Annotated in this window: 101 protein-coding genes and 3 pseudogenes (2 of these 104 cut by a window edge); 45 read left to right on the forward strand and 59 right to left on the reverse strand. The window is 51.4% G+C overall.

What is annotated here, in order from left to right; translation table 11 throughout:
- Positions 1-15: the final stretch of a hypothetical protein gene (locus EL628_RS25485; protein ID WP_126582811.1), read on the forward strand. It extends 312 nt beyond the left edge of the window; 15 of the gene's 327 nt are visible here — the last part of the coding sequence; its start codon lies off the left edge, out of view; the stop codon is at positions 13-15.
- Between the two features lie 44 nt (positions 16-59).
- Here EL628_RS25485 and EL628_RS25490 read toward each other — a convergent pair whose 3' ends face one another.
- Positions 60-938 (reverse strand): NAD-dependent epimerase/dehydratase family protein, encoded by an 879-nt coding sequence (locus EL628_RS25490; RefSeq protein ID WP_126582812.1) that lies wholly within the window; start codon positions 936-938, stop codon positions 60-62.
- Between the two features lie 171 nt (positions 939-1,109).
- Between EL628_RS25490 and EL628_RS25495 the strand changes: the two genes are divergently transcribed.
- From EL628_RS25495 to EL628_RS25515, 5 genes are all read left to right on the forward strand, one after another.
- Positions 1,110-1,991, forward strand: coding sequence for an RNA polymerase sigma-70 factor (locus EL628_RS25495; RefSeq protein ID WP_126582813.1), 882 nt, complete (start codon positions 1,110-1,112; stop codon positions 1,989-1,991).
- 670 nt (positions 1,992-2,661) lie between these two features.
- On the forward strand, positions 2,662-3,279 hold the full coding sequence (locus tag EL628_RS25500) for an FMN-binding negative transcriptional regulator (RefSeq protein WP_126582814.1): 618 nt from the start codon (positions 2,662-2,664) through the stop codon (positions 3,277-3,279).
- A gap of 4 nt (positions 3,280-3,283) precedes the next feature.
- Positions 3,284-4,444, forward strand: a complete 1,161-nt coding sequence (locus tag EL628_RS25505; RefSeq protein WP_126582815.1) for an alpha-hydroxy-acid oxidizing protein — start codon at positions 3,284-3,286, stop codon at positions 4,442-4,444.
- Between the two features lie 557 nt (positions 4,445-5,001).
- On the forward strand, positions 5,002-5,559 hold the full coding sequence (locus EL628_RS25510) for a hypothetical protein (RefSeq protein ID WP_126582816.1): 558 nt from the start codon (positions 5,002-5,004) through the stop codon (positions 5,557-5,559).
- Between the two features lie 142 nt (positions 5,560-5,701).
- Entirely contained in the window at positions 5,702-7,972 is a 2,271-nt protein-coding gene (locus EL628_RS25515; RefSeq protein WP_245994437.1) for a peptidase domain-containing ABC transporter, read from the forward strand.
- Positions 7,973-8,098: 126 nt separating this feature from the next.
- On the opposite strand, the gene EL628_RS25520 is transcribed toward EL628_RS25515, so the two are convergent.
- The gene (locus EL628_RS25520; RefSeq protein ID WP_126582818.1) at positions 8,099-8,632 is read right to left on the reverse strand and encodes a GNAT family N-acetyltransferase; all 534 of its coding nucleotides are present in this window, start codon (positions 8,630-8,632) and stop codon (positions 8,099-8,101) included.
- A 396-nt stretch (positions 8,633-9,028) separates the two neighbouring features.
- Between EL628_RS25520 and EL628_RS25525 the strand changes: the two genes are divergently transcribed.
- The 9 genes from EL628_RS25525 to EL628_RS25570 all read left to right on the forward strand — a co-directional run bounded on the left by EL628_RS25525 (position 9,029) and on the right by EL628_RS25570 (position 18,457).
- Positions 9,029-9,349, forward strand: coding sequence for a PadR family transcriptional regulator (locus EL628_RS25525; protein ID WP_126583618.1), 321 nt, complete (start codon positions 9,029-9,031; stop codon positions 9,347-9,349).
- Positions 9,333-9,680, forward strand: coding sequence for a DUF1048 domain-containing protein (locus EL628_RS25530; RefSeq protein WP_126582819.1), 348 nt, complete (start codon positions 9,333-9,335; stop codon positions 9,678-9,680). The genes EL628_RS25525 and EL628_RS25530 overlap by 17 nt, the downstream gene beginning before the upstream one ends.
- Before the next feature lie 10 nt (positions 9,681-9,690).
- Positions 9,691-10,038, forward strand: coding sequence for a DUF1048 domain-containing protein (locus EL628_RS25535; RefSeq protein ID WP_126582820.1), 348 nt, complete (start codon positions 9,691-9,693; stop codon positions 10,036-10,038).
- A gap of 121 nt (positions 10,039-10,159) precedes the next feature.
- Positions 10,160-10,855 carry an ABC transporter ATP-binding protein gene (locus EL628_RS25545; RefSeq protein WP_126582821.1) on the forward strand — a complete coding sequence of 232 codons (696 nt, stop codon included), beginning with the start codon at positions 10,160-10,162 and terminating at the stop codon, positions 10,853-10,855.
- Positions 10,855-13,119 (forward strand): FtsX-like permease family protein, encoded by a 2,265-nt coding sequence (locus EL628_RS25550; protein WP_161975767.1) that lies wholly within the window; start codon positions 10,855-10,857, stop codon positions 13,117-13,119. The genes EL628_RS25545 and EL628_RS25550 overlap by 1 nt, the downstream gene beginning before the upstream one ends.
- A 363-nt stretch (positions 13,120-13,482) precedes the next feature.
- Positions 13,483-14,247 (forward strand): carbon-nitrogen hydrolase family protein, encoded by a 765-nt coding sequence (locus tag EL628_RS25555; RefSeq protein WP_126582823.1) that lies wholly within the window; start codon positions 13,483-13,485, stop codon positions 14,245-14,247.
- Positions 14,248-15,370: 1,123 nt separating this feature from the next.
- On the forward strand, positions 15,371-16,423 hold the full coding sequence (locus EL628_RS25560) for an amidohydrolase family protein (RefSeq protein WP_126582824.1): 1,053 nt from the start codon (positions 15,371-15,373) through the stop codon (positions 16,421-16,423).
- Positions 16,424-16,540: 117 nt separating this feature from the next.
- Entirely contained in the window at positions 16,541-17,470 is a 930-nt protein-coding gene (locus EL628_RS25565; protein ID WP_126582825.1) for a WD40 repeat domain-containing protein, read from the forward strand.
- 531 nt (positions 17,471-18,001) lie between these two features.
- Positions 18,002-18,457 (forward strand): hypothetical protein, encoded by a 456-nt coding sequence (locus EL628_RS25570; protein ID WP_126582826.1) that lies wholly within the window; start codon positions 18,002-18,004, stop codon positions 18,455-18,457.
- 359 nt (positions 18,458-18,816) lie between these two features.
- Here EL628_RS25570 and EL628_RS25575 read toward each other — a convergent pair whose 3' ends face one another.
- The 7 genes from EL628_RS25575 to EL628_RS25605 form a co-directional block, all read right to left on the reverse strand.
- The gene (locus EL628_RS25575) at positions 18,817-19,701 is read right to left on the reverse strand and encodes an IolE/MocC family protein (RefSeq protein ID WP_126582827.1); all 885 of its coding nucleotides are present in this window, start codon (positions 19,699-19,701) and stop codon (positions 18,817-18,819) included.
- A gap of 190 nt (positions 19,702-19,891) precedes the next feature.
- The gene (locus EL628_RS25580) at positions 19,892-21,187 is read right to left on the reverse strand and encodes an RNA-guided endonuclease InsQ/TnpB family protein (protein ID WP_126582828.1); all 1,296 of its coding nucleotides are present in this window, start codon (positions 21,185-21,187) and stop codon (positions 19,892-19,894) included.
- Positions 21,147-21,779 carry an IS607 family transposase gene (locus EL628_RS25585; RefSeq protein ID WP_126582829.1) on the reverse strand — a complete coding sequence of 211 codons (633 nt, stop codon included), beginning with the start codon at positions 21,777-21,779 and terminating at the stop codon, positions 21,147-21,149. Before EL628_RS25585 ends, EL628_RS25580 begins: the two co-directional genes overlap by 41 nt.
- Before the next feature lie 725 nt (positions 21,780-22,504).
- Positions 22,505-23,809: an RNA-guided endonuclease InsQ/TnpB family protein gene (locus tag EL628_RS25590; RefSeq protein ID WP_245994441.1), complete on the reverse strand. Its 1,305-nt coding sequence runs from the start codon at positions 23,807-23,809 to the stop codon at positions 22,505-22,507.
- Positions 23,796-24,389, reverse strand: coding sequence for an IS607 family transposase (locus EL628_RS25595; protein ID WP_126582830.1), 594 nt, complete (start codon positions 24,387-24,389; stop codon positions 23,796-23,798). The genes EL628_RS25590 and EL628_RS25595 overlap by 14 nt, the downstream gene beginning before the upstream one ends.
- A 117-nt stretch (positions 24,390-24,506) precedes the next feature.
- Complete coding sequence (locus tag EL628_RS25600) at positions 24,507-25,961, reverse strand: hypothetical protein (RefSeq protein ID WP_126582831.1); 1,455 nt, start codon at positions 25,959-25,961, stop codon at positions 24,507-24,509.
- Positions 25,962-26,760: 799 nt separating this feature from the next.
- On the reverse strand, positions 26,761-27,081 hold the full coding sequence (locus tag EL628_RS25605; RefSeq protein ID WP_126582832.1) for a winged helix-turn-helix transcriptional regulator: 321 nt from the start codon (positions 27,079-27,081) through the stop codon (positions 26,761-26,763).
- 229 nt (positions 27,082-27,310) lie between these two features.
- Here EL628_RS25605 and EL628_RS25610 point away from each other — a divergent pair, with 229 nt between their 5' ends.
- Entirely contained in the window at positions 27,311-28,114 is an 804-nt protein-coding gene (locus EL628_RS25610; RefSeq protein ID WP_126582833.1) for a metallophosphoesterase family protein, read from the forward strand.
- A 23-nt stretch (positions 28,115-28,137) separates the two neighbouring features.
- On the opposite strand, the gene EL628_RS25615 is transcribed toward EL628_RS25610, so the two are convergent.
- The 4 genes from EL628_RS25615 to EL628_RS25630 form a co-directional block, all read right to left on the reverse strand.
- A complete protein-coding gene (locus EL628_RS25615) occupies positions 28,138-29,307 on the reverse strand; it encodes a zinc-dependent alcohol dehydrogenase (RefSeq protein WP_126582834.1) in 1,170 nt (389 codons plus the stop codon).
- A gap of 39 nt (positions 29,308-29,346) precedes the next feature.
- A complete protein-coding gene (locus EL628_RS25620) occupies positions 29,347-30,090 on the reverse strand; it encodes an SRPBCC family protein (RefSeq protein ID WP_126582835.1) in 744 nt (247 codons plus the stop codon).
- Positions 30,091-30,575: 485 nt separating this feature from the next.
- Complete coding sequence (locus EL628_RS25625) at positions 30,576-31,721, reverse strand: glutathione-independent formaldehyde dehydrogenase (RefSeq protein ID WP_126582836.1); 1,146 nt, start codon at positions 31,719-31,721, stop codon at positions 30,576-30,578.
- 133 nt (positions 31,722-31,854) lie between these two features.
- Positions 31,855-32,151 (reverse strand): hypothetical protein, encoded by a 297-nt coding sequence (locus tag EL628_RS25630; RefSeq protein WP_126582837.1) that lies wholly within the window; start codon positions 32,149-32,151, stop codon positions 31,855-31,857.
- A 288-nt stretch (positions 32,152-32,439) separates the two neighbouring features.
- On the opposite strand from EL628_RS25630, the gene EL628_RS25635 reads away from it, so the two are divergent.
- Complete coding sequence (locus EL628_RS25635) at positions 32,440-32,964, forward strand: DinB family protein (RefSeq protein WP_126582838.1); 525 nt, start codon at positions 32,440-32,442, stop codon at positions 32,962-32,964.
- A gap of 215 nt (positions 32,965-33,179) precedes the next feature.
- Positions 33,180-33,551, forward strand: coding sequence for a recombinase family protein (locus EL628_RS30655; protein WP_245994444.1), 372 nt, complete (start codon positions 33,180-33,182; stop codon positions 33,549-33,551).
- A gap of 15 nt (positions 33,552-33,566) precedes the next feature.
- Here the strand turns inward: EL628_RS30655 and EL628_RS25645 are convergent, their stop codons facing one another.
- The 14 genes from EL628_RS25645 to EL628_RS30885 all read right to left on the reverse strand — a co-directional run bounded on the left by EL628_RS25645 (position 33,567) and on the right by EL628_RS30885 (position 46,855).
- Positions 33,567-33,977, reverse strand: coding sequence for a hypothetical protein (locus tag EL628_RS25645; RefSeq protein WP_126582839.1), 411 nt, complete (start codon positions 33,975-33,977; stop codon positions 33,567-33,569).
- 30 nt (positions 33,978-34,007) lie between these two features.
- Positions 34,008-34,412 (reverse strand): PPOX class F420-dependent oxidoreductase, encoded by a 405-nt coding sequence (locus EL628_RS25650; protein WP_126582840.1) that lies wholly within the window; start codon positions 34,410-34,412, stop codon positions 34,008-34,010.
- A gap of 32 nt (positions 34,413-34,444) precedes the next feature.
- Positions 34,445-36,058: an amidase gene (locus EL628_RS25655; RefSeq protein WP_161975768.1), complete on the reverse strand. Its 1,614-nt coding sequence runs from the start codon at positions 36,056-36,058 to the stop codon at positions 34,445-34,447.
- A gap of 22 nt (positions 36,059-36,080) precedes the next feature.
- A complete protein-coding gene (locus EL628_RS25660) occupies positions 36,081-36,302 on the reverse strand; it encodes a DUF8691 family protein (RefSeq protein WP_126582842.1) in 222 nt (73 codons plus the stop codon).
- A gap of 108 nt (positions 36,303-36,410) precedes the next feature.
- A complete protein-coding gene (locus EL628_RS25665) occupies positions 36,411-39,614 on the reverse strand; it encodes a winged helix-turn-helix domain-containing protein (protein ID WP_126582843.1) in 3,204 nt (1,067 codons plus the stop codon).
- Between the two features lie 90 nt (positions 39,615-39,704).
- A complete protein-coding gene (locus EL628_RS25670) occupies positions 39,705-40,070 on the reverse strand; it encodes a DoxX family protein (RefSeq protein WP_126582844.1) in 366 nt (121 codons plus the stop codon).
- A 60-nt stretch (positions 40,071-40,130) separates the two neighbouring features.
- Positions 40,131-41,339 (reverse strand): cytochrome P450 family protein, encoded by a 1,209-nt coding sequence (locus EL628_RS25675; protein ID WP_126582845.1) that lies wholly within the window; start codon positions 41,337-41,339, stop codon positions 40,131-40,133.
- A gap of 18 nt (positions 41,340-41,357) precedes the next feature.
- Entirely contained in the window at positions 41,358-41,618 is a 261-nt protein-coding gene (locus tag EL628_RS25680; RefSeq protein WP_126582846.1) for a hypothetical protein, read from the reverse strand.
- A gap of 4 nt (positions 41,619-41,622) precedes the next feature.
- Positions 41,623-42,945: a glycosyltransferase gene (locus tag EL628_RS25685; protein WP_126582847.1), complete on the reverse strand. Its 1,323-nt coding sequence runs from the start codon at positions 42,943-42,945 to the stop codon at positions 41,623-41,625.
- A gap of 56 nt (positions 42,946-43,001) precedes the next feature.
- Complete coding sequence (locus EL628_RS25690; protein ID WP_126582848.1) at positions 43,002-43,898, reverse strand: DUF4013 domain-containing protein; 897 nt, start codon at positions 43,896-43,898, stop codon at positions 43,002-43,004.
- A gap of 12 nt (positions 43,899-43,910) precedes the next feature.
- Positions 43,911-44,537, reverse strand: a complete 627-nt coding sequence (locus tag EL628_RS25695; protein ID WP_161975769.1) for a TetR/AcrR family transcriptional regulator — start codon at positions 44,535-44,537, stop codon at positions 43,911-43,913.
- Positions 44,538-44,812: 275 nt separating this feature from the next.
- Positions 44,813-45,523, reverse strand: a complete 711-nt coding sequence (locus EL628_RS25700; RefSeq protein WP_126582850.1) for a P-loop NTPase family protein — start codon at positions 45,521-45,523, stop codon at positions 44,813-44,815.
- Positions 45,524-45,809: 286 nt separating this feature from the next.
- On the reverse strand, positions 45,810-46,616 hold the full coding sequence (locus EL628_RS25705) for a nucleotidyltransferase domain-containing protein (protein ID WP_126582851.1): 807 nt from the start codon (positions 46,614-46,616) through the stop codon (positions 45,810-45,812).
- A gap of 110 nt (positions 46,617-46,726) precedes the next feature.
- Positions 46,727-46,855, reverse strand: coding sequence for a hypothetical protein (locus EL628_RS30885; RefSeq protein WP_281276571.1), 129 nt, complete (start codon positions 46,853-46,855; stop codon positions 46,727-46,729).
- A gap of 774 nt (positions 46,856-47,629) precedes the next feature.
- Between EL628_RS30885 and EL628_RS25710 the strand changes: the two genes are divergently transcribed.
- Positions 47,630-48,457, forward strand: coding sequence for an MBL fold metallo-hydrolase (locus EL628_RS25710; protein ID WP_126582852.1), 828 nt, complete (start codon positions 47,630-47,632; stop codon positions 48,455-48,457).
- 166 nt (positions 48,458-48,623) lie between these two features.
- Here the strand turns inward: EL628_RS25710 and EL628_RS25715 are convergent, their stop codons facing one another.
- The 3 genes from EL628_RS25715 to EL628_RS25725 all read right to left on the reverse strand — a co-directional run bounded on the left by EL628_RS25715 (position 48,624) and on the right by EL628_RS25725 (position 51,365).
- Entirely contained in the window at positions 48,624-49,409 is a 786-nt protein-coding gene (locus EL628_RS25715) for an alpha/beta hydrolase family protein (protein WP_126582853.1), read from the reverse strand.
- Positions 49,410-49,653: 244 nt separating this feature from the next.
- The gene (locus EL628_RS25720; RefSeq protein WP_126582854.1) at positions 49,654-50,697 is read right to left on the reverse strand and encodes a phosphotransferase family protein; all 1,044 of its coding nucleotides are present in this window, start codon (positions 50,695-50,697) and stop codon (positions 49,654-49,656) included.
- Positions 50,688-51,365 (reverse strand): RNA polymerase sigma factor, encoded by a 678-nt coding sequence (locus EL628_RS25725; protein WP_126582855.1) that lies wholly within the window; start codon positions 51,363-51,365, stop codon positions 50,688-50,690. The genes EL628_RS25720 and EL628_RS25725 overlap by 10 nt, the downstream gene beginning before the upstream one ends.
- 504 nt (positions 51,366-51,869) lie before the next feature.
- Here EL628_RS25725 and EL628_RS25730 point away from each other — a divergent pair.
- The 4 genes from EL628_RS25730 to EL628_RS25745 all read left to right on the forward strand — a co-directional run bounded on the left by EL628_RS25730 (position 51,870) and on the right by EL628_RS25745 (position 54,708).
- On the forward strand, positions 51,870-52,466 hold the full coding sequence (locus EL628_RS25730; protein WP_126582856.1) for a class I SAM-dependent methyltransferase: 597 nt from the start codon (positions 51,870-51,872) through the stop codon (positions 52,464-52,466).
- A gap of 35 nt (positions 52,467-52,501) precedes the next feature.
- Positions 52,502-53,149, forward strand: a complete 648-nt coding sequence (locus tag EL628_RS25735) for a hypothetical protein (protein WP_126582857.1) — start codon at positions 52,502-52,504, stop codon at positions 53,147-53,149.
- Positions 53,150-53,391: 242 nt separating this feature from the next.
- Positions 53,392-53,751, forward strand: a complete 360-nt coding sequence (locus tag EL628_RS25740) for a cupin domain-containing protein (protein ID WP_126582858.1) — start codon at positions 53,392-53,394, stop codon at positions 53,749-53,751.
- Positions 53,752-53,937: 186 nt separating this feature from the next.
- Positions 53,938-54,708, forward strand: coding sequence for a class I SAM-dependent methyltransferase (locus EL628_RS25745; protein ID WP_126582859.1), 771 nt, complete (start codon positions 53,938-53,940; stop codon positions 54,706-54,708).
- A 430-nt stretch (positions 54,709-55,138) separates the two neighbouring features.
- Here the strand turns inward: EL628_RS25745 and EL628_RS25750 are convergent, their stop codons facing one another.
- The 4 genes from EL628_RS25750 to EL628_RS25765 all read right to left on the reverse strand — a co-directional run bounded on the left by EL628_RS25750 (position 55,139) and on the right by EL628_RS25765 (position 60,703).
- Complete coding sequence (locus tag EL628_RS25750) at positions 55,139-55,816, reverse strand: Type 1 glutamine amidotransferase-like domain-containing protein (RefSeq protein WP_126582860.1); 678 nt, start codon at positions 55,814-55,816, stop codon at positions 55,139-55,141.
- A gap of 176 nt (positions 55,817-55,992) precedes the next feature.
- Complete coding sequence (locus tag EL628_RS25755; RefSeq protein WP_126582861.1) at positions 55,993-57,786, reverse strand: ATP-binding cassette domain-containing protein; 1,794 nt, start codon at positions 57,784-57,786, stop codon at positions 55,993-55,995.
- On the reverse strand, positions 57,783-59,552 hold the full coding sequence (locus EL628_RS25760; protein WP_126582862.1) for an ABC transporter ATP-binding protein: 1,770 nt from the start codon (positions 59,550-59,552) through the stop codon (positions 57,783-57,785). The genes EL628_RS25755 and EL628_RS25760 overlap by 4 nt, the downstream gene beginning before the upstream one ends.
- Positions 59,553-60,121: 569 nt before the next feature.
- Positions 60,122-60,703, reverse strand: coding sequence for a TetR/AcrR family transcriptional regulator (locus tag EL628_RS25765; protein ID WP_161975770.1), 582 nt, complete (start codon positions 60,701-60,703; stop codon positions 60,122-60,124).
- A gap of 215 nt (positions 60,704-60,918) precedes the next feature.
- Between EL628_RS25765 and EL628_RS25770 the strand changes: the two genes are divergently transcribed.
- Both EL628_RS25770 and EL628_RS25775 read left to right on the forward strand, forming a co-directional pair.
- Positions 60,919-61,593, forward strand: a complete 675-nt coding sequence (locus EL628_RS25770) for a DUF998 domain-containing protein (RefSeq protein ID WP_126582864.1) — start codon at positions 60,919-60,921, stop codon at positions 61,591-61,593.
- A 283-nt stretch (positions 61,594-61,876) separates the two neighbouring features.
- Complete coding sequence (locus EL628_RS25775; RefSeq protein ID WP_126582865.1) at positions 61,877-62,125, forward strand: dihydrofolate reductase family protein; 249 nt, start codon at positions 61,877-61,879, stop codon at positions 62,123-62,125.
- A 160-nt stretch (positions 62,126-62,285) separates the two neighbouring features.
- Here the strand turns inward: EL628_RS25775 and EL628_RS25780 are convergent, their stop codons facing one another.
- The 5 genes and pseudogenes from EL628_RS25780 to EL628_RS25800 all read right to left on the reverse strand — a co-directional run bounded on the left by EL628_RS25780 (position 62,286) and on the right by EL628_RS25800 (position 64,986).
- Positions 62,286-62,717, reverse strand: coding sequence for an NUDIX domain-containing protein (locus tag EL628_RS25780; RefSeq protein ID WP_245994446.1), 432 nt, complete (start codon positions 62,715-62,717; stop codon positions 62,286-62,288).
- 114 nt (positions 62,718-62,831) lie between these two features.
- Positions 62,832-63,473, reverse strand: coding sequence for an HAD family hydrolase (locus EL628_RS25785; protein WP_126582866.1), 642 nt, complete (start codon positions 63,471-63,473; stop codon positions 62,832-62,834).
- Positions 63,474-63,668: 195 nt separating this feature from the next.
- Positions 63,669-63,860 (reverse strand): annotated as a pseudogene (locus EL628_RS30890) (SCO5389 family protein); the annotation flags it as partial.
- 52 nt (positions 63,861-63,912) lie between these two features.
- Positions 63,913-64,269, reverse strand: a complete 357-nt coding sequence (locus tag EL628_RS25795) for a nuclear transport factor 2 family protein (protein ID WP_218028995.1) — start codon at positions 64,267-64,269, stop codon at positions 63,913-63,915.
- 297 nt (positions 64,270-64,566) lie between these two features.
- Positions 64,567-64,986, reverse strand: a complete 420-nt coding sequence (locus EL628_RS25800) for a winged helix-turn-helix transcriptional regulator (RefSeq protein WP_126582868.1) — start codon at positions 64,984-64,986, stop codon at positions 64,567-64,569.
- A 160-nt stretch (positions 64,987-65,146) separates the two neighbouring features.
- Between EL628_RS25800 and EL628_RS25805 the strand changes: the two genes are divergently transcribed.
- Complete coding sequence (locus EL628_RS25805) at positions 65,147-66,067, forward strand: NADP-dependent oxidoreductase (protein ID WP_126582869.1); 921 nt, start codon at positions 65,147-65,149, stop codon at positions 66,065-66,067.
- 366 nt (positions 66,068-66,433) lie between these two features.
- Here EL628_RS25805 and EL628_RS25810 read toward each other — a convergent pair whose 3' ends face one another.
- The 4 genes and pseudogenes from EL628_RS25810 to EL628_RS25825 all read right to left on the reverse strand — a co-directional run.
- A complete protein-coding gene (locus tag EL628_RS25810) occupies positions 66,434-66,991 on the reverse strand; it encodes a hypothetical protein (protein WP_126582870.1) in 558 nt (185 codons plus the stop codon).
- Positions 66,992-67,299: 308 nt separating this feature from the next.
- Positions 67,300-68,013 (reverse strand): annotated as a pseudogene (locus tag EL628_RS25815) (zinc ribbon domain-containing protein); the annotation flags it as partial.
- A gap of 112 nt (positions 68,014-68,125) precedes the next feature.
- The gene (locus tag EL628_RS25820) at positions 68,126-69,988 is read right to left on the reverse strand and encodes a reverse transcriptase/maturase family protein (RefSeq protein WP_126582305.1); all 1,863 of its coding nucleotides are present in this window, start codon (positions 69,986-69,988) and stop codon (positions 68,126-68,128) included.
- Between the two features lie 567 nt (positions 69,989-70,555).
- A pseudogene (locus EL628_RS25825) lies at positions 70,556-71,332 on the reverse strand (hypothetical protein); the annotation flags it as partial.
- 75 nt (positions 71,333-71,407) lie between these two features.
- On the opposite strand from EL628_RS25825, the gene EL628_RS25830 reads away from it, so the two are divergent.
- Both EL628_RS25830 and EL628_RS25835 read left to right on the forward strand, forming a co-directional pair.
- Positions 71,408-71,761 carry a hypothetical protein gene (locus tag EL628_RS25830; RefSeq protein WP_126582873.1) on the forward strand — a complete coding sequence of 118 codons (354 nt, stop codon included), beginning with the start codon at positions 71,408-71,410 and terminating at the stop codon, positions 71,759-71,761.
- A 387-nt stretch (positions 71,762-72,148) separates the two neighbouring features.
- Positions 72,149-73,060 (forward strand): aminoglycoside phosphotransferase family protein, encoded by a 912-nt coding sequence (locus EL628_RS25835; protein WP_245994449.1) that lies wholly within the window; start codon positions 72,149-72,151, stop codon positions 73,058-73,060.
- Between the two features lie 700 nt (positions 73,061-73,760).
- Here the strand turns inward: EL628_RS25835 and lanKC are convergent.
- The 7 genes from lanKC to EL628_RS25865 all read right to left on the reverse strand — a co-directional run bounded on the left by lanKC (position 73,761) and on the right by EL628_RS25865 (position 84,076).
- Entirely contained in the window at positions 73,761-76,481 is a 2,721-nt protein-coding gene (lanKC, locus tag EL628_RS25840; protein ID WP_126582874.1) for a class III lanthionine synthetase LanKC, read from the reverse strand.
- A gap of 207 nt (positions 76,482-76,688) precedes the next feature.
- Positions 76,689-76,814, reverse strand: coding sequence for a class III lanthipeptide (locus EL628_RS31150; RefSeq protein WP_218028996.1), 126 nt, complete (start codon positions 76,812-76,814; stop codon positions 76,689-76,691).
- A gap of 364 nt (positions 76,815-77,178) precedes the next feature.
- A complete protein-coding gene (locus EL628_RS25845; RefSeq protein WP_245994451.1) occupies positions 77,179-77,874 on the reverse strand; it encodes an ATP-binding cassette domain-containing protein in 696 nt (231 codons plus the stop codon).
- A 535-nt stretch (positions 77,875-78,409) separates the two neighbouring features.
- Positions 78,410-79,873 carry a WD40/YVTN/BNR-like repeat-containing protein gene (locus tag EL628_RS25850; RefSeq protein ID WP_126582876.1) on the reverse strand — a complete coding sequence of 488 codons (1,464 nt, stop codon included), beginning with the start codon at positions 79,871-79,873 and terminating at the stop codon, positions 78,410-78,412.
- Complete coding sequence (locus EL628_RS25855) at positions 79,870-80,421, reverse strand: sigma-70 family RNA polymerase sigma factor (RefSeq protein ID WP_126582877.1); 552 nt, start codon at positions 80,419-80,421, stop codon at positions 79,870-79,872. The genes EL628_RS25850 and EL628_RS25855 overlap by 4 nt, the downstream gene beginning before the upstream one ends.
- Positions 80,422-80,591: 170 nt before the next feature.
- A complete protein-coding gene (locus tag EL628_RS25860; protein WP_126582878.1) occupies positions 80,592-82,334 on the reverse strand; it encodes an ABC transporter ATP-binding protein in 1,743 nt (580 codons plus the stop codon).
- Positions 82,331-84,076: an ABC transporter ATP-binding protein gene (locus EL628_RS25865; protein WP_126582879.1), complete on the reverse strand. Its 1,746-nt coding sequence runs from the start codon at positions 84,074-84,076 to the stop codon at positions 82,331-82,333. The genes EL628_RS25860 and EL628_RS25865 overlap by 4 nt, the downstream gene beginning before the upstream one ends.
- A gap of 643 nt (positions 84,077-84,719) precedes the next feature.
- On the opposite strand from EL628_RS25865, the gene EL628_RS25870 reads away from it, so the two are divergent.
- Complete coding sequence (locus EL628_RS25870) at positions 84,720-85,961, forward strand: MFS transporter (protein ID WP_161975773.1); 1,242 nt, start codon at positions 84,720-84,722, stop codon at positions 85,959-85,961.
- A gap of 76 nt (positions 85,962-86,037) precedes the next feature.
- On the opposite strand, the gene EL628_RS25875 is transcribed toward EL628_RS25870, so the two are convergent.
- Positions 86,038-86,628 carry a lytic transglycosylase domain-containing protein gene (locus EL628_RS25875; protein ID WP_126582881.1) on the reverse strand — a complete coding sequence of 197 codons (591 nt, stop codon included), beginning with the start codon at positions 86,626-86,628 and terminating at the stop codon, positions 86,038-86,040.
- A 323-nt stretch (positions 86,629-86,951) separates the two neighbouring features.
- Here EL628_RS25875 and EL628_RS25880 point away from each other — a divergent pair, with 323 nt between their 5' ends.
- Both EL628_RS25880 and EL628_RS25885 read left to right on the forward strand, forming a co-directional pair.
- Positions 86,952-87,578 (forward strand): PadR family transcriptional regulator, encoded by a 627-nt coding sequence (locus EL628_RS25880; RefSeq protein WP_126582882.1) that lies wholly within the window; start codon positions 86,952-86,954, stop codon positions 87,576-87,578.
- A 34-nt stretch (positions 87,579-87,612) separates the two neighbouring features.
- Entirely contained in the window at positions 87,613-89,223 is a 1,611-nt protein-coding gene (locus tag EL628_RS25885) for a multicopper oxidase family protein (protein ID WP_126582883.1), read from the forward strand.
- Positions 89,224-89,669: 446 nt separating this feature from the next.
- Here the strand turns inward: EL628_RS25885 and EL628_RS25890 are convergent, their stop codons facing one another.
- Both EL628_RS25890 and EL628_RS25895 read right to left on the reverse strand, forming a co-directional pair.
- On the reverse strand, positions 89,670-90,260 hold the full coding sequence (locus EL628_RS25890) for a lytic transglycosylase domain-containing protein (RefSeq protein WP_126582884.1): 591 nt from the start codon (positions 90,258-90,260) through the stop codon (positions 89,670-89,672).
- Between the two features lie 481 nt (positions 90,261-90,741).
- The gene (locus EL628_RS25895; protein WP_126582885.1) at positions 90,742-91,533 is read right to left on the reverse strand and encodes an SDR family NAD(P)-dependent oxidoreductase; all 792 of its coding nucleotides are present in this window, start codon (positions 91,531-91,533) and stop codon (positions 90,742-90,744) included.
- Positions 91,534-91,834: 301 nt separating this feature from the next.
- On the opposite strand from EL628_RS25895, the gene EL628_RS25900 reads away from it, so the two are divergent.
- Complete coding sequence (locus tag EL628_RS25900; RefSeq protein ID WP_245994454.1) at positions 91,835-92,944, forward strand: RNA polymerase subunit sigma-70; 1,110 nt, start codon at positions 91,835-91,837, stop codon at positions 92,942-92,944.
- Positions 92,945-93,407: 463 nt separating this feature from the next.
- Positions 93,408-94,490: a phosphotransferase gene (locus EL628_RS25905; RefSeq protein WP_126582887.1), complete on the forward strand. Its 1,083-nt coding sequence runs from the start codon at positions 93,408-93,410 to the stop codon at positions 94,488-94,490.
- Between the two features lie 339 nt (positions 94,491-94,829).
- On the opposite strand, the gene EL628_RS25910 is transcribed toward EL628_RS25905, so the two are convergent.
- Positions 94,830-95,681, reverse strand: a complete 852-nt coding sequence (locus tag EL628_RS25910) for a patatin-like phospholipase family protein (RefSeq protein ID WP_126582888.1) — start codon at positions 95,679-95,681, stop codon at positions 94,830-94,832.
- Between the two features lie 626 nt (positions 95,682-96,307).
- Here EL628_RS25910 and EL628_RS25915 point away from each other — a divergent pair.
- From EL628_RS25915 to EL628_RS25925, 3 genes are all read left to right on the forward strand, one after another.
- Positions 96,308-96,811, forward strand: a complete 504-nt coding sequence (locus EL628_RS25915) for a DUF1579 domain-containing protein (protein ID WP_245994456.1) — start codon at positions 96,308-96,310, stop codon at positions 96,809-96,811.
- A 182-nt stretch (positions 96,812-96,993) separates the two neighbouring features.
- A complete protein-coding gene (locus tag EL628_RS25920; protein WP_126581053.1) occupies positions 96,994-98,223 on the forward strand; it encodes an ISAs1 family transposase in 1,230 nt (409 codons plus the stop codon).
- Between the two features lie 362 nt (positions 98,224-98,585).
- Entirely contained in the window at positions 98,586-99,287 is a 702-nt protein-coding gene (locus EL628_RS25925) for a TPR end-of-group domain-containing protein (protein WP_126582889.1), read from the forward strand.
- 237 nt (positions 99,288-99,524) lie between these two features.
- Here EL628_RS25925 and EL628_RS25930 read toward each other — a convergent pair whose 3' ends face one another.
- Positions 99,525-99,944, reverse strand: coding sequence for a PNPOx family protein (locus EL628_RS25930; protein WP_126582890.1), 420 nt, complete (start codon positions 99,942-99,944; stop codon positions 99,525-99,527).
- Between the two features lie 238 nt (positions 99,945-100,182).
- Between EL628_RS25930 and EL628_RS25935 the strand changes: the two genes are divergently transcribed.
- From EL628_RS25935 to EL628_RS25960, 6 genes are all read left to right on the forward strand, one after another.
- Positions 100,183-100,857 (forward strand): TetR/AcrR family transcriptional regulator, encoded by a 675-nt coding sequence (locus EL628_RS25935; protein ID WP_126582891.1) that lies wholly within the window; start codon positions 100,183-100,185, stop codon positions 100,855-100,857.
- A gap of 333 nt (positions 100,858-101,190) precedes the next feature.
- The gene (locus EL628_RS25940) at positions 101,191-102,375 is read left to right on the forward strand and encodes an RNA polymerase sigma factor (protein WP_126582892.1); all 1,185 of its coding nucleotides are present in this window, start codon (positions 101,191-101,193) and stop codon (positions 102,373-102,375) included.
- A complete protein-coding gene (locus EL628_RS25945) occupies positions 102,372-103,385 on the forward strand; it encodes a S41 family peptidase (protein ID WP_126582893.1) in 1,014 nt (337 codons plus the stop codon). Before EL628_RS25940 ends, EL628_RS25945 begins: the two co-directional genes overlap by 4 nt.
- Before the next feature lie 640 nt (positions 103,386-104,025).
- Positions 104,026-104,397: a hypothetical protein gene (locus EL628_RS25950; protein WP_126582894.1), complete on the forward strand. Its 372-nt coding sequence runs from the start codon at positions 104,026-104,028 to the stop codon at positions 104,395-104,397.
- A 16-nt stretch (positions 104,398-104,413) separates the two neighbouring features.
- The gene (locus tag EL628_RS25955) at positions 104,414-105,355 is read left to right on the forward strand and encodes an AraC family transcriptional regulator (protein ID WP_161975774.1); all 942 of its coding nucleotides are present in this window, start codon (positions 104,414-104,416) and stop codon (positions 105,353-105,355) included.
- Between the two features lie 235 nt (positions 105,356-105,590).
- Positions 105,591-106,436, forward strand: a complete 846-nt coding sequence (locus tag EL628_RS25960) for an alpha/beta fold hydrolase (protein WP_126582896.1) — start codon at positions 105,591-105,593, stop codon at positions 106,434-106,436.
- Between the two features lie 642 nt (positions 106,437-107,078).
- On the opposite strand, the gene EL628_RS25965 is transcribed toward EL628_RS25960, so the two are convergent.
- Positions 107,079-107,846, reverse strand: a complete 768-nt coding sequence (locus EL628_RS25965) for an SDR family oxidoreductase (RefSeq protein WP_126582897.1) — start codon at positions 107,844-107,846, stop codon at positions 107,079-107,081.
- A 17-nt stretch (positions 107,847-107,863) separates the two neighbouring features.
- Positions 107,864-108,655 (reverse strand): SDR family NAD(P)-dependent oxidoreductase, encoded by a 792-nt coding sequence (locus EL628_RS25970; RefSeq protein WP_126582898.1) that lies wholly within the window; start codon positions 108,653-108,655, stop codon positions 107,864-107,866.
- 217 nt (positions 108,656-108,872) lie between these two features.
- Between EL628_RS25970 and EL628_RS25975 the strand changes: the two genes are divergently transcribed.
- From EL628_RS25975 to EL628_RS25985, 3 genes are all read left to right on the forward strand, one after another.
- Positions 108,873-109,463, forward strand: a complete 591-nt coding sequence (locus EL628_RS25975; protein ID WP_126582899.1) for a TetR/AcrR family transcriptional regulator — start codon at positions 108,873-108,875, stop codon at positions 109,461-109,463.
- 421 nt (positions 109,464-109,884) lie between these two features.
- The gene (locus tag EL628_RS25980) at positions 109,885-111,681 is read left to right on the forward strand and encodes an ABC transporter ATP-binding protein (protein WP_126582900.1); all 1,797 of its coding nucleotides are present in this window, start codon (positions 109,885-109,887) and stop codon (positions 111,679-111,681) included.
- Complete coding sequence (locus tag EL628_RS25985) at positions 111,678-113,465, forward strand: ABC transporter ATP-binding protein (RefSeq protein ID WP_126582901.1); 1,788 nt, start codon at positions 111,678-111,680, stop codon at positions 113,463-113,465. Before EL628_RS25980 ends, EL628_RS25985 begins: the two co-directional genes overlap by 4 nt.
- A gap of 233 nt (positions 113,466-113,698) precedes the next feature.
- Here EL628_RS25985 and EL628_RS25990 read toward each other — a convergent pair whose 3' ends face one another.
- Together EL628_RS25990 and EL628_RS31155 are read right to left on the reverse strand one after the other, a co-directional pair.
- Complete coding sequence (locus EL628_RS25990) at positions 113,699-114,841, reverse strand: SMI1/KNR4 family protein (RefSeq protein WP_126582902.1); 1,143 nt, start codon at positions 114,839-114,841, stop codon at positions 113,699-113,701.
- Positions 114,842-115,136: 295 nt separating this feature from the next.
- Positions 115,137-115,343, reverse strand: partial view of a TetR/AcrR family transcriptional regulator gene (locus EL628_RS31155; protein ID WP_161975775.1) — the final stretch only. Its footprint extends 393 nt past the window's final position; only the last 207 of its 600 coding nucleotides appear in the window; the start codon falls outside the window, past its right edge; it ends in the stop codon at positions 115,137-115,139.

The following is a 115,343-nucleotide window of genomic DNA, read 5'->3' on the forward strand; positions in this document are numbered from 1 at the left end:
ATTAAGATTTATTGAACAGGATATGATATGTAGTGACCGATGTCAGCTAACTGGCATGATTACCAGGAGGGCTCTCCAGGCCAGATGCTGTGTTGCGGTTGCCAGCCAAGCTGTTCTCGTGCACGTTGGTTACTGCAACGATACGATGGATTCTGGGGCAGTCCTTCGTTATACGAGGGCTGGGGCAGATGCAGCCTGTTAGCGAGCTCTATGAGATAGTCTCCATAGCGTAGCGGCTGATCGACAATCTGATAGATTGAGCCTCCAGGGGCGTGTTCAAGCGCGCGCGCTATCGCCTCGGCCATATCCGCAACGTGAATGGGGGACAGGAAGTTTTGCCCATTGCCAGGAATCTCGACCTCTCCCGCGCGCAGGCTCTCCAGGAGTCCTTCTTGTCCTGTTCCTCGACCGACGAACCAGCCACCACGCAGAATACTCCACTGCAAGCGAGTGGGTGGGACAGCGCGCACCAGCCGTTCCATCTCCAGAACCGGGGCGCAGCGATCTGCGCGGTCGAGGTCCGTGTCGATTGGCTGGTCTTCGTCAATCCAGCCATCGCCACCGTCGGGATAGGCCATAGTGATACTTTGCTGGATATAGCGTGTAGCCCCAGCCTGGAGTGCGGCTGCGAGCAAGTGCTTTGTTCCTTCTGTGCGTAGTTGGGTATTTGTGTCCCAGGCGCCGGGGGCAGAAACCTTGGCTGGGATAGCCGTGGCAATATGGATGACGGCCTCACAGCCCATGAGCAGTTCTGGTAGCTGCTGTTGTGTCTCTGCGCGCAGGATCTCTCCCACGGTTGCTTCAATGCCAGCTGCCTGCAATGTTCGCGCCTGTTCCGCGGACCGCACCAGGGTGCGAATCTCGTGATGCGCCTGTTGGAGACGTGGCACAAGGACACGTCCCAGGACGCCAGTCGCACCGATCATAAAAATACGCATGTTCTTCCTCTTTCTTTGCTTTCTGTTTGGCCCGCGTTTGTCTTGAGGCGCGAGTTGTAATGGAGACGAGTCAGCCCGGTCAGATGTGACATGCGACGTTGCCTTGTCAGGCTGAGCTTCTGTGTTAGAATGAAGGGAAGGACGTGTAAAGGGAACAGGAAGAGCACAGCTATGGAAGACTTCGAGACTTATCGGCCGCTCTTGTTAGCGATTGCCTACCGTATGACTGGCAGCATGAGCGAGGCCGAAGATATCGTACAGGAGGCCTATCTTCGTCTCAGCAAGGTGACAGCAACTGAGATACGCTCACTCAGATCCTATCTCAGCACGTTGGTGACCCGTCTCTGCCTGGATTACTTGAAGTCCGCGCGTGTGGAAAGAGAGCGCTATATCGGTACCTGGCTGCCTGAACCGATACTGACTGAAGACATGAACCTGTTGCCAGAAGACACGATTGAGATGCGTGAATCGATCTCGATGGCTTTTCTTGTCCTGCTAGAAACGTTGACTCCTCCTGAGCGCGCTGTTTTCCTTCTCCACGAAGTCTTTGACTATGCTTTTCCTGAGATCGGTGAGATTATTGGCAAAAGCACAGCAAACTGTCGCCAGATCTTTCATCGCGCGAAAGAACATCTGGCCACCCAGCATCAACGCTTTGAACCATCTCCGGCTCAGCAACAGCACCTCCTGAGACGCTTTCTGGCCGCGTGTCAGTCTGGTGACCTGGCTGCTTTGACTGATGTGCTCGCACAGGATGTGACGGCCTGGGCTGATGGTGGTGGCAAAGTCACGGCTGCCTTGCGTCCTGTGCTGGGATTGGCGGCTGTGGCTCGTTATTGCCTGGGGATTATCTCCAAGACCTCCAGACGATACGCCGATACGTTTGCTGTGAACTATGCAGAAGTGAATGGTTCTCCAGCTCTGCTGATCTGGGCAGATGCGCATCTCTTTTCCCTGCTCACCTTCACTGGAAACGAGCAGATGCATAAGATCTGGATCATCCGCAATCCCGAGAAACTGGCTTTTATACAACAGCAGTTGGCAGCCAGGTAGCCTACTCTATCGTGCGAATGCTGCGTATGAACAGCTTACCGCTGTTCAATACGACTAGCAGCAGCCTACCAAGTGGGAAGACTGAGGTCGGGCCGAACTGGTCACTGAGCCAGCCAGCAACTACATAGCCGATGGAGAGCATGCAGAGTGCGCCGATTTCGTCATGAAAAATTCCTCCTTTCCGATCCTGACGATGAATTAGATATAACTTATATATTCAATCTTCTTCTCGCTGCCTATTGCGAGCCTCATCCTCAGTTGGCATCTCAGAAAATCTCCCGCCTGGCGCGGTTATGACTGGTACGCGATTATTGCGAGCTTTATTACCGTCATCCCTGCTATCTTCGTCCTCTTCTCTTTCTTTGCCCCTTCGGGAGGCACGCAACCTTCAGTGTTTGTCGTCATAATCAATCGCATCTTTGTGATCGAGGCTCTCGCATGGTATGTGGTGATGGGAATTCGCATGCTTACTCTCGTAGGCCCTCAATGACTCTCCAATTTGGAATGCGTCTGGGCGGATTCTGAAAAAATCTTACGCAGCGATGAAAGGTCTTGCCTGGCGTGTAGCCTTGATGCAACCATTGCACCCACCAGGAATGACAGGTATACTATCAAAACAAGGAGTTGCTCTAAAGTTATTTGGTTAGGTATAGAGAGAGAACATCAAAATATGTATATTCCTGGTCATTTTAATGAAGCTAATGTGCAGATTATTCATGCCTTTATGCGCGATTACAGCTTTGCAACGCTGGTGAGCACTGACGAGAACGGAGTACCGATTGCCACACCGCTCCCATTTCTCCTCGAGTCTGAGCCTGCTCCCTATGGAACCTTAAAAGCCCATATGGCATTGGGGAATCCACAATGGAAAAGCTTTCGAGCTGATCAAGAAGTGTTAGTGATGTTCCAGGGACCACATGCATATATTACGCCCTCGTGGTATGAGCAGCCTCTCTCTGTCCCCACCTGGAACTATGCCGCGGTGCATGCCTATGGTCTTCCGCTCTTGATAACAGAGACAGAAGCATCATATCAGGACCTGAAAAACCTGATTGATCTTCATGAGCGCCAATTTGAACATCCCTGGTCGTTAGAACAGGTACCGGATGAATATATCCAAAAGATGATGAAAGGGACCGTTAGCTTCTCCATTGAGATTACACGGCTTCAGGGGAAGTTCAAGATGAGCCAGAATCGCACACCAACTGAACGAGAGCGGATTAGTGAAGAGTTAGAGAAGAGTCCTGATGCTACCAGAGTCGCTGCAAGCAAGCTTGTGAAAGGATGACAGTATGGCACCCTCTTCGTATGGATTATCGCGTCAGACACAGATCTATCTGTCTGGTTTACAGGGTCAGCGGCCTCGCTTCCCGGTTGATGTTGAACAGCTAGAGCAAGCCGCTCATGCAGCGATGAGCCCGGAGGCGAGAGGGTACCTTTCCGGCATGACCGAAAGTATGCAGAACAATCGCGCTGCATTTGAGCGCTGGCACATTATTCCCCGTATGCTACGGGATGTCTCAGAGAGAGATTTGAGCATATCGCTGTTCGGCAAACAGTATCCCACTCCTCTCCTCTTAGCTCCCATTGGTGTACAATCCATCGTACATACAGATGGAGAGGCCGGCGTTGCGCGGGCAGCGGCAGCCGTGGGTATTCCATTGATCTTTAGTACCGCCTCAACTATTCCTCTTGAACATATGGCAGAAGCAATGGGCGATGCTCCCCGATGGTTTCAGCTTTACTGGAGTAAAGATGCCGATTTTAATGCAAGCATCCTGGCGAGAGCAGAACAGGCTGGTTGTGAGGCCCTGGTGGTGACGCTTGATACCTATCTTCTGGCCTGGAGAGCGCAGGATATCCAGAATGCCTATCTTCCATTTTTATTGGGTCAGGGACTGGGAAATTATCTGAGCGATCCTGCATTTCGTCGTGCCTTACCGCGCCCACCTGAAGAAGATCCTCAAGCGGCTATCAACTATTTCCTTCAGATCTTCACGAATCCATCATTAACGTGGAATGATCTCACATGGTTGCGAAACCATACCAGGCTTCCCATACTCCTCAAAGGTATCCTGCATCCTGACGATGCTCAAAAAGCTCTGGATGCGGGCATTGACGGCCTGATCGTCTCAAATCATGGTGGGCGACAGGTCGCGGGTGCAATTGCCTCCCTGGACGCATTACCCCCCATTGCTCAGGTCGTCAATGGTCAGATTCCACTTGTGCTGGATAGTGGAATACGACGAGCTGCTGACGTCATAAAGGCCCTGGCACTGGGCGCGCAAGCGGTGCTCATAGGTCGTCCTTATATGTGGGGATTGGCGTTAGGAGGCGAAGAAGGAGTCAAAGAAGTCCTGATGAACTTTCTGGCAGATCTTGACCTGACTCTGGCTCTCAGTGGCTACCGTTCATGGACCGAGGTTTGTGCGGATACGCTCACAAGAGCATGATGGTGTATGCATAGAGAGGTATCGCTACGTTCTCTAGCCGCAAAGTGGCGGGTTAAACAGTTTGGTGTGCATTTAATAATAATTGTAGAATTATGTGGACGACTCAGAGGAAGTAAATCGTTTTTTTTGTCTCTTTGATATATCGATGTCGTGTTGAGCGAGAGATGTCAGGCAGGAAACCATTGGAGAGAAAGGAAAGCAACTTCAGAAGTCGTTGCTTCCCTGCATCTTTGCGAATTTTCTGCCTCGTTCCTCTGCTGCCTTGCTTTCTCTAGAGGAGAGGCAAAGCATTGTGGAGCTTTATCGCTATTAAGCGAGGGTAAGCCGTCTACTCATATCCAATTGCAGCATTCCATATAGTTCGACAAGACTACAAAAGAGCGGAGTCAATCCTCAATAATCTTCTCTAGTCAGTCGCTTCTGCCAGGTACTCTCAGCCCAGTTGTTAATAGATAAATTTAATGCCTTTTTAATGTGATTTCTGCTATACTCTCCTCACTATCTTGATTAAATGTTTTAGCGTATTGAAGTTGAAGTGAGGAGGTGTGGAAGAAAACATGCAAGAGCGTTCAATCTTTCGAGAGCGTGCTATAGAAGCGTATATGTATCGTCAGGAGCTTCAGGTTCTTTTACGTCTGGCATCACCGCCAATCTTCCTGTTCCTCTGGGCTTTATTGCTCCTTACATGCGCCGGAGCCTTCCTTATCTGTACCATTCGGGTGCCAGTCTATCTGCATAGTAAAGCCATGATCGTTGCGCAGAACACAGTGAATGGCCAGCCGATTGTACTGGTGTTACTGGCACCTTCCCAGCCACTAACCGTTCATCCTGGACAGAAGCTTCATTTTTGTAGCGAATGGGGAACAGCCTGTTTTACCACCAGCGTGCAGGATGTTGAAAACGCAATACAAAGCCCGGAAAGCATTGAGGCGCAATTTCATCTTTCGCCAGCATTGTCTCAATTAGTCTCAGGCCCGGCACTTGTTGCCACCGCACCACTTTATTCTCAACCTTCCTCATCGCTCTTGCTGGGCAGTTCTGGTCAGGCAGATATTCAAGCTGGATCTGAAAGCCTGATCTCATTCTGTTTTGCCTCCATGGAACCTCATTCGTAATAAGAGACATTCGGGCTCCGCACAGTAGAATTTCTTATAGCCTTTTAAAAATAAGAAACAAGGAAAAAGTACGCGAAAAATGGAAGAGAAAAGAAAAGAGTTCACCACTGGTAGAGGAATAGAGAGGCTGCCTACACACCCTTTGTCTCGACATTTCGTACAGAGGGAGCTCTTTTTTGATCAGTATCCTCCTGAGCTTCTCAAAATTATTGAAGCAGAGACGCAACGGCTGCCAGCTATTCAGAAAGAGCTACGCTCTTCGCCTGGAAAGCAGTCCGAGATCTCAGAGATTCGGCAGGTGACTGCAGTAGAGTGTGGGGCAGCCTGTCTGGCAATGATCCTGAGTTACTATGGGCATACGGTTGGCATAACAGAAGTCCAGGCACGTTGTGGAGTAGGGAGAGATGGACTCACAGCTCTCGATATTGTCAAGTCTGCCCGTCTGTATGGATTGCGTGTAAGAGCTGTCTCCATTAAACCAGAGGATTTTCGCTATCTTCAACTACCAGCCATTATCCATTGGGAATTCAATCACTTTATGATTATTGAGCGTTGGTCGCGCAAGTGGATTGATGTCGTTGATCCTGCACAAGGTCGGCGCCGTTTAAGTGCCAGCGAGTTTGATCAGGGTTTTACTGGTGTCGCTCTTTTGCTCGAGCCAGGCGCACAATTTACGCTAAAAGCTGCGCGTCATTCCCTGACGCTTGGGGCCTATATACGTTCGTTTTTACAGATTCGCGGGACACTGCTTCAGATTGTATTCGCCTCTCTCCTTCTGCAAATCTTTGGCCTGGGTGGCCCACTGTTAACAGAACTGATCATTGATCATATTGTACCAGCAGGGGAGGATAGTCTTCTCTTGCTGGTTGGATTGGGCATGGTGCTCTTAATCGGAATGCAAGGGGTTGCTCTGTTCCTACGAAGCTCGCTGTTATTGTACTTGCAGGCGAGAATCGATACACGCGTCATGCTTAATTTTCTTGAACATCTGCTGAGCCTGCCCTATCGTTTTTTTCAATTGCGCTTAAGTGGCGATCTTCTCTCACGCATTAATAGCAACCTTGTCATTCGCAATCTTGTCACCAATCAGCTACTCTCCTTTCTATTGGATGGCAGTACGATTATCGTCAATTTTGTGATCCTTATCGTCCTCTCGCGCCTGACAGCGACCGTCGCATCAGGATTGGGGCTGTTCCAGATCATCGTGCTTCTTCTGACATCGCCAGGTCTGCGACGTTTAACCCAGAGAGAGCTTGAAGCCCAGGGCAAAACACAGGGGTATCTCAATGAAGTGTTAGCAGGAATCGCAACCCTCAAGGCAGCAGGTGCGGAACATAGAGCATTTTTGCGCTGGGAAAATCTTTTCTTTGCCGAGATGAATATATCGCTCCGTTTACAATCGTATTCGATCATGATCGGGCTGGTATTACATCTTGTTTCCATCCTTTCGCCGCTGCTCCTCCTTTTATTAGGAGCGCAGCAAGTGATAGCAGGCACAATGTCCATCGGCACGATGCTTGCCCTTAATACGTTAGCGGCCCTGTTTCTCTCGCCACTAAGCTCATTCATTGAGAGTGCTCAGGATCTTCAGACCGTGCGTGCACATTTTTCGCGAATTTCCGATGTTTTGGAGGCGGAACCAGAGCAAGACGCTTCTACCATGAAGAAGGCAACCCATAGACTTCAGGGACAGATAGAACTGCGAGATCTCAGCTTTCAGTATGATCAGAGCTCACCTCCTATTCTGCGTCATATCACAATGAACATCTGGCCTGGACAAAAAATTGCACTGGTGGGGAGGACTGGCTCTGGTAAAAGTACATTAGGAAGACTACTGGTAGGCTTAATCAAGCCCACCACAGGCTCTATTCTCTATGATGGGATTCCACTAGAGTCGCTGCAGTACCAGGAAGTGCGGAGCCAATTCGGAATTGTGCTGCAAGAAGCCTGCATCTTCAGCGGTTCCATACGAGAGAATATCGCTCTGAATAATCCAGCATTGACCATTGAACAGGTGAGCGAGGCGAGCCATCTGGCAGCCATTGCAGATGATATTGAGAAGATGCCCATGGCCTATGAGACGTATGTGGCAGAGGGAGGAAGTGTCTTCTCCGGTGGTCAGCGCCAGCGACTGGCGATCGCACGAGCTTTAGCCCATAAACCCGCTGTCCTTCTGCTTGACGAAGCGACGAGTGCGTTAGACGCTACCACTGAGCGACACGTGGCGCAAAATCTCACTGCCCTGCACTGCACACAGATCATTATTGCCCACCGTCTGAGTACTATCCGGCATGCAGATTGTATTTTTGTCCTGGATCAGGGGCGTATAGTCGAGCAAGGAACGCATCAACAGCTTATGCAGCACAGTGGTATCTATACAGAGCTTGTCAGAGCACAGGTGCGTTCCGACTGAAATCTCAATAGTTGTTCATCAGGGTGGAGTGCTGGTGGGCCATCGAAACAGGTGTCTGGCACAGTAGTGGGCGCCAGCACAGAGGAAAACGATCCTGTTCGCCCACTCTCTCAGTACTATAACGGCCTAATTGTTTATGGAAAGATCACAACGCCAGTCATTACACCGCATGAAATTACCTTTGGGATACTCGAACTCGCATTCCTCGACCAGAGTAAAGCCAACCTTTCGGCAGAGGGCGTTCGATGGAGGATTGTCAACAGATGGGAAGGCATGCAGAAACCGATACTTGCTGTCATACTGCGCGATAACAAGAGCCTGAATAACTGCCGCCCCTGCGATGCCCTGCCCCTGAAATGTGGGAAGCACCGACCATCCCATCTCATAAATCTCTTCTCCATTATGAGTACTGTCCCAGTACCCAACAGATCCAACTGCTTCGCCAGTGGTCTCATGAACAATCTTGAACATTCGGCCCTTACCTGACTCTGTGAGCCGTTCGTAGCGAGCCTGGCGCTTGATCAGTTGCTCGTCGCTCTCTGGACCGCCAAGATGCTCGGTCATTGCGGGATCACCCAGCAGCTTTTTCAGAAGTGGAAGGTCGTCCTTACCCCATGGCTCAATACGCACAGTGCTCTGCTGCTTGCCCCTGGCAATCATATTAACTCCTTTGCAGTAGCATCGCTCTATTTCAACTTACATTTCTCTATCTTATCACACGGAAGGCATAGGGACCTAAACAACCTAAAGCGGCGATTGCCTGCCTATTGTCGAATATCGGAAACACCTGACGGTCTAGCATTGGACTCCAGACTGTTTGAGGTTAGGGTTGTGAGGAAGAGGAGCGAGAGAAGAGCCCTGCGTTCGCTCCCGGCTTACGTCAGTGCTGGCACCACAGCATCGTGTTCCTCTTCTGTCTCCAGCTCACTTGACAATCCGTCCTTTTCGTCTTGACATGCACACTACTCCGTTATACAATATAGCAGTACTAAGTATTACTGCATATTGGTAACACTGATTAGTGAAGGGGTGTTTAACACGGATAATTTAACTGAAATGCTCAAAGGCGTTCTGGAAGGGTGTGTCCTGGAAATTATCAACCGAGGAGAGACCTACGGGTATGAAATTACACGTAAGCTCAACGCTTTGGGCTTTACGGACGTGGTGGAGGGAACGGTGTATACCATCCTGATCAGGCTTGAGAAAAATAAGCTCGTGGAGATAACGAAAAAGCCGTCCGACATGGGGCCACCCCGAAAGTTTTTTACGTTAAACGACGCGGGCCGTGAGGAACTGCGCAAGTTCTGGGAAAGGTGGGAGTTCCTCTCAGCAAAAATCAAAGAGTTACGGGAGCAAAACCATGAAATTTTGGGATAAAGTCACAGGCAACGACATGGCTCGAGAAATGAAGGCCTTTGAGGCGCGTGTAAAAAACCTTCCGGCTGATTATCAAGCGGCATGGGAAGAAATCCAGGTCAATCTCTGGCCTCGTACAGATTTCACTGGACGGAACCTTATGCCAATTTTTGATCGTGTGCTTGGCTTGCTCGAAGAATCGGTGGCGGATGGCCAGAGCGCCCGGAAGGTTTTGGGCGACGATATCGCGGGCTTCTGTTCGGCGCTGGCGGGCTCTGAGGGAGCAATGTCTTATCGCGATAAGTGGCGCGAGCAACTGAACACTACCATTGCTCGAAAATTAGGCAAGTAGGAGAAGAACCATGAGCATACGCGATCTCATCGAAGGCAAAAAAGCGTGGCGGGCGCATATGGCGCGTGTCAAGGCGCTTCCGCAAGATTATCAGATTGTGTATAACGAGATTCAAAAATACCTCTTGAAAGTCGGGCCAGTCGAGCTCGCCGAAATGACTGATGTGCTCTCGGCGATTGTCGATCTTTTTGAGGAGGGTACAGCCGTTGGGAAAGGTGTTATCGAAGTGACAGGAAGAGATGTGGCAACGTTCTGTGATGATCTCATCAAGGGTTCAAAAACGTTTGCCGACGTCTTTGAAGCGGCTGACCAGGAAGCCGGAAAGGCCATGAAAAAAGCGATGGAGAAAGATCATTAAGGGGGATCAGTAATGAGATCTAGATCGCTCTCGCCTGGTGTGTTGGCATCATTGCCGTGGCCTGGTTCTTCGCTATGAGAGCTTATCAAAGCCGGATATAATTCAAAAGGGAGATTTGAGTATGTTTTTAGCGGTATCGGGACTGACGAAACAGTATCAGATAGGAATTGCCACAACGGTCCTCAAAGGCGTGTCTATTCAACTGGCAAAAGGGCACATAGGTGTTATCTTAGGACCTTCCGGGTCGGGCAAATCCACGCTGATGAATATCATTGGCGGGGTGGACAGGGCTGACAGTGGGACCGTTGAGATCGATGGTGAACGCATCACCGATCTCAGTCAGGATCAACTGGTGGAGTATCGGCGAAAAAGCGTGGGCTTCGTCTTCCAGTTCTACAACCTTGTGCCCAATCTGACGGTCGCCGAAAACATCGAGGTGGTGTCGAACATCAGTAAGCAGCCACATAAGATGAACGATGTGCTTTCTGCTGTCGGGCTTTTCGACAAGAAAAACCGCTTCCCACGAGAGCTTTCCGGCGGCGAACAGCAGCGCGTCTCCATTGCCCGTGCCATCATCAAAAATCCCACGCTGTTGCTCTGCGACGAGCCAACCGGCGCACTGGACTTCGATACGTCTCGAGGTGTTCTGTCACTGCTTCAAAACGTGAATCGGGACTTCGGCACAACGATCCTGATGATCACCCACAACAGCGCCATCGCTGCCATGGCACACACCGTTTACAGGCTGAGAAGCGGTGAGGTCGCGGAAGTGACCCACCATTCCGAGCTTGTCCCAGCAGAAAGGATTGAATGGTAATGGTCCTGCAAAAACGCGTATGGCGCATGCTGAGGGAAAACAAAGGCAGGTATATTGGCATTGTCCTTCTGATCCTTATAGGGAGCTTCTACTTCACAGCGGCGACAGGGGTGGCCGGCAGTCTGGAAGATCAGGTGGTTCACTTTGCCCAAACAAATATGCAGGAAGATCTGACGTTTTCCACAGACAAGACCATTGAGGATCTTCCGACGCTGGCAAGGGAATCCGGCGCGGTTATTGAACCCTACCAGCAACGTGATGTCAAACTGCCGGATGGACAGAGCGAGCTGCGGCTTCTCACGCCTACGTCCACCATCAATATTCCGACGGTCCTCTCAGGCCAGCCGTTGAACAATCCAGGGGACATTGTGCTTGACCCCATCTTTTTGCGAACCCATGGCTTAGCTGTCGGTGGTCAACTTGAGCTCAACGGCAAAATCTTCCATATTACGGGCACCATGGCGCTGCCTAATTATGTGTATATCATCAAAAACTTGTATGATGTGCTGCCGACTGCTGGTTTTGGCATTGCTCTTGTTTCCAGCGCGGATATGGAGATGTTCCCCAACGCGGCTCATCAAGCCGTCACGGTCTATGGAGCACGCTTTACAAAGAGAGAAGATGTCGACACCCAGAGCGCGAAGTTGCACGGCCTTTTACAGGACAAAGGGTACAGCCTTTCCGAATGGCTGGACGCGAAAAATAACAAGCGTATCAGTTCGCCCTGGGCCAATATTACCAGTTTGCAGTCCTTCAGTTTTCCCGTCTCCATCGCTTTTTTCCTGCTGAGCTGTATTATCGTCGGCGTGACGATGCTACGTATGGTGAAGTCTGACGCGGTGGTGATTGGGACGCTGTACGCACAGGGATACCGCCGCCGGGAACTCACACGGCATTATCTGGCGATCCCGGTGCTGCTGTCCATCACGGGTGGCCTGCTCGGAATACTGCTTGCGTGGCCGTGTATAGGGCTTGCGGTCGATTCCATCTTGGCCACATACATCCTGCCGAACACTGGCATCGCCTTCTCGCCGTTTAATCTCGCGCTGGCTCTGCTGCTGCCCCTCGCGTTGATTGGTCTGGCGAGCTTCTTTTCTCTCCGTGGCGTCCTCAAAAAGAGTGCCGCTGAACTGATGAAAGGCGACGAACAAAAAGCCAGGGTGAATTTTTTTGAACGTGTGCTCCGTCTCGAACGCTTCCGTTTCACAACCAAATTTCAAATCCGCGAGCAAGTGCGAAGCATCCCACGTCTGCTCTTCCTGCTCCTGGGGGTGAGCATCGCGTCACTGGTCCTGCTGTATGGTTTGACCTTCAACTCCTCAATGGATGTGGCGATGAAGCAAGGGGCCGTGGCAAGATACAATTATGGCATAGAATACAACTTCAAGGAGATGCAGAACCTCCATGATCGACCTGTACCCACAGGCGCTGAACCGTACAACTCATTCCGTGCCTACCCCGAGGGCAGGGATGAGATTGAATTTTACGTGTTGGGCATGGAGCCAGATTCCGTTGGTCTAAAGGTGAACGGCATAGGGGGCGCGAAGATATCTCGGAATCAGGTCAACATCACCTCGTCGCTGGCCCAGCGGCTTGGGCTTGGGGTTGGGGATACGCTCACGTGTATCAACAAGCTGGATGAAAAATCATACCGCCTGAAAATTGATGGGATCATCGAAGCCTACGGAGAGCAATATGTTTTTCTCCCTTTAGATGAGTTTAACCAGAAGACCGGTCAGGCTCCTGGAAGCTACCGCACTGTTTTGAGCAACCATGTCCTCAATTATGACGAGAGCCTGCTGGCTGGCGTTCTGGACGTGCGCGATCCCACAAAGTTTGCGAATGTGTCCGCGTCGACGACATTGATTGTTACAGCTACAACCAGCGTCGCCGTGCTTCTGGCTGTGGTCATTATCTTCATTGTCTCCTCGCTGATCATTGATGAGAATTGGAAGACGATCTCCTTGCTCAAGATATTCGGCTATTACCGAAAAGACATTGCGAAGCTGATTCTCAACAGTTCAACGCCGGTCGTGTTTCTCGGCTTTGGGTTAGGGCTACTCCTGATGGTGGCTCTGGGGAATTACTTGTTCAGTTCCATCGCGGATTCGATTAACATGCTGATCCCCATGACGTTGAATCCGGTCTATGTCCTGCTAAGTTTGGTATTGATCCTGGTGGTGTATGAGATAACGAAGTGGTTTTGCGGCAGGAAAATCTCGCTCATATCCATGAGCGAGGCGCTGAAAGCGGGTTCGGAGTGATAGTGTGATCTTGCCCTGATTTGACGGGTCAAGGTCATTGGTCACTGTATGATATGAGATAGCCAACAATGAGCATCAAACAGCGGTTGAAATTATATAAATAGTGGTAGAATGTGTCGTAGGTTCCCAAAAAGATGAAAAGGTTGAACGAACCATTCATTCCCCTCAACAAGGAGTGAACCTGTTCCTGGATGAGACGTTTAACGCGGTGTTCAACGCGATCTCTTGCCTGGCTGAGGCCATACATCTTGCAAAAGATGCGATGTGCTGCTTGAATTTCCTCGGTCGTAAGGTCGCTGAGATCTATCCTGGAGTGAAAAGCAGAAATCAACACGTTTTACGACGTTGTGAAAGGCAGTACTTATGCAGAAACCGAGTGTAGAGCCCTTGAAGGTCGGCATTGGTCAAATACCTATCGTCATGGGTAATAAACATGAGAATATACAGACCATTACCAACATCATCATCTCCGCTGGTCAACAACACTGTGACCTGATCATTTTGCCCGAATGTTCCCTGACCGGCTGGCTCTCCGAGGCCGCCCGGCGCGATGCCGAACCCGTGCCAGGTCCCTTTAGCGACACACTGGGACATCTTGCCAGGCAATATCACATGGCTATAGTTGTGGGACTGGAGGAGCGCGAGGGGCAGAACATCTACAACACCGCTTTGCTCATTGATCGGCAGGGAAACATCGTGAACAAGCATCGCAAGATCAACGAACTGGATATCGCACTTCAACTCTACACCAGGGGTGAAGCATTGAAGGTAGTTGATTTCGAGGGCCGCAAAGTAGCGCTTGATATTTGCGCCGACAGCTGGACGCCACACCTGACCGAAAGCTTGTACTTGATGGGCGCGCAGATTATCTTCTCGCCCTGTGCCTGGGCATGTGAGCCTGGACAAGAAGCGAAGAACGCGGCCTGGATCAGTCAGCAATATCAGGCGCGGACGGCCGCTAAAGCGTTGTATATTGTCTCCGCCAATAGTATTGGCGCGGTAACGGAAGGCGTATGGCAGGGGCGTATTCTGCATGGTGAGAGCCAGGTCTTTGGTCCAGACGGAGAAAAGATGCTACATGGTCCGGTGAACGAAGCCGGCCTGCTGTTCGTTCACCTGCCAGCATAGTATCCGCGCGTCAGTTTTTCTGTGACTATGCCGTAAATGCGAAAATAAAAGAAACACATTTTTTTCGTCATGGCATGGGGAGAAGTAAGGAGAGGCGAAACGGGGAGGGAGAGCGCGTGAAGAGAGGACAGAGGTCGATGGAGGAATGAGAAGGAGCGCTCAAAACGCGAAGAAAAAAGCCACCTACAGAAGCATGGAATTGACGGTGTTAGCATCCTTGTGTCATGTTTTGATTGATACATGAGACAAATTGATGAATAATACGTGAGTATGCAATAAGACGAGCAGGATCATCACCGTTCCGATCCTGCTCGCTTTATGGTGTGAGGATGCGATTGGTGCTCAAAATACCGCTTGAATGCAATCGTGCGATGATGGAGGCTGCCTATCACATAGCGGGTTTAATAGGGTTACCTTTAGAATACATGTTGGCGCAGTTTCGCGCCTTGATTTTTCATTTGAGCTCATGTAGAATAAAGAAGTAAAAAAGTTTCCGAGGAGCTATTGTATGCCTGATCATCGCTAACATTTGCCAGTGCATGTGATTGAAAAGCAATACTGTTGCCGCAATGCAACAGCCATATTGTTTTGTCTTGTTCTGCATGGTAATGTGTTAGCAGCTTCTGTCTCTCGGTCAGCACCTCTCCAGATACACTGATCTTCCTTTCTCGACCTCGTTTCTGAAGTTGCCCCACACACAGCGGCGCATACGCTTTTTTGTGCATGTTTCTGGCTACTCACCTCTTTTCAGTATCATCATTTTCTGCCAACATTTTGGAAGCGGGTGCCAGGCTATACATTGTGTAAGGCTCCTGGTACTGCCAGGTTTGTATCTCACGCGCGTCTCTTTCGTTCATAAGGGTAAATGTGTACTTCATCAAATCCCTCCACGATTGTACACTTTTTAGCATCTTACCAGATTCTACTAAATTATTGCATAGTATAGCATCTCTTAATAGCTTTAATCTATTCCTACCATTGCTTTTATGATACATCTTCTTCGGTGTGCCAACATCAGATATAGTGAATTCTCAGCGAGCGCGGATGGTTTGATTTCTGTCCATTTGCTACTGGAAACTTCGAGGTGCTATATTACGAGCAGTGTCATCAGAAGGAGGACTTTATGCACCATACGCTCCCGTCAGGGGAAGAACAGTCTGCTCGTCACCTGCTCAATCTCCCGAAAGTAGATCTCCACATCCATCAGGAAGTGTCTCCTCGCCTTGATCGCGTGCTAGCCGCGCGCGAGGGCCGTTTGCCCTATGACTGGATGACCTGGGCCACGCGCTTAATGCACGATTTTCCTCCAGGGATACCACGCTTGCGGCAACTCGCAAGCGTCTTTCCAGCCGATCCAGGTCTCGATGCGCTCCCAGACAACTTTATCGCCCGCCTGGAAGATCTGTTGGAGGAAGCAGCGATGCAGGGTGCCATTCTCGTTGAGGTCCGCTTTGGGGGCGAGACGATGCTGCTTCCTGACTATTTAGATCTTTTTCAGGAAGCAGAGCGGCGCGTCCAAATCCGCTATCCCCATCTGCATGCTGAAGCGATTGCCGTCCTGCTCCTCAACAGGTACGAGCCAGAGCGCTTAGAGCAGATCGTTCAGGCGTGTCTCAGTCAGGCTGCGCACGGATTGCGGGGCCTTGATTTTCTGTATGAACCCTATCATGAGGAGGCGGAATGGGAGATGGCACGCTCCATTGCGCAGCGTGCCATCGATGTAGGACTTGGGATAACTATCCATGCTGGCGAGTTTTCTGCGGCAAATCTGGCCGCTGTAGCGACCCTTCCGGGAGTGAGCAGGATCGGTCATGCCGTCTTTGCCACTTCCGACCAGTATCTGCTTGATCTCTTGCGCGCGAGACAGATCACCGTTGAATGCTGTCTCAGTTGTAATGTCATTTTAGGAGCTGTGCCATCTCTTCAGGACCATCCGATCCGTCGCCTGGTAGCACAGGGTATCCCTGTTGTTTTGGGAACCGATGACCCCGTGCAATTGAGTACGAATATCGGCCAGGAATATCGTCTCGCACACGCGCTCGGCTTTTCTCAACAGGAGTTGACGGAAATAACACGGCACGCGCTTTCAGTTGCCTTTACCACTCCCGAGAGGCGATGTCATCTTTTGACGCTACTTGAAACCTCTCTGTCAAGTCACCAATTTCATGAACGTTAAAGTAAGGAAGGTTCCATTGTCTCATCCATGTTCTTGAATGCGTAAGATATCGCCCCTCGATAACGTACTTCTCATGTAGAACCTGACTCTATCTGAGGAAAGCGAGGGACTGGAATAATGTCGACTTCTCCTATGGCCTGTCCTGTCTGTCGAGCACTCAATGATCCACGCTTGGAGCGCTGTTATCGCTGTGGTCATCAGTTTCAGCAGGTAGCTGTATCCGAGAGGGGTCAGCGTCTGGGGGACAAGCCCGGCACCACAAGTGGTGATGGTCTTTCTCATATCAGCGGAACATCGCGTCGCACTGCACTGCTAATAGTGGGAGGTGTTGTCGGAAGCGCAATTGGGCTGCCCGTGGTCGCTGTAGGGGGCTATCTGCTTTACCAGCACCTGACCGATCAGCATATTATCACCTACTATGGGTATAGCAATACCACCTCGGACGCAGCCTGGTCTCCTGATGGAACATTGGTTGCTTCAGCCGGCTGGCTCGATGGCGGCACGGTGCAGATATGGGACCCGTTGACCGGGCAGAAATTGCACACCTGTCACCCTGAGCATGTATCTCAGGATATATACCCTCAGCGTGTTATGTGGTCTGCTGATGGGAAGCAAGTGCTGGCTTTCGTTGGGCATGGCTGGGCAGTTATGGAGCCTGGGAGCCGCGTGTTCGAGCAGGTGCAAGTCTGGGATGTGGCGAGTGGACGGCGCGTGCGCAACATTCCGCTGATGGATCCGGTTACCGTCGATACGTCTGGAAGTCAGACCGATCTGTTGCAACATTGGACCCTGGGTGAACGCTACTTTGCTGCTGCTCAGGCACTACGGATGGCACTGGTTGATAGTATCAAACACGGCGTAGGTTTTTCGTCGACAAGCAGCACACTCTCTCTTTTAGATGCGCTGAGTGGCAAGCAGAGAGCTGCCTACGCGGGTAGGGGATTGTTCGGCAACGGGGGAACCTCCGGCAATCTGTCCTGGTCTCCGAATGGAAAATATCTGATGGTGGTCGGCCAGTATGTAGATATCTGGCACACTGGAGTATGATCGATTGCCAGAATCCGGCGTGTCGCCGAGTGGGGACGCTCTAATAAATTGTAGCAGTTTCTCTCCCTGAAGTGGCATGGTAAGAGCTGTGCGGACCGGACTTGACCAACTCGGGCAGGTCGGGGCTCAGGTCCACCACCTTTTCCGACCATTTCGTTATTCAGGAGGTACCTCTGGGATGCGTTGATTCTGTGCGTATCCTCAAGAAGCGGTATCTCTGTTGATGGGATCTTTTCACAAATAGCTCGAGAATTTGCAAAATCCCTGATTTGCCTGCTTATCTCCTTGCTATTTGCAACGAAATAAAGTAAACTATTTTTAGTCTATTGTCCCCTCAGGAAAGGATACTGCCTATTGAGAGACCTTCACGTTTTTGCTTCACTGCTCCATTCAGTAGTTGCTGCGTTGAAGGTTGCTCAAAATCAGTATCCAAAGGCACTTTTCTCTTTGCGGTCACCCCTTCCTTCTTTGTGGATCAGTGAGGCAATGAAGCCGTGAATGTCGCTGTTTACAACACAAAGGAGTTCATCTATGATTTTGAAAAACACCTCACTCGCCCTTGCATGGGTGGAAGACGCTCACAATCAAGGAGCTTTTGTCCGTGTGCTTGGGGAAACGCAGACGCAACGAGCGCACTATGACACCACTCTTCAAAATGCAGGTATCGTCATTCGTCCGGAACATCTGGTTGTGGTAGAGCGTTCGCGCCAGCCCTGGAAGATCACCTGGCGCGTCGGAACACGCGGGACGGTACGTGCATCCGATGGGCACATCCTTACCGTTGAGATTGGTCGTCAGGTCGTCACGCTACTATTGCGAGATGGTCGGCCAGCGAATGAGGCCAATCTTCCATTGACACCCGGAACAGAAGTACTCTTAAAAGGAAAACGCGAGAGCGAAGTCGTCATTGATACCTTGAGTAATGGAGAACCAATGCATCCTGAGCGCATTCAAACGCTTCTCGATGCGATTGACGCTCAACACTAGCGAACATGTAGAGGGGCTATCGACTGGCTGCTGGCGGACTGGAGAACAAACCAGTCCGCCAGCAGCTTCTCAGATGCAAGAGATCTGAACAACGAATACATCTATCAGCAACGAACAAGCGAGTAGAAAAATCCGAAAGTGAACAGGAGCCAGCGTCCTTTGGCGCAATACTCAGGACGCGGTTCTGCGTACCTATATAATAGGGCTGGACAACCAAAGGTAAGTTGGTCATCACTATCGTGCACTATAGAAGAGGCATGTAGTCGGGCTATCCAGTCCGTAGGCTCCAAGGGCGCTGCACTTTGACGCGTATGTGAGCAGGCTCTGCCTTGAAAAGAAGGCCCAATGGGGTCTATTGGCTATGCCTGTTCCAGTCGTTTCTGTGCCTCCTCAAAGCAGCCTCTGGCCAGCTTAAGATAGGCGAGCGCTTCTTGCCAGCGATCGCTTTCCTCGACCAGCGCACCATCGGCAGTACGGATGGTCCGTGCGTAGTAGATATCTGAGCGGAGCAGCTCTGGTGTAAACGAGATAAAGTCGCCCGGCTGAGCTGTGCGCAGGAAACCAACAAATGAACGGGTCCACATCTCCTGGAAGTGGGCGATGGCCGGAAGTGTGAGATCTGGCAGGATGCCGACCTGAATGCTGCCAGGAGAGCCAATGCGCCCATGGATGAAGCGGGTGCGCTCGAAAACGGGTTCGAGAAAGGCAAATTTCGCCTCGATATCACCATAGACCATCTCCAGTCCTGTATACCAGTGCGAAAAGTCACCATTAAAGCGCACGCCAGGAACGGCCCGGGCCAACTGAACTGTTCGCCAGAGATCCTGTGTGATGGTTGCACGATGGGTCTCAATATACAGGGGAATGTCAAAGCGGACAGAGGCTTCGACAATGGCTTCGGCGAGACGAATACACTCCTGTTCGGACTCCATGCCACGTCCGACGTGCAGGGTTGCTAGCTCATAACCCTCAGTTTTTAATCGTTCCGCCACTGTTGCCGCTTCCTGAGGATGATCAACGCGTCCTGCACCGGTGACGTGTAGTCCAACCCGGGCACAGAGCGCAGGATCTCCATCCTGAATGCCCTGAAAGCCAGCCTCACGGATCGCGGTATAGACCGCCTCCGAATCTCCTTTGGGACCAGATGAATACTCTGGCAGATCAAAGACATTTCCCGCTGCGATATCAAAGCGCACATAAGGCGGATGGTTCGTTTTATCATGAGTGTTGCGAACTTCTGGCATCGACGGTGCCTGCTACCTTTCTCATACTCGAATGTCCCCGAAGAGACACGCAAGCGGTCAGTTGTTCCTGCTTCATTGCCAACAGCCAGAGCACGGGAACCTTTGAATCGGCCCTCCCGCTTCGGGGTCACATCGGCTCCACAGGCGCTTTAACGTCATAGGCCGTAGCCACTATCCTGGACGGCCACCTTTACGCTGAAGAGTGGCGAAGCTGAGTCTGTGCAAACTGGGCTAAATTCACAGATGCGTTGAGATCCCGGTCGATCACCAGTCCGCAGTTCAGGCACTGATAGGTCCGATGTTTGAGTGGCATGCGTTTTTTCACCTGTCCACATCCTGAACAGCGTTTGGTTGAGGGAAACCAACGCGAGGCAACAAACAGGTTCCCACCAGACGTTGCGACCTTAGTCTTCAGCAACTGCAAGAGTTGCCCCATCGCCGCATCAGCAACGGCACGTGAGAGCTTGCGATTGGCCATCATCCCCACAATGTTGAGGTCTTCAATCCCAATGGCCCCACAGGTTCGCGCCAGCTCCGTGGTGAACTTGTGCTGAACATCTCGCCGGATGTTGGCAATCTGCTGATGCTTTCGTGCCACCTTCATGCGTTGCTTCTGATAGTTCTTGCTGAACGTGGTTTTTCCTGTTTCCGGGTCTTTGGTTTTCTGTTTCCGGCTCAGTTGACGTTGCAGCTTGCCGAGCTTTTTCAAATGGAGTGCGAGTGGCTTTTGGTTCTCAAGAACTCGCCCATCCGACACGACGGCAGCTTGCTTTAAGCCTACGTCAACTCCAACCACCGGTTCTGGCGTCGGAGGGACTACTTTGTTCATCTCAAGTTGAACGCTCACATACCAGTGACCAGCCTCACAGGACACCGTCGCTCCCAGGATCTTCACGCGCTCACACAGAACCTGCTTGCGCTGGTTTCGCTTGTTGAGGGGGAATGACGCGGTTTCTGCCTCGACGAAGCGCAGCTTTTCTGAAAGGTTCACGGTTCCAAGCGTGCGTTTCCGTTTGCCACGATCCTTCCTTTGTTTCCGTTGATCCAGAATGAAGCCCCCTAAACCGGGAATGGAGATCCAATGACTGCCAACCGTGAACTTGTCATTGGACAGATAAAACGATTCGTGCGCTTTCCCTTTCTTCTTGTATTTCGGATAGTCTGCTCGGCCAGCAAAAAAGTTGTTATAGGCTTTTCCCAAATCATCAAAGGCACCTTCGACGGCACACTTGGTAACCGCATACGTCCAGGGATAGAGCTCCTCTCGGATGGCATTGAACTGCTTTTTGAGCGCAAACGCGTTGGGGGGGGTAAGCACACGGTGCTCTTCAGGAGTTGTTTCTTGCTCTCTTTTATACGCTTGATACTGCTTTTCCCACTGTTCACGCCCCCAATTGTAGACAAATCGACGGGTCCCGCAGGCACGTTTCAGATACTCCACCTGCTCAGGTGTGGGGTTCATTCTGATCTTGTGCGCTGTTTTCATCTCTGAGTGCCTTTTCTAAGGCCTTTCGGTACTTCCGCAAACCAGACAAACGAGAACTAAAACAATGGGTAATCGCGAGCAAATCCTGCACGAGCTCCTGTTCTGGACTCAGTTCCTCAACACTCAGAACCAGGAGTTCACAGTGATGTATCTCACAAAGATGAACCAGTAACGGGTAGCCAAACCGCGCCAACCTATCTTGATGAGCCAAGATCACCCGCTCGACGTTCCCTGCGAGAATGGCATCGATCAGCGATAGGAACTGCTTCCGCTTGAAATTGAGTCCTCCACCAATTTCCATCATCCACTCATCTACTGTAATCTGCCGCTGGCGGCAAAACTGTTCCAACATCTTTTGTTGATTGGCAAGATCCGGCTTTTGGGCTTGACTCGACACACGACAATAGCCGATGGTTTTTCGATCTCTCTTGGGCTGATGGGGGTGTCTCAGTGCAACAGCAAGATCCTCATCAGTATAGTATCGGCGATTCGTGACCGTTCGCTTCGCAGGTAACACCCCGATCCGATCCCATTTTTGCAGGGTTTTCACGGAGACTCCGACCTGCCTGGCAAAGGTTGCTGGTGTATACATACGTCTATTTTAACACACATTCGCGTATATGTTCAAGAGCCAGCGGCCGACTCCTTTTTTATCAAAAAAAGTCAATTTTCAGAAACATTTTACCTCTAGCACTATATCAACCAGAGCTGCTTCAGTACAAGAGGCAACGGAAGAAGAGATGAACGATCTTTATAAACACGTAATGCTTCGGTGTAAAAAACGGTTGATATGGTCTGCGGGCAGTTGCCTCACAAAATAATCCCTGTTTTTGAAATTCTCTCGCTTCATCCTCTCTGTTTTTTCCTTCATCGGTCTGATCCTCTCCGTCCTGGACCTGCTCCACTCCATCAATGAGGGCAAAGAAAAACACCCTTGAGAACCGATCTCCTGGGTGTCTTTGGTTCATCTCGACCAGGCTCCGCAGGGTATTTAGCCTCGGAGCCTTAACAGCCCCTAGTATGATGATGCAGGTGTTTCAAGCCCGACAGGGCACACCTCAAATATACCATACTTCCTCTCATCATTCAAATGCTTTTTGACTGGAAGCGCTCTTCAATCTCAACTGAGACACGATCCTCTTTATAACCCTTACCCCTCCTAATATCGCATGAGAAGCCGTTGAAAGCAATCTTGACAAATCACAAAAATCTAAAAAAATGTACGCCTGGACCGTACTATAATGAAGCATGCTACCCATCAGTAATACTTATACGTACAATAAATATAATCATTGCCACAGCTTAGTTATATAGTTCCTAAACGCTAGCGAATCCTGACACAGGGCCCGGAAGTCGCTTTCGTTTTCGGGGTGTGAAGGGAATGACTGCCTTCACTGGATGGACTACCGGCTCGTGGCCTCTCCCATCCTCTACACCGTCAGACCCGAAGGCATTCGGTGCTACTTTTCGCACAATATTGCCTGCCCCATTGAGATCCGCATTGATGAGTCGACCCTCTTTCGTTCGATACAAACCGCGTGTGATGCGTTTCCCACTGAACCGCTGCTCAGTGGCCTTGCCTTTTTGGTAGGGAGGCAACGGATCACGATCCACGAAACTCGCTTGACTGGTGTACGACTCTTCTGTGAGGATCACCGTGATCCCAACACGCTGCGCCTTGTAGGTCAGCATCTCGATGAAACGGGCATGCGGGATCTGCACAAACTGTTGATTCGTTCGCGTTCCCAGATGACTGTTTTGCTTCCACCCCTCATTTTTGCCGATCACCAGCGTGCCAATCCCATCAGCGATCAAAAGGTCGATGAGCAAACGAGAGGCATGATGCAGATCATGGTCAATGCGACGCGTGCGGCGAGTGGTCAATGCTTGCATCTGACGGGTGAAGCCAGGGCGGCCACGAGCTTTTTGTAACTGGGCAAGGCGTTTGTTATACCACTGATTGGTTGACTTGATACCGCGCCCGTTAACAAGGATCGGGACACCCCCCGGTTTGTTTGAAGTTAGCGCGGCCAGATTGTTCATCCCGACATCAATGCCTGCCACCCAGGCCGGGTCCACTGCCGATGGGTTGGGCTTGGGTTCATAAATCACTTCCACGACATAAAAGCCTGACTTGGGAACGATGCGTACCTGATCGATACTGGAGGGATCTTGTTGAGTTTTTACCTGAATAGCGAGCCCAGAAGGCTGGATGATGCGCCTGCCAAGGGTTCGTTTCGAGCGACTCACCGCCTGCATCGTATAGATCAGAACGTTTCGGCCTGCTCTTTTATCGAGGTATCCTGGGAGCCGAGGGCGAGCCTTGAACTTCTCAGGATGGTTTTTCCACTCGGCAAGAGATGCAAAAAAGGAGATCCAGTTTTTTTCCAACACACGAAGCACCTGTTGCGCCACTTTAGCTGGAAGCGCCTGGTAGGCTTCGTGCGATTGCATCCGCTTGTCCATCTCGACGGAGGTGAGAAACGTCTGGTGCCAAATATAGTGGTGACGGAGAGCGTAGAGCGCCGCATTGTACAGATTTTTTGAGGCAAAACACGCAGCATCAATCGTCGGAAACCGTGAATCCGTTTTCTGTATCACATGCTGCTCAACCAGTTGCATCTTCTTCCACCTTCTCCTGCAATTGTTCGATAATGTGCTCTGTTTTCCGTTTCGCCCTTCGCTGGCCATAGAGCCTGGCACAGAACGAGTAAATGATGGAAGTCAGATCAGCAAGCAGATCTTCCGTCCCATTTTCCGCCTGATTGACCACTTCGAGGGTGCGCCCCTGGATTCGTAAAAGCGATTCAATATAGCGCACGCCAAAGCGGCTGGCCCGGTCTTTATGCTCGACGATAATCACCGTGATGCCAGGATCTTCGAGCAAAGCCAAAAATTTCGGACGTGCGTCATTGATTCCAGACCCGACCTCTTTGACGACTTTGCTCATCTGATAGCCTCTGGCGACACCATAGGCGACCAACCGTTCTGCCTGGCTGTCCAGGTTGAGTTTGTTCTCAGCGGAAGAAACACGAGCATAGATAGCGACGTTTTTCGGATGATCGAAAAAGGTTTCTTGGCCCTCATCGATCATCACCGTATGTTTTCCGACTCGATGGCCTTTGATCTTGCCATCACGAAACCATCTCCATGCAGTCTCGTATCGGACGCCTTGTTGCTTTGCATAGTCACTTAACTTCATCGCTCTAGTATGACAGAGTAATCATGGATTGTCAAGGATTCGCTATATTTCTAAGAAACGTTTATCATACCAATTTTTGTTAGGCATGGTTCAAAACCATGTGACACTTTTGAACAGTCAAACGACAAGAACAGGATAGCCCAACGCGGCAAGCCAATCAGGCTGATCTTCGGTCGATCCTGTTCGTTGTAAAGGGGAGAGCCCCTCATGAAGTCCACGAGGTGCAATCCGATGATTCTGCCAAACAGCCAGCAGTGCAAGCATTCCTGCAGAAAGCGTGCGATGAACGGCCAAATGAGGCCGCACAATGCTGTGCCAATTTTCAACCGCACTGCTGGCTCGAACCGCTCGATCCCAAGCCGTAAAGAGAAGGGAAGCTTGCGCTTGCCACAGCGATGGAAGATCACGCAAGAGATCCTGGCTGCTTGGGCCAAGCACGCTTCGCCGCTGCCATGCCCATGCCAGCAACGCGACGGCTTGAGAGCCCAACCGCGAAAGCGCCTGCTCCTGGCTGCCATCGAGCAGTCGGGCAAACAACAAGGCATGAGGCAAGGCCAAACGCAGTTGCTTACTCAGCATCGCAAGGTGCTGCTGCAAGCCCGGTTGCGCCAGCATCGCCACCTCGTCGAGCAGGGCAACGATGGTTTGCAGTTCCTGTTCTCGAAACGAACTGCTCATGATAGCCCCATCATGCAACACGACCACATCCAACAACGCATGCAACTGTTCACACAGATAGCGCACCGCATCGGCAACCGATTGCATTTGAGCCAGGACGATGTGCTGTTGGTGCAGCGTTCTGCCCGATGGTCTTCCTTGAACGCGTTTTCCCGCCGCGACGCGTTCGGCTTGCCGTTGCAGCGCTGGCAGGCGGTCTTGTTCGGCTTTCACAGCTCGCTCAAGACGCCCTTGAACTTGTGCCGCGACGTGAAAGAGATGCCACACATCTCTTTGATGGGTCTGGTCAAGTTCCAGATGGCTCAATGCGTCAGCAATGGCCCGCCCTCCGTCGCTGACGGTGTGAACGGGCTCAATGCCTTGTTCGCTCAACGACCACAACACCAGCGTCCAGCTTTCGCCATCGACCGCCACGGGAGGGATGCTCGCCCACACTTGTCCGCTGTGAACATCAATGACATTGAGATAGGCTTTGCCGCGCTGGCTACTGTATTGCTCATCGAGAGCCAAGGTTCGTGGTGCTTGTGCACGTTGTCGGTTCATCCACGCTTGCGCACGTTGCCCCGCATCTTGGATGATCGTGCAAATGCTTCCTATGCTGATGCGTATGCCATGCAACCGTTTGAGCGTCGATTGGATGCCTCGATACCTGGCGTGGTTTTCGATCAACAAGGTCAGAACCAGTGTGGCAAGCGACGTTTTTTGCTTCAGTGGGACCAGCGGTGCACCCATCGCTTCATGCAGCGCTTTGCGCCCGCTTGCCGCCCACCGATACAAGGTCTGACGGGACACCTGATACGTTCGGCTCAACTGACTCACCAATCCATGACGTGGCTGGGCCAACATCTGAGAAATGATATCAACGCGCTGCTCAATCGTGCTACAATGATTCATGTTTCCTCCCTGAGAACGGTGTTGTTTTTTTTGTCAAAATCACCTTATCTCTCAGGGATTCTTTTTGTCAATCGTTGCGCTCATGTGTCACATGGTTCTCACTCCATTTGAACCATGCCTTATTTTAAAAAAATGCCTATCGCAACCGGGTAGGAAGCGAATCATTTGTGATGCTCATGCGGTTCCACTAACAAAACAAAGGGGTTATTCTGCTCACTTGGCCCGCCACCATTGTGACTCATAGTGCCGTGCGCAGAGATATTTCAACGATCAAACGATGCCCGTGTACGTCCACTTAATGGGTCTAGCCATGGTGCGATTGTAGTAATCGATTCGGGTGGGGGGACACAAAAAACCGGAGAAACAAGCTCAACAGCAGTTCATCTCTCCAGCTTGGTCTTTCTTTTCCTCTATGCTTGAAGGAGTGCCTCTTTTTCTTCAGCTTTATTTCTTGGTGATTCTACTGTTACCCAGATATCATCTGATTTACAGACGTACCACTGTTTATCATATTCCTGGCCCGTCTTATGATTTCTGACAATACTATCATCAAGACTAGTGTCCATAGGCTGATTGCAAGTTGGGCAGTTCATATCTTCCTCCAATATGGCTAAAAACACTTCGTACCTACTCTTCATTGTACTGGTGTATCCAAATGCACATAAAAAAAGGGACGGTTATAATTTTAGGCTCTCTCTTTTAAGTGGGTTATCCTTAACAGAAGTAAAAGCTTCTTAACCGGTTTTTCTGACATCCTCAACTGCCATATCAATAGTATCTCTCGCAGCATGACAAACAGCTACTGGCTGCGAGAATTGCTCTCTGCCGTGAGCTCCCAGGCTTTCATCGTCGCAAAAATAGTGCGCAAACGTTGTCCGTGCTCTGTAAGCTGATACTCCACATGTGGTGGTATCTCCGAGTAGATGGTACGCTTCACCACGCCTCTCTCTTCTAAGGCACGTAATCGCTCGGTCAAGATTTTCTGGCTGATTGGATGCAAAGAACGTCGCAACTGGCCAAAGCGCTTTACGCCACCTAATAGCTCATTGACAATTAGCAGCGTCCATTTTCCTTCTAAAAGCTCCAGGGTACGCCCGACGGGACAAGTTGACTCAAGCATTGTTCGATCCTATAGTTTAGTTTTGGAAACTAGACCAGTTTTACGAAACTACTTTACAACTCTACCACAGGCCCGTTACTATGAGCAAGCAATGCACATGCTCGAGCAGCAAGGAAAAGTCATGAGGCGTCTCTGATGACACACACCGTGTGCAGTACATCTTAAGCATAAAATGATGGTGCATCATCGCGAAATGCGCATCGTACATAACCTCAAGGAGCTTACCATTATGAAAATTGCCGCTCTCTACGATATTCATGGCAATTTGCCTGCACTTCAAGCTGTTTTAGAGGAGCTTCAAGTCATCCAACCAGACGTTATTGTCGTAGGGGGAGATATTGTCTCTGGTCCTTTGCCTGGACAAACACTCAAACGACTCATGCAAGTAGAGAAGCCAATTTACTATATCCAGGGCAATGCCGATCGCGAGCTTGTACAGACGTTTGATAAACGCCCTCTCGCGCGCCGCTACCTTCCTCCTCTCTCGGAAAAAGGAGTTGAGGAGATAGAATGGCTTGCACAACAGATCACGCAGGCTGAGCGCGATTTTCTCGCCAGGCAGCCCAGGCAACTGATCTTCGAGATGGCAACGCTGGGTCGCATCTTGTTCTGCCATGCCACCCCTCATAGTGATGAAGAAATTTTCACGCCCCTGACCCCACCCCAACAGCTCGACACCATCTTTGCAGAGGGGACGTCCGATATCGTCATCTGTGGACATACCCATCGTCAATTCGAGCTTCTGGTGGGTCAACACCGCATCCTCAATGCTGGAAGCGTGGGTATTCCCTTTGCAAAAGAGCCAGGGGCTTACTGGCTACTTCTCCATCCAGAGGGATATGAATTTCGTCATACGCCATTTGATGGAGAGGCCGCTGCCCAGGTCATCAGAGCGAGTGGATATCCACAAGCGGAGGATTTTATTGCCACCAATGTTCTTAAACTGCGCTCGCCAGAAGAAATGACCGCGATGTTCGAGCGGCTAGCACAGGCTTTCATCAGCAAAGAAAAAAGAGTCGGAACGCCCCACTAACAGGGCGTTCCAGGGATAGGTGTTCACGGGGTAAAGACAGCTCGCACACATCCATCCGTCTTGTGCTTGAACATGTCATACCCCCGTGGTGCCTCCTCAAGTGAGAAGCGATGCGTCACCAGAAACGAAGGATCGAGCTCGTTTCGCTTCGCGTGCTCCAGGAGGCGTGGCAGGTACTTCTGGCCATGTTGTTGGGCAGAACGCACGGTGAGCCCTTTATTCATGATGGCCCCGATCGGAAACTTGTCCATCAGCCCGTAGACGCCCAGAATAGACAGCGTGCCTCCCTTGCGACAGGCCATGATCGCCTGCCGCAGGGCCTCGCCCCGGTCCGTTTCGAGCCGCAGCGCTTGCTTCACGCGGTCGTAGGCATAGCCCATGCTTTTTCCGTGCGCCTCCATGCCCACAGCGTCGATACAAGAGTCTGGGCCACGTCCGCCAGTCATCTCCTTGAGGGTCTCGATGACGCTGTCGACTTCCATATAGTTAATCGTCTCCGAGCCCACGATCTGCTGTGCCATGCGTAACCGCTCCGGGAAGCGATCAATCGCGATCACCCGCTCAGCCCCCAGGAGGTATGCGCTACGTTGCGCCATCAGGCCCACGCCGCCGCAACCCCAAACGGCGATGGTGTCTCCCGGTTGGATGTCGCAAAAATCAGCTCCCATATAGCCCGTCGGGGCGGCATCGGAGAGAAACAGCGCCTGCTCATCGCGCACTTCTTCAGGAACCTGGAAGCAGTCGTGGTCAGCGTGTGGTACTCGTACATACTGCGCGTGTGAGCCCGCGTAGCCTCCAAAGGCATGCGTATAGCCGTAGATGCCGGCCGTGGGATAGCCCATCAGTGGCTCTTGCAACTCCGCATTTGGATTGGTGTTGTCACAGAGCGAGTAGAGCCCTTGCTGGCAATACCAGCAGGCCCCACAGACAATAAACGAGGGGACCACCACCCGGTCGCCCTTTTTGACGTGTTTGACATCAGGACCCACTTCGACCACGGTTCCCATAAACTCGTGTCCGATCACATCCCCGGAGCGCATGGTGGGGATGTAGCCATCGATGAAATGCAAATCAGAGCCACAGGTGGTTGACAGGCTTACCTGCACAATAGCATCATGGGGATTGACGATTTGCGGGTCTGGCACGCTCTCCACTCGGAGATCGTTGACCCCGTTCCAGCAGAGTGCTCGCATAGTTGTGTCCTCCTTAGAGACTGAAGAGACTGATACCCCTTAAAGTGCCGCCACATGAGAGGGCTCCTGAAAGGGAGGGGGAGATAGCATCTGATCGCCTGGACGAGCGGCTGGATTGCGCGCCAGGGTCGGAATCTCTCCGGTTTCAGCCAAACTCTTCATATTACGGAGGATTTTGCCAACGACCATGGGTGAGAGGAATCCCAGGCACCCGGCCACCGCGAGGCCGAGAGACCCACCAGGTGGGTTCAGGCGAATAGAAAGCGTTACCTCCGTCCCTCTCCCCCCGGTAGCGGGGCGGAAGCGAATCAACCCTTCATGAGGCAGACGTGAGCCCGAAACAGACTCCCAACGCAGGAACTCCCCTGGCCAGTCCTCCACGATCTCTGTGTCCCATGCTGCGTTTCGCCCAGGAGGAACCTGCAAGTTCCAGTGGGTGCGTCCCGGACTCACTTCAGTGACCTCTGCAATCCCCTCTAAGATCTGCGCAAGCGTCTGCGGTGTGCGCCAGAGCTGATACAGTTCGTTCGCTGGTTTGCCGATGGTAATTGCACGCGTGATCTCCAGGGAACCAGGCAGTTCCTGGCTTCCATCGGCAGTACTTACCCCAAGTGCCTGGTACAGGAAGCTATGTCCGCTTCCCCCTCGCCACAGCAGATTGAGAGCCAGGAGGGCTTTCCCAGGGGAAAGATGCCTGGCGTTGCGTATGAGCAGTGCTCCTCCAATCGTAGCGGAGCCGATCCGCTCAAGAGGATGGATATTAACGTTTCTTATTGTTTTCATAGTGCCTCCATTATCAATGGGGTTATAAACTGGGAGGCCGAGTGTGCGGCACCAGGACAGCAGATCATATTCAATCCCGCGTCGCGTGAGGTTGTAGAGAACCTGGTCGGCGCTCCAGGAAGGGGTCAGCAGTTCTTCTAGATCTGAGACGGCGAAATTGCTCACGCCGGTGCAGGAGGTAGAGATCGAGATGATCTATCCCGAGGCGGTGCAGGCTGCACTCACAAGCGACTATGGTCCCGCGCCGGGTCACGTTCTGTGGAAAGACCTTTGCTCACCAGGAACGCGTCGTCCGGCAGGTATCTCACCGACGAGTTTTTCAGCAGTATCGATCACGGTCATCCCGAGGTTGAGGCCGAGGCGCAGCGATTTCCTCCTCGCGACAGCGTGCGTCTTCGGCCATGCCCCACGTCTCTGCCCAGGTACCGAGATGGTGTCACCAGATGGAAGTCGAACCGTGGGAAGGGTGTTGGAGCCATCACAAACTACTGCGCAGGATGGAGGACAACTTTGGTCCAGCCATTATCGCGTGCGTCAAAATGCTGATAGGCCTTTGATGCTTCGTCAAGTGGCAGTTGGTGTGACACGATAAACGATGGTTTCGCCTTACCGACCTGAATGAGGGTAAGTAATTGACGGTTGTATGCCTTGACATTGCACTGCCCACTTCCAATAGTCAAACCTTTGAACCAGAAGAGGCCCCAATCTAGAATGGCCTCGCCTTGTTTGCTCAGTTGGTCTGGACCACCGGGGTCCTGGGGTACGTAGACGCCAACGGCGCCAATTGTCCCAGTAAACTTGACTGACTGAACAAGGTTGTTAAGCGTCATGTTATTATGCTCGTGGCCTTGTGGGTCGTGAGCCTGGTAACCAACGCACTCGCATCCTTTATCGGCTCCCTTTCCATCCGTGAGTGCCATGATCTGTTCAACTGGCGAGGCTTTCGAGTCGTCAATGGCAATCGCGCCAATCGACTCCGCCAGCCGCAGTCGATCAGGGTGTCGGTCAACGATCATCACTTTGCTGGCACTCTTGAGCATTGCAGAATGGGCCGCCATCAGTCCAACAGGTCCCGAACCGTAGATGACCACAGAGTCGCCTGGTTGTACGCAGGCAAGTTCAGTCACATGCCAACCAGTCGGGAAAATGTCAGCAAGCATGACGTAATCGGTTTGCTTCTCCCGTGCATCCTCTGGTAAGAGGAGGCAGTTAAAGTCTGCGTAGGGAACACGCAGATACTCGGCCTGTCCACCGTTGTAAGGCCCCATGTCGGCGAAGCCATAGGCGGCTCCAGCCATCTTCGGATTCGGGTTTGTCGTGAGGCAGTACGCGGTGAGACCTTTCTCGCAGTTCGCGCAGAAACCACACGCGATGTTGAAGGGCAAACACACCATATCGCCAACCTTGATGCGATCAACGGCGTTACCGATTTCGACTACTTCACCGAGATTCTCATGTCCGAATATCCGGCCCTGCTCAAAATCGGTCCGGCCTTCGTACATATGCAGATCGGAGCCACAAATGTTCGTACTCGTAATTCGCACTAAGACATCGGTCGGTCGCTCAATTTTCGCGTCCGGCACCTCTTTCACGCTTGTGTTGCGCGGTCCATTGTATACCACAGCTTTCATCACATTTTCCCTCCACACATCCCTGCATGCTTACCATTACAAGGGGAAAGCCCACCTTGAGTTGGTCGATACTCTCTAGTCTCCTGTTCCCTCCTCTTGATCTCACAGAGTACGAGATTGGCACTGAGACATTTCATCCCTCAAAGACCTTGATGGAGGGATCGGTTTGTGAGTAGAGTACGATATAGGGGGAGTACGTATTGGTCTCACAAAACAGATACTCATCGATTCGGGCTAAAGGAATAGGGCTCTTTCTCGATTTATTCGCCCGGCTCTGGTCCTTTGGTACCTCTGGACCAGAGGCCACGCCAGAGCGCAAAACATAGAGGCGCAGTGTCCCAAGCAGGGTGGCTGTTTGTTCCTGAATAGCTGCAAGTAGTTGGCTTCTACCCGTCGTCTGGGCAGAGTTCTGCTTGTTATGCAGAGTCACGTGTCCAGGGTGATCCTGCTTAGGTGTTCTTTCAACTAACCGTCTCTCCTTTACTCAGAGAAATGTGGAACGTTCCTAATAGATTCATCACTTGGGGAGGCACTTTTGTCACAGGGGATAGTATTGCCTTGTCGCTTTGATCTTTTTTGCCTTTAATTCACGCTCAGAGCAAGGAGAACCCTGCCCTCGTGCTTTTTGGATGGAAAATTTGTTCATCAGCCAGATGGTGAAGTAGAATGAGATGTTGATCGGCGACTATTTCACTTATGATGATGGAGGCATACTATCATGGATGCATTCTGGAAGGAAGCGCTCTGGCAGCAGTATGGAGCGGCAATTGATGCCCTTGGTAAAGCCGCTGAAGCCTGTCCTACTGAGCTTTGGGAGGCAAAAGTATGGAAGGATGAAGTGGTCCCTGAATATCCAGCCTACTGGTCAGTTTGTCATCACGTGCTTATTTTCATTGATTTGCTTTTGACAGGTTCAGTCGAAGGCTTTCAACCACCAGCTCCCTTCGGCCTTTTTGAGCTTGATCCTGACGGTGCGATGCCTGAGCAGCCTCATACTAAAGAGGAAATTCTCTTCTATGTAAAGTATGTACGTGAAAAATGTAAATCGCGGATTGCTACCTTAACAGAGGAAGAGGCAAAGAGCGAGGCTTCTTCTCTCTGGGTGAAGAGACATTCTATGTCCTATTACGAAATGTTTCTTTACAACCTGCGCCATGTGCAGGAGCATATCGGACAATTAAATCTCTTCCTTGGTCAGCACGATATTGCAGCCCCTGACTGGGTTGCAAGGGCTGGTAATTAATCAAGATCGAGTAGCGCTTGTCCTGGCCTTTCCAGAAGGAAGGCCAGTGTTTTAACGGGATATTCAATTCACCTGTGAAAAAGATTCAATCTCAGCTTTTTGAGAAATAGGCCGTTATCACCAGAACAAAATGGCATGAGATATCTTGCAGAAGACCTCTACAAACTGTATCGTCTTTGTGATCGCAAAAAGGTTAAAAGGAGACAAAGACAACAATGAGTAAAAATCTCGCATATATCCGCGTATCTCACAACAAACAGGATGTCAAAAACCAGAGGTATGAGATCCTTGAGGCATCGAGGCTCAAAGATCTCAAAATTGATGAGGCGATGCAACGATTAGAAGAAGGCGACGCCCTGATTGTCACCGAGCTTTCCAGGCTGGGGCGCAACACCGCCGAAATCATCGCGTTGGTAAATGAACTGCTCAAGCGTGGCATTCGACTGATTGCCTTTAATACTCAAGGGCCAACAGTTACTATTTTCGCTAGCATCTTAGCCCAACCTTCAGCATCACGGGCAGAACTGGTTCTGCCCGTTTTCGCAAAAAAAGGATGCAATGTACTCCCAAAGCAGCTATCTGCATGAGTGTTAGGAGGGTATTTATTGTCTCACGATCTGGGGGGCAGGCATCTGAGGTGCATCTTTTCCTTCGGCCTGCTTGAGATAGCGTGCACTCATGATACCAACAAACCCCATCGCACCTGCGCTTACCAGCAAGTGCGCGACCCGAACGAGCCAGTGCAAATTGCCAATGAGAAGCAGAAACTGATTCATCCCAAGGAGAGGTATGATCATCGCGTAGATGATGCCCAGTGCTCCAGCTACTCTCATCCCTCTGGTCAAGAGCAATACGATACTTAAAGCCAGCAGAGCCAATGTAACGACAAGACCGAACAACATATGTACAGAAAGAAAGCTTCTATTGGCAAACCAGTGCAAAAGTCCCAACACCAGCGCTCCTGTGCCCGCAATATTACTTATCCAGTGAATGATGTGAACTATTTTTTTCATAAAAAAAACCTTTTCAATATTTCAATGCTGCTATTGCCAGGTGATTTTCTTTGTGACAAACTGCCCATCTTGAAAGGCTGGTGCATCAACGCCCCAGCTCCAGGAGACTTTTGGCGTAATGACAATGTAGGTGCCGGGACCTCGATACCCTTGCTCAAGGGTGACAATCTCAGCCTCTCCATGTACCTTGATCGCACGTGGCATCAGTGGCTCAAGTGAGGGCAGGTCATCAATGATGAGCGAGACCAGGGTGTGTCCAGAGACGACATTTTTATACTTGCGTGAGCGCTCTAAGGCATAGCCGCTCATAGAGAAGCGCTCCCCATCAAATCCAAAGCCTACCGCGTCAACGTCAGGTTGACCATTTACCGCCACGGTTGCAAACCTTGCCAATGTCTGGCTTTGAAGAAATGCGCGTTCTTTTTCCGAAAACATAATCTTCTCTTTCTTTTCAAAAAAAACATTCTCTATGAGAGGAGAGCATCTCCCGAAACGGGCAGGCATGGACCGGTATGCTCTTCCAGTGCCGCCATCAGCGCTAAAACGATATCCTCTCGCCAGGGGCGAGCTACCACCTGCACGCCTACTGGCAGACCTGCGCTGCCCATCTCAACGGTACGGGCAACACGTTCAACGCTATCTTTCCCAACGTTGCGCTCGCTCTCCTCACCCGGGTGCACACGAGTAATGGGGGCCACGCCAGCAGGCAGACCTAGCAAATTGTAGAGGATAGCATAGCTGCCAGCGTTGGTCGGATTTAAGGTGCCACTACTGCCATGTGTCAGGGCTGGAAGTGCATGGGGCGGGCAGAGAAGAGCATCAAACTGGCTAGCTGTAAGCGCGGCAAGGAAGCGTTCGCGATACTGATTGCGCTCTTGTACCAACTGCCAGTACTGATCGACCGACAACGCTCCACGAATAGACTGCAACGAAGACGCCATGTGAGCCTGTCCACTTTGCTTGAGCAGGCCTACCAATGGTCCACGAACGATCCCAGGCAGGCTGCTTACCCGCATATTAAAGCTGATGCGGCGATCACGGGGATCTCCTGCGAGATTGCGTTTATAGGTCGCAAAACCATCCGCACCCACCAGTCCAACATAGAGCCGGACCGCTTCCGCCACATTGGGTGGGTTCCAGGACTCAACGATAGCACCACGTGCACGCAAGGCCTGCGCCGCTTCCTCCACCGCACGACGTACCGCTGGTGCTACCGAAAAAACGCCATTATCGGTATACATGCCGATACGCAGACCTGAAAGAGAGACGGCGGCTGGGTCGGGCCAGAGAACAGGCGGCACCAGAGGATCAATCTCGTTCAAGCCAGGAGCCGCGAGCACGCTCATTGCCAGGCGCAGGTCTTCAACGCTACGTGCAATGGGAGCGGGCTGAGCGATAATACCTTCCTGTCCACCAACATAGGCGTGAGGAGCGGTATCATGATGGGTTAATCTTCTGGCCGTGGGAAGCAGGCTATAGAGGCCACTGAAATGTGCGGGCACCCGAATACTTCCCCCAAAATCGCCTCCCAGGCCAAGAGGCGAACCGCCAGCGGCGATAATAGCGGCTTCTCCTCCACTGCTCCCGCCAGGTGTACGGTCCAGGTTCCAGGGATTATTTGTGCGGCCATAGACCGGATTATCAGATTCATGATACATCAGCAGTTGTGAGACATTGGTCTTGCCCAGTGGAATGGCACCGGCCTTGCGAAGCCGCTTCACAAGGGGGCCATCATACTCCATGAGCCGAGATTGCTGATGGTGAATACCAACAGTTGTGGCTGTGCCAGAGACCATAAATTGCTCTTTAAGGGTGATGGGTACACCGTGGAGAGGGCCAACGGACGCTCCCTGTGTTAGCAGGCTATCAGCCTGGCGTGCCTCAGCGCGTGCCTGCTCAAAGAGCGAGACGACGACGGCGTTCAGATGTGGATTGACCGCTTCGATACGGCGAATATGTGCTTCTATAACCTCCTGCGAGGAGATGCGCCCCTCAGCAATGCGGTGAGCTAGCTCCGATGCGCTCAGGCTGGTGAGAGCCACATCTTTATGGGGGGGCCGTGTAGATGAATAAGCTGTCATGATACATACTCCTTTTGGTTGATTATCGCTCTTCCTGGACGGATGACCGCTCATCCGTCTCAAGGCAGACCAGGACCAGGCCGAGACTGCGAATTTTGAGTAGAACCTGATAGAGTGCTGCTTGATCGGCAAGTGATCCGTGCAGCAACGTTTTACCAGATGTTTCAGGGAGAATCATCAGATTTTCGAACCATTCTTGCCAGGATGGATCAAGATGGCCTTTGATCCAGATGTGGCATTGCATACGAATCATCCTCTCTTCGTTCAGATGTTCTAGAGGATACAGCACAAATGGGTGAGTTAACATCACCCGATGGGATGGTTAGAAGTGGGTGAAGAAAAACAGAGAGGATTAAAGCAAAGATAGGCTTCGTGCCATCGAACCTGCCTCAACACGGTTGTGAACGCCTAGCTTGCGATAAAGACTTTGCACATGAGTCTTCACTGTATTGACTGAAATCACCAGTGAATGCGCAATTTCCGGGTTGGTTCGCCCTGCAACGAGCAAGCGCAAGATGCGTTGTTCCTGCTCACTAAGGGGTTCCAGCACAAATGATTTTTTTCTGGCATGTGGCCTCTTCTCCACACCGCGTTCCAGTGTAAATGCATCCAAGAGGTTTTGCGCATACGAGAGGAGAGGCATCTCGCGCAGTTCTGGCAGGAATGTTTGCAGCAGGTTCTCCATTGCAGGACCTTCGTCTAGAAAGACGCGTTGGAAATTCTCGGGATATGCTAATCGTAAAGCCTGTAAAAGAGCATTTTTGGCCTGATTGTGTTCATGACAGGCAAAGTGAGCCAGCGCTTCGAGAAGACAGATTTCCAGAACGCTCCGTTGGCGTCCCTGCGCCTGGGCCTTCTCTTTCCAGAAGGCCAGTTCTCGCAATGCATTCTCTTCCTTCTGTTGCGCAATATGCCAACGTGCGAGCACCAGGGCTTCTTCCTGCTGGAACAGCAGGGGGAGCGCCTGCGTCTCTTCGCCATCTAGGGACACGTCTGCCTGATCCTCTTCCTGTGCCCATTGCTCAACGGCTGAAAGCTCTCCAGCAGCCAGGTGCAATCGAGCCTGGCTGGTACGTATTGCTCGCAAAGACCAGGGGAAGAGCGCCTGTATCTCCCATTGTGAAAGCACGTCCTGGGCCTTCTGTACCTCTCCACAAGCGTGTAGCAGGCGAACCTGGACAAGTGCGCCCGATGCCAGAACATGGATGACTTTTTCCGGCGTTGCTCTCAATGTCAACGCTCCCGAGAGATGACGCTGCGCATCGGCAAGATCATTGTGCTCGTACGCAAGTTGTGCAAGCGCATGATAAGCCCAGGAGACAAAGAACGGTTCAGTGCTTCCTGTAGAGAGCTGCAATTGCTGTTGTGCAATCTCCTGCTCTTCATCTATATAGGCAAGGGCCTGCTGATAGTACTGTGCAGCTCTGCGCAACTCGCCCTTTTCCAGGCAGGCCCCTCCTAATATGAGGGATGTTGCGAAGGCAGCAGAAAGATTGCCGAGGTTTTTGAGCTTCCTATACCCTTCACGGAAAATCTGAGAGGCCTCCTCTACCTCACCTGCCAGAAAAACTTCTAAACCATGCAGCACAGCATTGTCTGGAGAGATCAGACTCTGTTCGGAAAGCAGTGGTCGAGCCTGACGAACTAACATGAACGTGGTAGCAACATCCCCCTGAAAAAAGGCCAGATTGGCGTGCAGTTGCAGAGTTTCCCCCAGTTTCTCCCACTGTTCCTTTGCCTCAAAGCCCTGCGTCGCCCACTGAAGAAGCTGTTCGACCTGTCTCCAGGTTTTGAGCGAACGCCGATCAGTCGTAAACATCAATGCGAGAACAGACTGCAAACAGAGGTCTGGCCGCGTCCGCATGATCTCCTCAGGTAGTTGTCTCAGCCAATGAGACAATGTATGATACGCATTATGGAAACTCTCTGGGATGACAACGCGCTCGATCAGCGATGCCGCACGAGCAAAATCTTCTCCCTCCAGTGCGGCCTCAATCGCTTCCGGAAGCATCTGCTGCTGCTCATACCATTGACTGGCTTTGCAGAACAGTGAATGGACAACAGTGGTTCCCAGGCGGCGGCGAGCCTCGTGCTGCATGGCCTGCGCCCACAGCGCGTGATAGCGATACCACTGCCGACTTTCATCCAGGGGTTGGAGGAAAAGATTCGCCCGTTCTACCTGTTCCAGCAAACGATCGCTATCCTCTCTGCCCCTGATGCTATTGCAAAGGGAGACGCTCAATCGATGGAGCACGCTGGTTTGCAACAAAAAATGGAGCACATCTTTCGGCAGACAAGCAATAACCTCTTCACGCAGATAATCGAGGAGGAAACGCTGGCTACCACTAAGCATATGCACCGAAGCCGAGGGATTCATCTGTTTCTGTAAGAAGAGGGCGGCCATGTGGAGGCTGGCAATCCAGCCCTCTGTGCGTGCTTCTAACAGCGCGGCATCAGCCTCTGAGAGGGCAAGTCCCATGCTCTGGGTAAGAAAGCATTGTGTTTCTTCCCGCGTAAAGCGCAGATCGGTATCGCGGAGCTCTCCTAAATGTCCACGCGCACGGAGCCGGGCAAGGGGAAGGTCTGGGTCGACACGACTGGCAATCAAAAGATGCACATGAGCGGGCGGATGCTCCAGCCAGAAGGTCAGAGATGCGTGAATGGCCGGCTCATCAATGACATGATAATCATCCAGGATCAGCAGAATGGGTGAGGCCTCCGCCTCTCTGTCAGACAACTCATTGAGCAGGGCCGTTACAGAGAGAGAGAGTGGCTCAGGTGTAGGTGCTTGCAGTAAGGCGAGCGCACGTGTTCCAGTCTCTGGACAACATCTGCGAAGTGCAGCGATCAGCGAGATCCAGAAGCGCCTCGGGTCATTATCGAGCGCCTCGAGAGAGAGCCAGGCAACCGATTGAGAATGCCTGGATGCCCATGCTGAGAGCAGGGTCGTCTTGCCCCAACCAGCAGAAGCGGAGAGCAGGGTGAGCGGACGAGAAAGGGAGGCATCTAAAGTCGAGAGCAATCGCTCTCGCACCACCAGCGTGGCGGGCAAGCGTGGAGGGGAGAGTCTGGTCATCACCATCGTCATCCTCAGTTCGTTGAGACCGTTGCCAGACTCGGTGCTGGCTGCGGTTTGCAAGGAGGAGCGATTCACGTTCACACTCCTTGCCCACGTATTCTGTCCTGGCTCATCAGAGAGCACTTCAGCAAAAACATCATCTGGTGGAAGAGGTATATCTCTTCTGAGCCGGGAAGCCATCTCCTCCAGGCGCGTGAGCGTGAGGTCTGCTGTTCTTCCCAGATAGCGCTTGATGAGCCTTGAACCGACCCGGTTGTAAGCATACCAGTACCCGCTGCCCCACTTCCTGGACTCCTTCCGCACCGTCAGTTGTCCCTGCCTCCCGCGAAAGGCAAAGGAGGCAATTGTATCGAGCCAGGTAAACCACTCAGGTTCTCCTGGGGTGATCGTGAGGATAGGACTATCTCTCTGGTCGTACAGTTCATAGTTTTCCCGTTCGACCTGCCAGGTTAGATGATATGGGGCAGCTTTTGGCATACTTTCCTCAATGATTTTTGTTACCCAAGATATTCTCTTTTCCTGAGATTATACGCATTGGGTAACAAAAATGCAAGAGATTGTTGATGATTACACTGGCAGAATGAATGCGCGGTAGATGGCTACAATCAGAAGGAGGACGATAATGCCGAGGCACAATATGGCCTGAGGCTGCTCTTTGCTGCGCTGATGAGAGACGACCGCTCCGACCATAATCGGTAGAAGCAGAGCTGCTGCGAGCGGGGTGAGCCAGGGCAGGATCTGTGTCCAATCCGGCAGGATCAATCCAAAGGCTGCCAGCAATTCGGCAAGGCCAATAAAGCGACCGAAGCCAATTGATAGTGAGCTTTTTTGGAACTGCTCTTTCACTCGTGCTGGCATGATCAGGAACAAGACTCCGTGCAAGAGAAACAGAAGTGCCAGGATGCTTTGTATAATCCACAGAATGATGGTCATGGCAATTTCCGCCTTTCGTTCTACGACAACAATAGGAAGCAAGAGAGGTCCTGCTCAGTTTTAGAAGGTTACGGGAAGCGCCTCGAGTCCACGCAGGATCATACCGCCGCGCCAGCGCAGGTCCTCGGGCTTCCTTGCCAGATGGAGATTGGGCAGGCGTTGGAGGAGTGTAGGTATGGCGATCTGCCCTTCGAGTCTGGCCAGGGGCGCCCCGAGACAGTAGTGAATACCTTGTCCGAAAGCAAGGTGGCGGTTATTCGTCCGTGCAATATCGATGGTGTCTGGATTATCGAAGTAGTTGGGGTCGCGATTAGCTGATCCAACCACAGCCAGAACCATCTCCCCGCGTGGAATAGTCGTGCCAGCAATAGTGACGTCTTCGCGAGCATAGCGCTCGGTCGCCGTTTCAGCGGGACAGACGAAGCGGACCAACTCTTCAATTGCGCTTTTGCTCAGCTCTGGTGCGTTGCGTAGCTTTTGCATCTGGTCAGGATGCTCCATCAGTGCCAGCATGCCGCTACCGATCAGGTTTACTGTTGTCTCATGACCAGCGCTGAGGAGGAGGAAAATCATGGAGACAACCTCATCTTCATTGAACATATCGTTGCCTTCTCTGGCTTGTACCAGCGCGGTAATCAGGTCGTCCTGAGGGTGGGCCTGGCGCTCTTTGATCTGTTTGCGCAGGTAGCGCATAAAGCTCATCATCGCAGGCACAATCACCAGAGGATTCGGATTTGACGCGGCTGAAAGGAAGGTTTTGGTCCAGCGATGGAACTTGTTGTTGTCGCTGCTGGGAATACCCAGAATGCGTGCGATCATGGTCAGAGGCAGTGGTAAGGCGTAGTCAGCGATCAGATCCATCTGTCCCCTGGGCGCAATCCCCTCGAGCAGCTCGTCGGCCACAACCTGAACCTGATCCCGCATCTGCTCAATACGCCGGGGCGTAAAGGCTTTATGGACCAGGACACGCAAACGGGCATGATCAGGATCATCCAGGCTGAGGAGACTCTTTGAGAATGGCTTGAACATAGCTGGCATGCGTGGAGCCTTCTTCAACTGTTCTGGTGTCATAGCGTTCTTGGGATCTTTGACAAAGCGCTCATCCTTCAATACCTCCAGTACGTCGTTGTAGCGTGTAACCAGCCAGGTTCTGCCGAATCGTTTGAGTGTCACAGGATAGACCGGGGCTTCGGTTCTCAGTCTGGCATAGAACGGAAATGGATTGGCTTTGAATGTCGCGTTGGTGATATCAATAGTTGTCAGTTCCATACTCTTGTGCTCCTTGTTTTACTGTTTGGCGTAACGATGATCTTTTGCTATCTCTCCCTGAGTGGTAGCGATGGTATCTTCTCCTTGAGATGCGGGGGCATCCCGTAAGAACACTGCCACGACCAGGATGAGCAGACTGAGGCAGAACGTGATGACAAAAGCCTGATGAATACTGCTCGCTAATGCCTGCCGCACGATCTCAAAAAGATGGTCGAGGAGCGACGTCGGGGCAAGCCCCTTCTGTACAATGCTCTGGCGATACGCTGTACTGGTGAGCACCTGCTTATCGGTGGCCGCTTTCAGAAAGGCTGCTGGTAGGTGGCGAGCGGCGTCTGGTAGGGGAAAGACTTTTCTTCTGGCTCTGCTCGATGATCTCAACTGCTCGTGCAATGCCGTTCTCAGCGCGGATACGCTGACCAAGTGTGGCCGCCTTCGCACGCATCGCGTTATCGTTCATGGCCTGCTCGATAGCATGAGTGAGCCTGTCGGCGGTGAGATTTTTGCGCAGGATCGGTTGCGGTCCGACGCCGAGCTGGTGGACGCGCCGACCCCAGAATGGCTGGTCGGCGAAGAAGGGGACAATGATCGAGGGAACTCCTGCCGCCAGTCCCGCTGCGGTGGTACCGACGCCACCGTGATGGACGACCGCCGCCATGCGTGGGAAGAGCCAGCTATGCGGGATCGACTGTGTCATGTAGACATTCGACGGCAACTGCTCTTTTTTGAGGCCGCCCCAGCCTTCATAGACCACGCCGCGCTGGCCGGTGCGCTCCAATGCTTGTAGGACCAGGTCCGCTGTCTCTTCTGGCTTGCTATTAGTCATGCTGCCGAAGCCGACATAGACCGGTGCGGGACCCGCTTGCAAGAATTGCACAAACTCGGTGGGTGGCTCCCAGCCTTCGGATGGCTCGAGAAACCAGTAGCCAGTGACGTGTTGCGATGCATCCCAATCGTGTGGTCGTGGAATAACATGCTGGCTATAGCCGTAGAGTGTTGGCAGCTTGCTTTTGCGCAAAGCGGAGAAGGGTCCCCAGAACGAGGATGGTTTCAGGTGCAGCGCCTGTGTGCGAACTTTCGTATCTCCGCCACGGAACGATTGCCACATCATCTGCTGCGCGATAGAGTGGGATGGCTTGTTGAGCCATCGGGTCAGTGGAGACTGTGGCAGGGGCGTCAGCGCGCTGGGAAACTCGCTGGTCGGATGGAAAGGAACCAGGTAAGCAAGCAGGAGTGGGATGTTGAGATACTCCGAAAGCGAAGCGCCGCCGGCGATGCCACTGAGCCCACCCAGCAGAAGATCTGACCCTTCACAGGCGCGTATGCTGGTCTCAATGCCCTGTAGCGCCTGCTTTTCGGATGCTTCCCGCATACGTGCCAGAACGGTGAGCATGTTTCCTTTGTCTAAGAGCCCTTGCATCTCTTTGGCGACAGCCTCAGCACTACCGCCAGTCGAAAAAGCCTCCAGGCCATACTCGGTGATCAGCGATTGAAAATCGTCTGAAGTCACGACGCGAACAGCGTGACCTGCATCCTTCAAGCCCTTGCCCAGCGCTACATAAGGCTGAACGTCGCCACGGCTCCCTCCGGCAATAATCGTAATCTGCATAACGTGTGTACTCCTGTCTTTATTTGTATGCTTGAACGGTAGTCCGTATGTCTGTACTAGACGGCCGTTGGCGTCTCTGAAAAAGAGACATTGTTTGATGTTGTCGTGCTGTTGATTGGTGTGATGCCAATCTGCATCCCATAGTGGGCAAAGAGATACCACATTGCTAGCGAGCCGACGACAATGGTGAATAAGCCAGGCAGGACCAGCAAGATCAGGCCCAGACTGCTTACAAGGAGCGTGATGATTCCCAGCAGGAAGAGATTGAGTATGAGGATACTCGTGGTGGCGCTGTGCTGGAGAAGAAGCGTGATACTGGTCGTTGGTGAGAAGAGTCCCTGTTGCATGATCGCCTGACGTACTCCTCCCAGGCCCAGGCCAAGCCCGATGACAGAGATGAGCAGAGTGAGGAGAACGTACAGCACGATAGCTGCAGCGTTTGGTCTGCTAAAGTTCGCACCTGACACAACTGCTTGCAAGACAAAGATGGCCAGAATCATCACGAAAAGCGGTACGATCTTTGCGAAGATGGAGCCAGGTTTTGGTGCCGGCTTGACTGCGGCTCCTGTTTGTGTCTGCTTGCGTCTGCTCATGAGCAAGCCTCCAACGATGGCAATCAGAGGGGAGAGGATAAGGCTCAATGTCCCCATGCTGCTGGTGTTCACACGGAGACCAATTGTGCTCATTCCTATGATGGCTCCAGTTATAAGGATGGGCAGGCAGTAGAGGAGTCCAGCCAGTATCATGCGCAGACCATTGCCGAGTGCCTGTAGCCAGCGTATTGGTGGCAGATTGGCCTCTCCGGCGTAGACGGCCCGCACGATCTCGAGGCCATAGCCAAGGAGCATCAGCTGACCGATAACAGGAAGCAATTGCAGTAGTGTGAGAGCGAGAAGGCGGCGGGTCCAGCCCCTCCCCTGAAAAGGATAACGTAATGCCCGTGTCAGGATCATGGTTCAGTTCTCCTACAATGGTTCTTTTTTGATGCCGTTGACAATCAGTGAGGCAATCGTATCAGGCAATTCATCCCATTGTGCTTCAAGTGTTTGATCGCCCATGCTCTGTTCTAGCAACAGGCCAAGGATCATTCCTGCAATGGCACGTATCGTCAGATCAATATTTTGTGGTGAGATCACACCTTGTTCTGACCAGCGGCGCAGGTATGCTTCACCTCCTTGCAGCATCGGTCCCAGCACCTGTTGATGAAACCGTTCGCGTAGCTCCTGATTGACCAGAATCTCCGAGATAATCACTTTAAAGAGTTCAAAATTATCTTTTTTAAAGGCCATCAATGGCTGGAGCATAAAGGCCTTCATAACGCTATGAATGTCTGCATCGGATTCTAGCAAAAAGCTCATCTCCTGTTGAGCTCGCGTTCTTGGGGGCTCAAGGATGCCAAGCAAGAGCGCCGTCTTATTTTCGAAGTATTTATAGATCGTTCCATCCGCCAGATCAGCCTCGCGCGCGATATCTTTAATGGTCGTCGTATGGAAGCCTTTCTGCGCGAACACCTTGATCGCCGCATCGAGAATCTGGGCGCGCCGGGCTACAGCCAACTGCTCTTGTAGGGACGCTTTCACGGGATCTTTCATAAGTCTGCCTCCTTTTTGTGAATGAATGATCATTCACAGTGAATGAGTGTGCATTCATTATGATAATAGAAAGATGTCAGGTTGTCAAGACTTGCGAAGGTTGCTCTGGCCTTTCTGATGGAAGAACCAATTGCCTCCAGCGCGTTCCAGGCATTCATTGCAGTCACTCGACAGGTCCTGATGGAGCCTCTTGAGCAATGAGACGCTGCAAGAGGTGCTTCACCAGGGCTTGAGTCGTGGTAAGGTAGGGACACAGCATTGGGAACATTTCATGCTTATTCCACGCTGCAATCTCTCTTTTCTGCTCTCTCTTTGTGCTGTTGTGCCAGGAATGTAAGCAGTTGAGCGCGCTCGCGATTGTTTTTTACAATAATGAGTTTCTGCTTGTATTTTTCGAGATACTGATATAAAAACGCTCTTGTAGGTGGGCTGACAACCTCTCTCCCATACGCCTCAAGGCGCATGAGCAAACGCTCGGCATCAGGCGGCTCTGTGTCTGCTCTTTGGTCTTCGAGGCAGCGGCTCATCGCTTCTACGACCTGCTGGTCACACTGATTGAAGTAGAATTGGCGGGTATCTCTCATAAATGAGATGAGAGACTTGATTCCTGGATGAGGATTGTTTCCTAGCAGGCTTTTGATGATATGACGGCGTATGATGCGAGAGGCCGCCATTCTCCAGGACACCTGAAGCAAGATGATATAGTCCGCATCATGAAGCATGGGTTCGGTCCAAAGAGCTGAGTTGCCTTCGATGACCCAGCCTGGAAGCGTGGTAAATTTGAAGGCACTCTTTATCGAGGTTCTATTGAGCCAGTCTCTCTCGTCTGTCCAGCTTTCCCTGGCAGGGACGTCCAGTTCGTCGATCCACTTTCCTCTACCAAGTGTGTCCAGTTCGTAAAAGGGAAGACCGAATTTGGCACCGATTTCTGCTCCTAGCGTTGTTTTCCCGCTGCCAGAGCCTCCTACGATGTGGATTTTGAGCATGACACGTCCTTCCTTTGAAGTGTCTTCTTCTCTCTAAAGGGAAACACCTTGCACTATGGCCAAAAGAGTTGAGAAATTCTTTCAATAGCTTCTATGAAGGGAGCACCTTTTCACCTCAGCTTGATAGTAGGAACGAACCAACACTCGTGCCCCGCGTAAAACATCAAAAAGAGGAATCAACGGGCAATCTTTCCAATGGACCCTCCTCAATGAAGAATGCTTGGAAAACTATGTGAGACATGACATGTTTGTCTCACATAGTTTTCGGTAGAGAGATGTAATTCCTCTATAGTTCCGTTAGTAGCTCAAGACGTTTCTCCACAACCACACGTGGATTTTGAGGAGCAGAGCCGCCCATTTCCACCACACTCGGCATCAGGTTCTCCATCTTATCGCATAAGCGACGGAGGGCTGCGATCTGCTCTTCTTGCGTCGTATAAAGTTGAATGCGCGAAGCTTTCGTGAACTGAGGGTATTCGCCCTTGAGTGCTGCTTGTACCTCGCGTATGCTCTCCTCAAGCCACATCAGGAGCATATGGTATTGCGACAGGTGGCCCTTGAGAAGATTCTGGACGTTACTGGCAGCAATCATCCAGAAGAAGCCAATCTGTATTGAGGCTCGTTGCATACTCTCCTCAATGCTTTCAACTTTTGATGCGGGGGGATCAGGCAGGCCAACTCTATCGAAGAGCAGGTGGCATGGGCGTTCCTGGTACGCTTTCGCCTGGGGAATCAACATCCAGTCAACGTTCTGCCCAGATTCCTGGTACGCAACATAGGTGAACGTGCCACCCATGATATTATTCCCATGTGAATCAAAAATGATGGCAGGTGTTCCAAACTGTCTGAACAGTGCCAACCGTTCAGGAGTCGTTTTCGCTCCAGATTGCCAGGGTTTAGCACACAGACTCTCGCTATATGCCTCAGCGACGACGACATGAACATCCAGATCACTCTGCCAGGTTTTCTCGCCACGCCCATAGCTGCCAGCCAACCACGCCGCAACAAAACGCTCATCATTGTGCAGGCTCTCTGTTATCTTTGCCAGGAGACATTCGCGCGTCTGCACAAATACTTCTCGTTTACTTGACATCTTTTCTGTTCCGTTTCTTTATTCGCTCGTAACGCCGACGTCATTCTGAGCCGATGGAAGGCTGAAATGACGGCTTTTTTAGATGCAAAGAAATGACCATTTGTTTTGCTTCAATGGGACATCAGATTGAGCCAGACCACTGCCTGTTCAGAGATGAGCTTGAGGAGATTCGCCTCGTAGAATTCACGTATGAGCTCGTGATGTCTGACCAATTCATAATGCTTTGTGATGGATGACATGTGGAAACCTCTTTCCGTGAGAAAAACAGAACTATTGTAGCAAGACGTTGTGGGAACGATGGAGCGGAAAGAGATGATGGAGAATCAGGCATGTGCCTGTAAGAGCGCACTCGACGCTCTTTACCAGAAAAAAGGCAGCATGAACCTGTAAGGTGGGGAAATGGGGAAAATCAGCAATGTGCTTGCCGGAGTTCCAAACCAAACACCTGTGTTGCCGTGCGCTTCTCCATACCTCTGAGCACCATCGAATGCTTGCGCTGCTATTCGCTGGATTCTCTTCAGCAAATCTGAAAGAATCGCCATGTGATGATAGACCCAACCAGGTAGAGAAAGATTGAGCAATCATCCCCCCGGAAAGATACAGAGAATAGCGAGGAGCAAGAATAGTGGTGTTTGTTTCAATACATGAAAATGAAACAGAATGGAGTTAGCGGTTATCTGGCATAGATGTAGGAACCTCCAAAGAATACTGAATGCCTAATCAGTATACAGTCTCATCTCTGCATCTGTCAAGAAGTAGTATGCTACACATAGGGATTCGCGAAAATCAGCGAGGAGGTAAAAAAAGAGTCAATCCAGTAGTTGGCACTTCATATAACAAGCGTGCTATAATCTATTCATCGAGCAAATCGATAAGAGCAAGTAATCCACGTGCTACCATACTGTCAAGCCCAACAGGAAACTGGTAGCTTCCACAACAATGATCCTGCAGAGTAAGCCTTTCAACTCGCTTGCCCTCGGGATCATTGTTGTGTGTTGTGAAAAGGGAAAAAAATGGCTGATTTGACTATTCAGGAGATTGTTCCAGGAGTGAATGCAGCCCTTGGAGGTGTTTGCAATCGCGGTCTGATCTCACAAGGTGGAAGTGTCCTCGTCATCGATTCTGGGATTGCTGTGACCGAAGCAGCGCCTTTACGTGCTGCTGCACAAGAACGTCGGAAAGACGGAGCACTGTACCTTTTTAATACACATCCCCATGGCGATCATGTCTATGGGAACCAGGTATTTACGGACAACCCTATCATCGCACACGAAGGGGTACGAAATAATCTGATTACTCATGGAGAGGAGACACTTGCTGCCTGGCGCCAGAATCAGGATATGGCTGCATTGATAAGCGATGTGGTTATTACGCCTCCTACGCTGACCTTCCGAGACCATCTGACCCTGTTCGTTGGTGATATTGAAGTGCAATTGCGCTATCTTGCCCGGGCACATAGCCTGAGCGATAGCGTCGCGTGGTTACCTCAATCTCGCACTCTCTTTACTGGCGATCTCCTCTTCAATACCTTTGTTCCAGCGCTACCTCGCGGTGGAAGTGTGGAGAACTGGATTCAGGCGCTGGAAAAGCTCATAGCTCTGGAAGCCGAGCACGTCATTCCCGGCCACGGACCGATCCAAACGGCGGAAGCTCTGACGGACCTACGACGCTGGTTTCTCTTCCTGCGTACCCAGGTTGGGGAAGCGCTTGCCAGCGACTGGGATCGGGAGACGACCATCGCCAACATCGTGCCGCAGCTCCAGAAATTTGACCCGCGCGGCAATGAAGAACGTCTTCCAAACGTTATCGGGCAGGCCTTCGATGAATTAAGCAAGGCATAACTTTCTCTCTCCTTGCGGGAGGGTGATGCACTCACGCTCGTATGCTCAGCCTCCCGCGCCTCTCTCCTGGCTCCCTCAGGGCTTTACCACCCCAAAAAAACCTCGTTTTTTTCCTTCAAAAAGACTCCTCCCGCAAAAGGAGTAAGGAGTATGGCCAATTGCGAGCTTAGTGCACAATGCCTTGTTCATGAAGCCAGTTGAGCACGGCCATAGTACCTTCCTCTGGAGCCGTTTCCAGACCGTGATTCCCATGCTCGATTTCAAGATAATCAACCGGTTGGTTGAGCCGTTTCAAAATCTCGTAGCCCAATCTGGCATCTGTACGCCGATAGATGTTATCTACCCCTCCTTGCAAGAAAAAGACAGGACATGTGATATTCTGTAGATGGTAGAGAGGCGCATTGCTCACGAAATCTTTGAAGAAATCGAGACCAAATTGCGTCCCATACAGTTCGACAGTCCCACCTGCAGAGAGTGTGTCCAGATGATCAACAAGCAATTTGGCGGGACCAGCAGGCATGTGAATGTAGTTTCCCAGCGCTGTAGCAACAGAGATAACAAACGCAAGCTGCGTAGGATACGTGATGGCACAACGCAGCACAGCCGTCGTCCCCGAGCTGATACCAAGCGCCCCGATGTTGTGTGGGTCAGCCCACTCCTGAGCCGCAACATAGGTGCAGACATCACTGAGATTATCTGCCCATCGACCATAGGTCATGAAACGATAATCCCCACCGGTCTCTCCACAGCCAAAAAAATCAAAGGCGACAACTGCCATCGACAACGCAATCAGGCGCTGGCATACCTGCTCGGCAAATACATTCAATGTTTTATCACCGCCCCAACCATGGCAGATAATAAGCACCGGCAACTGCGCTTGCCATTCATCAGGAAGGTACACGATTCCACTATTCTGGTCACCAGTCTCCAGGCGAAATGTAGAGGTTTTCATACGCTCGTCCTTTCATAGATATCAATACATAATCTTTGTGCTTCGTATGTGTCTATGGCAAAAAAACAGGCGTGGAAATTCTTCATGATAGTTGCGTATTTTTGATCAGGATCAGGAGGAGTATGTCTCAACATCAATTGCTCAATAAGCAAACGTATGTACGCATTGACGAACCTGCAAGCAGGATGGGAGCCACAGTCGTACATAGTGATTGGGCATAGAATATCATACAGAAAAAGAGAAATCAATCTTTTCTGTTATTATTCTCATACGGGCTGTGCTCATTGGAATGAGATCTATTGAAGGTGAATAATTCTGACCACCTGCTTGCTTTTAATAAGTGATTAAAAACTTCCTGCCGAGTGGCAGGCCATTGAAATTCGTTTTCCTCTGCACAAAGAAGCCGTAACCGGAACGTGTCAAAATTTGGCTCTTTTCCATACCCTGCAAAGAGAGGTGTCCACCAATCCCTTCCCGTAAACTCTCTTACCATCTCGATCGCAATCTTTACGAGATCCTGGAGACTGTCGCCTGCTGAGGCGACCTCCAGGTCCACACAACCCGAAACCATCCATTTTCTAACTTCATTTTGGGAAAGGTAGAATTGGTGAGCATGACAATCGCCATGCGTGAAGCGAGGGGGCTGATATTCTGCTTCTAGTGCCTCTTTGAGCGTTGAGAACAGTGTTTGTAGCCGTTGTATTGTCTGCTGAGAGAGTTTGCTCTGTTCCTGTTGCAACTGTGCCAGGGCATTTATTTGTCTCTGTCTCGCTGACCAGATTGGATGTTGCCACTGGGTATCGTCAAGCGGTCCGTCAGGTTTATTGTCCACGATGTAGCCAGGAAATCGAAAAGTAATACTATGCATCTTTTGTAAATACTCTCCTGTGATCCTGAGCAACTCATCCCATTGCAACGCATCATTCTGATAGTGCTTAAGTAGTTCAATTAGCGACCTCCCTTGCAGTTTCCTTGTCAAAAGAAAAGGTCGACCAAGAGGATTCTTCCGCGTATGCAAAGCAAGTACCACATCAGGAGTTGGCAGCCCGTGAGAAGCAAGGAGAGAGCACGCGCTCTGTTCATGCCGTACTGAGAACCCTGTTTCAACATCCTCTGGTGGGTACCACTCTTTGGTATGTGTCTTCAGGAAAAAGATGTCCTGTGGACACTCAATTCGATAGACATGATTGTATTCCTTAATCAAGGTAACAGTGACTGGCTCATGTATACCAATAAGGTGCATAATCTCTTGAGCTTGCTTCTGCATCATTTGTGTGGTTATTTGCATTGTTTCGCGTCCTCCGTGGCATAGGGTCTTGCGCCTGGAATGAGGTTTGGGCTATATCTCTCGAAAAGTGGCTCCCACCAACCTTCTCGAAGGTAAATGAGGATTGCATGCGCTGTATGAGCAATCGCATCCTGTAGACGAGGGAGAAGATGCTCCTTGAGCCGCAGCCGAGCAGAGTAGAGACACTTCTTAATTGTGTTTACGGGTAAATTGAGCGCGGAACTAATTTCTTGTTGTGTATAGCCTGAGAGATAAAAGAGGTCCACAATCTGGTGTTGTTTTGGTGGCAACAGAGCAATAGCTTGTTGAACTACTGCCTGTACCTCATGTCGCTCAGCAATGTCTTGCAGAGGATCAGCGCCAGAATCAAATGAGGCTATTGCCTCAAGTGGAAGATGCTCAAAGGATGGCTTTCGTAAGAGACGATGGCATTGATAGAAAACAATCTGGCGAAACCAGCCAGGAAATGCTGCAGGCTCTTTCAATTGTGGTAAATGGAGATAGGCCTCAATAAGAGCTTCTTGTACAGCATCCTGGGCAAGGATATAATCTCCTAAACAATGATATGCTGTAGCATATGCCATCTGCTGAAACTGATTGATAAGGCTCTCATAAGCCTCTTTACTTCCTGCCTGAGCGGTCTCAACCAGTGTGTAAAACTCGTCCATATCTTTCCTCGTGTCCGTGAAAAATCGAGCGTCATACTAAGAAGTGCCAAAAGAGATGCAAAAGGTTCCCATGAATAAGGGGGCTTCCCTCGGTTAATCCCCAATAAGATTAAATATATCCCAGAGTCAGAGGAAAAAGTTGGTGAAAGTTCACTTTCATCAAGTAATCCCTCATATTCTCTATCAACACGCACACGTTTCTGCATACAAAAGCAGTTGAGCTAATCAAGAATGGGATGAGCCTGCTCCATGTTCAGAAGGGGTGAGCTCACCTAACCTCTGAAATGCCCCTGGTTCTACGCCAAATTCTGGATTCCACCATGCTGTTTCACGGATGTCACCTCTTTTTTGTGAACAATCAGGGGCATTTGTTCGGTAAAGAACGGTTCTTCTGATGTGTGCTTGGCTCCGAGGGATCTTCCTTGTATTCTTCTCTCTAGAGAATATTACATTCGATAGCAAACACACTGTTCTTCAAAATGAACAGAGAAAGAAAAGAGATGTATGAAAGACAACTCCTCCACACTTGATGTGGAACTCTTCGAGCGCTGGGGACCGACGTACGAACGTTCCTGGATGCAGCAACGCCTGTTTGATCCAGTCCACGCTGCCGTCTTACAGCACGCAGCAAGCTATTTCCAACCGGCGAATGTGCTGGATATCGGCTGTGGGAGCGGGAGACTCTTGCGAAAAGCTCATGTCTATTGGCCGGAGACACACCTTTTGGGGGTCGATCCGGCGCAAAAAATGCTAGAAGTTGCGCGCAAACTTACCCCGGAGGCTCACTTCTACCAGGGTTCTGGTGAGGCATTGCCTCTGGAAGATGCCTCGGTCGATCTCGCGCTCTCGACCATCTCGTTTCATCACTGGCACGATCAGGCCGCCGGTGTGCGTGAGGTCGCCCGCGTCTTGCGACCCGGAGGCTACTTTCTGCTCGCCGATTTCACTGCCCCGGCCTGGCTTACCTGGCTGTATCCACGTGTGCACAGTACGGCGCAGATGCGCGCGCTTTTTGAACAGGCGGGTCTGGAGGTACAGGCCCAGCCAGGTCCTGTTGCGCGCTTCGTGCGCATTACCATCGGCACACGCGCCAGCAAATGACTGATGCCGAAATATAGGTCAGGAGGAAAGAGATAATGAAATACACCATGTCATCAACAACGCTATATCGCTTGAGTGGAATCAGCGTACTCATCGGGGGCCTGTTCGCTGCTCTTGCTGCGGTTCCCGTCTTCTTCACGGGTGAAGATCCTGCCAGTTCTCTCGCCGCCACAGCGGCTCTGCTTCGTATCATTGGCGACATGTTGATTGTCGTAGGGTTGCCTGGGGTCTATAGCAGACAAGCCCAACAAGCAGGTCTCTTCGGGCTGATCGGTTTCCTCTTCACATTTGTCTACATCCTTATCCAGGGAGTAGTCGGTGATACCGTCGAAGCCTTCATTCTGCCATTCCTCGCATCGGCAGCCCCATCTCTCGTGAAAGGATCGCCTCCACAAGGATTAGTGATCTTTTTTCTGGTTGGAGGGCTGTTGGGAGTAGTGGGTAGCGTGTTGCTTGGCGTCATGACGCTGCGCGCTAAGACAGTGGCGCGCTGGGCAGGTCTCCCGCTCATCGTTGGGGTTGTACTCAGCTTAACCGCTCCCTTCCTGCCACCAGTAGTGGGCACGACGGGCATGGTGCTGTTCCTCATCGGGTTGGCCTGGCTCGGTTTTGGGGTGTGGTTGCCTCGACAGCCCACGAGCCAGCTTGAGCTTCCACTAATGCCACTGGGACCTGAGATATGAAACAGGCGCAACTGCCTGGAATGCTGTTAAGAAGAAAGATCATGAGCAGCTATACCATATGACGACCAGACCGGACCTGGGAGGCTCTCTCATTGTGATGGCTATCGCTCTGGTATTCGGGCTACTCTCAAGCTTGCTCATCTCTCGGAGAAGCCATACTTCACCACAGGAGGAGGCGGACCAACGAGTACCGAACAACCTGTCGGCTAGCTAGCGGTCTGTCGGAGAAAAGGAGATGGTTCATGGAGAAAGTTCGCCTCACTGAGAAATTCGCATTGTTCGAGCAACATTGGACCCCGAAAATTGTTGGGGAGTTGAATGACTCCTATGTCCTTCTTGCGAAGCTGAAAGGCAAGTTGTTCTGGCATATGCACGAAAGGGAGGATGAGCTCTTTCTGGTGATCAAGGGCACACTGCTCTTGAAATTGCGTGATCGGGATGTCAGGTTGAAAGAAGGAGAGTTTTTTATCGTTCCGAAAGGAGTTGAGCACCTGCCAATAGCAGAAGAAGAAGCCCAGGTGTTGCTGCTGGAACCAAAATCTACAAGGCATACCGGCAATGTGGTAAATGAGCGGACAGTGATGGACTACGAACGTCTTTGAGCGTCTTTCACAAACGCTTCATCAAGATATGATTCATACCAATCTGCACTCCACATGGTAAACTAGGGATAGAGAAAAAGGAGCAGGAGGGTATCAATGGGTCTTTTTCTCTATCACCCATATGTTCTGAGACAAAGCAGTGATCTTCAAGACGAGAGCAAAAAATAGGAGAAAGGAGAAGATTGCATGTCCTACCTATTTCAAGATACAGAGAGAGCGGCACGAAGGTTACACGTCGTTGCCAACGTGTTTGCTTTCTCAAGCCGTCCTTTCCTGCATGCGGCAGTTGGCGCAGCACCAGAGGTTGTCATCGATCTGGGATGCGGGCCGGGGTATACTACACGCCTTCTGGTAGAGGTCACGCAATGCGCTCAGGCTATCGGTCTTGATAGCTCCGAACGTTTTCTCTCGCAGGCTCGGAGCAATGCACCTGCGCATCTCTCCTTTGTTCGTCATGATGTGACAGAGATTCCTTTTCCAACTGGGCAGGGCGATCTCATCTTCTGCCGCTTGCTCCTGACTCACCTTCAAGACCCGCTGGCAGTGCTTGATCGATGGGGGACACAACTGCGTCCAGGGGGATTCTTATTGGTGGAAGAAGTTGAGTGGATTCGGACGGAGCACCCGCTCTTGTGCCAGTATCTGGAGATCCAGGCAGCCCTGCTCAGACAACAGGCAAATGAGCTCTACATCGGTCCGTTGTTGGCGCGACATCAGGTAGGTGAGGGGCTCAGATGCTCCCTGAGTCGCGTCTATCAATTGCCTGTTTCGACGGCGCAGGCAGCGGCCATGTTTTCCATGAATCTCCCATCGTGGAAACACCATCCTTTCGTCCAGCAATACTACGGGCGCATCATCGATCAACTGGAACGAGATTTGCAGGCGTTGGCGAACCATGCAATCAGTGAAGGAGAGAATGTGTGGGGCATGCGCCAACTTGCTTATGCGCGTACCTGAAACCTCCCTGGCATTCATGCCTGGGGTTCCTGTTGCTTACCTACCAGGAGTTGCTCTCTCCCGAAAGGGCAAGCGGCTCCTGGTGGGGCTAGGCAGGACTTTCAAGTCGATGCGCTCTGCCACGGGCAGCTTTTCCAGAAGCCACTGCGTCCATGCTTCGAGGCAAGACCTGCCCTCCATTCGCACGTTGTTACAGTTTCTCCTTAGTTTTGAGTCCTTCGAGGCGCTTGCGGGCCCTGCACGTCCTCTTGAAGACGTCGTTCCTCTGGTTTGCCGACTTGCTCACGCAGTACTCAGCCTGTAGAAAAAAGCATGGCGACAGAAAAGACGTGAGGAACTTTTCTATTGCCATGCTGTCATGAATGTGGGCAAGTTTGATACAAGATAACGCACCATCGCGAAGATATCAGCTTCGATAGTGAATGCTTTCTTAGGAAATGAGTACGACAGATGATGGAGGGAAGGTTCGTCGAGCGCCGTGATGAAAGACCACCACAGGTTCAAACCCAACGGCAAGCATTACGTTGTCTTGCACATAGACCCCTGTTTTTTCGCCCAATGCAATGATCGGATGGTGCAAGCGCTCAGCAAAACTGCGGATCTGCTGATCATCTGTCGGTTGATAATGGCACCAGACGGAAGCGCCCTGAAGCACATCCAGTCCAGTTGTGTCTTCCAGTCCAACGTCGTTCCGATCAAGCAATGATGCGGTGGAAATGTCTCTGCCGCAAATAATGGCCCCCGCACTGCCTCCATAAACGATGCCTCCAGCATGGAGGAAGCGTCGTATAACCTGATCAAATCTGGCTTCTTTGAGATCGCGCAGGAGCTTAAACGTATTGCCTCCACCGATATACAGTGCTGCAAAGGGGTTTAGATCATCTCCTGTCTTTGCCGAGACATCACTCCACATCGTGATATGATCGAGGCCTAAAGGGGTAAAGACCGATCCAATCCACGCGTAGCCAGAGCTATAAGGCGTTTGCTGAGGGTCCAGAGCCAGTGGTAAATAGACCATCGGCCCCCTGGCTGTGAGTTGAACGAGTAACTGATTAAGCAAGAGAGAGTCTTCCGCACTCCCTCCACCTGAGAGAAGCAAGCGAGTCATGTTTTTCCTCCATAGTTTTTGGTTTGAGCCGATCGGCCTTCCTGCTCACCATCCAATAGGAAAGCTTTACCTTGAGCGGTCTCTTCTACTGTGATTTCCGTCTTAGTTCCGGTTCGCGCAGTGGATAGAATGCCAGGAAACAGCAGGCGAGAATCTGGGTTCTCGCCTGCTTTTCCTCAAGAGAGGTTCTGATGTCGTTGAATGAGCGCATTTTGCTCCCCTTGCCAGAGCCAACGCATTTCTTCATTCTCCGAAAGAAGCTGCTTTAATGTTCCTTGTGCCTCTATTTTGCCTTCTTTTAGGAGAAGAATATGATCTGCCCGACGCAGTGCTGCATGGCGATGCGAGACCACAAGGAAGGTGCCCTTTGTACGAGCAAAGAGCCGTTCCCACAAGAGATTCTCTGTCTCCACGTCGAGCGCGCTCGAAAGATCATCGAAGATGAACAAGTCTGGGGTACGTACGAACATCCGTGCGGCTGCCGTACGCTGCACCTGGCCTCCCGAAAGTCGTACCCCACGCGGACCAATCTGCGTCTCCCATCCATCTGGCAGCGTTTTCAGATCCTGCTCCATTACGGCGGCATAAAGAGCATCTGCCAGATCTGCATCTTCTTTTGCTAGACCAAGCAACACATTGTCGCGCAGAGTTTCGCTAAAGAGCCTGGGCACCTGTGGGGTATAGGCACTGTACGGCGGAATGAAGTGAGATGCAGCATCTCCCACGACCTTTCCATTCCAGCAAATCTCCCCTGCATCTTTCGGCAATAACCCAAGCAACACTCGTAACAATGTCGTTTTGCCCGCGCCAACCCGACCCGTCACTACCGTGAACGAGCCTTGTGGCAGGGAAAACGTGGTATGCTCAATGCCACGTTCCGTCTCTGGATAATGATATGTCAGATCCCTGACTTCTACACATGCTAGCATCTCTTGAGGATCTCGCCGCTTTGTTTCTTCTCTCGCCACAGCTTTGGGCTCCTGGAAGAGATGGGGGTGATGAGCCACCAGCATTGCAGATGGTGCACCTTGCAGGAGCGTCACCAGACGCTCAAGCGCGACACACGTCTGCCGATATTCTGGCAGTACATTACTGATCGAGCCGATAATCCCTGGAACCCATTCCAGATAGAAGACAAACAACACAAAACCACCTACGGTCAATGTTTCATGGTGAAGCGCACTGGCCCCAAGCAGCAAAATCAAACCCGTACCAAGCTCATTCGTCCCTCCAAAGATCGCGTCCAATGTTGTCTTGAACAGCAGATCTTTCAGTGATGTTTGCTGACGTTCACGACTCAGTTCCGCCACATGCTCAATCACACGCTCCTCTGCGCGCGCGACCTTGATTGCCAAAACCGCATTGAATATCTCGCCAAGCGCTCCGCTGACATCGCCTGTTGCCTGCCGACTCCTGTGGCGATTCATCTCGATGTGAGGTCGTACCCATTTCGCAATGATGATGATCAGTGTCAGGGGCAGGAACACAAGTACGGTCAGGAACAGCGAAATCCTCACCATCATCACCAGTGCGATCATCGCAAAGATGCCTGCTCCCACGACACTGAACCACGAAGCGAGCTGCTGACTGAGCGCGTTGACATCGTCGCGGAAGCGATTAAGCGCCTCTCCCGTTGAGAACGGCAGCGCCCGTCCACCCGGTAATGCGAGAATACGCTGGAAAAGATTACGCTGGAGGAGCGAACTGGTGGTGTAATGTGTCACCGTGGTGAAAAACTCCCAGCCGAGTTCATCAATGGTACGGATGAGCTCGGCTGCAAACAGCAAAGCCAGAATTCCCCACACACTCATCGCTAGTGGCGCGTGACCTGTCAATGTATCGAAAAAGATGCTGGGGAGCACACAGAATGGGATATAGAGCACCCAGCCTCCCACAACGATGACGAGCAAGCAGAGATACATTCCTGTTTGAAAACGATAGAGGCGCCATGCAAGTTGCCACAATTTCATTTTGCATCCTCCATATCATCAACCTGTAAGAGCCTGGAATAGTATGATTCCGAGCCCTGGGCTAATTGCTCACGCGGACCATACTCGCCTACCCGTCCACGTTCAAGGATCATCACTTCATCTACGTGCTTCAAGGTCGTGAGCCGATGCGCAATGATAATGCCCGTGCGACCGCGCAAGAGGCCGCTTATTGCACGATCTAGCAGCGCCTCAGTCACCGGATCGAGACGTGAAGAGGCTTCATCCAAAATCACCAGATCGGGATGAGCCAGAAAGATTCGTGTCAGCGCCACCAATTGCGCCTGCCCGGCGGAAAGGCTTTCGCCGCCAGAGCGTAAGATCGTATCCAACCCCTGTGGCAAACGCTGAGACCATTCTAACAAACCGAGCGTTTTGAGGGCGTCCTCGATCGCGCTATCGGAGATGCTGCGGTCGAACAATGTGAGATTGTTGCGTACACTTGCATGAAAGAGCTGCACATCCTGTGTCACAACGGCCACACGCGAGCGGAGCACATCAAGCTTGATCATCTTTAGATCCACACCATTCAACCGAATGCACCCTTCATCGGGGTCATAGAAGCGCAACAGTAATCGTGTCAACGTGGTCTTCCCGCTCCCGGTGCGCCCAAGTACGCCGAGTACGGTGCCAGGAGTCAGGCTGAACGAGATGGCATGAAGCACAGGTTTTGCTGCCTGATAGCCAAAAGAGACCGTTTCAAAGCTTATAGCTAGTGGTCCCTCTGGCAATTGTTCCAGTTCACCATCAGGAATAGCTGTCCTGGTTTGTAGAAGCTCATCCAGGCGTGAGAGACCCGCAACCGCTTGCTGGAAATCTCCAATCTGGTGAGTGATCTCGCGCAGTGGGTCCCAGAGTTGCATCGTATAGGCAAAAATGAGGTACACAATCCCAAGCGTAATGGTCCCGCTGAGATAGAGATACGCATCCAGTCCTAGCGCGATCAGCGTACCGATAATATACATGAGCATGCGCACGCCTCTCACTTCCTGGCTCACCAGTTCTGCTCGCCTCTGGAGGAGGAACCGTTGACGGAGAAAAAAAGTGAGGCGGTGTAAAACAGAGTCAACGGCACCGTTGGCGCGGATATCCTCAGTACCGCTGAGTCGCTCTTCTAGAAAACCAAACAACTCTGCTTCGGCCTGGCGCGCTTTCACAAAGTAGGGCGGGGGTATGCGGGATAAGAGGATGTTGACGAGCAGATAACAACCCGTATATACCAGGAGTGTGAGACCAATGCGCAGATCAATGAGCAGTAAAACGACCAGCATTCCCACTGTCAGCAGGACACTGTTGATGAGCACAAGCACAAAGCGCGAAAAGAGATTGTTGAGCATGCTAACATCACCATCGACTCGCTCAATCAACTCGCCAGGGGTGTGCTGATGATGAAACGAGAGATCCAACCGCAGGCAATGTCGTGCGACATCAAGACGGAGCGCGTTTGTGGTGATCCAGGCAAGTCGCTCCGCTGTATAGGTCTCGCCAACACGCACACCGCGCGCGAAAAATGCAACGCAGAGATACACCACAGCCAGAACAAACAACGTGTCCGCTGCTCTCCCATGTGTTACAGCATCAATAAATTGCCCCAGAATAAAGGGCGTAAGCAGTTGCAGGCCAATAGTGGTCAGCAAAAAGATAGTAAGCAGACTGACCAGTCGCCATTGGGGCGCGATATATTGCTCCCACAGGCGGCGGTAGCGGAGAAAAGAATAGGATGGTCGGGGCGTGACTGAAGTCACCATAGGTTTCCCTCCTCATGAGCATCGATCTATGCTTCTTCATCAGTAATCGTGTTTTTGCATGGTGCAATAAACATGCAAAAGTGCCGTAGGCCGGATAGGTGTTGCAGAGAGCGCCCACGGTCTGCTGATGCGCATGAGAAAAGGAACACAACAAAGCCGTAGGAGGTGGCGACCAGGCCAATTCCTTTGCCCACAGCTTGTCGAGATCGTTGTTAGTGCAGATACCTCCGAAAAATGGGCATAGTACGGCCTTGGGCGACGGTTCGCGGCATGTTGCCATTCCCAAGCAAGCAGAGGCATTGCTTCTGCTTCTGGCGTATCGTCACACAATCCATACGATGACACCTGTTTCTTTCTCTAAAGCTAGCAGGAGAGTGCACTTCCTCTTCTGCATATTTCTATTGTGGAGAAAAAAAAGCAGCTTGTCAAGGGAGGAAGACGTAACATTCGGTAAAGGTGTAGGCGCATTATGGAATGCACAACAACGGGACGAGAGAAACAAGAGAGAAGACCTGTTTTTTCTCTGCGGGGATATGTGCTTCCTCAACCCCTGGCAGATGCTATACTGCTCACTTTTCTTTGAGCATGGCCCACACTCCGGGTAGCGCCAGTTGCTGGAAGATGGTCTCCATCTGTTCGGGTGGGTAGGGCATAGAAGCAGTGACCCACCATTTAAGCAAGGTAAGAAAGGCGCCGGCCAGGTACTGGGAGACCACTGGCAGAGGGATCGGGGGAGAACGTTTTTCGGCGCAGAGGGTGGAAAGGGCTGGTTCAATTGCTCGGCAGAGTGCTACCTGCAAGGCTTCCCACAAAGGCTCCCCCGCACGGCTTCGCATCAGGGCCAGAAACTGCTGATTCTGAGAGTGGTACACATGCTCAAACAGCTCCAGGCTGGGCACGACCCGTTGTCTTGCGGTTGAACGGGTGATCTGGTGTGTCAACATCTCCAGTTCCTGCTCTACAATACAGTTGAGGACATCCTCTTTATCGAAATAATGAGCATAGAAAGTGGTACGACCAATGTCTGCCCGATCCAAAATATCCTGCACCAGAATCTCTTCGTAGGGTTTTTCTACCAGGAGTTCCGCAAAGGCAGCACTCACCAGACGATAGGTGCGTTGGGAACGACGATCGGTTTTCTGTTGTTTCACGGATGTCACCTCTTCTTTGGCGAACAATCAGGGTTATAGGTTCGGTAGAGAACGGTTTCCCCGGCGTGTGCTTGGCAGGGAGCACATTCCTATGTACACTCTCTTCAGAATACCATATTCGGTAGCAAACAGACTATTCCTACAAACTTTAACAGAGTAGGTATGACTCTTTTCAGAGAATGGTCATATGATCTGACGGCAAAGGAAAAAAACATATGGAAACCTCAGCACAACGCACTGGAGAGCAACCGGTAGCGACCAGACTGTTATTGGCTTGCGGTGCCATTGGTGCACTGCTCAACATTGTTGTCATTCTCATTCTTGGGGCCATACGTCCTGGCTACAACGCCTTGCTCATCCCCGACAGCTCGCTCGAACTGGGGGAGGGTGGGTGGATACAAATGACCAACTACATCGTTACTGGAGTGCTCCTGCTCGCTTTTGCCATCGGTCTCAGGCTACGCCTTTGCACTGGACGTGGTTCTACCTGGGGACCCATCCTGCTCGGCCTCTTTGGCCTGAGCTTCATCGGGACTGGGATCTTCGTGACCGATCCAGTGCTGGGGTATCCACCTGGAGTGCCGAGCATGACAACCATTCCCGGAACCATTCATAATCTCCTGGGCCAGCTTCAGTTCAACTCGCTGGCTGTGGCTTGCTTTGTGCTGGCACGGCGCGATGCCGCCGATCCAGCATCGCGCCGCTGGGCCTGGTATTCGGTTGCCACAGGTCTGCTGGTCGTTGCCTCTTCTATCGTCTTCGTCCTCACCTTCATATTGTTGGATGGGGGGCCAGTAGGACTCATTGAACGAATTGGCATCATTGTGAGCGGGTGTTGGGTCGCTCTACTGGCGATCCGCCTGATGAGCAAACAGGCCTCGATAGCTTGAGCAGTGGAACAGCCCAGGGAGCGGACATACGGGCAGGTGATAGATCATGTTTCATTCGCTTTTTCTTGCACATTGAGTACCGAAAACTTTAAGTATAGACACACCTGCTCATATTGCGCGTCTCGGTAGCAAAGGGGAGTTGGGTTCGCTGCCCATTTTGTTCAAGACAGAGCCTTTTGATGAGCTGTATAGTCACTGGTAGGACTATATAGCTCATCAAAAGGCTCTGTCGAGGGAAGATTTGTGCACAAATGATCAATCAAACACAGAGGAGAATTGAGCTATGCAAACAGGCAAAGTGTTTTTCGATATGGTGATGTCTCTGGACGGCTTCATCGCTCCAGAAGGGATGGAACTGGCCCATATCCACGATCCGGAATACAAGCAGTGGTCGAAAAAATGGATGGAACTCATGCATTGGGTGTTCCAGCAGAAATTCTTTCGTGAGAATCTCAAAATTGGTGAAGGTGGCGAGACAGGTCAAGATAGCAGCATCCAGGAAAAAACCTTTCAACGTACCAGCAATGAGTAGCAGCCCCATCAGCTATGGCGCGCCCATGCGTGAGTGTAGCGTTTTGAGTGGCTCCTTCATGGGCGCGCGTTTCCTGGCGGAGAAACATAGCTGGCGCAGGTTGGAGAGTGCGTGATTCTGGCAGGAATGATCCTGCTGACCAGAGGTTAAGAAGAGCTATCTACTGGGTTGCTTGCTCCAGAAAGCGCTCTACAATCAACCTTATAGTGGGAATCAAATCCAGGTCAAGCACTCTTTCGAGCGGCGTAAAAACCATAGCCTGCCCTTCACCCAGGACAATATCTTCCTGGCGGGCCTGGGTCTGGACGGAGTAGACATACCATCGACGATACACTCCTGGCTGTGGGTCAGCAGGAAGGATGCTCTCCCAGAACAGCTTGAGGTTGCCATGGACCTTGATGCCTGTCTCCTCTTCCAGCTCCCTGCGGGCCGCTTCTTCCGGGGTTTCGCCCAACTCAATCCCGCCTCCCGGCAGGCCCCATTTGTGCGGCCACGGATATGCAGAGCCATCGCGGTGCTGTATCAACAGCTGGCCCTGCTGATCTATTACAAGCACCACAGCAATATGGTGATCCCGAATCTTTTGCTCCATTTTGTACGCTCTTTCTATCTCATCTTTCAGATGCAAGTGCATCCTAACTTGACTGAGTAAGGTAAGCTCATCCGAAACGAGCCTTTCTCCCGCCTGAAAGCACATCAGCTTGCTTCAGAGTACCTGAAGGATGATATCCTTCAATTCAATCAGCGTGTCGATTCGATAGCGAGCCTGTGAAAAGTCCTGCGTTTTTGTAAAGTCGTTAGACACAATGGCACAGTCAATGCCTGCTGCCACGGCTGAGTTCAGCCCTCTGGCTGAATCCTCTACCACCAGCGTCTCTTCTTTGGCGGCTCCGAAACGCTTTAAGCCGGTCAGGTATGGTTCCGGGTGCGGCTTGGCGAACTGGTAGTCTTCGCGAACAAGGACGAAATCCATACATTGTCTTATCCGACGCTTTTCATGAATAATGTCAAAATCCGCACGCTTTGCAGTCGTCACTATAGCCATGCGGACATATTGTGACAGTTCAGCCAGCGTTTCAACGACGCCCTCTATCTCAATGGCTTCTGTTCTCAGATAGTCTTGATAATATTCATTACGAATCTCACGCTGTCTGCTGATAGTCTCTTCATCAATCCCTGCTGCCCTGGCCTGGGCCCAGGTGGCCAATCCCTGGCTCATATCCTGGAGGTATTGTTCCTTGTTCAAGGTCAAACCAATGTCTGCCAGGGCGCGTTCTCCAGCTTTGTAATACCAGAATTCGGTATCCACCAGAACACCATCATGATCGAAAAGTAGGTACTTTTTCACTATCTTAATCCTTTTTAGTAAGTATAAATATATTTTAGGTATTAAGTGCCGATGATCAGTGGAGTCGGTACTCTCCACCCATGGCTGAATATAAGGACAGAACAACAGCGCAGGTTTTATTGAACTGGCTGGCTCGGAAAATGAAAAGAGGCAGGGTGCTCGACATTGAGGCACCCCGCCCACCCCGTCTTTCCGTTAGCAATCAACGAGTTCGGGACTCTGGTTCAGAAGTTGACTTCTTGGCGAAATAAACGCCTCATAGCTCCCATCGAGCTGATCCTTCTGGAAGAGGGCAACGCGATGACAGTTCCGAAAGGCCAGTTTCACGCCAAAATGATCTTCTAAAGCTCCGCGCAGTGTGAAGAAAGAGGTGCTGTATAATGCTCTGTGTCGCGTGCTACAGAGAGCGGAGGAGATGCGCGTATACAAACTCTGCCGATCAGACAGTGAGCAGCGTATAGAGCGTGGCAATGTGGCCTTCTCTTATGATCGCAATATCCATTCCGCTCACGACAGGAGGCTTTCCTTTTGGGCCAAAGTGCCAGGCAAGGTAACCAAGATTGTGCGTTTCATAGATGGGCCCTGCGGCAGTGAAAACGAAACCAGGCATTTTATCAAGGAGCTTCTGTGCCTTGTCGTTGAGTGCCTCGTGACCAGTGGCAATGCCATCATGATCAGAGAAAACAACATCATCTGTATATGTCCTGGCTATTGCCTGGGTGCGCCGCTCGGGGTCACGCTCGTTAAAGACCTCAAACAAATTTGCCAGCATCAAATCACGAATTGTTTCAGTCATAGCTCTACTCTCCTTCTCATTTTTTCATGTGACTTCCAGGGAAAACCTGCTCATCCGAGTGACCGCAAACAGAGAGGCCCCGTCGGAATGCCTCCCAGAGAGAGTACTCCAGGCAAGGGAAGAGGCAGTTTCAAGCAAGCCACAAGAGAATTTCTCTCGCAATGGAAGAGTCCACACTGTTGAACAGATCAATGCCTTGCGTTGTCAGTGCGATCATCAGGGTCCCCCAAGGGCAATAGGAATCTTACTTATAATACTCACCAGGTGCTTCTGTCTCAATGCAGAGTTTTCTGGGTGCTAACGCTGCTGAACAAGGGAGGCTACTTCGTCCTGGATCTGGGTATGATCGCGCTGGTCATATGCGGCCTGGGCATAGGCAACTTCCTGCAAATGTCCATATGCCCAGTCTCTGAGTGCGTTCATGGGTTCTATCAGCGTCTGTCCCAGGGGGGTGAGAGAATACTCTACAACTGGAGGGACGACAGGATAGACGACGCGTTGGACCAGGCCATTGCGTTCTAATGCCCGCAATGTCTGCGACAGCATTTTTGTCGAGATCCCACTAATCCGCTTGAGCATCTGGCTAAAACGCATGGTGTCTTCTTCCAATGCGTAGAATACCAGCGGCGTCCACTGATCAGCAATCAACATCAGCACCTGCCGCGACAGGCAGTTTGACTGAAAAATATCTGGTTGTACTGGCTGTTTTGTTTCCATACAGGTACTCTATCACTTTTTGGTTACTTCTTACAAGATACATATGCTTCGGTTATAGTAACAACGAGTGATGTTTCATTCACTCATCGAAAAACCGAATTCTATGAAGAATCATAGTAGCTACGCAAGCAGTAAGAATATACACATAAGGAGCGGGAGCATGCCTAAAGCAGTGAGATTTGATCAGTATGGCGAGATTGATGTGTTGCAGGTCGTTGATGTCGAGCGGCCTACGCCGGGTCCGGGGCAGGTACTTGTTAATGTCAAGGCAGCCGGTATTAATCCGGGTGAGGGGGCTATTCGTAAGGGAGTGTTTGCCGAGCGGTGGCCAGCCACCTTTCCTTCTGGTCAGGGCAGTGACCTGGCGGGGGTGGTGGTTGCGATCGGCGAGGGGACGCAGGGCTTTGCGATTGGCGATGAGGTGATTGGTTTCACGCACAAGAGGGCCAGCCAGGCAGAGTTTGTCGTTGTAGAGGCCAGTGATCTCACCCGCCGTCCGCGCAATGTTTCATGGGAGGCGGCAGGTTCGCTGTTTGTCGCCGGAACCACGGCGTATGCGGCGCTTCGGGCGGTCTCGCTGAAACCGGGAGATACTATTGTGGTGTCAGGGGCAGCAGGTGGAGTTGGCTCAATCGTTGTTCAGCTGGCAAGAAGAGCAGGCGCGAGGGTAGTTGGCCTGGCTGGCCCAACTCATCATCAGTGGTTGCGTGACCACGGCGTTGTCCCGGTTGCCTATGGTGAAGGCGTTGAGGATCGTCTTCGAATAGCCTCTGATGGTCATATTGATGCGTTTATTGATACATTTGGTGCCGATTATGTCGAATTGGCGCTTCAGCTTGGCGTTCAACCAGAACGAATCGATACGATTATCAACTTTGAGGCAGTGGCAAAGTATGGGGTCAAGGCCGAGGGAAATATGGATGCAGCGAACGCAACAGTCCTGGCAGAACTTGCTCAGCTCATCGACCAGGGTGAACTGGAAATACCCATTGCCCGTACGTATCCCCTCACGGCTGTTCGAGAGGCGTATCGGGAGTTGGAGCAGCGTCATACTCATGGCAAGATTGTGCTCATCCCCTAGCGCGTTGCGCGAGAGCAGTGCTCTGGAAGGCTCTCTTTTTCAGGCTTTTGAGGGTGATATGACGCCGAGCAACCGTCACCCTTCTTCAGTGATCCGCGATATGGAAGCCGAGGCTATTCGTCCTCCGCTCCTGGTTTGTCTGCCATGTGACAGAGAGCGCATACATTATACTGTCTGTGTAGACGTAAGAGCTGAGTTGATAAGCTAAGGATACGTGTCAAATCAGTAACTAGTACATTGAGGCCCAAGTCTTTCTGCAATTGAAGGGCGTAGAGACAGCATTTTCTCATCAGCAAAGCAGTCTTCTACGCCGAGAGACAAGAAGCGAGATCCACAAGAGCAATGCTTCAAGGAACACAAGATGCTTCAATCTTCCAACGTGTTGTACCCATACTCGAATTGCTCTTCTTCATTGGTGTAGGACTGCCCGCAAGTCACCACCTCACCTGGTTGCAAGCATGGTCCTTCCAGCGCAGGGATATCTATTGCAGCCCAATCAATCTCCACTCGAACTGCTGACTCCTGCCCAGAACCCACTTGTTCTGTCGGCCAAAGGATGTCGATGAGCTCGTCGCGGAAGAGCCGCCGCTGTGAATCCTGACGCGTTTGGGCCGAGGGGAGAAGACCTGAGTTGCTCACGTCAAGGATACATCCATCGGCCGTACCTTGCAGGGGAGGGTAGCCAGGAAGGTGGAAGGTGATATATGGATGCAAGTCCTTTTTCCAGACACTCTTCCCCTCAGAATAGACAAACAAATTGATGATCTCTCCATACCAGAGAACCAAATAGGGTCCTAGCCTTTGCTGACTCAAATCGTCTGCCAATGCTTGTTTGATCTCTTCTCTGGTGTTGAAGAGATAATAGTCAGCCTTGCGAGCACCACCCGGACCGACCCAGAGTTCTAACAAATAAAAACTGCGCATCAAAGGAGATAGATTCCTTTCTCGATACATAGAAGCATTTTCCACCAGATGTGTTCGTTCACGACTGATAGGGCGTCCCGTGCCGACGCACAAGCCGTTCCAACTCGATTTTCTCCGCATCGCTCAATGTCAGTGGTTCTGGTTTGGGAACTCGTATGGATCGGGCTCCTCCTTTCAGCTCATCGGTCCCAGTATACTACAGACAGACTTGGTCCTCAATGTACCAGTGACACTCCGCACGCGTTAGAAACGCGGCGGCTTCTTGCACTGCTCCGTAGTCGCTCTTCTGAGTCTGTGCTTGCTAGAAGCTACTCGGTGAACAAGCGTAGTTGGGTAGCAATACGGGGAGAAGGCGCACCCATCCTGCGCTTTTTCCCATGGGCGGTGCCATGCCCCTGGCGATCTGCTTGCCCGGTTGGGGGAAGAGATGGTTCCCCGTCCTCTTTGGCGTCCTGGCAGATGACCACACCTGACCCTCTCGGGTCCTCCGTTTGACGAGCAAGCGGAGTGCGAGGCTTTTCTTGGTATCGGGAGACCAGCCGTTGACCAATCACGATGGATGCATTGCGATCCGCGTTGCCACGCATGCCACACGCAGGACAGATCACCAGTGGAGCCCCCATGGTATAGCCTTGCTGTGGAGTGCCCTGGGCAGAGCGAATCACGTTCGCATGACAGCATGCACATTCTCGGCTCGTGGTGCGCGGATTGACCCGGCTGGTGATGATGCCTTCATTCCAGGCTTTGTACTTGCAATACCGGAAGATGCGTCCCTTCATCCAGAATGCCCGCTTGCTATTCCCGCGACGACTGTATTTTCCCTGTTCGGGTTTCAGGTTCCCCAGATGCTCAAACACCAGGATGCTTGCCCCGTGCTGTTTGGCAAACTGGACAATGCGAGCGCTGATCTGATGGGAAAAGTCTTCATCGTGATTGGCTATTTGGTGCCACAGAGCCGCGTTATCCTGCTCTTCAGTGGCAATGATTCCCGTTCTCTTGCGATTGCGTGCAATAATGCCAAGCTGCCGTAGGATAGGATGCCAACGAGTTGCTGAGAGGCTCAGTACTTTTCCGACATCCCTCCTCCGAACCACGCATGCATCTTTCAATGCACGTGGCTCTCCAGTACCATAATCATTCTTTTCGTACGACATCTGCGTGTTGTCGTCTACTTTTGATTTCCGCGAGACTGATACCAGGCTTTTTGAGCGGAAGTCCGTGTTCTACATCTACGTGGCATCTTTTGCAAAGGACCAACGTTTTTCGGCGTAATTCAATCATTCGTCTCACCCATGCTGGCTTTTCCCTTCCTGGGCGTTCGTAGAGTTTTTTCATTGCGCGGATATGATGCACTTCCAGATTCTCCGTGTCACCACAGAGTTCGCAGAACTGAGCTAATAGCCTTTTCACGAGTTCTGTTCGTGTATTCCATATCTTCGGTGGCCGTTCTTCAATAGGTGCCTTGATATCCCATTTCAGTGATACACCTCCCCACGTCGCTACAAGCGGCTCTCTCTCGTATCGTGGTATTTTTACTTGGAGCCCTTTGTATTGAACTCCATCTACCATTAACGTTACCTCATGCTTTTTCACTATCTCATTTACCGTCGTTTTGTGTTTGTCAGCAAGTGTTTTGAGAAGTGAGGTTTGCATTATCCATCGTAGCCTGCTGGCTGTATGGAGATTAAAGGCGAGGCGGTAATAGTTGACAATGCCTCGATATTCCAGTTGATACTTTGAGACGATAGCATAATCGCTTTCGTTTATCAGCTCTGATCGTTGTCTTGCTTTTCCATTCCGCATATATCGCTTGCACTTCTCTCTTAGTACGTCTTTCGGCATCCGCAGCCCTATTCTCCCATTGATACTTCTTCCATTTCCCTTTGTACCGTGAATTGCACTTTTGGAACGGTGTTTTGTATCTTCTTGGCGTGTTGTGACTTCGTAGCCTAGAAATCGCGCAGCTTCCGTTCGTGCATGGGTGATGAGCGTTTTGGTATCGGACAGTTCTAGTTTGAGTTCTTCTCTTAGAAATGTCCCGATGTGCTGTTTGATTTCTTCCGCTTCTGCCTTTGATCCAATAAAACCCAGAAGAAAGTCGTCGGCATAGCGCACGTATTTGAGCCGTCGGAAATTGGGGTCATTCGCATTAAGGCTCGGTAGTTTTTGAAATTGCTTCCTCAACTCTTTTGCCATCTTGATGTTTCCCATGCGTCTTGCTTGAATGGATGCCGCGACGAGTTTTTTATACTCTCCACTCATCCCTCTTTTGACCCCACTGTTGTATCGTGGGACAAGAACGTTTTCTACATATGTGTCCAATTTGTTCAGCAAGATATTTGCGAGCAGTGGGCTGATGATACCCCCTTGTGGGACTCCACTTGAGGCAGTATTGTACGTCCAATTTTCCATATATCCTGCGTCTAATAGCCCTCGCAGAAGCCGCAACAATCTTCCATCGTGAACTTTCTCACTAATGGTATTGAGAATAAGTCCATGATCGAGTTTGTCAAAGCACTGCGAGATATCGCCCTCTATGAACCATGTAACGCCTGACCATTTTTTGTGGATTTCTCGTAGCGCTGTTGCACAACTGCGTCCAGGCCGAAATCCGTGTGAGTGATCACTGAATTGGGGTTCATAGTACGCCTCTAGGATGAGACGTAGAACCTCTTGTACCAGTTTATCTGACCAGACCGGCATTCCTAACGGCCTCTTTTTCCCATTTTTCTTTGGGATGTACGTTCTGCGTGCTGGAAGCCATTGCCACTTCTCGTTGCGTACTAGTTCAATGATGGTGTCAATTTTTTCCAGTGACATTCCGTCGGGCGTCTCTTGGGTCACTCCGTGTGTCATTACACCGTTGTTTCTGTAGATTTTCCCATAGGCCATGAGGTAGAGGTTAGGGTTATACAGCAATTTGTAGACCCGTTCCAGGTTAAGTTTTTTCTTTCCTCGCTCGCGGATGAGAGCTAGGATGGTTTCGGCTTCACGCATCACACGTACCTCCCCTTCTTTGCTTCTCACTGATACCTACCCTGCCTATCTTTATCAAGGATAGGCTCTCATCTCCTTTCGGAGATTGCTCCTTCGTTCAGATATTTTTTTTTTTTTTTTTTTTTTTTTCTTATCCTCTCTACTATGAGGGTTCCGTCGCCGTAGGTGTCGCCACCCGTAGGCGATCCCGTATTTACGTATGAAAGACGTTTAGAGTGTGTAGGTGCCCCGTTCGTTTCCTTACCCCATTCATTATTGGGTATTCATCACAGAGAGCTTTTCTACATCGGAAGACGGAGATGTAGTATTGTGATGTCGCCGCCTCAGATGTGGTGCGACGGGTGGCTTTTTGCACCATTGGAAACTAGGATTTAACCAGTGTAGGCTTCACCATGCACTCAGAGCTTGCAGAGCATCATCCTACACATCTTCGGTTGCCTCTGCTTTACAGACATGCTATTTTCCCCTTCAAGTTTCCTCTCTAGGTAGGTCAGTTGCTCTAAGAGGTATTAACTCTCGACCTCCTGCTCCTATGAAGCTATCTTTCATACGTCGAAACGGCGCACTTTTCCTAAAGCCGGATATCCGTTTGCCACCCTTGAGAAAGCGGGTGGCAAGGATCGTACCTGCGGCAGTTTGCACCGTGCAGACGGCGATGTTGTCGCCTAAATTGAGGTCTACCGAACAGATGCGTGTCTTAGGATAAGCCATCTGTTCAACGATTTTGCCCGGACTGGTAAAGGTTTTTTCAACAGGGGTATGCAGCACCCAGTGGTCGCCTTTGCGAATGAGCGAGGGACTTCCCAACACGTAGCCATCCTCCACATCCCCGCCCAGCGTGCGCACTTTGACCCAGGACCAGCAGGTTCCCGTCCAGATCTTGAGCAGGATGCTTGTCGTGGTGCGTCCTTTGTACATTCCAGCATAAAAAGAAGGAGACTTGCGCCACGTGCGAGGCGGGACGGGTGGGCGATCGCCACAGGTTTTGCCTTTGGCCTCCGCTTTCGCCTTTTTCGCTTTCCATCTGGCGAGATGCGAAAAGAAAGAGCGAGCGGAACCCAGTGCGGTGTTAATGGCAGCGCGTCGAAACAGGGCGGGAATGTTGGGCTCAATCTCGGAGAGTGGCATGATGGGATCAGGATTATCAGCGGTGCGATGCGTACGTTTCTCCAGAGCGGTGAGTGCTTCTTTTGTCGGCAGATCGAGCAGTTTCACATGGGCGTTGATCACATCAAAGTAGAAGGCGGCCACCCGGTTGAACAGGGCATGGTGAGCTTCAAACCAGAGCGCATGCTGCGGTTGATAGCACAATGCCTGTTTGATCGTTTTGGTCGCCTTCCCCATCACTTCTCCTCTTCCTTTTGTTTCGCAAGAACTCTTGTTAATTCCTGTTGAACAAGTCGATCAAGCACTTTCACAATGCTTTCATTGGTATATGCTCCGATGAGCTTTGCAGCTCTTACGGTTCGTATCCAAATGCGGGTGCTGGTGTACTCTGGTTTTTCCATGTGGTATTTATATCACATTTTATACAAAAAAGCAAGGGCTAAAGCCAAGAGAAAACCCGCCTTACCGCACGCCTTGAAAGGACGGCGGCTTGCGGCGGGTTTCGGTTCATGTCATGTGTTAGGGCCAGCACACCCTATTGAATTGGCGCTAAAAGCAAGTATTGCGCTGTTTCGGCCACTGGACGTTTTCTCCGCTGATCAACCTGCTGTGAGGCAAGAAGTCTTGCATATGGTACGTGATCGCGGTACACTTTCTCTATCATAGTCAGAAGGGTATATTTGATATTCGCTCACTATTGACGCTGACGCTCATCTCAATCCACCTATACGCAACTCTCCGTCATCAGCAGGCTCCCGGCTGAGTCTTTTTTCTGTTGCTCCACGTCGGTCTGCTGGACTGGCAGGAGTTCTTTTTATGCTTATCTTCCTCCGATTCGTGCTCCCCCACTTCTCCTGATCGACGAACTCTCCTGGAGAGTGCAGCTCACTTTTACAAGCCCGAATGTGATATCTGCGGCAACTGTGCAGAGAAAGATCTTACCAACACGCTCAATCGAAGAGCCGATCTCTCTCCTATTCGCCTGTGGATGCGCACAGAAGCGGGCTTGCACAACTCAAAGCACACAGAACACAACGGAGGAAAACGAGATTGTTGTCTATTCCTGAGCATTTTGCGAACGTTATGATGACGTTGTTTGGAGAAGAGGGCCGTGTCTGGCTCGACCGTTTACCTGCGATACTGGCAGCCAGTGAGAAACGTTGGGGACTGACAATTGGTGCGCCGGTAGGGAATTTGTCGTTCAACTATGTAGCGCATGCGGTTCTGGCAGACGGGACAGAGGCCATAGTGAAGACAGGTCTGACCGATGAGTTTCCGGCTCAACCGGAGGCACTGCGTCACTGTGCAGGGCATGGCATGGTACAGCTATTGGCTTATGACGAGCTGGAGCAGGTAATGCTGATGGAACGTGTGCAGCCGGGTAAGACGCTACGTGCGGTGGAGCATGATGAGGTGGCGATCTCGGTGGCGGCATCTGTGATGCGTCAGCTCTGGCGTCCCTTGCCTGCGCAGCATTATCCTTTCCCAACGATTGGCGATTGGGGCAAGGCCTTCGCTCGCATACGCAAACAGTATGCCGGAGGTCCCTGTCCAATGCCATATGAGTACCTCGACCGGGCCGAGCGGCTCTACGCGGAACTGAGTGCGTCTCAGGCCGAGCCGGTACTGCTGCATGGAGATTTACATCAGGACAATATCCTGTTCTCCGAACGTGAGCTGTGGCTGGCTATTGATCCTAAAGGAGTGATTGGCGAGCCTGCTTACGACACTGGTGCGCTGCTGCGTAACTTCTGGCCCGACATACTCTCCCATCCCAACCAAAAACAGCTTCTGACTCGCCGCATTGATCAGCTTTCCGCCGAGCTGAACATCGAGCGTGAACGTATTGCGAACTGGGGTTTCGCTCAGGCTGTCCTTTCCATGCTCTGGTGTATCGAGGATAGCGGAGAGCTCCCATACCAAGGGCTCTACTTCGCCGAGTTATTAAACGAGATGACACAATAGCGCATCCTACACGTGAACAGTGAACACGCGCCCCTTCGATGACGTTTGACATCATCAGGGGGGCGTTGATCTGAGAGGCCTGATGCAGATGCATAGCGTCAAATATGGACCTTTTCTGTCATAGTACTAGTACAAATGCTTGAATATCGATTCATGGAGAGAGAGCCTCGAGTAGAGTACCCTTTTCATGATCAGTTTACCGACCTTGACCCGCTTTTGGGGAGTAAGAGAAGAGAAATTTGTTATACTTCAAGCAGTAGGATCCAATGGGTAAATCACAATCAGGTCACTAAGTAACAAGCAGTTTAACTATTTGAAACCAGTGGGAAAACAAAAACAACAAATATCGAGAGATCCTGGTGTTTCAGATAGTGCTTTACGCAAATGGTGCAGAAAATTTGGTGAGCACGGCAAAGAGCGGAGGATTTTATTTTTGAGTACTATGAGGTGATGTATGGCGACGCTCTCTTATCGCAAAGATGACATTTTCGACTCAGCAGCGCAGGTGATTGTTAACCCTGTGAATTGCAAAGGTCACATGGGGAAAGGTCTTGCGCTGGCTTTTAAACAACGATATCCACACATGTTTGCCGTCTATCAAAGTAGAACTGCTCTCTGCTCAGCTTTTTGAGAGCCATTCGCCAACAGCATCTACCCTCAGCTTACCTCAAAGCGTCAAAGCGCCGCATCAAGCTCCACCTCAAGTGTTGAAAAGCAGGGATGCTGATATATATACAGGTCGGCGCAGGTGTTCTGGCAGGAGATGATCCAATGTAAAATGAAAATTATATTGTCCCTCAGCAACTCCTGCCAGACGGTGCAAAAACAGAGCAATACCAGCCCCACCAGTACCAAAGTCAGTGGTGATACGCAGAAGGTGTTCTCCTGGAAAGGCCAGACCCTGCGGTCTTGGTAGCTTGAAGAGTAAAACCCCTCGCGCCGCTTGCTGGGCGCGCCTTAGATAGTGTTCTTCCCCTGTGAACTGATAGGCATCCAGCAGAAAATTTCCCAGTCCCGCCAGTCCCTGAAAAAGGCCAGGGAAGACGCTATATGAGCAGAACGTATCAGGGGCCAGACGTTCGAGCACGTCGCGGTATCTGCTCTCACCTGTATAGCGCCAGAAGCGTAGGAGAACGCTGGCAATGCCTGCGCTACCACTCAGCCAGTAAGGCAGGACAACGTTATCGTCTGGATCAGCGAATGATCGGGGTACGGCCAGGTGTCCCTGCTCATCGGCGACTGAGAGATGAGCGAGATCGAATGCTATAGCCTGACTGCCGGTTTCCAGAAAGTGTGTCTCCTGTGTGATTAACCCGAGATAAAGCAGATAGAGGCCGATGCCACTGGCCCCTCGCGCATAGCCGAGATGGACCCTGCCATCCTGATCGGGCCAGCAGTATCCTTCATTGTGTACCGCATTTTTTGTGTGTAGCAACCATTCTCCTACCTGCCGCGCACGCTCCAACCAGTCAGCATCCTGGGTTGCCAGAGCAAAACGCAGGCAGGTTAAGCCGTAGCCAGCCGCACCAGAGAACAGGTCGGCACTATCCCACAACAGCGGATGTTGTGCGGTTTGCCGTAGCGTCTGCACGGCTACCTCCCTCAATCCCATCTCCCATAACGCCCATGCAATGCCTGCAGCACCGATATAAAGACCTGGCGGTAGCTGGTCCTGATGGAAGGATTGCCCCAACAACCATGTACGCATACGTATGGGAACCTCTCCTTCAATGAGAGCAAGGGCATAGGTTACTCCAGCTGCCCCGTAGGCCAGACTGAGCGGATTGGTAGAAAAAACCAGTGGATCAGCCGGAAACAGTCGATCCGTCCGCGTGTAATCAGCGCTGGCATGTATGTAGCTCAGGATCTCGCCGACTGCTCCCAGCAAATCTTCTCTGGAGAGGGCTGGTGGTATTGGAGCAGTTATTTCTGGCTGGTGAAACCTGGCGTGCTGGATGACGGCCAGCGCCTGTTGTGGCGTGAGCTGCTTCACCCTGTTTTCGTTCATGCAGTCTTCGATAAGTTGAGGAATTTCCGGTGGCAGACCAAGATCGCGGCTGGTGGCGTCTAGAAACGCTTTCGCCGCCGCAGGTTCCAGCGTGAGCAGCGCATTCATAGGAAAAAGTGTTCCTTGCAGCAAAGCACCAAAGGCGTACATGTCTTGCTCTTTTCCTGAGAGCTTTGTAAGAACCGGGCTGCTAAAGCCTGGTGTGATGAGGCTGGCAGCCAAACCGCTCCCATCCTCCCATGCACCCTCCAGATCAATGAGGCGTATCGTTCCCTGCTCACTATCGCTGACGATAATATTTTTTAAAGAAAAGTCTCCATAGATGATGCCTCGCTCGTGGAGAACGGCTATGGCCTGTGCCAGATTACACCAGATCTTCTTGAGCTTTTCTATGTAGTCCTGGATGACCTGCTGCTCAGGATCGAGTTTAATCAGCGGCAAAAATCGCACGATAAACGCGCTTAACAGCATGCCTGGAATGTATTCTTCAACCAGGAAGAGATGTTCCCAGTCCCAGAACAGGTCAATTGGGGCGGGCGTGATGCCTGTCTCCTGCAATTGTTGGAGGAAGCGATATTCTTCCCGCAGGCGCTCAGTCGCATCTCTTCCCTGACCATCAATATTGACAAAACGCCTGGCCTCTTTAATGATTACCTTTTGTGTAATGTGTGTATCAATAGCAAGATAGACGCCACCATCGACGGAGAGCTGTATCGCCTCCTGTATACGATATCTCCCCTCTTTGAGTGTACCATCATCTTCTTCCGTCTCGTTTGTGTTGCCAGCGACGCGTTCAAAGGGGTCTTTCACCCATACAGGAGGATTCCAGTAGGGAGTTCGTTGATCGGGAGCCAGTTCGCCTTGAGGTGAGAGGAGCAACTGTCTGTGGTCACCCGCAACAGAGAGTCGACGCATACCAATAATTCCTCCATAGCGATAGAAGAGAACTTCGGCATCTTTATAGCGTTTATCCGACAGAATGTAAGGTCCAGTGAAGGGGCGCAGGATAGGGTACAGGGCCTCAATGAGCTCACAAAAATGGCGCTCATGCACGGGATAAATGGTGATAAACTTGCCGCTGGCTTCTCGTGCCATCAGTGGAGATGTGGAAAGTCGAACACAATACGTATCCAGAGAAAATTTAAAAGCCACCTCGCGCTCAATACAAAAAGCAGCGGTTTGCTGGAGGATCGCCTCACAATTATCAGGTGTCGCCGAGACATGAATTTTCCAGCCCTGTCTGGGAAGTTGACTGGCAGGTGGCAGAACGGAGAACCAGAAAGCCTGACGGGTCAGTTTCCAGGCGAGAGGAAGCAATTTGCGAGCAATTCGCAGCAGTTCATCACCCGGCTGATAGTGCTCCATCGTTTCATACCAATCGCGGTGAAAAAGAGCAGAAAATTGATGGGACATGACCGCATATTTCCTTTTTTCGTTTGATTCATCGATCAGAAGATGAAAGTGTGTCTGGAGATCATTGTTCAGGTTTGACCTCTTCAGGTCACTCGAGTTACACCAAATTGCTGAATAAGGATGTGCCAGCGGGATGGCTTATGTTACGGGCCACCCCGCTTCGCTAATCAACGCAGCAGTCTGCATCATCAGAAGAAAACAGACACCTTATTGACACAGGAGTAACGAGAGATGACTCTCGTTGAAACAGACCTCCACAGATACTGCACTTTCTGCAATGTATTCTGATTTCTTTTCCGTTGAAAGCTTTTGCAATGCTAAAACTCTATTCATCGCTATTCCACCTTTCTTTTTTTGGGGAGGATGTTGTCATCTCCCAGTTTGAACAGCCGAAAGCAATCATATGGATTCAAGCAAGAAGCAGTTACGTATCTATCGATGAGATGCCTGCCTCTCAAAAGCAGTATACCTACCAGACAAACTGATGTATCTCGATGTTTTTGTCATCATTTTGCGACAACTCTGAGATCAGGTGGTCATCTTCTTTTTCTCTACTCTTCATGAGGTAGGACTAGGATCGATACTGTTGGTGAATTGGTTTTCTACGCTCAAACAAGAAGAAATTCCTGAAGCGCCGTCGTGCGGTTTCCAGGCTTCTTTAAGACGCTCTTCCTGCCAACTCTCTTCTCGTCGCCGTTCACCCTGGCACATCCTCCTCCCATAACTGCCGCATGAAAGCGCTTGTCTCAAGCACCTGATCCAGCCTCCCCTGCGCCTCAATCATGCCTTCTTTAAGGACGATAATGTGGTCAGCCTGGTGCAAGACCGAGCGATGATGCGAGACCGCAAGCACAGTTGCCTCTTTCTGTATGCCAAGACGTTGCCAGAGCAGTGCCTCCGTTTCTACATCCAACGCGCTTGATAAGTCGTCAACAACGAGCAGTTCGGCTGGCCGCACAAACATGCGGGCCGCAGCGACCCGTTGCACCTGCCCGCCGGAGAGGCGCATGCCACGTGGTCCTACGACGGTATCCAGGCCCTGTGGCATAGAGAGAAGATCCGCTCCCAGCACAGCCAGATCGAGCGCTCGCTTCAGCCGATCATCTTCAGGCAGGCCGAACAGGACATTCTCACGCAGGCTCTCGCTGAAAAGGCGAGGAGCCTGTGGCGTATAGGCACTGTGCGGCGGAAGGAAAAAGGTATCGGGATGTTCAACGACATCTTCATTCCAGACAATATCCCCCCGATCCTTTGGTAGTAGTCCCAACAGAACCCTGAGGAGCGTCGTCTTGCCAGACCCAACCTGGCCCGTGATAACCGTAAACGAACCGCGTCGAAGCGAGAACGAGATATCTCTGATCCCCTGCTCCGTCCCTGGATAACAGTAGTGCAAGCAATTCACCTCAAGTCGGTTTAGCCATTGAGCACCAATTGAAGGTACATCTGTGACAGTAGGTGATGGAGCGATAGCCTGCGTGAATTAGCTTAATCACTGATCACCGTTCGCCTTGTCAGTGTCATGGCCTGCCGGAGCGTTCGATGACAGTTTGGACACGCATTCTCGACAGGGCGCTACCAGCGTCGCATGATCAGAGGATAGCTTCGAGCTCGTTTCATAAACATTCCTTTGAGAGCAGCGAGAACGCGTAGAAATGACGAAACTGCCTTGCCTGTGCATCCTGGAACCCCAAATATGACAACTACCCCAGAGCCTATAGTAGAGAGCGAAGTGCAGGAATCATTGTCAGATTCGCATTACGGGGAGGAAGGATCGCCGGAGCGGTTCCCTATCCAATAGCGTGTTTACGAATACTAGAGCAGGCAATCGTGACAGCTCTTCTTTATCATGATTGCCTGCTCTGGTGGCCAGGATTCCCCTCCATTAGAGGTAGTAAGGGGCAGTTTGCCAATCCGGGTCTCCCAGGGCGCTATACAGGCAGCGTCCCGATTTTTTGCCAGGTCTGCCCTCCATCGCTGGTCTGGTATATATCACCAGTGTACGTTTGTGCGAGACCGGCCAGCGGAGAGAAAAACTTGACCGTAGCGGCCATGAAGGGAAAAGGCTTTGATGCTGCGACCCACTGGCCATTGCGTAGCGTGAAGAGGGTTGTGTCATCAAAGACATAGATATCATTAATAACGTTCAAGTTATATGAATGGGAAGGAATAGCAGAGCCGAGCACCTGCCACGAATTGCCACCATCCTGTGTCACGTACAGGAATTGCTGATCAGGACCAGTAGACGTGCTCACGCGATCAAAGAGATAACCCTTGCTAGCACTGAAGAACGTTAAGCCCTGATAGTCAGACTTTGAAGTTGTCTGGCTGAGTGTTGGCAGCGACTGCTGCTGCCAGGTATATCCTCCGTCATGGGTGACGTAGAGAGCTCCCGGGAAGGCGAGCGGATCGCTGAGCGACGGGTGCACGGGATCGTCAACATAGGTGGTGAGCCATCCTAGTCGGGCAGTGATGAACGTGATACCCTTGCCTGGATATTTGAAAGAGAGCGAGGTGAATTGGAGCCAGGTCAGACCTCCATCTGTGGTGTGGTACAGCGTCTCACCTCCTAATTGATCCAGCGTGACATTGCGGCTATCCCCGCCACAACATATGCCCCTCCACATGGTCATCCAGCCTTGCTGATGGTCCAGGAAGCTCCAGTTGAGTACGACTATACCGCCGTCGTCCGGGGAGAGTGCAGGCAAGGTGCCGCGTTGCCAGGTTGCACCGCCATCCAGGGTGCGATAGAGGTACGACTGCGGAATGGTCTGCTCGACCGCCGGTGGGACAATGATGGCCATGTTCCCGTCGAACGCGTAGACCGCGAAAGGTTGCCCCGACAGCTCTTGCGGCAGTGTAACCTGTTGCCAGTGCTTGCCACCATCGGTGGTGCGCACGATGGGGCCGTTCTTTGCTCCAGACTGACCTTGTCTGGCCCAACCGATCTGGGGAGTTGCCATGAAGACTATCTGAGCATTCACCAGGGTACCATTCCCTACCAATGTGCTCTTCTCTCCTGGAGGGATCGATACCGTACCCGTCGCGTGCGTGGTCTTTCCACCGGGCGCCGAGTGGTTTTTCCCCTGGATGAGTACAAACGCGGGCACGCTAGCCCCGAGCAGAAGTATGACCCATGCAACTACGGCAAACCATTGCAGGCGACGCACCCACACCTTTTGTGCGCGTGGCTGCGGAAAATTTATAATGATCGTTTCAGATTGGGATGCCTCTGCTGGTGCGTATCCTTGCAACTGTGGAGGTGCAACGGCGAGGAGGCGTCTCTCAATGGAAGCTAACGATGCTCTATCTTCGGGAGCGAGGCGATGAAAGTCCTGCAAATGGTTGATGAGTTCGGGATTGTCCTGTTCTTCAGGGAGCGTATTAAAGTTCATGCCCTCTCTCCTTTGCTATTGCGGGTCGATGGGATATTGTACATGGTTCTAAGCAGGCTAATGGTGCGTGAGAGCATCTGGCGCACAGCTGGTTCGTTCTTGTTAAGCAATTCCGCGATCTCCGCAGTATGCAGTCCGTGTCCATAGCGCAGGCGCAAAAGCTGCTGCTGCAGTGGTGAAAGTTGTTGAATATGTTGATGTAACTGGCTATAATCCTCGCGGTGTTGCGCGACAAGGACAGGGTCATTTTCGTCGAACAGTATCTCCGCGAACTGGTCGAGTGCCATTGCCGGACGACGGTTAGCGCGGCGGTAGCTATCGGTCAGCTTGTTGGCGGCGACGCGTCTCAGCCAGCCAAGCTGGCGTGGGCCGCTCCAGGTAAGGAGTTGCGGATTGCCAAGAGCGGCGGTAAACACATCGAGTGTCAGATCTTCTGCCTCTTCGCGTGAAGAAGCATGCAAACGAAGGTAGGTAAAGATGGGAGGTCCATAACATCGAAACATTTCACCATGATCGGTCGGTGAGATCTCATCGGCAGAATTGAGCATATCATCTCCCTCTCGTGTTTTTGCCAGTCAAGAAAAGCCTGGCAAGAAAACACATCATTCCTATATTTACCTATGTAGTCGCTGCACCATTCAATGCGTGACAGAATGTGGAGAGGGAGGTAGGAAATATCCTAAAGCCTTGCTCGATTTGCCCAGAGTTTCGTCACCTTTTACCCTGGCACATCCTCCTCCCATAGCTGCCGCATGAAAGCGCTTGCCTCAAGCACCTGATCCAGCCTCCCCTGCGCCTCAATCATCCCTTCATTAAGGACGATAATGTGGTCGGCCTGGTGCAAGACCGAGCGATGATGCGAGACCGCAAGCACAGTTGCCTCTTTCTGTATGCCAAGACGTTGCCAGAGCAGTGCCTCCGTTTCTACATCCAACGCGCTTGATAAGTCGTCAACAACGAGCAGTTCGGCTGGCCGCACAAACATGCGGGCCGCAGCGACACGTTGCACCTGCCCGCCGGAAAGGCGCATGCCACGTGGTCCTACGACGGTATCCAGGCCCTGTGGCATAGAGAGAAGATCCGCTCCCAGGACAGCCAGATCGAGCGCTCGCTTCAGCCGATCATCTTCAGGCAGGCCGAACAGGATATTCTCACGCAGGCTCTCGCTGAAAAGGCGAGGAGCCTGTGGGGTATAGGCACTGTGCGGCGGAAGGAAAAAGGTATCGGGATGTTCAACGACATCTTCATTCCAGACAATATTCCCGCTATCCTTTGGTAGTAGTCCCAACAGAACCCTGAGGAGCGTCGTCTTGCCGGATCCAACCTGGCCTGTGATAACCGTAAACGAACCGCGCCGAAGCGAGAACGAGATAGCTTTGATTCCCTGCTCCGTCCCTGGATAACAGTAGTGTAAGCTATTCACCTCAAGTCGGTTTAGCCATTGAGCACCAATTGAAGGTACATCTGCGACAATAGGTGATGGCCCACACAGGTAGAGGGGTCCTGGTTGTACGAGTACGTGTGCAGAGGCACCTTGCAAGAGAGCGACCAGGCGCGCCAGCGAGACACCAGCTTGCTGATAGCGGGTGAACACCGTTCCCAGGTAGGTCGTAAATTCAGTTATCCAGCCAATATAATAGACAAAGAGAGCAAAATCTCCGACCGTGAATGAACCATTTCGCATGGACTGGCCAGCCAGCAGAAGAATCAAACCAGTACCTATAGTAACCGTGTTCTCAAAGGCTGCCTGTGTGATACGGTTGAGCAAGCTATCTCGCATCGTCATCCGCATCCGAATGGAGCTCAGATGATCCAGGTAATCAAGCATACTTTCTTCCGTCCCAGCAACCTGAACCGCCTGCACAGCGCCAAAGAGCTCTCCAAGAAAACCACTTACATCAGCAGTCCCTTTGCGACTTTGCTCACGCCGTTGCTTAACATATGTGCCAACAAGACGCATCGTCACAATGATTGTGACCATTGGGAGGCAGACAGCCAGGGTAAGCAGCACATTGATACGACACATGATGACCAGCGCAATCACAACAAACACGCCATAGGAAATAATACGACCATCCAGCAGCTCCAGGCTCGCATCAACGTCATCGCGCAAACGATTGATCACATCCCCCGACGATGTGAGAAGAGCTGCAGCTCCCGGCAACTTGAGTATATGGGCAAACAGGTTCTTCTGGAGCAGGGTCGCGCGAAAAGGGAGTTCCCCGATCTGACTACAAAACAAAAACATACTCCGCCCGGCAACCGAGAGCAGAAGCAGGGTAATGAACCAGACAAGCTCTGTATTTTTAAGCGCATGAGCTTGTAAGCGATCAAAAAATACCTGGGCGATGAGTCCCGGAACGGTTTCACAGACTCTCACCAGAGTGAAAAAGAATATGCCACTGAGAAAAATCCAGGGACGGAAACGAAGCATGGCCCAGAAGAATTGTCGATTTTTCATGGTTGTACCTCACTATGAACGGTTCGTAACAGGTGCGAGAAGCGTGAATTGGGATCGCGAGCCAGGTTTATACGAGCGCCATATTCGCGGATACGGCCCTCCTCAAGAATGAGGATGGAGTCGGCACGCTTCACAGTACTCAAGCGATGAGCGATGATGATCGCAGTTCGTCCATACAAAAGTTTGTCGATAGCCTGTTCCAATAATCGCTCTGTAGCTGGATCAAGGCGCGAAGAAGGCTCATCCAGAATCACGACCGAGGGATCTTTCAGAAAAACGCGCACAAATGCTAACAACTGCGCTTCGCCAGCGGACAGCCCTCCACCATTAGGCGCAAGTCGCGTATCAAGCCCCTGTGGTAAATGGTGGTACCACCTGAGCATTCCCAGGTCCGTCAGGGCTGCAAGGATACGTGCATCATCAATCGTGCGATCAAAAAAGGTGAGATTATCTCGAACGCTGGCCTCAAATAACTGGACCTCTTGTGTCACCAGACCAATTGTTTTACGTAAATCAGCCCGTGCAGCGGTACGGAGATCGGTCCCGTTCAGGCGAATCAGGCCAGATGCAGGATCATAGAGCCGAAAGAGCAAACGCGCGATCGTCGACTTGCCGCTCCCGGTCCGCCCCAGGACGCCTAATACCTCGCCTGCTTGCAAGCGAAACGAAAGGTGGTGTACGACCATCACCTCATCATCATATCCAAAGGAAACGTCCACAAACTCGACTGGGAGCGCACAAGAGGGGAAGACCACGCCTGGCCCATCCTTCATCCGACTGCGCACATGCAAGAGATCATAAACCCGTGTGACACTCGCGCGCGCCTTTTGGAAATCTTCTAACTGCTCTGAAATGATAATCATAGGTAAGAAAAGCATTTGAATGTAATAGTAGATCAGGAACGCCATCCCTAATGACACCATCCCTGCTCCATACAACCAGGCCGCGAGCAGGAAAGCAATCACTGTGCCAATGGCAAAGCACAGTTGCGGCACACTCCAGGGAAGAACGGAGATCAAGCGAGCACGTAGCGTGGTAAAAAAGCGTCGGCGGGCATGCAGAAAAAAGTGGCGCATCACATAGCTTTCAGCCCCGCTTGAGCGAATATCTTCCGTCCCTCCCAGACGCTCTTCAAGAAAGCCATAGAGGTCTGCATTGGCCTGGCGCACCGCTTGCCAGGAGGGAACCGTCACCTGGCTGACAACATTGATCAGCATACCAGCCAGCAACGCAAAAAGCGTAAGGGCAAGGCCAGTATGCCATTCCTGGAACCAGGTAATGACCAGTATTCCAACGAGCAAAAGAAGATTGCCCAGTACCTGAAGCACGAACTGGGCAAAGAAGTTGCCTAGCATGGCAACATCACCATCAATACGTTCGATCAACTCTCCAGGCAAGTGTTCTTTATAAAAAGAAAGATCAAGCTGTAACAGATGCCTCGTCAGATCGATACGGAGCGCATTGGTCGCACGCCAACCAATGCGCTCGCTGGTGTATGCTGCCCAGACTCCCATGCTTTGCTGGCCCAACGTGACGACCAGAAAGAGAACGGCAATCGGGATGAGCGACGTATGCCTATCAGCCAGAGTCGCATCATCGAGAAAAACACGAAGGATCTGCGGGCCAATCAGTTTCAGTGCTAATTCAGTGCCAAAGAGCAGAGCGAAAAGAAGGACGCGCCGCCACTGAGGGATCAGATATGTAGCAAGAAGACGGCGATATTCCGGTAGGGAGAGTTGCATAAAGAGCTTCCTCACGACAGAACACGAACAAAAGTTTGTTCGTTGTCCGAATAGGCATGGTGCAGGTGCAGACAAACACCAGGACCTGAGGAAGGGGTGAACATTCTGAGAGTGAAGCGGAAGAAACCCAAACAAGGCCATGGGAGCTTGTCAAATGCAACCCACAGCCTGCTTTCTTAACAGTTTACCTCAAAATGTGCCTGGAAAAGGGCAGAATGCGGCTATGGGCAACTGGAGGAATATGATGAAGAGGCGAGTAAGCAACAAGCGCCAGGCCATAAAGAACCATCCTTTTCCAAATTTTCTGTGTGAAGATAAGTGTAACAGACCAGCAGATGCGTTGTCAATTGCGTGTATACAACGCATTCACTCAGTAGCAAAGAAGATAATCAAGTGATCAGAGGGCGATGGAGTAGCTTTCACAGATTATAGAAGTCTATAGTTTTATAAATAATTGAAAATAAGTAACAAAAATCTAAAGGTGGTGGACGATTTCTCATTATTATTATAACAGAAGTTGTCAAGAAGAGACATTGTTCGAAAGAATGGTGTTTCTACATTTAAGATGATTTATACTCTTCTCATCTCTTATAGGGATAGCGTTTCTCTCAAGAGTTTCTTTTCGAAAGGTGGAAGAGCATCCATGGCACTGAAATCGTCTCTCTGGCACAATCGCGATTTCCTTTTATTATGGAGCGGACAGACACTTTCGAGTGTTGGTACTGCTGTCTCACTCTTGGCCTTTCCTTTGCTCATATTAGCTGTAACACGTTCACCAGCTCAGGCTGGGTTTATTAGCGCTATGCGCTCGCTGACCTATTTACTCTTTGTGCTTCCAGCGGGAGCTCTCGTTGACCGCTGGGATCGTAAGCGAGTGATGGTTGTGTGTGATGCTGGACGATTATTGAGCATGGCAAGCATTTTCTTTATTGGGATATCTGGCAGGCTCACAATCGAGGTGTTATATATAACAGGGTTTCTTGATGCCCTGTTAGGAACGTTCTTTAGTATTGCAGAAGTTTCTTGTTTACCTCAAATTGTTGACAGAGCACAGTTACCTTCCGCAATGGGACGCACACAGGCAACTACAGGCATTATGAATCTCGTTGGATCTCCACTTGGAGGGTTACTCTTTTCAATACAGATGTTTTTGCCTTTCCTCGCAGATGCTGCCTCTTATCTGGCTTCATTGGTTTCGCTATTATTCATGCGAGTCCAGTTTCAAGAACAGCGAGAGGCAATAGATCAGCATCTCTTCAAGGATATCGCAGAAGGTTTACACTGGCTCTGGAAACAACCCATCTTACGTGCAATGGCACTTGTCACTTCTGGAAATGTCTTCTTCGGGGCAGGTCAAACACTTATCGTAATTATTATCGCACAATCACATCACGCATCCAGTGAAAAAATTGGAATCATCTTGAGCATCGGAGGAATTGGAGGGATTATAGGATCAATGGTAGCAGCGAAGGTGCAACAACGTGTCCGCTTTGCTGTTGTGATCCTTGGAGTACTTTGGTTGGATGCCTTGCTATGGATACCGTTGATATCATTGCCATCTCTATTGTTGCTCGGATGTACAGTTGGAACTACCTATTTCCTAAGCCCAATCTATAATATTGTGAATATGGGCTATCGATTTAAGCTCACTCCTGATGCAATGCGTGGCAGAGTAAACAGTGTCTCACGCCTGATTAGCAATGGTCTAGCACCTTTGGGGCTAACACTTACAGGGTTATTATTGCAATACTATGGTGCGCAAGTGACCATCATGTTTGCAGTGGGCGGTCAGTTATTGCTTGCATTCTGTGCTATGACAAGTAGCTCAATCAGATATGCACATGTTCTTGACCTTTCACATCGACATAGCGCTAGTCCAGATTGAAGAACAAAAAGCCAGGAACGGATCAAGTTGATCCATTCCTGGCGGAAGAAGGTCTGTTTCCAGCTCGCAGGTGAGACTAGCCCATAATCGTGTGGACATAGTGCTGTGTCTCAGCAGGGGTATAAGCGAGCCAGTTGGCACCCCCAGCATTAACCGCAGCATTCACATTGCCAGGGCCAGCATTATAGGCGGCCAACGCCTTGGCATAATTGCCACCATACATGCGGCTGAGGTCGGCCATATGGCGAGCGGCTCCATCCAGCGCCGAATTGGGATCGTAGGGATTGACACCCAGGGCCGCAGCCGTTCCGGGCATAAACTGGGCAATCCCGATTGCCCCAACCGAAGAGCGAGCATTGGGATTAAAGCCACTCTCTTGCTGAATCTGACGGACAAAGAGATCGGGACTGATACCATGACGAAGAGCCGCAGCGCGGGCCACGCTCTCATAGGAGCTATTTGCAGCAACCGAAGCCGTCTGAACCTGAACGGTTCGTGAGGGAGAAGCCGCAGTGGCAGCGGTGTGTGGTGTCGCGAAGAAGGTCTGGAAGCCCATGAAACCGGTCAGCGCAAGACCAGCAACGGAACCAGCCAGCATCGCACTCCAGCCAGCAGCTTTCTTCTGGGTTGCAGGACGATTGGAGTGGAGGGTGGTTGGAGTGATCATGTTCAGTACGTTCCCTTTCGTGTCAGTATGGTAAGGAGAGCACACCGTGTGTTCTCGCACATATTTCTGTCTGGTTGTCTATGAGATGTATCAACACCGTGTGGTATTGAACAAGTAGGTGTTGTTTTCTTCAACACCCACAGTATAGAAGCTCAGGCTCACGACGGCCTCACATTCTCAACCAGATTTCTAGCGGGAACCTCACAATGACTTTTGTTTGGTGAACAAAGAATTCCCTTTGTTCCTCTCTTGCTTTATCTATATCGATTCGGTATACTGATAATAGTAGTATCGAACCGATATAGTGTAAGGCAGGCAGAGCATTGGCAGAGAAGCAGAATCTACCAGAGAAAAAAGACATTAGACGAAACAGCGGTGGGCGTAGTCCTCACCCTGCTTATGAATTGTTTGTGGTGGGTGAACTCATGAATGGGCCTCAACATGGCTATAAACTCCACGCGATCATCCAGCGCATTTTAGGTCCATTTCATCGGCTTAGCTGGGGGACACTCTATCCCCTTATTCGTCGACTTGAACAACAAGGTCTGATTACGTTCGAGAGTGAACAAGACGATACTACAGCTTCTCAAGAGAGGCATAGACAGACACGCAAACTCTATCATCTCACTGATGCTGGTCGGGAGCATTTCTTTACCCTCATGCGTGACCCGGGTGAATATGATTCGGACTACCCAGACCTGTTTGTGGTCAAACTCTCCAAGTTCAGCCTGGTGGACGCTGCCCTACAACTTGCTGTGTTACAGCAGTATCGCGAGTACCTCCACATTTTGCGCGAACATTACGCGCGTGGAAGCAGTATGGTGGTGTCCAACCCTGGAATTCAGGACCAGGAGCGTCCTTTCATCCTGCAGTTAGCTGACTACCACATTCACTCGTGTGATGCTACGTTAGCCTGGCTTGAGACGAAGATTACCGATTTGATGGAATAGTAGAAGAAATCTGAGAGTTGAGAAATAAGACAGTATGAAAAACCAGCGAGAAACAGAACAGCAGGAAAGCGTCATCGAGCCCCAGGTAGGGGGGCCAGTAGCGAAAAAGCAGAAGCGAAAGAAATTAGTGAAGCGCTTTCTTCTGGGTGTACTTTGTTTTCTGCTCATAGTCGGTGGCGGTATTGGATGGGGCATGTGGTCTTCTCGCTATCCCGAGAGGATCAATATGGGGACTGCCTGCCATACGGAAGATATGAAAGATATGAAAGATATGAATATGAGCGATATGGGAAGCATGTGCCAGGCTGGGCACTCTGGTTCCGGTACGCCCATAGACACTCTACAAGCGCCTCAGACAGCTGCTCACATCGATACATTCACTCTGACAGCTCAACCTGCTCACCTTTCCTTTGGTTCTGGCAATGCCAGCGATGCCTGGACCTTCAATGGCACCTCACCCGGACCCACACTCCATGTGCGACAGGGGGATCTAGTGATGGTACATCTTGTCAATCACCTCTCCTTTGGAGTCACTATCCATTGGCATGGTATGACCGTTCCCAACAGTGCAGATGGGGTCGCAGGCGTCACTCAAGACGCCGTCAAACCAGGACAGACCTATACCTATCGGTTTCTGGCAAAAGATGCCGGGACGTACTGGTATCACTCGCATCAGGAAAGCTTTGAACAAACAGGCCATGGCCTTTATGGGATGGTCATTGTCACTCCCATCATTTCTACAGTACATGATGATGTCGATACAGCGCTTGCTCTCCATACCTGGAATAGCAGCCCAACGCTCAACGGAGCCATGGGTACGGTGCATGTCTCAGCACAATCAGGTCAGTGGGTTCGCCTGCGCCTTGTCAATACCGATAATTATCCTTATCACTTGACGCTGGTTGGGACGCCTTTCCTGGTTGCTGCGCTCGATGGGCACGATATCAACGGACCAACGCCATTGACAGCGGTGCCCCTCTCAATTGATGGAGGGCAGCGCTATGACCTGCGCTTCCATATGCCTGAGAATGGTCCAGTCGCGCTGCTCATTGCCAAAGATGGTGACCAACAGTATGCAAAGGCGCCCGTGGTGCTTGTTGGGCAGGGACAATATGTTTCCAGTGCTCTTCCCTCTCTCAGCCAGAACGAGTTTAACTTTGCAACCTACGGGCAGCCGCGAACAGACCCCATCACCCTCCAGAGCCACTTTGATATGACCTATACAATCTCCCTTGGCTTCACCATTGGTTTTTCCAATAGTCGGCCTGGGCCGGTCTTTACCTTGAATGGCAAATCCTTCCCGAATAGTCCTGAAATTGTGGTCAAGCCAGGACAGCTCATTCGACTCCATTTCGAGAATAATGCGGATAGTGGTATCCACCCGATGCATCTGCATGGACATACCTTCACTGTATTGACAAAGAATGGTCGGGCACTGGCCGGAAGTCCTGTACACCTCGATACCATCAGTGTGCGACCTCATGAGAGCTATGATGTAGCTTTTTACGCAGACAACCCTGGGTTATGGATGCTCCATTGCCATAATCTGTTTCATGCCAATCACGGCATGGATATGATGGTCGTGTATCCCAACATCTCTACCCCCTATACGATTGGCAATGCATCAGAAAATTTCCCTGATTAACGTCCGGAAGAAGCCTCCTTGTTCATGCCAGGTGAAAACGGCGAAAGGCTCGCCCCCCTGTTTTTGATAACAAAGAGTGACCCTTTCGACAATGGCGAAATAGACCAGCTGGCTGTGTCCTGGTCAGGCACCAGGGACCGGAACAAGCTTTATGCGAATCATCCGCCAGCAGTGGTCTATTTTTGATCTTTTTTGTCCCTCAACTCCATCAGTGCCAGTAATCCATCCGCGAGGCCTCCTCGCCAGCAGAAAAGATCATGCCCTCCATTGAATTCCGTATAGTGAACTTCATACCCTTTTGCAAGCAGAACATCGCGCAAATGCCTATTCGTGACAATGATATTGGTAAAGGAATTGTCAGAATACTCAAGTAGACAAAAGCCAGGAACGGATCAAGTTGATCCATTCCTGGCGGAAGAAGGTCTGTTTCCAGTTCGCAGGTGAGACTAGCCCATAATCGTGTGGACATAGTGCTGTGTCTCAGCAGGGGTATAGGCGAGCCAGTTGGCACCACCAGCATTGACCGCAGCATTCACATTGCCGGGGCCTGCATTATAGGCGGCCAGCGCCTTGGCATAATTGCCACCATACATGCGGCTGAGGTCCGCCATATGGCGAGCGGCCCCATCCAGCGCCGAATTGGGATCGTAGGGATTGACACCCAGGGCCGCAGCCGTTCCGGGCATAAACTGTGCAATCCCGATCGCACCCACCGAAGAGCGAGCATTGGGATTAAAGCCACTCTCTTGCTGAATCTGACGGACAAAGAGATCCGGACTGATACCATGACGAAGAGCCGCAGCGCGGGCCACGCTCTCATAGGAGCTGTTTGCAGCAATCGAAGCCGTCTGAACCTGGACGGTTCGTGAGGGAGAAGCCGCAGTGGCAGCGGTGTGTGGTGTCGCGAAGAAGGTCTGGAAGCCCATGAAACCGGTCAGCGCAAGACCAGCAACGGAACCAGCCAGCATCGCACTCCAGCCAGCAGCTTTCTTCTGGGTTGCAGGACGATTGGAGTGGAGGGTGGTTGGAGTGATCATGTTCAGTACGTTCCCTTTCGTATCAGTGATGGTAAGGAGAGCACACCGTGTGTTCTCGCACATATTTCTGTCTGGTTGTCTATGAGATGTATCAACACCGTGTGGTATTGAACAAGTAGGTGTTGTTTTCTTCAACACCCACAGTATAGAAGCTCAGGCTCACGACGACCTCACATTCTCAACCAGATTTCTAGCGGGAACCTCACAATGACGTTTGTTTGGTGAACGATGAAGCGTTGGGGAATGAAAGAGCGTTCTCGGAGGGAGATCAGAAGCATCAGCAGTAGATTTTCAGATGTGTGGAAGCGGTCCAAACCAGCTCCTATAGAGGTATTCCCCGCGAAAAAAAGGCCCTGGTTGGCCTGAATGTGCTACTCCCTGTCTCAAGCGTGGGCTGTCTTCTCCCCGGTCGGGAGCAGGCGGTGTGTGTTATTCACCTGCTCTCGCGACCGGGGAGTGTGTGGTGCCGGGCGAGTCTATCCTACTCGACGAGTGATCCACAAGACAGGTTTGCGAACGTCGCAGTCATCGCACTGGCCTGATCAGAAGCCAGAAATACCGCTGTGTTCGTGACTTCAGTCAGCGTCGGTAACCGTCGTAATAACGTGAGTGACTCCGTTTGGGCCTGAATCTCCTCCCTCGTCAGGCCCAGCAGACTGGCACGAGCACTGTAGGCATTGCGAACAACTGCCGTCTCTGGGATAGCATCCGAACGGATGCCTGCGACGCGAATACCCTGTGGCCCCAACTCGACCGCGAAACTGCGCGTGAGCGCTTCGAGCATCGCCCATGCTGGCGCGAGTCCTCCAAAAGAAGGGACAGGGACACGTGCCAGGATCGCGGTAAGCGTTAAGATGACCCCTGATCTCTTCACAACCATGCGTCGTGCCGCCGCTCGTGTTGTCAAGAAATATGCCCTTGTATAGTTGGTAATGGGGTTCGCAAAGCTTTCGAGCGACAACTCAGTAAGCGGTTTGCCCAGGCCGCCTGGATCAGCAAAATTCGCTACATTAATGCAAACATCAATACTTCCGGCTGACCTGACTACCATATCAGTAAACTCCTCGACAGCTTGCTCGTCGAGGACATCAACCTGAGCTGTGTGAGCTACTCCACCAGAGTTGGAGATAGTCTGTGCCACTGCATCAAGCGTTGAGAGGGTGCGACCAGCAAGAAATACGCTTGCCCCTTCACGTGCAAAAGCCTGCGCTAACGCAGAACCAACGCCTCCTGCAGCTCCATAGATGATAACGTTCTTCTTCTCAAGTAACATAGTGATCTCCTTTGTGTTCTCATTTGTTTTATCCAAAAGGCTCAGAGATGCTTACTCATCACCGGCCAGAACAGCCTCTGCTCTATTGGTAGAGACACTTAATAAACTGTTGGAAGAGGGAAAACTATGCGGTCTGCCAGGGAATTGTTTCACTTGATCTGCCCTTTGCTCCAAACGGTTGTGGAACACTCCAATCGCTGGCAGAGAGCCTGTATGAGATGGTAGAATAAAGGTGATGCAGCATCAATGAGATGATTCATCACTGAACAAGATCCAGGAGCAAGAAGAAAGGCGCATTAGCGTGATAGAGAAACAAAGGAAAACTCATGATGGACAAGACGCACCAATCTCAGATCTTGCTCTTCTTAGTCAATCGTATAGCGCTTCTTTGATTGAACCATATCGCCAGGAACTGCTCCTGCACTGTTATCGTTTGCTAGGATCACCGTACGATGCCGAGGATGCAGTACAAGAAACCATGCTGCGTGCCTGGCGACACTTTGGCACATTCGCGGAGAAGGGCCCCGGGTCGTTGCGCTCCTGGTTGTACACGATTGCAACCAACACCAGCCTTGACACACTCAAGAAACGCTCACCGCGTACACTACCAACCATCACCTCCCCAGCGTCCGACCCAACGAAGCCAGTTGCGCCAGGAACTGCTGAGGTGCTCTGGCTTGAACCGTTCCCTGATAGCTGGCTGGTTTCAGCAGAGGAGCAGGCAGAAAATCCGGAAACACACTATACGCGATACGAGAGTATCTCTCTGGCCTTCCTCGCCGCCTTGCAGTTGCTCCCACCACGCCAACGAGCTATCCTGATTCTCTCAGATGTGCTGGACTGGCGAGCAAATGAGATTGCGCAGTGGCTTGACGTTTCGGTGTCAGCAGTGAATAGCGCCTTGCATCGTGCCCGCGTGACGCTTGAGAAGAACTATACACGCGAGACGTATGAAGTGGCATCCGTCAGTCGCATTGATGAAGCAACCCATTCGTTGCTCGCTCGTTATCTACAGGCGTGGGAGACTGATGACGTGGATGGACTCGTGGCACTGCTGAAAGAAGACGCAACGCTCTCTATGCCTCCGGTCCCTTCGTGGTATCAGGGACGAGCAGCAATTCGGACCTTTCTTCTTGCGATCTTATTCCCATCTGGTACGCAGAAACGATGGCGACTCTCTCCGACCTCTGTCAATGGATGTCCGGCATTTGTGGTGTATCGAGCCGAGGAAGAAACATGTTCCTATCGAGCGTTTGCTCTTCAAGTGCTCACGCTTACGGATTCGCCGTTTCCCAGGCAGGTGGCCTCGTTGACTGCTTTTCTTAGCCCGGAGCTAGTCACCTCCTTCGGATTCCCGCTGTATCTGCCCCCAATCGATCAAACTTTTTCTGGCTCAGTTCAACCTCACTAGCGATTTTGTCACCGACATAGAGCGTGATATGGTCAGCAACGGATCCATTGCGAATGAATGGACCCTTTCTCCAAGCAGCGAAGTTTTGCGCTTCAAGTCGCACAATAAGCGCAAAATGAACACTCTCAATACCGGACGATGGTGGTCAAAGGGAGAAGCAGAGACTGACTGGGAGGTAGTCGAAGGGTAAGGAGTGTTGTTCTTGCCCTCTCTCATGCTTGACTTTTTCATTGGTATCCTTTAGAGTAGTATCTTGCCTATGCTGAGATGACCAGAACCATATCAGGTCGCTCAGGAGCAATTTCAAAACAAGAAATACACGAGCGCTACAGACAAATCATCTGTTTACAGATTGGCAGGCGCTCGCAGAAGACTGAGATCCAGGAATAGCATTGCTATCTTGTTTCTTAGCATTCTGCGAGCGCCTTTTTTCTTGTTTTATTGACGCAAGGAGGAAAGGTTTATGACAATGGATCAAAACATTTCTGCCAACTCATCTCTGTTTGGTCTCTCGTCTGCACAATTCAAACCAATTGTTGAACAACTCGTCTCTGAGGAAAAATTGCGACAATTCTTGGTAGAAGGCGAGCGATCTTTACAAGGTTTCCAGGGATATTGCGCGGATAAAAAGGTAGTGATCGTTTCCTATCTCACTGAGGCTGGTAGACAGGAAAGACGACCTCTCTTTATAAAGCGTCTTTTCCCTTTTATTCCAGCAGAAGCGTATCATTATCACTATCTTGAGGCATCCGGGGTACCCGTGGCTCATCTCTATGGTGTTCTCAATGGCTCACAGGGGGAAGAGATCCTGTTTTTGGAATATCTCGAACGGATCGGAATTGCTCGCCATGTACCAGAAGAACTTTGGCAGTGGCTGCGCGTTCTCGTAGAATTGAATACAGTTGTTCTTGATGAACACTATGCAAAAAAGCTTGTGCATCATCAGCATGAACGGTGGCTTCAAGATGGTGAATTCCTGGGCCAGTTCTTTGATCAGCTTGAAAGACATGCTCTTTACGGTGATTTAGGTGACACGATACAAGCTCTTTACCAGAAGCACTCAGTCAAACAGCAAGCACTCCTCCACATGGCGTATCGTCTGGGAGAGTTGGTACGAACGCTGCCTCAGGGCCTCATTCACGGCGATTTCGTTGAGCAGAACGTGGGTTGGCGCATGCAGGCGCAAAAGTTGCTGATTTTTGATCTCCACAAAGTCGCCCTGGGACCGCGTTTCTGGGATATTGCTGGTGTTCTCAAATCACTGTTGAAACCAGACGCGGCTCTCTCCTATCAGGAGGCAGCTCAATATTATCTTGAGCTATGGCAGCAACGAACCGGCCAAGCCCTCGCGCTGGAAACCTTTCTTGCAGAGGTCGAGGCACTTTGGCAGATCACGCTCTTACAAAGCCTTCCCTGGCATCTTGAACGTGCCCTTGACGGAGAGGTAGATTGGACACCAGATCGCGAGGAGGGTCGGCACGTCTATCGGCGCTGGCTCTATGGGAGGTTACTACAACTTTTTGAGGCGTCCTCTTTGCAGCCTTGATTTCTTCCTCGCTTTCCCAACAAGTGTGGGGGAATTGCCAGGAGCGTTCAAGGTATTTACAACGTTTCCTGGTATTCCCCTAGATAGGGAGCTACCTTTCCAATCATCAAAGCGTCCAATTCCACCTTTCAGTGAAAATTCCCATTCTTCAATGCAAGATCGGTCAGCTTTTCACTTCATTTACCATCAGTGCCATCAATCCATCCGCGAGAGCTTCTCAAAAGGAGACCCTTATCTTCCTGGGAATTCCTACGAACATGCCCAGTGAGGTTGTTTAGGGAATGTTCGTAGGAAAGTCGACTCAAAGAGCGTCATTCATGTTTCACTGAGCACAATTCATTACCACAGGTCAGCCACGCGCGCCGCCAAGCGCCGACCTTGCTCTCGGCCCAGATTGGCCGCGATTCCTCGCAAGGAGGGATCAAGAGCGTTGCCCCCGGCGGAGGCCAGAGCTGCCTTCATCGCATCATCAGGCTCGATCACTTCTATTTGCGCTCCCTGGCGCTGCAAACGTGCTCTTTGCTCCTCCAGGCTTTCCGGTAAAGGAAATGGAGGTGCATCGGGCTGGAGCACCAGGATCTTGTCGAAGCCAGCCGCTAAGTCCAGATTGGCCATCGAGTAGCACCCACCATCGATATAGCGATGGTGATTGATTGTGGCTGGAGGCCATACATAGGGCACCGCACAACTCGCCGTGACCGCATCAACCAAATCAACCCCGGACTCCCTTGTAAAAATGGTTCGTTCGCCACTGAACGCATCAACAGCCACGATCTCTAATCGGCTTTGGGGCCAACTATGTACCGGCAGCCGTGAGACAATCACGTCCCGACGCTTCGTCTCTGTCACTGTAGGAGCGGCCAGAGCCAGAGCGCCAATGCGTTGCAAGATCTCTGAACTGGTTCCTCCTTCTTTCAGAACGCGTGTGAAATCAGCAATCATCTTCTGGAAGTCGGGCTGCGGTGCTAATTCCTGAGCCTGGAGCGCGGGATCAACCTGTCGCTGGAAGAGTTCATCCAGCGTAAGGCCACTGGTGATCTGTGCGGCTACAGTAGAACCTGCCGAGGTTCCCAGAAACAGGTCAGCATTGCGAAGATCTACCTCGGCTTCGGCCAGTCCCACGAGCAGCCCGGTCTCCCAGGCAATTCCCGCTACACCCCCTCCGCCGAGCACTAACGCGCGTGTTGTCATCGTTCTATTCCCTCATATGTATACAGCTAGAGAAAAATACATCGCCCTTTCTGACCATGGTTCTGTTTTCGCTGCTTTCCCAAAAAAGCAGACAGAAAAGGCGGTTCCCATGTGCAGAGCTGAGCAGATTGAAGCATCAAAGCCATGAAGCCAGAATGTGACGAGGAACTATCAGGAAGACTGTCAGCATCAAGACTCGTCATAAGCGCTCGATTGGTGTAGACCAGATTGAGCCAGTGAGGAGCGCTTTTGGGTATAAACGGAAACAACCCATCTAGTAGCCAGTCCAGATTGTTATTGACAATAGGCTTCCTGGCTTTTACTTGAGTATCTCACTCCTGTCAATTTCAATGTGGACTCACTATTAGCTCATCTTTACTCCCAGGCATGCGGAAAATCAGGCGACAACAGGGATTCCGAAAGGGAAAGGGGCTTTCAGGGACCACAAACACCCATTCTTGGCAGAATCAAACTGGACTGACTATTAGTAGCTTCAGACTCCTGGCTATTCTGCAAATCTCGCGACTCCAATCAGGGTCACTATCACCCTCTTTTCGTATTAGAATCGAGAAAGTAAAAGATCTCCTGATCTTTCTCAAAGGTTGAAGAAGAAAAGAAGGATTCACATGAACAACAACTTTGATCAATCTGATACTCATAGTTTCGATCCATTGATTGGCACCTGGAGCATAGTCAATCGGCGCAAAAAACGGGAGTACGTCTTTCTGCCTGAGAAAGAGGCTGAGTGGGATGAGTTCCCGGCTCGCTCTCGTTTTGAAAAGCAACTCGCTGGCCGTGCGGTTGCTGAGTATTGGGAAGGCACGCTTCCTTCAGGGGAGAAATTACTTGGGTATAGTGTGAAGGCTTTTGAACCCACAACACAGCAATGGGCCATTACCTGGATCGACAACCGCAATCCCCTGGATTTCAGGCCGGTACTCGGAACATTTGAAGCAGGCGCTGGCACTTTTTTTCAGATCATTGAAACCCCAGATGGTCAACCCTTACATCTGCGCTTAATCTGGGATGAGCTGACAGAGTCAACGGTGCGTTGGCAACAAGCTTTTTCCTTTGATGAAGGCAAGTCATGGGATACAAACTGGGTAATGCAATTTACCCGCGAACAGTAGTTATTCTGAGGTCAGCGTACCCAGAACCTCGCGTACAATTTTCAGGTCTGGATACGCTGAACCCGACTACAAATGGTTTTGTATCATAATCCAGGGCTTTCCAATTCTAAAAATGGAGATGAAAAAGAAGAGTTTTCCTTGTAGAATAGAAAAACCAATCACACTCTCAAGGAAAACTCTGCATGGACTATACCACATTTTCCCTTCCCGAGAGGAAGGCAGAAATCAACAACCCAGCACTCTTTCTCTCTTTGTATCATCTCTTTCAACACCTTCCCGATCCCCGAAGAGGTCAGGGACAACGCTATGAACTGGCTTTCGTGCTCACGTTGGTCGTCGTCGCCAAGATCTGTGGAGAAAAAACCCTCAAAGGAGTCACTCAATGGGCACGCTATCGCAGGATGCTCATTGCGCAGCACTTTGGGCTCACGCGAAAGACGATGCCTTGCCAAACCACCTACAGCAATCACCTGGCCATGGTCGATCCTGCACAGTTGAGTCAACTGCTGGCTGATTTCTTTGTGCGATGGGAAGCGCAAGGTCGTTGCCAGGATGAACCGAGTCGTTTACGAACACCCGCAGGTGCCTACGAGCATGCCCATCTGGCCCTGGATGGCAAGACCGTTCGGGCAACGACCTCAGAAGAGACCCCGGTCCATCAATTGAGCTTGTATGAAGTCAACACAGGGATCATGCTGGCCCAGTGCAATGTGAGAGACAAGCAAAATGAGATCAGTGCGGCCAAGACGCTCTTCAACCCGGCAGTACTTAGAGGACGCATTGTCAGCGCTGATGCGATGCATACCCAACGGCACTTTTGTTCCCTGATTCATCACGCTGGTGGGTTTTACGTCTTGATAGCCAAAGGCAATCAACCATCCTTGCGAGAAGATATTGCCGATTTTTTTGAAGATCCCTCCCCTGATCGTCGACGGTGGAAGCAAGCCCAGACGTGTGAGAAAGGTCATGGGCGCGTGGAGAGGCGGGAGATCGTCTGTAGCCCCGACCTCAATGACTGGTTTGCCGCCACCTGGTGTGGCATTGAGCAAGTCTTTCGCCTCACCCGTGACACGGTGATCAGCAAAACAGGACAGCGCAGACAAGAAGTGGTCTATGGATTCACCAATGTGCCCATGCGACACGCGTCAGCGGATCGTCTGTTGGACGTAGTGAGAAAGCATTGGGCGATCGAAAATCGACTGCACTGGCGTCGAGATGTGACCTTGGGGGAAGATGGTTGTCAGTCACGGACCCAAAGCGTTCCCCATGTGTTAACCCTTTTGAACACCTGTGTGCTGAGCCTCATGGATCGCTTGGGGGTCAAAAATGTTCCCGACCAAATCCGTTGGTTTCAGCAGGACCCTACCCAGGCTTTTCTTCTGGTTCAGAAGGGAACATGCCATGTCGTTTAGAATTGGAACGCCCTGTATCATAATCTGCCTGACTTGCCAAAAAAGCCAGTTCCTGTTATACTTGAGCTATCACTGAAACTGAACGAAAACTGAAAGGAGGTGCACATCGATGAATCACTTCGTAATAAAGCGCTGCACCTCGCAAGGAAGACCGGCCTGTCACTGATTCTTTCTCTCCATCCTTGACTCTCTGGCTGTAGTAGTGAGCCTCCGCATCTCCAGGAGCCATTGTGCTTCATGGTCTCACCCTTCTTTTTTGCCCTGGTGCATAGCTTCCCTTTTTCTTCTTGACCATTTGCCAAAATCTGCGTGTACCGTATGACTTTGTTGTTTTATGCAAAACTATACCAGGGAGACTACCTATGAACCAGACGAGTTTTAAGCCACTGTTACTGGACCTATTACGTCATGCTCAAGCCAACCAGAATGCGTTTTTTCAGGCACTGCCTCCAGCAGAGTTAACCATCATTGGTGAGCCTGACTACTGGTCTGCCAAAGATCATGTCGTTCACTTATCGTACTGGCGACAACGTCTTGTACTGCGTGTGCAAGCCCATCTTCAGCAACGCCCGCAGCCTGCATCCGAGCCTTTTGAAATAATCAATCCGCTCATCTTTGAGGAGAATCGCTATCGTTCCTGGCCAGAGATTCTTGTTGAGTCCGATCAAGTCTATGCCGATCTTATCGAACTCACAGAACAACTCACTGAAGAAGATCTGACAGCTAGTGATCGCTTACAGAAAGGCATGCCTTTCTATCTCTCCTTCATGGGAAATTGTTATGAACATACTCAGATTCATCTGGGATATTATCTGCTAGAGCGTCATGATGTTGAAGGTGCACAAGAAATATATGAGGTCTGGGCCAATGGGGTGATTGAGGCGGATGTACCTGAACTCTTGAAAGGGTACATGCTTTATAATCTCGCCTGCTTTTATGCCACACATAATCAGTTGGAGAGGGCCGAGACGAGCTTGCAGCAGGCTTTTGCGCTTTACCCGGAAACCAGAGAATTTGCTCGCACTGATCCAGAACTCGTAGAACTTCAACATATGCTAAAATAATCTGCTTCAAGCGAAACTGAATTACCCCCAAAGGCCACTCCAACTCAGATTTCACATTCCTCCATTGGAGGGTCTACTCTGAGAAGTTCCAGAGCAAGCAAGGAGCATCATCTTCATTTTGGTCGTCATTTCAGGGACGTGAGCACGTTCGGCGAAAAACTTATGAACCGAACGTGCTCACGTCCCTGAAAGACAGGCTGATGCAGCCTCTGAACAACGCCTCTGAGGATATCTTAATTAGATGGGTATGCTATGGACCCACAAGAATTGCTGAATATCCCGTGATTGGTACACCCACCTGAATAGCGGCGGGTAGGCAGGGAGCGCTTGCGCGGCTGAGATGATTTCTGGCCTTCCGAGCACATATTCCTGCCCGTGTGTCTTAATGATGCATTTCCCGGAGGCCATGACATTGTGACACCAGTTCACCTTCGTGGCATTCCCATAAAGCAGAGCTATTACAAAACCATCTCCCAGAGGATACGCGGTCAGCGGCGTTGCGAACTCTTTGCCACTGCTGCGCCCAATATGCTTGAGAAGTGAGTAGGCACGCAGGGGACCGCCAGCGATTTTGAGAAAGATCACATTGGATTTTTTATTGAGCTGGCTTCTAGAGCCTGGCTGTTGCTGTGGAGTACTTGGGGCCTTTTCTTGCATGCCCTTTTACCTGCTCTTTCTATCTGTATGAGTACGCATGGTATGACTGCGTCGTGTTTTTTCCCAGGAATTGAGATCAGGCTCTTTGCCTGATGGAAAGGCAGATTGACTGCATATCCATTGTGTGACACAATCATAGTTACATGACAACATGTCTTGTTTCAAGCATATCTTCTTCTCTGGCTAGAAACCAGGAGCAAATTAAAGGAAATGTCACTTATGTGACAGGAGGCGCAAAGTGTCTCATAACTCTGGCGATCTGCGGGTGCGTCGCACACAGAAATTGTTACGCGAGGCGCTGATTGCTTTGATTGAAGAGCGCGGCTTCGATGCGATCACGGTGGGAGAAATTGCCGAACGCGCGATGGTTAGCCGAGCAGCCTTCTATCGCCATTATCAGGACAAGTACAACCTGGTTGAGAAGATCTTTGAGGAAATGATAGCCGAAGTCATACATGGGATCGATCCGTTGCGCCACTCGGTGATGGAGCGCCTCGGATCTCAGCCCTCAACAGATCCCTGGGGCGAGATCCTCGAACAGGCACCAGAAGCTCATGCTACACCAGAAGCGTGGATAAAGATGTTCGACCATTTCGCGCACTATGAGCGGCTGTATCGAGCACTTTTAGGCAAGAAGGGAAGCTCCTGGTTTGTGACCAGAATGCGTACGTTTATCGCCGACATGCTGAGCACACGTCTCCAGGAACTGGTGGGAGCTCTTAGCCATCAGCACATTGCTGAGAAAAGCGTCTTCGCAAATGGTTTTCTCCCAAATCTCATCAGCGCGCAGTTCATCGAAGCTATTGTCTGGTGGCTTGAGCAGGAACGACCGTATTCATCCAGGCAGATCGCCACATATTCCTATCACTTGATGAGATCATCACTCAGAGAGGCAGGGACATGGGAGGAATGAAAAGCATCAAAGATCGGAACCATCGCCACAACTGTTGGGCTACTTGCGCGTGCCGGATTGCGGCGCAAGTAGCCCTCATCCATCCGCCCACTGGCAAAACCGACGCAGCCCGGAAATTACTCTGCTCTGAGTACGAGGAGCACGGCCCGCGAGCTTGATTTATTTCATAATTTGGGAAAGGGATCAGATACTGACAGTGTTGGGGGGTTGCCCACGGTAGGAACAGGAAGAACGAATTGCGACATCCATCCTCTACCCTGTGATGTTTTGGTTACAAGGAACCACAGAATAAGGAGAAAGGTGTTATGATAGACTATCCGTGAGGGGTGAAGTATGCAGTCCGAAATGAAAGAACTGGATCGCTCATTCGCTGTGCAGCTCGATGCACAGCGAGCGGCTCTGGTTCATCTGTGTCGTCGACTGACGATGAGCGTTGAATATGCTGAGGATCTGGTGCAAGAAACGCTCGTGGAAGCCTGGCGTTGTCGTCACCAGTTGCGCGATCTCCAGTCGCTTTCCCCGTGGCTGGCAGGGATTGCGCGCAATGTGTGTCATAGCTGGCTACGGAAGCAGCGGCGGCGAGCACCATATCTGACCATATCGCGTATTGAGGATGACCCCACAGAAACTCCTGTTCGCAATGGCATGCTTGACGATTTCGATATCGAAATCGACCTTGAACGCAAAGAGCTCATAGAGCTGCTTGATCGCGCTTTGTCTCTGCTTGATGCTGACACGCGTACTCTTCTCGTCAGGCGTTATGTGCATGAGTCTTCGTTGGCGGAGATTGCCAGGTTGCTTGACATTGCGCCGGGAACTGCGGCCATGCGCCTGCAACGTGGCAAGCTTGCTCTTCGACAAGTATTGGCGTCACGTTTTCCACAAGAGATTGCCGCTTACCTGCCACGACCTGTAGAGTCAGTTGTCTGGAAGGAAACAACCATTTGGTGTATGCGTTGTGGGCAACAACGTCTACACGTGCGTTTGCCCACGCGTTCTCATTACCTCAATTTTGTTTGCCCCAGATGTGATGGCTCTGGTGAGGCGGGATCGATTCACTGTCCGCTGCCTGGCGAGATCAAAGGGTACAAACGGGCACTCCTGTATTCGGTCAAGACCTATCAACCTGATAGTGCAGCCCAGACACTTCCCTGTCTTCATTGTCACCGTCCAAATCACATGTATACCTCATTTGCTCGTGATCTCCCTGAATGGGGGCGAGCCTGGAACGTGGAAAGAGGTCCTGAGCACGGATACTCTCTCTATACCTATTGCGATCACTGTATGATCTGGATGATGCTCTTCGCCAGCAGTTTTTTGCTTGGTCACTCCGACCTGCACGCCTTCTGGCAGCACCAGGAGCGGATCAGATTGCAACCGCCTCGCGAGATTGAATATGCGGGCCAGCCAGCACAACTCATTCGCTACGAGAGCGTCAGCACGACTGCCAGTGTTACGGTAGCCTTGTCAAAAGCACGATACCAGGTGTTGCAGGTATATAAGGATCAAAAGGTATGATAAACGAAGAGTTTTTATTAGATGATGCCGGGCGGCGACAGGTTGTGGAACAATTACTCAGCAAGGTGAAGGATCATTACCTTTTTGCGGATGTGGCAGAGGAGATCGTGCGCACACTCCAGAGTGATCTGGATGGAAAAGTGTATGAAGCAATTACCTCTGGGTCAGTGTTTGCTCAAGTGCTCACCGAGCAACTGCGTATGATCGGTCGTGATCGGCATCTGTTTGTGAGCTATTCAGAGCAGCCACAGCCAGAGCCAGCGAAGAAAGAGCGCCACGCGGTTGCTGATGAGGAGGTGGAACAATGGCGTATTGCAGAGTCGGTTCGTCAATTTGGTTTTGAGAGAATCGAACGGCTTGCCGGTAACATTGGCTATCTTGATCTTCGTGGTTTTGCCGAGGCCCGCTGGGCAACGGAAACAGTAATGTGGGTGATGAATATCCTCGGGAATACCTCAGCATTGATTCTCGATCTGCGCCAGAACAGGGGTGGGTGGCCCTCGATGGTTCACTTGCTGGTGAGCTATTTCTTTGCAGACGAAGTGCACCTGGGAGAGTATCACAGCCGTGAAGACCACGAAGTGCGTCAGTACAGAACGTTTCCCTATCTGGCTGGTGCGAAATATGTGAACAAGCCTGTCTATCTGTTGGTCAGTAGACAAACATTTTCTGCGGCCGAGGGCTTTGCCAATCATCTGCGTGCACAAAAACGTGCAATCATTATTGGTGAAACAACCGGTGGGGGTATATATATAGGGCGGCCTTTTTATCTTACGCCTCACTTCCAGGCATGGATCTCTACTGGAGGCATGAGGTCAGAGCCGCTGAGCGCTGATGAGGAGCCGGGAATTGTCCCGGATATCATCGTGCCCTCGGCAGAGGCCCTGACGAGGGCCCATGCTGAAGCACTCAAAAGCGTGTTGGATATCCTGGGTGAGCAACCATATGGCGCGTTGATCGGCCTCAAAGAAGAGGCTGAAGCGGCGTATCAGAAGCTTGCAGACCTTTAAGGTCCAGATTTATTTGTCAGTTGGGATCCAGGGCGTTCCAGTTCTGAGTTGGTCCTCTGGCGGCCACAGAGGCCCTCGCATCGGGAAGAGCGCGAAGAAGAGGAATAATACTGCATCAGGTTATTTCTCGGGCGCGACTGCGGTCTGGCCCGTGTCATCAGCCTCAATGAATTGATCCCTGACCCCTTCTCAATTCATTGTCCCCCCAGACAGGGGCCAGACCGCAGTCCATTGGTTGATACTAAATCGGAGGAAGGAGGAGATCGGAGAGACAAAGGTACGAGAGTCCTTGCAAAAACGGCTCAAAAGGAGGATGATCCTTGTATTCAAAAAACAAAACAGAAAGGATACTCCTCCATGACCAATCATACCGCATCCCCGCAAGACCCAGAAACCGTTTCCATCTCCGATCACCTTGTCCAGTTCTTACACCAGTTGGTCCGTCTCGATCCCTGCGAGCAGGGCTCTCTGCTTCCTCCCCGTGGCCGTCCCCGAACGCTCTCCTCGGAGCATCTGTGTGTATGCAATGGGCACCTCGTCCCCCGAGAGGGTTCACGACCTCGTGTCCTAGAAACAAAGCCACAAAAGCGATAGACTCCTGTGAAAAGTTGTTGAACGCCTTTGACACAGGAGTCTCGCTATGACCGAATCATACTCGCAACGCCTTCTTTTGTATACCCTGTTGCAAACCCATCCTGACTGGCAACAAGCGCACTTGGCCAACGTCACGGGCATGTCGGAGAGTTGGGTCAAGAAGTGGCGTCGTCGTTTGCGTCCCTATGTGCATGCTCCTTTTGACGTGGTGTATGTGGTCTTGCAAGGTCAGCCTTGTATGCGCAAGACTCCACCAGCGCATCTGTCGGTGGAAGAGGTGCTACCTCTTCCTGGCTCATTACCTCATCTGCAAGAACTGGAACGCCCTGGTTGGGATCTGAACAGCCTGGTAAGCCAGATGGATGCATGCTATACTTCAAAAGATGATGTTTTTCATTCGATCTACCTATGGAGATAGACAAGGAGCGGTTCCTATGCCTGAGAAGAGCGGCGTTTCTCACCCACTCTCAACATATTCTGCTGAAATCTTCCCTATCTCGTTGAGTGTGCAAGCTGGTTGGGAGAGCATACAGGGGCAGATTTACCATGCACCTGCACAAGTTGAGAGTGCTCTGGTTCCCGCTATCCCTGATCTTTCGTTGGTCATGGTCACTCACGGAGGTGTATTTCTCGAAATCAGAAATACACATGGCTCCGGGCCATGGAAAGCGCTCTATACCAGCGTGGGGGATTGGTTTTTGATACCCGGGGGTATGCCGTATGAATTTCGCTGGCGAGACAAAGATCTCTCCTCGGGTCCGCTCCAGATACTTCGTCTGCACCTGAGTACGGCTCTTGTCCAACGCGTTTCTGAGCAGCTTGCAGATCGTGATCCTGCTCATGTCGAATTTGTCGAGCGCTCAGGTTTCCGAGATCCATTACTTACCCAAATTGGATTGGCCTTACAACAGGATTTGCAATCCCCTGTATCTCAAGGAAAGCTCTATGCGGAAACGGCTGCGCAAATGCTAGCAGTGCACCTCTTCCGCTACTATCTGACCATAGAGAATTCCATCGAAGAGCCCTTACAACGCCTGACACGTCAGCAAGTGAAGCGAGTTATCGAGTATATACTGGCTCATTTAGATCAGAATCTCTCCCTGGAGGTGCTTTCGCAGCAGCTCGGTTTCAGTGTCTTTCACTTTGCTCGCCTGTTTCGACAGGCAACAGGAGAGAGCCCGCATCGCTTTGTGCTGCTCAAACGGATTGAGGCGGCACAGCATCTGCTCGAAACAACGGACCGCCCTCTGGCCCAGGTAGCGCTTGAGATGGGTTTTCCCAACCAGAGCCATTTCACCCAGGTTTTCAAAAAGCATATCGGCCTCACCCCTCTACAGTACCGACAAGATCATCAAATCAAAGCACATTTTGAATAGCGAGAGCAAGAACACAGAAGAATCCCCTGCTGTTTTCGCCTATCATTGGATTATCACATTGATCCTCAATCTTCCTTGAGAGAACATCGAGAGAACATCGGAACTGAGAGGATCGCTGCGAGCCCGCCTAATCAATGAGATGATCAGGTTGTGACCCAACATTTGAAGGAGAACTCTCCTCAGCAATTGGAGGGTCCAGGGAAAAATCGAGTAGAGACTATCAGGAGGGTCCTTTATGCCACGTATTGAAACGAACGATCATGCCAGCTTATACTATCGCTCGTGGGGGATAGGTAAACCCGTTGTCTTTGTGAGTGGATATGCCTGGAGTGGAGCGATGTGGGAATATCAGATGATTTCCCTGTCTGAACAAGGAGTGCGCTGTATTGCCTATGATCGGCGCGGCCATGGCCGCTCGGATGATCCGGGAGACGGCTATGATTTCAACACATTAGCGGACGATCTCGCCCAACTGCTCACCCAGCTTGATCTCCGCGAGGTCACACTAGTTGGCCAATCGATGGGCTGCTGCGAGATTGCTCGCTATCTCTCTCGTCATGGAGCCAGCCGCGTTGACCGCGTAGCTCTGATCAGTCCGGCTGTATCCTGCATTCTCCAGTCCGAGGAAAACCCATCGGGAGTGCCCAAATTCGTTCTCGATCAGCATCTTTCCTCATTACAGCAAGATCGTCCACTCTACTTAAACGGAGTCGCAATCAAATATAGTGGTCTAGGATCGACATGGCCCTGGCCATCGCTTCTTTCGCCCGAGATGGCGCAATGGGGAGTACAACAGACACTCGAAACCTCCCTCAAAGCCCTGATCGAGACGCTACGCTCTCACTGGGGAACGGATTTTCGCCCCGATCTGCACGCATTCACGATGCCAACGTTAGTCATTCATGGGGATAGTGATCAAAACGCCCCGCTGGAGTCGTTTGGACGACCAGCTGCACAGGCCATTGTTCAAAGTCAGCTCAAGGTCTATGAGGGTGCAGCACATGGCCTGTTTCTGACCCATAAAGATCGCCTCAACGACGATCTCCTGACGTTTGTGCAAAATCGAGGGGTATCGCACTGACCCTCATAGACCTTGAACTGCACGATGGCAGCTAACATGTAGACGGGTAATGCTCGCTCACTGTCGTCCGTTAACATCTGTAGAACTATCGGCGTTTTCCTGATGAAAGACAAACTCAGCCTCAGTTAGAAGGCAGTACCGTATCTTTTCAGAGGAAAACGCCGAAGAGGAGTGAGTGATATAAGGTAGAGACGCAAGCCGCAAGCAATGCTGGCCTACTTCCCTGCTGTCTTACGCATTGCCCCCCACGAAACCAGTAACACGTGGGGGGAAAAATACCTGGGATGGTGCTTTAGCCCATTGAACTGAACAAGCTTGAGGAGGAGAACGTTCTGCTCACACGAGCAAAAGCGGACAGCGCTCCTCCTCTCGACCACCAATCTACGAAGTAAAATAGACTCGCCATGTTGCGACCCGTGCGATGCACACGTCAGCCCGGGTCATGAACAACCCAGCGGATCTTATCAAAGCGGCTTCAGGGGAAATTCCATGTTTTTCTCCAATCCTTCCTCTCCATGCAGTTACCATGTTTTCAATCAACTTGATCAGGACTATGTAGGTCAGTATGAATGGATTTAAATTACCAGAAAAGGCTCTGACTTTTTCTAGATCAAGTTCATTGATTTGCCTCAATGAACAAATTTATGGCAAAGCCTCAATACCTTTTACCGACACCAGGAAGACTGTTCCTTCTCTACTGTCAGGTTGCCTTGCGAACTCGACGACCGCGTTGGCAACCTCTTCCGGTGTTTGCGATGATCCTCTCATTTTGATGAAATCAGTGACTGAAAGACCAGCAGAGGAAGCATACGCCTCGACCGCAGCTTTTCCCAGGTCTGTTTCTGGCATCAGGCCCCCCGGCGCAAGCGCGAGGAAGCGCATATCAAGATCCAAGCGCTCAGCTTCTTGCTGGGCATAACGTGCGATAAACATCTGTGTGCGCTTTGAGCCGGAGTAGCCGCTTGAAAGGGGTGAACCACCGATGGCTGCGCCGCTGGAAATCAGGATAATGGTCGCCCCAGTGGGAAGTGGAGCGGTCAGCGCGGCCTGCGAGAAGAGCAACGACATCTTGACATCGCTATTCCAGTTGCGCGAGAACTGCTCGAAGCTTTGCTCCACAAGTGGTGCGGCATGCGGAATGGCGCCCGCACAGACAATCAGGATATCAGGCAACAGTGTGGCAAACGCTGTCGCGGGAGCGTGCTCGGAGCTTGCATCAAGCGCGAGGACGCGAACACCTGGAAATGCATCAGCGAGCTTTTTGAGCGGCTCTTCCTGCCGCGCGACGGCAAGCACCTGCGCGCCTTGCGCGTGGGTTGCGGCAACAATAGCGCGTCCTACACCTTTACTCCCTCCGACGACGACAACATTCTTGCCGTATAAGCTCTGTGTGTTGACCGTTTCGTCCATATCCTCTTCTTTCTTTCCTAGTCGGCGATTAAGCCACAACTCAGGTTCACAACAGCCGCCGTCATGGCACTGGATTGATCGGACGCCATAAAGGCGGCCACATTCGCAACCTCCGCAAGTGTGGGCAGCCGCTTCAGCAGGTTCAAATTAGCGCTGAAATCCTGGACTGCTTCGCGCGTCAAACCCAGGGCTTCAGCATGAAGACTATACACTTCGATAATCGTCGCCGTCTCTGGGATGGCATCCGACCGCAGGCAGATGGCGCGGATACCCTGCTGTCCATATTCCGCCGCCAGGCTGCGGGTGAGCGCTTCGATCGCCGCCCACGATGGTGCCATGCCTCCCACGTAAGAGGCAGCGGTGCGGGCAGGGGTGGCAGTGAGGGTCAAGATCACACCAGACTTCTTCTCGACCATATGCCGCGCCGCCGCTCTGGTCGTCAAGAAGTGGGACTTCATGTAGGTCATGATGGGAAGAGTGAAGCTCTCAGGTGAGAGCTCGACGAGCGGTATTCCCTGAACTCCTCGCTGAGGAAGCGAGATGGTATTGAGCGAGATGTCAATCCCTCCAGCCTTCTCGACGACAGCGCTCAGGTGTTTCTCGACGGCCAGTTCATCGAGCGCATCGACCTGGGCTGTCTCAGCGACTCCTCCCGCGGCAAGAATGTCGCTGGCCACGGCTTCGACTGAAAGAAGCGAGCGACCAGTCAGGAAAACGTTTGCCCCCTCACGGGCGAAGGCGCGAGCAATCGCCCCGCCGATGGCTCCTCCAGCCCCGTAGATGACAGCATTCTTGTTGGTCAGTAACATATCGATTCTCCAATTCCTTTTGAATAATACAGAACTGTTCTGTTCTCTCTGAGAGTATGCAGAACTGTTCTGTCTCGTGTCAAGGGGAGATGGAACGTCGCAGTGAATCGACACAACTTCGATCTGCCTGGTGCAGATTTCACTTCTTGCAGAAGACGGATCTGCGTGCTACAATAGACACAGAACTGTTCTGTTCAAGAGTGAAAGGTGGAAAGAAATGACAATAGGACACTCATCGGCGCGCCAACGTCTTCTGGAGACGGCGAGCGAGTTGTTTTATCGAGAAGGGATTCGTGCTATTGGTGTCGATACTATTGTCGAGCGGTCTGGTGTGGGAAAGGCCACCCTCTACCGGCATTTCCCCACCAAAGATGATTTGATTGCTGCCTATATTGAGGAAGAGGACCGCGCTCATCTGCGGTGGTTTGAAGAAATCATCGCGGCACCTGATCGTTCGCCAAAGGAACAATTGTTGGCATGGTTCGAGGCGTGCGATCAGCGCATCAAAGAGCCAGGGTTTCGTGGGTGCCCTTTTTTGAATGCCATGGCGGAAATTGCCGAGCCGGAGCATCCGGCATATCAACATGCAGTCCAGCATGAAAAAGCCTTACGAGATCGACTGGCTCAGATCAGCCAACAGGCAGGTGCACGCGATCCTGAACAACTGGCTGATCAACTCCTGCTAGTTGTCAACGGAGCGCTTGCTTCCGCCTCACTCTTCGGCGAGTCTTCCCCGGCGCATCAACTCAAAACGATCGCTGCTCATTTGATTGACCTACAACTTGAGCATACCCAGATAAAATCTTGAGATAAACGTCATATGTGTCTCTATCCTCTTGTAAGAGTAGCGATGATTGTGTATACTCATTACTATGCTACTGTTTACCCATTTTCTACCCAATGTGGAGACGCATCAATGGTAAGTGCACAGAAGTGTTTTTTGCTGCAAAGCTCGTATGGCAAAGCCGCAGCTGTGGCCCAAGGGGCTACTCTGCCCTTTTTGCCTGCGTGCGCCTCCATTCTGTGCGGTCCATAACCTCTTCAGACAAACAGTAGACTGCAACTCTCACCGGCGTATGCAGCAGTGCAACCGGTGCGGGTGTTTGCGTGTTATGACACTGCTTTCCATCCTCTCTTACCCACCCCCTGGATGAATCGCATCTTTCTCGGATGCATCTCAGCGGTTGCTCTTGCTGCTTTCTTATGAATATGGAAAGTTAGAGGAACCGATGAAACTTTCTCAAGTATTCCAGTCCCTCAAGGCTCGCAATTCACCGACGCGGGTCACCCTGCAGCAGTATGGGACGCTCTTCGCAACCTACCTGGGTCCACAGTGGCTCCGGGTCTGCTTTATGGCGCTCTTACTCATCGGTAGCATCGTGTTAGATCTGCTGGGACCGCAGATTATTCGCGCATTTATCGATACGATTCAAAGCAACAGGAGCATGCAGGTGCTAAGCATCATCGCTCTGTTCTACATTGGGGTGGCGCTTGGCCGCAGGCTGGTCGCAGCTTTCGCTACCTACTTCTCTGAAGATGTCGGCTGGAACGCTACAAACCAGTTGCGCGCCGATCTGACACGTCACTGCCTGAACCTGGATCGCTCCTTCCACGCAGCACACACCCCCGGTGAGCTGCTGGAACGGGTTGATAGCAATGTGGAGACTCTGGCCGACTTTTTCTCACAATTTGTGATTCGCATCCTGGGCAGCGGCATCTTGATGCTGGGTATACTGGTGTTGATAGCACGCGAGAATATCTGGTTGGGCACAATTCTGGGCGTGTATCTCGTTCTGAGCAATATCATCTTTGTTTACGTGCAACAACGGGCTACCTCGATCTACCAGTTGCATTGGCAGGCGGAGGCCGAGCTGAGTGGCTTCTGGGGTGAACTATTTCATGGACTGGAAGATATCGCAGCAAGCGGCGCGGGCCGCTATATTATGCGTCGCTACTTCCACTTGCAGCGCCAAGAGAATGCGACTGAGATCAAGAGCATTGTCTTCTGGGCAGGCTTTGAATGCACTGGTTTAATTCTGGATGTGCTCAGCATGCTGATCGTGCTGATCTTGAGCGCATCCTTGTTTGTGCAGGGTATGATCTCGCTGGGCACTCTCGTCCTGCTCCTGACCTATACCGCTCAGTTGCTCGATCATACTTTGGATATCGCTGAGCAACTCGGTACGCTGCAGCAAGCCACCGCCAGCATCGAACGTATCAACGAAATCTACCATACACAAAGCTGTGTCCAGAATGGTCTGGGCGTGACCTTCCCCACAGGCGCGTTGGCTCTGACCTTCCAGGATGTCTCCTTCTCTTACGAGGCCGCGCAAACTGTTCTGCACAACATCTCTTTCCAACTGGCAGCAGGCGAAGTTGTGGGGCTGATCGGACGCACTGGTAGCGGCAAAACGACGCTCATGCGTTTGCTCATGCGCTTCTACGACCCCACATCTGGCTCTGTGTGCCTGGGCGGGCAGGATCTCCGCCAGGCGCATCTGGACGACCTGCGCGCGCGCATTGGGCTGGTTACGCAAGAAGTGCAACTCTTTCGGGGCACGTTACGCGATAATGTGACCTTTTTTGCTGACACTATCCCTGATCAACGCATCCTGGAGGCTATCGAGCAATTGGGGATGAGCACGTGGTACGAGCGCTTACCACAAGGCCTGGATACGGAACTGGGCAGCGATGGCGGCGGGCTGTCTGCGGGCGAGGCTCAACTGCTGGCTTGTATTCGGGTCTTTCTGCAAAATCCCCAATTGCTCATTCTGGACGAGGCTACCTCACGCCTGGACCCCGCGACCGAGAAGGCCCTGACCCAGGCCACACAGCGCCTCATGGCCGGGCGCACGGCTCTTGTGATCGCCCACCGCCTCAGCACAGTTGAACGCGTCGATCACATCATGGTGCTGGAAGATGGGCGCATCCTGGAGTACAACACGCGGGCAGCGCTTGCCTGCGACCCTACATCTCACTACAACCAATTGTTGAGAATGATGAACTCAGAGGAGATGCTTGCATGAAAACGCGCTCTTTTGTTTGGCGGATCATCTCCTTCACGCGCAAAAATTACATTTGGGCGGTGTTGCTACAACTGCCGCGCCGACTCCTGCCACTTGTACCAGCATTACTGGTGCAGCAGATTATTGATCACCTGACGCAGCACAGGCAGCTCGACGCCACTATCTGGAGCTTGCTCGGCTTGATGCTAGGCTATCTGCTGGCACGTGTGACCGCGCTGATGGCGGTCCAGTTCACTGAGCGCCTACCCATGTTCAAAACGGAGACGCTTCTGCGTACAAATCTGCTGGAACATCTGCTGAGCCAGCCAGGTGCTGCCGCCTTGCCTCGCGACAGCGGCGATATGATCAACCGTTTTCAGAAGGATAGCGGGAACCCTGGCTTTTTCCTGGTAATGGGCGCCTTTGTCTTTGGCATGAGCATTGAGACGTTGGTTGCGCTGTTTATCATGGCGCGTATCAACATGCAGATCACGGTTATCGCCGTTCTCCCGTTGCTGGTTGGGAATATCATCGTCAACACGCTGGGCAAACGTGTTGAACACTATCGGCGCAAGAGCCGCGAGACGTCCAGCGCGGTCAGCAACTACCTCGTCGACATGTTTGGTGTGGTCCAGGCCATTCAGGTGGCCAGCGCGACTCCCAATATTGTCAGGCGCTTTCATGGTCTGAACAATCAACGCCGCGTGGCCTCGTTGCGCGAGAATCTCTTTAGCAACGTGGTCCTCGGCGTGTTCGGCACAGGCATTGCAAGCATCAGTACTGGCCTGATCCTGCTGCTGGCTGGCAGCTCCTTGCGGACTGGCCATTTTACCATCGGCGATCTCACCTTGTTTATCGCCTATATGGGCGGCACGATTGGTCGCTTCAGCGATGAAATGATTGCACAGATTACCAGATACCGCCAACTTGCAGTGGCGCAGGAGCGTCTCACAGAACTCATGCCCGGAGCAACGCCAGCCGCGCTTGTCACTCCTGGATCTTTCTACCAGCAGATTGCAACGTTCGACACGCCAGTGAGTATGCCCCAGATCGAAGAGCGTTTAGAACAGCTGGAGGTACACAATCTGAGCTACGCGTATCCGGGTACTGAGCGAGGAATCACAAACATCAACCTGCGTTTGGAGCGTGGTCAGTTTGTGGTGATTACCGGGCGTATCGGTTCCGGCAAAACGACGTTGTTGAGGGTAATACTCGGCTTGTTAGCGAAGCAGGAGGGTGAGATCCGCTGGAATGGTGCGGTGGTGAACGATCCTACGGCGTTCTTTAGGCCGCCACACAGCGCCTATACTGGGCAAACGCCTCACTTGTTCAGCACAACGCTGCGCGAGAACATCACCCTTGGTCTGCCGCTCAATGAGATCCAGGTCCAGCGGGCAATCCACACGGCGGTTATGGAACGGGATGTGGAGATGCTGGCCGATGGCCTGGAGACGATAATCGGTCCCAAGGGCATCAAGCTCTCTGGTGGGCAGGTTCAGCGCACGGCAGCGACCCGCATGTTCGCACGCTCATCTGAATTGCTGGTATTTGACGATCTCTCTAGTGCTCTCGATGTGGCTACTGAGCAGCAACTCTGGGAACGCCTCCTGGCACGGCAGAAAGAGGAACATCCCATCACCTGCCTCCTTGTCTCGCATCGCCGCGCCGTCCTGCAGCGCGCTGATACCATTCTCGTTCTCAAGGAGGGTCGCGTGGAGGCGAGCGGCACTGTCGCCGAACTTCTGCTCACCTCTCCTGAGTTTCGCGCTATCTGGTCGAGCGGAAGAGAAGAAGCTTCTGTCTAACGCAAAAGAGCCCACTGATGATATTCCTCCTGGAATGTCATCAGTGGGCTTAATATCCTCCGCTCTCTCCACATCGCTGATACGGAGGTAAATCCCTTTTGTGGGACTGAGTTCTGCTTCGTCAAAAAGAAAAAGAATTCGTGTGCTCATAGCCTTTTTGTCTACATGAGTCTGGCACAGATCTGGTGCTTCAAGCCCATCAGCAGGGCCCTTGCAGGTCTTATAATGCCGCGTTATTTTTTGAGTAATCTGTGCACCTCCAGGTGCGCCACCGTTTCCTTTACAGGCACATCTTGAGAGTCTTGCGGGTTGACCCAGAACGTGACCCACGGCAAGCCAGCTAATGATTTCTGTTTGTTGATGCTCCATTTCTCAAGAGCCTCGAAACCTTCTTCCGCAACCAGGCGTAGGTCGGCTGGACCCATCACCTCGCGATCTACTTCCTCAGAAACAACAATCCTCTCAAGACGACGATGACAGATCTGGGGCAGTGTGGCCGAGATGCCTTCTGGGAACGTACCAACGTGCATGCGAGGGTCATCGCTTCTCGCTTCTTCCACGACGATGCCAACCTCCAGAGCAAGCTGATGGTTTGACTTCTTCTCGTAGTGCACGTAGACCATCATCACAAACTCTATCAACGGTTGGATACCCTGCCGTTCCAAGAAGGCTCTTACCTCGCCATAGAGCGTATTGATTGACTCTGCAAACGAGCTTTCGGGGATCATCGTGTGAGTACTGATCATTGGGGCAGCTGAATGGCCACGTTCTCTTACCCGTCCCCAGTTGCTGCGCGTGCGGTGTTCTGGCCGCCAGATATTTTCCGGTTTGGTGAGATTGTCCCCATTCATCACATATGTCCCGGCTTCCAACTGGTCGGCAAAGGTCGCCAATAACTCATGGAAGCTTGTCGCAAGCACCCTGGTCGGGCCTACCTCGTGATCGAACGAAATAATCTGCCCCACCTGGCCTCCTGCTGCGGGAGCCAGGTCGATACACCAGTGGTTGCCCGCTCCATCACCCGTGAGTGTGAGCCATGCTGGATGCCACCAGACCGGTTGAATGGGGCCGGAGAGGTACTCAGGCTTGCGGATCAAGTCATATCCCAGGCGGTCTTCCCAGCCGATTTGCCCCTGGAACATCCCTGAGAGATCATACAGGATCGACTGATCCATCAAGAAGCTTCCCTGGCTATAGCCATTATGTCTGCGGTACGAAGCTTTGACATCTTCGGGAATGATCAGCCCTCCCATGCCTGCCTCAATTTCGCGAATTTCTTCATCTGTTATCCCAGGTTTCAGCGCTTTCGCAATGTCTGGCGCGTTCGCTGCTAGCCAGTTTTCGATACGCTCCCAGAGTCTGTCTATTGAATCCATGCATCACTCCTTTTTCTCTACTCTCATTTAAGTTTGCTCTCTTTCTTTTCTATTCTCATCTATGCAGAGAAAAAGGTTACCATCACCTAACTAAATGGGGCCTCGACATAAAAAGCTCTAGATTCCGCTAGCAGAGGTCAAATCGTCGGGGAGAGGGCCGCCGGGAATAAGCTGGACGGTGATGGCCGAAGGCGTCATACTAGAAAGGTGTCCTCCTTCTGAGAAAAAATTTGAGGTTTCTTCTCTTTTAGGAGGCACTTTTTTTCTAGGATAGCAAACTTGGCATAGATTTGTGCTAGCGGATCATTCCCTCACTCCCCATCGCCATCAATCTCCAGTAGAATTCTCCCATGTCCTCGGCAGAGGGAGAGAGGTCGTGGTTGAGCCACCAGAAGAGGAGGCCGAACAACGCTCCAGCGGCGGAGGCCGCAATGATTTCCCTTCTTGCCGACGATGTTTTTTCCCTGCTCAATGGCTCGACGATACGCCGTTGATAGAGCTC

This window comes from Tengunoibacter tsumagoiensis (genome assembly GCF_003967535.1).
GTDB lineage: Bacteria > Chloroflexota > Ktedonobacteria > Ktedonobacterales > Ktedonobacteraceae > Tengunoibacter > Tengunoibacter tsumagoiensis.

Excerpts from the sequence above, each read along its gene's own strand:
- EL628_RS30655 (WP_245994444.1), top strand. The coding sequence starts at position 33,180 with ATGAGTAAAAATCTCGCATATATCCGCGTATCTCACAACAAACAGGAT.
- EL628_RS25860 (WP_126582878.1), bottom strand. The coding sequence starts at position 82,334 with ATGAAAAATCGACAATTCTTCTGGGCCATGCTTCGTTTCCGTCCCTGG.
- EL628_RS25495 (WP_126582813.1), top strand. The coding sequence starts at position 1,110 with ATGGAAGACTTCGAGACTTATCGGCCGCTCTTGTTAGCGATTGCCTAC.
- EL628_RS25885 (WP_126582883.1), top strand. The coding sequence starts at position 87,613 with ATGAAAAACCAGCGAGAAACAGAACAGCAGGAAAGCGTCATCGAGCCC.
- EL628_RS25940 (WP_126582892.1), top strand. The coding sequence starts at position 101,191 with ATGCAGTCCGAAATGAAAGAACTGGATCGCTCATTCGCTGTGCAGCTC.
- EL628_RS25530 (WP_126582819.1), top strand. The coding sequence starts at position 9,333 with ATGAAATTTTGGGATAAAGTCACAGGCAACGACATGGCTCGAGAAATG.
- EL628_RS25990 (WP_126582902.1), bottom strand. The coding sequence starts at position 114,841 with ATGGATTCAATAGACAGACTCTGGGAGCGTATCGAAAACTGGCTAGCA.
- EL628_RS25810 (WP_126582870.1), bottom strand. The coding sequence starts at position 66,991 with ATGCGCAGTTTTTATTTGTTAGAACTCTGGGTCGGTCCGGGTGGTGCT.
- EL628_RS25645 (WP_126582839.1), bottom strand. The coding sequence starts at position 33,977 with ATGAAAAAAATAGTTCACATCATTCACTGGATAAGTAATATTGCGGGC.
- EL628_RS25830 (WP_126582873.1), top strand. The coding sequence starts at position 71,408 with ATGCTTTCATTGGTATATGCTCCGATGAGCTTTGCAGCTCTTACGGTT.
- EL628_RS25660 (WP_126582842.1), bottom strand. The coding sequence starts at position 36,302 with ATGCAATGCCACATCTGGATCAAAGGCCATCTTGATCCATCCTGGCAA.
- EL628_RS25910 (WP_126582888.1), bottom strand. The coding sequence starts at position 95,681 with ATGACAACACGCGCGTTAGTGCTCGGCGGAGGGGGTGTAGCGGGAATT.
- EL628_RS25720 (WP_126582854.1), bottom strand. The coding sequence starts at position 50,697 with ATGCAAATAACCACACAAATGATGCAGAAGCAAGCTCAAGAGATTATG.
- EL628_RS25850 (WP_126582876.1), bottom strand. The coding sequence starts at position 79,873 with ATGAACTTTAATACGCTCCCTGAAGAACAGGACAATCCCGAACTCATC.
- EL628_RS25605 (WP_126582832.1), bottom strand. The coding sequence starts at position 27,081 with ATGCTTGAGTCAACTTGTCCCGTCGGGCGTACCCTGGAGCTTTTAGAA.
- EL628_RS25760 (WP_126582862.1), bottom strand. The coding sequence starts at position 59,552 with ATGGTGACTTCAGTCACGCCCCGACCATCCTATTCTTTTCTCCGCTAC.
- EL628_RS25570 (WP_126582826.1), top strand. The coding sequence starts at position 18,002 with ATGATTTTGAAAAACACCTCACTCGCCCTTGCATGGGTGGAAGACGCT.
- EL628_RS25710 (WP_126582852.1), top strand. The coding sequence starts at position 47,630 with ATGGCTGATTTGACTATTCAGGAGATTGTTCCAGGAGTGAATGCAGCC.
- EL628_RS25585 (WP_126582829.1), bottom strand. The coding sequence starts at position 21,779 with ATGTATACACCAGCAACCTTTGCCAGGCAGGTCGGAGTCTCCGTGAAA.
- EL628_RS25855 (WP_126582877.1), bottom strand. The coding sequence starts at position 80,421 with ATGCTCAATTCTGCCGATGAGATCTCACCGACCGATCATGGTGAAATG.
- EL628_RS25600 (WP_126582831.1), bottom strand. The coding sequence starts at position 25,961 with ATGAATCATTGTAGCACGATTGAGCAGCGCGTTGATATCATTTCTCAG.
- EL628_RS25735 (WP_126582857.1), top strand. The coding sequence starts at position 52,502 with ATGAAATACACCATGTCATCAACAACGCTATATCGCTTGAGTGGAATC.
- EL628_RS25490 (WP_126582812.1), bottom strand. The coding sequence starts at position 938 with ATGCGTATTTTTATGATCGGTGCGACTGGCGTCCTGGGACGTGTCCTT.
- EL628_RS25715 (WP_126582853.1), bottom strand. The coding sequence starts at position 49,409 with ATGAAAACCTCTACATTTCGCCTGGAGACTGGTGACCAGAATAGTGGA.
- EL628_RS25820 (WP_126582305.1), bottom strand. The coding sequence starts at position 69,988 with ATGCGTGAAGCCGAAACCATCCTAGCTCTCATCCGCGAGCGAGGAAAG.
- EL628_RS25780 (WP_245994446.1), bottom strand. The coding sequence starts at position 62,717 with ATGGAGCAAAAGATTCGGGATCACCATATTGCTGTGGTGCTTGTAATA.
- EL628_RS25875 (WP_126582881.1), bottom strand. The coding sequence starts at position 86,628 with ATGATCACTCCAACCACCCTCCACTCCAATCGTCCTGCAACCCAGAAG.
- EL628_RS25550 (WP_161975767.1), top strand. The coding sequence starts at position 10,855 with ATGGTCCTGCAAAAACGCGTATGGCGCATGCTGAGGGAAAACAAAGGC.
- EL628_RS25625 (WP_126582836.1), bottom strand. The coding sequence starts at position 31,721 with ATGAAAGCTGTGGTATACAATGGACCGCGCAACACAAGCGTGAAAGAG.
- EL628_RS25675 (WP_126582845.1), bottom strand. The coding sequence starts at position 41,339 with ATGGAACTGACAACTATTGATATCACCAACGCGACATTCAAAGCCAAT.
- EL628_RS25745 (WP_126582859.1), top strand. The coding sequence starts at position 53,938 with ATGTCCTACCTATTTCAAGATACAGAGAGAGCGGCACGAAGGTTACAC.
- EL628_RS25925 (WP_126582889.1), top strand. The coding sequence starts at position 98,586 with ATGAACCAGACGAGTTTTAAGCCACTGTTACTGGACCTATTACGTCAT.
- EL628_RS25665 (WP_126582843.1), bottom strand. The coding sequence starts at position 39,614 with ATGCCAAAAGCTGCCCCATATCATCTAACCTGGCAGGTCGAACGGGAA.
- EL628_RS25950 (WP_126582894.1), top strand. The coding sequence starts at position 104,026 with ATGACCGAATCATACTCGCAACGCCTTCTTTTGTATACCCTGTTGCAA.
- EL628_RS25615 (WP_126582834.1), bottom strand. The coding sequence starts at position 29,307 with ATGCGAGCACTCTGCTGGAACGGGGTCAACGATCTCCGAGTGGAGAGC.
- EL628_RS25805 (WP_126582869.1), top strand. The coding sequence starts at position 65,147 with ATGCCTAAAGCAGTGAGATTTGATCAGTATGGCGAGATTGATGTGTTG.
- EL628_RS25575 (WP_126582827.1), bottom strand. The coding sequence starts at position 19,701 with ATGCCAGAAGTTCGCAACACTCATGATAAAACGAACCATCCGCCTTAT.
- EL628_RS25975 (WP_126582899.1), top strand. The coding sequence starts at position 108,873 with ATGACAATAGGACACTCATCGGCGCGCCAACGTCTTCTGGAGACGGCG.
- EL628_RS25930 (WP_126582890.1), bottom strand. The coding sequence starts at position 99,944 with ATGCAAGAAAAGGCCCCAAGTACTCCACAGCAACAGCCAGGCTCTAGA.
- lanKC (WP_126582874.1), bottom strand. The coding sequence starts at position 76,481 with ATGTCCCATCAATTTTCTGCTCTTTTTCACCGCGATTGGTATGAAACG.
- EL628_RS25655 (WP_161975768.1), bottom strand. The coding sequence starts at position 36,058 with ATGACAGCTTATTCATCTACACGGCCCCCCCATAAAGATGTGGCTCTC.
- EL628_RS25520 (WP_126582818.1), bottom strand. The coding sequence starts at position 8,632 with ATGATTGCCAGGGGCAAGCAGCAGAGCACTGTGCGTATTGAGCCATGG.
- EL628_RS25800 (WP_126582868.1), bottom strand. The coding sequence starts at position 64,986 with ATGGAAACAAAACAGCCAGTACAACCAGATATTTTTCAGTCAAACTGC.
- EL628_RS25945 (WP_126582893.1), top strand. The coding sequence starts at position 102,372 with ATGATAAACGAAGAGTTTTTATTAGATGATGCCGGGCGGCGACAGGTT.
- EL628_RS25580 (WP_126582828.1), bottom strand. The coding sequence starts at position 21,187 with ATGAAAACAGCGCACAAGATCAGAATGAACCCCACACCTGAGCAGGTG.
- EL628_RS25725 (WP_126582855.1), bottom strand. The coding sequence starts at position 51,365 with ATGGACGAGTTTTACACACTGGTTGAGACCGCTCAGGCAGGAAGTAAA.
- EL628_RS25915 (WP_245994456.1), top strand. The coding sequence starts at position 96,308 with ATGAACAACAACTTTGATCAATCTGATACTCATAGTTTCGATCCATTG.
- EL628_RS25685 (WP_126582847.1), bottom strand. The coding sequence starts at position 42,945 with ATGCAGATTACGATTATTGCCGGAGGGAGCCGTGGCGACGTTCAGCCT.
- EL628_RS25870 (WP_161975773.1), top strand. The coding sequence starts at position 84,720 with ATGGCACTGAAATCGTCTCTCTGGCACAATCGCGATTTCCTTTTATTA.
- EL628_RS25775 (WP_126582865.1), top strand. The coding sequence starts at position 61,877 with ATGCAAACAGGCAAAGTGTTTTTCGATATGGTGATGTCTCTGGACGGC.
- EL628_RS25920 (WP_126581053.1), top strand. The coding sequence starts at position 96,994 with ATGGACTATACCACATTTTCCCTTCCCGAGAGGAAGGCAGAAATCAAC.
- EL628_RS25650 (WP_126582840.1), bottom strand. The coding sequence starts at position 34,412 with ATGTTTTCGGAAAAAGAACGCGCATTTCTTCAAAGCCAGACATTGGCA.
- EL628_RS25985 (WP_126582901.1), top strand. The coding sequence starts at position 111,678 with ATGAAAACGCGCTCTTTTGTTTGGCGGATCATCTCCTTCACGCGCAAA.
- EL628_RS25700 (WP_126582850.1), bottom strand. The coding sequence starts at position 45,523 with ATGCTCAAAATCCACATCGTAGGAGGCTCTGGCAGCGGGAAAACAACG.
- EL628_RS25690 (WP_126582848.1), bottom strand. The coding sequence starts at position 43,898 with ATGATCCTGACACGGGCATTACGTTATCCTTTTCAGGGGAGGGGCTGG.
- EL628_RS25740 (WP_126582858.1), top strand. The coding sequence starts at position 53,392 with ATGGAGAAAGTTCGCCTCACTGAGAAATTCGCATTGTTCGAGCAACAT.
- EL628_RS25960 (WP_126582896.1), top strand. The coding sequence starts at position 105,591 with ATGCCACGTATTGAAACGAACGATCATGCCAGCTTATACTATCGCTCG.
- EL628_RS31150 (WP_218028996.1), bottom strand. The coding sequence starts at position 76,814 with ATGAATAGAGTTTTAGCATTGCAAAAGCTTTCAACGGAAAAGAAATCA.
- EL628_RS25545 (WP_126582821.1), top strand. The coding sequence starts at position 10,160 with ATGTTTTTAGCGGTATCGGGACTGACGAAACAGTATCAGATAGGAATT.
- EL628_RS25620 (WP_126582835.1), bottom strand. The coding sequence starts at position 30,090 with ATGAAAACAATAAGAAACGTTAATATCCATCCTCTTGAGCGGATCGGC.
- EL628_RS25895 (WP_126582885.1), bottom strand. The coding sequence starts at position 91,533 with ATGTTACTTGAGAAGAAGAACGTTATCATCTATGGAGCTGCAGGAGGC.
- EL628_RS25890 (WP_126582884.1), bottom strand. The coding sequence starts at position 90,260 with ATGATCACTCCAACCACCCTCCACTCCAATCGTCCTGCAACCCAGAAG.
- EL628_RS25705 (WP_126582851.1), bottom strand. The coding sequence starts at position 46,616 with ATGTCAAGTAAACGAGAAGTATTTGTGCAGACGCGCGAATGTCTCCTG.
- EL628_RS25555 (WP_126582823.1), top strand. The coding sequence starts at position 13,483 with ATGCAGAAACCGAGTGTAGAGCCCTTGAAGGTCGGCATTGGTCAAATA.
- EL628_RS25610 (WP_126582833.1), top strand. The coding sequence starts at position 27,311 with ATGAAAATTGCCGCTCTCTACGATATTCATGGCAATTTGCCTGCACTT.
- EL628_RS25565 (WP_126582825.1), top strand. The coding sequence starts at position 16,541 with ATGTCGACTTCTCCTATGGCCTGTCCTGTCTGTCGAGCACTCAATGAT.
- EL628_RS25670 (WP_126582844.1), bottom strand. The coding sequence starts at position 40,070 with ATGACCATCATTCTGTGGATTATACAAAGCATCCTGGCACTTCTGTTT.
- EL628_RS25970 (WP_126582898.1), bottom strand. The coding sequence starts at position 108,655 with ATGTTACTGACCAACAAGAATGCTGTCATCTACGGGGCTGGAGGAGCC.
- EL628_RS25770 (WP_126582864.1), top strand. The coding sequence starts at position 60,919 with ATGGAAACCTCAGCACAACGCACTGGAGAGCAACCGGTAGCGACCAGA.
- EL628_RS25535 (WP_126582820.1), top strand. The coding sequence starts at position 9,691 with ATGAGCATACGCGATCTCATCGAAGGCAAAAAAGCGTGGCGGGCGCAT.
- EL628_RS25525 (WP_126583618.1), top strand. The coding sequence starts at position 9,029 with ATGCTCAAAGGCGTTCTGGAAGGGTGTGTCCTGGAAATTATCAACCGA.
- EL628_RS30885 (WP_281276571.1), bottom strand. The coding sequence starts at position 46,855 with ATGTCATCCATCACAAAGCATTATGAATTGGTCAGACATCACGAGCTC.
- EL628_RS25500 (WP_126582814.1), top strand. The coding sequence starts at position 2,662 with ATGTATATTCCTGGTCATTTTAATGAAGCTAATGTGCAGATTATTCAT.
- EL628_RS25510 (WP_126582816.1), top strand. The coding sequence starts at position 5,002 with ATGCAAGAGCGTTCAATCTTTCGAGAGCGTGCTATAGAAGCGTATATG.
- EL628_RS25730 (WP_126582856.1), top strand. The coding sequence starts at position 51,870 with ATGAAAGACAACTCCTCCACACTTGATGTGGAACTCTTCGAGCGCTGG.
- EL628_RS25505 (WP_126582815.1), top strand. The coding sequence starts at position 3,284 with ATGGCACCCTCTTCGTATGGATTATCGCGTCAGACACAGATCTATCTG.
- EL628_RS25635 (WP_126582838.1), top strand. The coding sequence starts at position 32,440 with ATGGATGCATTCTGGAAGGAAGCGCTCTGGCAGCAGTATGGAGCGGCA.
- EL628_RS25695 (WP_161975769.1), bottom strand. The coding sequence starts at position 44,537 with ATGAAAGATCCCGTGAAAGCGTCCCTACAAGAGCAGTTGGCTGTAGCC.
- EL628_RS25755 (WP_126582861.1), bottom strand. The coding sequence starts at position 57,786 with ATGAAATTGTGGCAACTTGCATGGCGCCTCTATCGTTTTCAAACAGGA.
- EL628_RS25865 (WP_126582879.1), bottom strand. The coding sequence starts at position 84,076 with ATGCAACTCTCCCTACCGGAATATCGCCGTCTTCTTGCTACATATCTG.
- EL628_RS25955 (WP_161975774.1), top strand. The coding sequence starts at position 104,414 with ATGCCTGAGAAGAGCGGCGTTTCTCACCCACTCTCAACATATTCTGCT.
- EL628_RS25905 (WP_126582887.1), top strand. The coding sequence starts at position 93,408 with ATGACAATGGATCAAAACATTTCTGCCAACTCATCTCTGTTTGGTCTC.
- EL628_RS25595 (WP_126582830.1), bottom strand. The coding sequence starts at position 24,389 with ATGAAGTTAAGTGACTATGCAAAGCAACAAGGCGTCCGATACGAGACT.
- EL628_RS25590 (WP_245994441.1), bottom strand. The coding sequence starts at position 23,809 with ATGCAACTGGTTGAGCAGCATGTGATACAGAAAACGGATTCACGGTTT.
- EL628_RS25980 (WP_126582900.1), top strand. The coding sequence starts at position 109,885 with ATGAAACTTTCTCAAGTATTCCAGTCCCTCAAGGCTCGCAATTCACCG.
- EL628_RS25965 (WP_126582897.1), bottom strand. The coding sequence starts at position 107,846 with ATGGACGAAACGGTCAACACACAGAGCTTATACGGCAAGAATGTTGTC.
- EL628_RS25750 (WP_126582860.1), bottom strand. The coding sequence starts at position 55,816 with ATGACTCGCTTGCTTCTCTCAGGTGGAGGGAGTGCGGAAGACTCTCTC.
- EL628_RS25795 (WP_218028995.1), bottom strand. The coding sequence starts at position 64,269 with ATGACTGAAACAATTCGTGATTTGATGCTGGCAAATTTGTTTGAGGTC.
- EL628_RS25560 (WP_126582824.1), top strand. The coding sequence starts at position 15,371 with ATGCACCATACGCTCCCGTCAGGGGAAGAACAGTCTGCTCGTCACCTG.